The sequence below is a fragment of the Marasmitruncus massiliensis genome (genome assembly GCF_900186535.1).
Classification (GTDB): Bacteria; Bacillota; Clostridia; order Oscillospirales; family Ruminococcaceae; genus Anaerotruncus; species Anaerotruncus massiliensis_A.
Genome location: NZ_FYDE01000001.1, coordinates 1 through 82,711 on the forward strand (window position 1 = coordinate 1; position 82,711 = coordinate 82,711).

At 51.3% G+C, this 82,711-nt stretch carries 85 protein-coding genes, 1 tRNA gene, 1 rRNA gene and 1 pseudogene; 44 read left to right on the forward strand and 44 right to left on the reverse strand.

Going from position 1 to position 82,711, the window contains the following annotated elements; all coding sequences use genetic code 11:
• Nucleotides 1-269 (forward strand): hypothetical protein (locus C1A10_RS18625; RefSeq protein ID WP_207654704.1); only part of this gene is annotated, 269 nt, incomplete at its 5' end.
• Nucleotides 270-432: 163 nt separating this feature from the next.
• A tRNA-Arg gene (locus C1A10_RS00005) sits at nucleotides 433-509 on the forward strand.
• Between the two features lie 76 nt (nucleotides 510-585).
• Here C1A10_RS00005 and C1A10_RS00010 read toward each other — a convergent pair.
• Both C1A10_RS00010 and C1A10_RS00015 read right to left on the reverse strand, forming a co-directional pair.
• Nucleotides 586-1,299, reverse strand: a complete 714-nt coding sequence (locus tag C1A10_RS00010) for a DUF4367 domain-containing protein (protein ID WP_101908264.1) — start codon at nucleotides 1,297-1,299, stop codon at nucleotides 586-588.
• Nucleotides 1,274-1,831: an RNA polymerase sigma factor gene (locus C1A10_RS00015; RefSeq protein WP_180950912.1), complete on the reverse strand. Its 558-nt coding sequence runs from the start codon at nucleotides 1,829-1,831 to the stop codon at nucleotides 1,274-1,276. Before C1A10_RS00015 ends, C1A10_RS00010 begins: the two co-directional genes overlap by 26 nt.
• A 198-nt stretch (nucleotides 1,832-2,029) precedes the next feature.
• On the opposite strand from C1A10_RS00015, the gene C1A10_RS00020 reads away from it, so the two are divergent.
• From C1A10_RS00020 to C1A10_RS00035, 4 genes are all read left to right on the forward strand, one after another.
• A complete protein-coding gene (locus tag C1A10_RS00020; protein WP_101908266.1) occupies nucleotides 2,030-2,509 on the forward strand; it encodes a hypothetical protein in 480 nt (159 codons plus the stop codon).
• Between the two features lie 185 nt (nucleotides 2,510-2,694).
• Entirely contained in the window at nucleotides 2,695-3,261 is a 567-nt protein-coding gene (locus tag C1A10_RS00025) for a sigma-70 family RNA polymerase sigma factor (RefSeq protein ID WP_242968793.1), read from the forward strand.
• Nucleotides 3,262-3,277: 16 nt separating this feature from the next.
• The gene (locus tag C1A10_RS00030) at nucleotides 3,278-3,724 is read left to right on the forward strand and encodes a phage holin family protein (RefSeq protein ID WP_101908268.1); all 447 of its coding nucleotides are present in this window, start codon (nucleotides 3,278-3,280) and stop codon (nucleotides 3,722-3,724) included.
• A 149-nt stretch (nucleotides 3,725-3,873) separates the two neighbouring features.
• Nucleotides 3,874-4,323: a Rossmann-fold NAD(P)-binding domain-containing protein gene (locus C1A10_RS00035; RefSeq protein WP_101908269.1), complete on the forward strand. Its 450-nt coding sequence runs from the start codon at nucleotides 3,874-3,876 to the stop codon at nucleotides 4,321-4,323.
• 59 nt (nucleotides 4,324-4,382) lie between these two features.
• Here C1A10_RS00035 and C1A10_RS00040 read toward each other — a convergent pair whose 3' ends face one another.
• A complete protein-coding gene (locus C1A10_RS00040) occupies nucleotides 4,383-5,201 on the reverse strand; it encodes a hypothetical protein (RefSeq protein WP_101908270.1) in 819 nt (272 codons plus the stop codon).
• Between the two features lie 151 nt (nucleotides 5,202-5,352).
• On the opposite strand from C1A10_RS00040, the pseudogene C1A10_RS00045 reads away from it, so the two are divergent.
• Nucleotides 5,353-5,622 (forward strand): annotated as a pseudogene (locus tag C1A10_RS00045) (phage holin family protein); the annotation flags it as partial.
• A gap of 150 nt (nucleotides 5,623-5,772) precedes the next feature.
• Nucleotides 5,773-6,177 (forward strand): CHAP domain-containing protein, encoded by a 405-nt coding sequence (locus C1A10_RS00050; RefSeq protein WP_180950913.1) that lies wholly within the window; start codon nucleotides 5,773-5,775, stop codon nucleotides 6,175-6,177.
• Between the two features lie 36 nt (nucleotides 6,178-6,213).
• Here the strand turns inward: C1A10_RS00050 and C1A10_RS00055 are convergent, their stop codons facing one another.
• Nucleotides 6,214-6,918 (reverse strand): hypothetical protein, encoded by a 705-nt coding sequence (locus C1A10_RS00055; RefSeq protein WP_101908273.1) that lies wholly within the window; start codon nucleotides 6,916-6,918, stop codon nucleotides 6,214-6,216.
• A 127-nt stretch (nucleotides 6,919-7,045) separates the two neighbouring features.
• Nucleotides 7,046-7,684 (reverse strand): hypothetical protein, encoded by a 639-nt coding sequence (locus C1A10_RS00060; protein ID WP_101908274.1) that lies wholly within the window; start codon nucleotides 7,682-7,684, stop codon nucleotides 7,046-7,048.
• A 439-nt stretch (nucleotides 7,685-8,123) separates the two neighbouring features.
• On the opposite strand from C1A10_RS00060, the gene C1A10_RS00065 reads away from it, so the two are divergent.
• The 5 genes from C1A10_RS00065 (at nucleotide 8,124) to C1A10_RS00085 (ending at nucleotide 14,783) form a co-directional block, all read left to right on the forward strand.
• On the forward strand, nucleotides 8,124-8,945 hold the full coding sequence (locus C1A10_RS00065; RefSeq protein WP_145997671.1) for a hypothetical protein: 822 nt from the start codon (nucleotides 8,124-8,126) through the stop codon (nucleotides 8,943-8,945).
• Nucleotides 8,946-8,957: 12 nt separating this feature from the next.
• The gene (locus C1A10_RS00070) at nucleotides 8,958-9,611 is read left to right on the forward strand and encodes a hypothetical protein (protein ID WP_101908276.1); all 654 of its coding nucleotides are present in this window, start codon (nucleotides 8,958-8,960) and stop codon (nucleotides 9,609-9,611) included.
• 279 nt (nucleotides 9,612-9,890) lie between these two features.
• Nucleotides 9,891-10,844 (forward strand): hypothetical protein, encoded by a 954-nt coding sequence (locus C1A10_RS00075; RefSeq protein WP_101908277.1) that lies wholly within the window; start codon nucleotides 9,891-9,893, stop codon nucleotides 10,842-10,844.
• Nucleotides 10,845-10,888: 44 nt separating this feature from the next.
• Nucleotides 10,889-11,494, forward strand: a complete 606-nt coding sequence (locus C1A10_RS00080; RefSeq protein WP_101908278.1) for a hypothetical protein — start codon at nucleotides 10,889-10,891, stop codon at nucleotides 11,492-11,494.
• Nucleotides 11,495-11,720: 226 nt separating this feature from the next.
• The gene (locus tag C1A10_RS00085; RefSeq protein WP_101908279.1) at nucleotides 11,721-14,783 is read left to right on the forward strand and encodes an InlB B-repeat-containing protein; all 3,063 of its coding nucleotides are present in this window, start codon (nucleotides 11,721-11,723) and stop codon (nucleotides 14,781-14,783) included.
• A 291-nt stretch (nucleotides 14,784-15,074) separates the two neighbouring features.
• Here the strand turns inward: C1A10_RS00085 and C1A10_RS00090 are convergent, their stop codons facing one another.
• Nucleotides 15,075-15,728, reverse strand: coding sequence for a GntR family transcriptional regulator (locus tag C1A10_RS00090; RefSeq protein ID WP_101908280.1), 654 nt, complete (start codon nucleotides 15,726-15,728; stop codon nucleotides 15,075-15,077).
• A 296-nt stretch (nucleotides 15,729-16,024) separates the two neighbouring features.
• Between C1A10_RS00090 and C1A10_RS00095 the strand changes: the two genes are divergently transcribed.
• From C1A10_RS00095 to C1A10_RS00110, 4 genes are read left to right on the forward strand one after another with little or no spacing between them, the layout of a single operon-like run.
• Nucleotides 16,025-17,050, forward strand: a complete 1,026-nt coding sequence (locus tag C1A10_RS00095) for a zinc-binding alcohol dehydrogenase family protein (RefSeq protein ID WP_101908281.1) — start codon at nucleotides 16,025-16,027, stop codon at nucleotides 17,048-17,050.
• Between the two features lie 40 nt (nucleotides 17,051-17,090).
• On the forward strand, nucleotides 17,091-18,179 hold the full coding sequence (locus C1A10_RS00100) for a C4-dicarboxylate TRAP transporter substrate-binding protein (protein ID WP_101908282.1): 1,089 nt from the start codon (nucleotides 17,091-17,093) through the stop codon (nucleotides 18,177-18,179).
• 18 nt (nucleotides 18,180-18,197) lie between these two features.
• A complete protein-coding gene (locus C1A10_RS00105; protein ID WP_101908283.1) occupies nucleotides 18,198-18,701 on the forward strand; it encodes a TRAP transporter small permease in 504 nt (167 codons plus the stop codon).
• Nucleotides 18,698-19,984: a TRAP transporter large permease gene (locus C1A10_RS00110; protein WP_101908284.1), complete on the forward strand. Its 1,287-nt coding sequence runs from the start codon at nucleotides 18,698-18,700 to the stop codon at nucleotides 19,982-19,984. Before C1A10_RS00105 ends, C1A10_RS00110 begins: the two co-directional genes overlap by 4 nt.
• Nucleotides 19,985-20,244: 260 nt before the next feature.
• Here C1A10_RS00110 and C1A10_RS00115 read toward each other — a convergent pair whose 3' ends face one another.
• Nucleotides 20,245-20,427 carry a hypothetical protein gene (locus tag C1A10_RS00115; RefSeq protein ID WP_101908285.1) on the reverse strand — a complete coding sequence of 61 codons (183 nt, stop codon included), beginning with the start codon at nucleotides 20,425-20,427 and terminating at the stop codon, nucleotides 20,245-20,247.
• The gene (locus C1A10_RS18275; RefSeq protein WP_180950914.1) at nucleotides 20,420-20,569 is read right to left on the reverse strand and encodes a hypothetical protein; all 150 of its coding nucleotides are present in this window, start codon (nucleotides 20,567-20,569) and stop codon (nucleotides 20,420-20,422) included. Before C1A10_RS18275 ends, C1A10_RS00115 begins: the two co-directional genes overlap by 8 nt.
• A gap of 374 nt (nucleotides 20,570-20,943) precedes the next feature.
• Here C1A10_RS18275 and C1A10_RS00120 point away from each other — a divergent pair, with 374 nt between their 5' ends.
• From C1A10_RS00120 to garR, 5 genes are all read left to right on the forward strand, one after another.
• Nucleotides 20,944-21,660, forward strand: coding sequence for a FadR/GntR family transcriptional regulator (locus tag C1A10_RS00120; protein ID WP_101908286.1), 717 nt, complete (start codon nucleotides 20,944-20,946; stop codon nucleotides 21,658-21,660).
• A 294-nt stretch (nucleotides 21,661-21,954) separates the two neighbouring features.
• Nucleotides 21,955-22,980, forward strand: a complete 1,026-nt coding sequence (locus C1A10_RS00125) for a zinc-dependent alcohol dehydrogenase (RefSeq protein WP_101908287.1) — start codon at nucleotides 21,955-21,957, stop codon at nucleotides 22,978-22,980.
• Nucleotides 22,981-23,024: 44 nt separating this feature from the next.
• Nucleotides 23,025-23,870, forward strand: coding sequence for a transketolase (locus C1A10_RS00130; RefSeq protein WP_101908288.1), 846 nt, complete (start codon nucleotides 23,025-23,027; stop codon nucleotides 23,868-23,870).
• An 18-nt stretch (nucleotides 23,871-23,888) separates the two neighbouring features.
• On the forward strand, nucleotides 23,889-24,818 hold the full coding sequence (locus C1A10_RS00135) for a transketolase family protein (RefSeq protein ID WP_101908289.1): 930 nt from the start codon (nucleotides 23,889-23,891) through the stop codon (nucleotides 24,816-24,818).
• A gap of 15 nt (nucleotides 24,819-24,833) precedes the next feature.
• Nucleotides 24,834-25,721 (forward strand): 2-hydroxy-3-oxopropionate reductase, encoded by an 888-nt coding sequence (garR, locus tag C1A10_RS00140; RefSeq protein ID WP_101908290.1) that lies wholly within the window; start codon nucleotides 24,834-24,836, stop codon nucleotides 25,719-25,721.
• Nucleotides 25,722-25,771: 50 nt separating this feature from the next.
• Here the strand turns inward: garR and C1A10_RS00145 are convergent, their stop codons facing one another.
• Together C1A10_RS00145 and C1A10_RS00150 are read right to left on the reverse strand one after the other, a co-directional pair.
• Nucleotides 25,772-26,935 carry an iron-containing alcohol dehydrogenase gene (locus tag C1A10_RS00145; protein WP_101908291.1) on the reverse strand — a complete coding sequence of 388 codons (1,164 nt, stop codon included), beginning with the start codon at nucleotides 26,933-26,935 and terminating at the stop codon, nucleotides 25,772-25,774.
• A 26-nt stretch (nucleotides 26,936-26,961) separates the two neighbouring features.
• The gene (locus C1A10_RS00150; protein ID WP_101908292.1) at nucleotides 26,962-27,885 is read right to left on the reverse strand and encodes an aldo/keto reductase; all 924 of its coding nucleotides are present in this window, start codon (nucleotides 27,883-27,885) and stop codon (nucleotides 26,962-26,964) included.
• 131 nt (nucleotides 27,886-28,016) lie between these two features.
• On the opposite strand from C1A10_RS00150, the gene C1A10_RS00155 reads away from it, so the two are divergent.
• The 11 genes from C1A10_RS00155 (at nucleotide 28,017) to C1A10_RS00205 (ending at nucleotide 38,798) form a co-directional block, all read left to right on the forward strand.
• Nucleotides 28,017-28,412 (forward strand): MerR family transcriptional regulator, encoded by a 396-nt coding sequence (locus C1A10_RS00155; RefSeq protein WP_101908293.1) that lies wholly within the window; start codon nucleotides 28,017-28,019, stop codon nucleotides 28,410-28,412.
• A gap of 53 nt (nucleotides 28,413-28,465) precedes the next feature.
• Entirely contained in the window at nucleotides 28,466-28,984 is a 519-nt protein-coding gene (locus tag C1A10_RS00160) for a nitroreductase family protein (protein ID WP_101908294.1), read from the forward strand.
• 215 nt (nucleotides 28,985-29,199) lie between these two features.
• Nucleotides 29,200-29,694, forward strand: coding sequence for an RNA polymerase sigma factor (locus C1A10_RS00165; protein ID WP_101908295.1), 495 nt, complete (start codon nucleotides 29,200-29,202; stop codon nucleotides 29,692-29,694).
• Between the two features lie 204 nt (nucleotides 29,695-29,898).
• Nucleotides 29,899-30,918 carry a LacI family DNA-binding transcriptional regulator gene (locus tag C1A10_RS00170; protein WP_101908296.1) on the forward strand — a complete coding sequence of 340 codons (1,020 nt, stop codon included), beginning with the start codon at nucleotides 29,899-29,901 and terminating at the stop codon, nucleotides 30,916-30,918.
• 140 nt (nucleotides 30,919-31,058) lie between these two features.
• Complete coding sequence (locus C1A10_RS00175; protein WP_242968789.1) at nucleotides 31,059-32,126, forward strand: ABC transporter substrate-binding protein; 1,068 nt, start codon at nucleotides 31,059-31,061, stop codon at nucleotides 32,124-32,126.
• A gap of 152 nt (nucleotides 32,127-32,278) precedes the next feature.
• Entirely contained in the window at nucleotides 32,279-33,793 is a 1,515-nt protein-coding gene (locus C1A10_RS00180) for a sugar ABC transporter ATP-binding protein (protein ID WP_101908297.1), read from the forward strand.
• The gene (locus C1A10_RS00185) at nucleotides 33,790-34,752 is read left to right on the forward strand and encodes an ABC transporter permease (RefSeq protein WP_101908298.1); all 963 of its coding nucleotides are present in this window, start codon (nucleotides 33,790-33,792) and stop codon (nucleotides 34,750-34,752) included. The genes C1A10_RS00180 and C1A10_RS00185 overlap by 4 nt, the downstream gene beginning before the upstream one ends.
• A gap of 36 nt (nucleotides 34,753-34,788) precedes the next feature.
• Nucleotides 34,789-35,769 carry an aldo/keto reductase gene (locus tag C1A10_RS00190; protein WP_101908299.1) on the forward strand — a complete coding sequence of 327 codons (981 nt, stop codon included), beginning with the start codon at nucleotides 34,789-34,791 and terminating at the stop codon, nucleotides 35,767-35,769.
• Nucleotides 35,770-35,784: 15 nt separating this feature from the next.
• Entirely contained in the window at nucleotides 35,785-37,302 is a 1,518-nt protein-coding gene (xylB, locus tag C1A10_RS00195; RefSeq protein WP_101908300.1) for a xylulokinase, read from the forward strand.
• A gap of 11 nt (nucleotides 37,303-37,313) precedes the next feature.
• The gene (gene deoC, locus C1A10_RS00200; RefSeq protein ID WP_101908301.1) at nucleotides 37,314-37,997 is read left to right on the forward strand and encodes a deoxyribose-phosphate aldolase; all 684 of its coding nucleotides are present in this window, start codon (nucleotides 37,314-37,316) and stop codon (nucleotides 37,995-37,997) included.
• A gap of 150 nt (nucleotides 37,998-38,147) precedes the next feature.
• Nucleotides 38,148-38,798: an HAD family hydrolase gene (locus C1A10_RS00205; protein ID WP_101908302.1), complete on the forward strand. Its 651-nt coding sequence runs from the start codon at nucleotides 38,148-38,150 to the stop codon at nucleotides 38,796-38,798.
• A 71-nt stretch (nucleotides 38,799-38,869) separates the two neighbouring features.
• Here the strand turns inward: C1A10_RS00205 and C1A10_RS00210 are convergent, their stop codons facing one another.
• The 15 genes from C1A10_RS00210 to C1A10_RS00275 all read right to left on the reverse strand — a co-directional run bounded on the left by C1A10_RS00210 (nucleotide 38,870) and on the right by C1A10_RS00275 (nucleotide 53,357).
• Nucleotides 38,870-39,355 carry an L-2-amino-thiazoline-4-carboxylic acid hydrolase gene (locus tag C1A10_RS00210; protein ID WP_101908303.1) on the reverse strand — a complete coding sequence of 162 codons (486 nt, stop codon included), beginning with the start codon at nucleotides 39,353-39,355 and terminating at the stop codon, nucleotides 38,870-38,872.
• Between the two features lie 13 nt (nucleotides 39,356-39,368).
• Complete coding sequence (locus tag C1A10_RS00215; protein WP_101908304.1) at nucleotides 39,369-41,051, reverse strand: sigma 54-interacting transcriptional regulator; 1,683 nt, start codon at nucleotides 41,049-41,051, stop codon at nucleotides 39,369-39,371.
• Between the two features lie 33 nt (nucleotides 41,052-41,084).
• Nucleotides 41,085-41,729 carry a dihydroxyacetone kinase subunit DhaL gene (gene dhaL / locus C1A10_RS00220; RefSeq protein WP_101908305.1) on the reverse strand — a complete coding sequence of 215 codons (645 nt, stop codon included), beginning with the start codon at nucleotides 41,727-41,729 and terminating at the stop codon, nucleotides 41,085-41,087.
• A 22-nt stretch (nucleotides 41,730-41,751) separates the two neighbouring features.
• Nucleotides 41,752-42,741, reverse strand: a complete 990-nt coding sequence (gene dhaK / locus C1A10_RS00225) for a dihydroxyacetone kinase subunit DhaK (protein ID WP_101908306.1) — start codon at nucleotides 42,739-42,741, stop codon at nucleotides 41,752-41,754.
• A 70-nt stretch (nucleotides 42,742-42,811) separates the two neighbouring features.
• Nucleotides 42,812-43,519: an ABC transporter ATP-binding protein gene (locus C1A10_RS00230; protein WP_101908307.1), complete on the reverse strand. Its 708-nt coding sequence runs from the start codon at nucleotides 43,517-43,519 to the stop codon at nucleotides 42,812-42,814.
• The gene (locus C1A10_RS00235) at nucleotides 43,512-44,282 is read right to left on the reverse strand and encodes an ABC transporter ATP-binding protein (protein ID WP_101908308.1); all 771 of its coding nucleotides are present in this window, start codon (nucleotides 44,280-44,282) and stop codon (nucleotides 43,512-43,514) included. Before C1A10_RS00235 ends, C1A10_RS00230 begins: the two co-directional genes overlap by 8 nt.
• Before the next feature lie 63 nt (nucleotides 44,283-44,345).
• Nucleotides 44,346-45,380 carry a branched-chain amino acid ABC transporter permease gene (locus tag C1A10_RS00240; RefSeq protein WP_242968790.1) on the reverse strand — a complete coding sequence of 345 codons (1,035 nt, stop codon included), beginning with the start codon at nucleotides 45,378-45,380 and terminating at the stop codon, nucleotides 44,346-44,348.
• Between the two features lie 24 nt (nucleotides 45,381-45,404).
• Nucleotides 45,405-46,325 carry a branched-chain amino acid ABC transporter permease gene (locus C1A10_RS00245; RefSeq protein ID WP_341456871.1) on the reverse strand — a complete coding sequence of 307 codons (921 nt, stop codon included), beginning with the start codon at nucleotides 46,323-46,325 and terminating at the stop codon, nucleotides 45,405-45,407.
• A gap of 140 nt (nucleotides 46,326-46,465) precedes the next feature.
• Nucleotides 46,466-47,716, reverse strand: coding sequence for an ABC transporter substrate-binding protein (locus C1A10_RS00250; RefSeq protein WP_242968792.1), 1,251 nt, complete (start codon nucleotides 47,714-47,716; stop codon nucleotides 46,466-46,468).
• Between the two features lie 186 nt (nucleotides 47,717-47,902).
• On the reverse strand, nucleotides 47,903-49,183 hold the full coding sequence (locus tag C1A10_RS00255; RefSeq protein WP_101908309.1) for an L-cysteine desulfidase family protein: 1,281 nt from the start codon (nucleotides 49,181-49,183) through the stop codon (nucleotides 47,903-47,905).
• Nucleotides 49,184-49,947: 764 nt separating this feature from the next.
• Nucleotides 49,948-50,460 carry a ferritin gene (locus C1A10_RS00260; RefSeq protein ID WP_101908310.1) on the reverse strand — a complete coding sequence of 171 codons (513 nt, stop codon included), beginning with the start codon at nucleotides 50,458-50,460 and terminating at the stop codon, nucleotides 49,948-49,950.
• Nucleotides 50,461-50,515: 55 nt separating this feature from the next.
• Complete coding sequence (locus C1A10_RS00265; RefSeq protein ID WP_101908311.1) at nucleotides 50,516-51,115, reverse strand: nitroreductase family protein; 600 nt, start codon at nucleotides 51,113-51,115, stop codon at nucleotides 50,516-50,518.
• 129 nt (nucleotides 51,116-51,244) lie between these two features.
• Nucleotides 51,245-52,267 (reverse strand): NADPH dehydrogenase NamA, encoded by a 1,023-nt coding sequence (gene namA, locus C1A10_RS00270; protein WP_101908312.1) that lies wholly within the window; start codon nucleotides 52,265-52,267, stop codon nucleotides 51,245-51,247.
• Nucleotides 52,268-52,349: 82 nt separating this feature from the next.
• Nucleotides 52,350-52,487, reverse strand: a complete 138-nt coding sequence (locus C1A10_RS18280) for a hypothetical protein (protein WP_180950915.1) — start codon at nucleotides 52,485-52,487, stop codon at nucleotides 52,350-52,352.
• A 201-nt stretch (nucleotides 52,488-52,688) separates the two neighbouring features.
• Nucleotides 52,689-53,357, reverse strand: a complete 669-nt coding sequence (locus tag C1A10_RS00275; RefSeq protein ID WP_101908313.1) for a Crp/Fnr family transcriptional regulator — start codon at nucleotides 53,355-53,357, stop codon at nucleotides 52,689-52,691.
• 104 nt (nucleotides 53,358-53,461) lie between these two features.
• On the opposite strand from C1A10_RS00275, the gene C1A10_RS00280 reads away from it, so the two are divergent.
• On the forward strand, nucleotides 53,462-54,172 hold the full coding sequence (locus tag C1A10_RS00280; RefSeq protein WP_101908314.1) for an ATP-binding protein: 711 nt from the start codon (nucleotides 53,462-53,464) through the stop codon (nucleotides 54,170-54,172).
• Nucleotides 54,173-54,181: 9 nt separating this feature from the next.
• Here C1A10_RS00280 and C1A10_RS00285 read toward each other — a convergent pair whose 3' ends face one another.
• The 5 genes from C1A10_RS00285 to C1A10_RS00305 all read right to left on the reverse strand — a co-directional run bounded on the left by C1A10_RS00285 (nucleotide 54,182) and on the right by C1A10_RS00305 (nucleotide 60,215).
• Nucleotides 54,182-55,573, reverse strand: coding sequence for an MATE family efflux transporter (locus C1A10_RS00285; RefSeq protein WP_180950916.1), 1,392 nt, complete (start codon nucleotides 55,571-55,573; stop codon nucleotides 54,182-54,184).
• Nucleotides 55,574-55,769: 196 nt separating this feature from the next.
• Complete coding sequence (locus tag C1A10_RS00290) at nucleotides 55,770-56,636, reverse strand: carbohydrate ABC transporter permease (RefSeq protein WP_101908315.1); 867 nt, start codon at nucleotides 56,634-56,636, stop codon at nucleotides 55,770-55,772.
• Nucleotides 56,633-57,598 carry a carbohydrate ABC transporter permease gene (locus C1A10_RS00295; protein WP_101908316.1) on the reverse strand — a complete coding sequence of 322 codons (966 nt, stop codon included), beginning with the start codon at nucleotides 57,596-57,598 and terminating at the stop codon, nucleotides 56,633-56,635. The genes C1A10_RS00290 and C1A10_RS00295 overlap by 4 nt, the downstream gene beginning before the upstream one ends.
• 131 nt (nucleotides 57,599-57,729) lie before the next feature.
• Nucleotides 57,730-59,133 carry an ABC transporter substrate-binding protein gene (locus C1A10_RS00300; protein WP_101908317.1) on the reverse strand — a complete coding sequence of 468 codons (1,404 nt, stop codon included), beginning with the start codon at nucleotides 59,131-59,133 and terminating at the stop codon, nucleotides 57,730-57,732.
• A 74-nt stretch (nucleotides 59,134-59,207) separates the two neighbouring features.
• The gene (locus C1A10_RS00305) at nucleotides 59,208-60,215 is read right to left on the reverse strand and encodes a LacI family DNA-binding transcriptional regulator (protein WP_101908318.1); all 1,008 of its coding nucleotides are present in this window, start codon (nucleotides 60,213-60,215) and stop codon (nucleotides 59,208-59,210) included.
• Nucleotides 60,216-60,679: 464 nt separating this feature from the next.
• Between C1A10_RS00305 and C1A10_RS00310 the strand changes: the two genes are divergently transcribed.
• The 4 genes from C1A10_RS00310 (at nucleotide 60,680) to C1A10_RS00325 (ending at nucleotide 66,632) form a co-directional block, all read left to right on the forward strand.
• The gene (locus C1A10_RS00310; RefSeq protein ID WP_101908319.1) at nucleotides 60,680-63,097 is read left to right on the forward strand and encodes a glycoside hydrolase family 94 protein; all 2,418 of its coding nucleotides are present in this window, start codon (nucleotides 60,680-60,682) and stop codon (nucleotides 63,095-63,097) included.
• 14 nt (nucleotides 63,098-63,111) lie between these two features.
• Nucleotides 63,112-64,455, forward strand: coding sequence for a GH1 family beta-glucosidase (locus C1A10_RS00315; RefSeq protein ID WP_101908320.1), 1,344 nt, complete (start codon nucleotides 63,112-63,114; stop codon nucleotides 64,453-64,455).
• A gap of 121 nt (nucleotides 64,456-64,576) precedes the next feature.
• Nucleotides 64,577-65,305, forward strand: coding sequence for a DUF2238 domain-containing protein (locus tag C1A10_RS00320; RefSeq protein WP_180950917.1), 729 nt, complete (start codon nucleotides 64,577-64,579; stop codon nucleotides 65,303-65,305).
• Nucleotides 65,306-65,420: 115 nt separating this feature from the next.
• A complete protein-coding gene (locus tag C1A10_RS00325; protein WP_101908321.1) occupies nucleotides 65,421-66,632 on the forward strand; it encodes an NADP-dependent isocitrate dehydrogenase in 1,212 nt (403 codons plus the stop codon).
• Nucleotides 66,633-66,740: 108 nt separating this feature from the next.
• Here C1A10_RS00325 and C1A10_RS00330 read toward each other — a convergent pair whose 3' ends face one another.
• The gene (locus tag C1A10_RS00330) at nucleotides 66,741-66,920 is read right to left on the reverse strand and encodes a hypothetical protein (RefSeq protein ID WP_101908322.1); all 180 of its coding nucleotides are present in this window, start codon (nucleotides 66,918-66,920) and stop codon (nucleotides 66,741-66,743) included.
• 125 nt (nucleotides 66,921-67,045) lie between these two features.
• Here C1A10_RS00330 and C1A10_RS00335 point away from each other — a divergent pair, with 125 nt between their 5' ends.
• Nucleotides 67,046-67,228 carry a TraY domain-containing protein gene (locus tag C1A10_RS00335; protein ID WP_101908323.1) on the forward strand — a complete coding sequence of 61 codons (183 nt, stop codon included), beginning with the start codon at nucleotides 67,046-67,048 and terminating at the stop codon, nucleotides 67,226-67,228.
• Nucleotides 67,229-67,307: 79 nt separating this feature from the next.
• Here the strand turns inward: C1A10_RS00335 and C1A10_RS00340 are convergent, their stop codons facing one another.
• Nucleotides 67,308-68,909, reverse strand: coding sequence for an ABC-F family ATP-binding cassette domain-containing protein (locus C1A10_RS00340; protein WP_101908324.1), 1,602 nt, complete (start codon nucleotides 68,907-68,909; stop codon nucleotides 67,308-67,310).
• A gap of 187 nt (nucleotides 68,910-69,096) precedes the next feature.
• On the opposite strand from C1A10_RS00340, the gene C1A10_RS00345 reads away from it, so the two are divergent.
• Together C1A10_RS00345 and C1A10_RS00350 are read left to right on the forward strand one after the other, a co-directional pair.
• The gene (locus tag C1A10_RS00345) at nucleotides 69,097-69,726 is read left to right on the forward strand and encodes a potassium channel family protein (RefSeq protein ID WP_101908325.1); all 630 of its coding nucleotides are present in this window, start codon (nucleotides 69,097-69,099) and stop codon (nucleotides 69,724-69,726) included.
• Nucleotides 69,727-69,745: 19 nt separating this feature from the next.
• Nucleotides 69,746-70,423 (forward strand): potassium channel family protein, encoded by a 678-nt coding sequence (locus C1A10_RS00350; protein ID WP_101908326.1) that lies wholly within the window; start codon nucleotides 69,746-69,748, stop codon nucleotides 70,421-70,423.
• Nucleotides 70,424-70,556: 133 nt separating this feature from the next.
• Here C1A10_RS00350 and C1A10_RS00355 read toward each other — a convergent pair whose 3' ends face one another.
• Entirely contained in the window at nucleotides 70,557-71,042 is a 486-nt protein-coding gene (locus tag C1A10_RS00355) for a metallophosphoesterase family protein (RefSeq protein WP_101908327.1), read from the reverse strand.
• Between the two features lie 111 nt (nucleotides 71,043-71,153).
• Here C1A10_RS00355 and C1A10_RS00360 point away from each other — a divergent pair, with 111 nt between their 5' ends.
• From C1A10_RS00360 to C1A10_RS00370, 3 genes are read left to right on the forward strand one after another with little or no spacing between them, the layout of a single operon-like run.
• On the forward strand, nucleotides 71,154-71,408 hold the full coding sequence (locus C1A10_RS00360) for a hypothetical protein (protein ID WP_101908328.1): 255 nt from the start codon (nucleotides 71,154-71,156) through the stop codon (nucleotides 71,406-71,408).
• A gap of 24 nt (nucleotides 71,409-71,432) precedes the next feature.
• Entirely contained in the window at nucleotides 71,433-71,978 is a 546-nt protein-coding gene (locus C1A10_RS18285; RefSeq protein WP_180950918.1) for a hypothetical protein, read from the forward strand.
• Entirely contained in the window at nucleotides 71,975-72,361 is a 387-nt protein-coding gene (locus C1A10_RS00370) for a hypothetical protein (protein ID WP_180950919.1), read from the forward strand. Before C1A10_RS18285 ends, C1A10_RS00370 begins: the two co-directional genes overlap by 4 nt.
• Nucleotides 72,362-72,387: 26 nt before the next feature.
• On the opposite strand, the gene rsmI is transcribed toward C1A10_RS00370, so the two are convergent.
• The 11 genes from rsmI to rrf all read right to left on the reverse strand — a co-directional run bounded on the left by rsmI (nucleotide 72,388) and on the right by rrf (nucleotide 82,703).
• Nucleotides 72,388-73,206, reverse strand: a complete 819-nt coding sequence (gene rsmI, locus C1A10_RS00375) for a 16S rRNA (cytidine(1402)-2'-O)-methyltransferase (RefSeq protein ID WP_101908331.1) — start codon at nucleotides 73,204-73,206, stop codon at nucleotides 72,388-72,390.
• Nucleotides 73,207-73,216: 10 nt separating this feature from the next.
• Nucleotides 73,217-73,951, reverse strand: coding sequence for a tRNA1(Val) (adenine(37)-N6)-methyltransferase (locus tag C1A10_RS00380; protein WP_101908332.1), 735 nt, complete (start codon nucleotides 73,949-73,951; stop codon nucleotides 73,217-73,219).
• Between the two features lie 107 nt (nucleotides 73,952-74,058).
• Nucleotides 74,059-74,229: a DUF362 domain-containing protein gene (locus C1A10_RS00385; protein WP_101908346.1), complete on the reverse strand. Its 171-nt coding sequence runs from the start codon at nucleotides 74,227-74,229 to the stop codon at nucleotides 74,059-74,061.
• Between the two features lie 200 nt (nucleotides 74,230-74,429).
• Nucleotides 74,430-75,284: a PSP1 domain-containing protein gene (locus C1A10_RS00390; protein ID WP_101908333.1), complete on the reverse strand. Its 855-nt coding sequence runs from the start codon at nucleotides 75,282-75,284 to the stop codon at nucleotides 74,430-74,432.
• A 44-nt stretch (nucleotides 75,285-75,328) separates the two neighbouring features.
• Nucleotides 75,329-76,285, reverse strand: a complete 957-nt coding sequence (locus C1A10_RS00395; protein ID WP_101908334.1) for a DNA polymerase III subunit — start codon at nucleotides 76,283-76,285, stop codon at nucleotides 75,329-75,331.
• Nucleotides 76,285-76,608: a cyclic-di-AMP receptor gene (locus C1A10_RS00400; protein WP_101908335.1), complete on the reverse strand. Its 324-nt coding sequence runs from the start codon at nucleotides 76,606-76,608 to the stop codon at nucleotides 76,285-76,287. Before C1A10_RS00400 ends, C1A10_RS00395 begins: the two co-directional genes overlap by 1 nt.
• 101 nt (nucleotides 76,609-76,709) lie before the next feature.
• Nucleotides 76,710-78,056, reverse strand: coding sequence for an aminotransferase class I/II-fold pyridoxal phosphate-dependent enzyme (locus C1A10_RS00405; RefSeq protein ID WP_101908336.1), 1,347 nt, complete (start codon nucleotides 78,054-78,056; stop codon nucleotides 76,710-76,712).
• Between the two features lie 4 nt (nucleotides 78,057-78,060).
• A complete protein-coding gene (locus C1A10_RS00410; protein ID WP_101908337.1) occupies nucleotides 78,061-79,113 on the reverse strand; it encodes a lipid II:glycine glycyltransferase FemX in 1,053 nt (350 codons plus the stop codon).
• Nucleotides 79,114-79,176: 63 nt separating this feature from the next.
• Nucleotides 79,177-79,989, reverse strand: coding sequence for an epoxyqueuosine reductase (locus C1A10_RS00415; RefSeq protein ID WP_180950920.1), 813 nt, complete (start codon nucleotides 79,987-79,989; stop codon nucleotides 79,177-79,179).
• A 151-nt stretch (nucleotides 79,990-80,140) separates the two neighbouring features.
• On the reverse strand, nucleotides 80,141-82,390 hold the full coding sequence (locus tag C1A10_RS00420; protein WP_101908339.1) for a vitamin B12-dependent ribonucleotide reductase: 2,250 nt from the start codon (nucleotides 82,388-82,390) through the stop codon (nucleotides 80,141-80,143).
• 196 nt (nucleotides 82,391-82,586) lie between these two features.
• Nucleotides 82,587-82,703 (reverse strand): 5S ribosomal RNA (gene rrf, locus C1A10_RS00425).
• Nucleotides 82,704-82,711 lie beyond the last annotated feature (8 nt).

Sequence of the window (82,711 nt, forward strand, 5' to 3'; positions counted from 1 at the left end):
TGATTTCTTCCTTACTCGTTGTTCATTTTTCAAGGTGCTGTGCCTCTCGTTTTCGCCGTTTTCCGCGTCGCTCACGAGACAGCTTAGTTATAATACCATTCCCATCCCTTTTTGTCAACACCTTTTTGCATTCTTTTTTCCTTTTTCGCGCAGTTTGGGATTTCAACAATGTTTCAACCGGGCGGGCGACGCATTGCAAGCTGACTTTTCAACTCTTTCCACGAAACCCTGTTGAAAACTTTTTTGATTATTATTTTTCAAAACAGTAAAAATATGCGGTTTCTTTGATAGGAAGCCTAATCTTTTGGATAAAATTTGTTGAATTAAAGAAAACCAATTGCTTTTTTCAATATTTATGCTATACTATATAGCACTGGTTTAAAAACCAGCGCCTATACTATATATAACGCCTATACTATATATAATAGATACGCGCCCGTAGCTCAGCTGGATAGAGCGTTGGACTCCGACTCCAAAGGTCGCAGATTCGAATTCTGTCGGGCGTACCAAAAAAGCCTGCATAAACGTCTGTTTATGCAGGCTTTTTTTATATTCAAGCTGAATAATTAAAAAACCGGGCCATTTTTACTGGGTCACCCATTCTATACTGTTCGCAATTTTTACAGCTTCCTTTTTATCCAAAGTAGTCAACATGAGGAAAGAATACTCGTTCTGATTCCAAATCATCGTAAGAGAATCCTCATCCTGCGCACAATATCCGATCCCGCTGTTCAATTCTATTTTTTCGGTATATTTCCCCTCTGTGTTTATGAGAAACGTCGATCCGGTTTCTGAATATTGTTGAAAAATCAGCCTCTCGTTGTCCTGCCCTGTAAATTCAATGACCAAATATCCTCCGGCTTTCTCCGCATGAGAAGGTATAAATCCTTCCGGCAGATAGGATGGGTAATAATATTGCTTGCTGGGGATCTCCGCAGCCTGCCCATCGTCTCCCACCAGCGTAATTTCCATGTGGTCGTTTTTTGCGTGAAACAGAAAATTAAAGATTTCAACCCTCCACGCCTCAACACTCATCACCAGCCCGCTCAGGATCGCCAATGAGACAAGTATGATCACTGCTGCCTTAGGGAGCGTTTTTCTAACTGACCTTAATCTATGGTCCCATTTTGCTTTCACCCTGATTTTGTGGATACCGGCTAAAAAATTGCTGTCAAACGGAGGTTCGGGTTCCTTTTCACAGTTTTGCATATCGCTGAGGTATTCTTCCTCCAGATAATCTTTGACGGCATGCTTGATCATAACATCAAAAAGCTCATGATTCAATTCTGATTTCGCCATTCAGGAGTTCACTCCTTTCCTTTACCATCTGCAGCAGCTTTTTCTTTGCCCTGACAATGCGTACACTTACATTTACAGACGAAATCTGAAGCATATCTGCAATTTGCCTGTCGGAATAGTCGAAATAATATTTATAAATCAGCGGAAGCTGGTATTCCGGCTTTAACTCTTTTACGAACTGTTTTAGCAAATCACCGTCCAGCTTCTTCAGCAGGTCTTCCTCAATCTGAAAATCGGAAGCAATCTCCAGTTCAGAAATATCCGCATGATCCTGCCTGTTTTCCTGATCCATTTTCTGATAACAGACTCTTTTCAGCGTAGTTTTCAAATAAGCATAGGTCTGGGGGTGTTTCTCCACATCCAGCTTGTCAAGCATTTTTGAGATTTTCAAAAACGTATCCTGCACCGCTTCCTGTGCAAGACTGCTGGTTCTCATGATTTCCAGCGCGGCATAATACAGCGGTTTATGGTACTGCGTATATATTTGGGTAAACTTATCGCATTCTTCCTCTGTATCAAATAGAAATAACAATATTCTACGCCCCCTTATGTCCTGCATCTGCAAAGTTCCGGACAGCTTATAAAAAGTACGGAAGTCCAGAGGTTCTTCTTTTAAATAATAATTTATATTTGAAATTTTATATTTTGTATCATCCGCATAGGCAGATGTAGCATTTTAATCTGTTTTTTCCTTTATATAGTAAAACAATCTATTAAAGGAGGAATCCCTATGAAAAAATCAATGCGCAAGTTTCTCTCTATGATTCTGGCAAGTGCTATGAGTTTCTCTCTCGGCACACTGGTCTACGCCAGCCCAACCGGCAGTGAACCGCCGCCCGCCGCCCAGTCTTATGCTCCGACGGCTTCCGTGAGAGATGGCCCTATCTCTGTTCAGTACATTTATACGGATGCCGTAACCTATAGCTTCCTGATAAATCCGGGAGGACTGGCCCGCATTGACGCCACTATGTATCTGGAATCAAATGCCACCTCCTGCAAAATTGAAGCTGTGCTCCAGAGAAGAAAATCCGGCGGGAGCTGGGGCAATGTAAAAACAGTTACGGCAACAGGGAGCTCTTTCGTCGTTATGAGCGAAAGCTTATATGTGAGCTCCGGCTATGAATATCGGGTCATGTTCCATTTTTATGCGTATGTCAACGGCCGTCTTGCAGAACAAATCGACAAAACCAGTCCAATCCGAACATATTAATTATACCACTCTGCCTTAGATTTTGAAAGTCATGAAAAAGCAGGGAACGGTACAGAGGAATCTGTGCCGTTCCCTGCTTTTTTTCGATTATACACGCAGCTGAAACTTTTAAAAATTTGCAGCGTATCCACCTTAATTTTTTTGCTCTTCTTTTCTCTTTAGCAGGAAAAGGACAGGTGAGCGAAATGCAATCCCTATTTGATCAGATTTCACTGGCACAAAAAGGTGATGAAACCGCTTTGCTGGAATTAATCGATCAGTTTCAGCCTCTGCTTCGTAAATACTCCCGAAAATTAAAGGAGGAAGACGCCTACAGCGACCTTCAATTGCAGCTGATCGAAGTAATCAAGAAAGTGAAGCTGGAAAATCTGGCAAGCAGGCAAGACCCCTATTTGCTGAACTACATAAAAAAGTGTATGGAACACCACTTTATCAAGTTATCGAAAAAACAAAACGATATGGCTAAAGTGATTCCTTTGTCCGCTTTTGGTCAGGCAAATGGAGAAGAGCAAAGCGCCTATTTTTTGGACAAGCTGCAATCTGTTTCAGACGAATACCTTCAAATCGAGTACGACACTTTATCGCGCCTGTTGACCCCGCGTGAAGCGGAAATCATCATTTTCTTTTACCGGTTCCATTACCCGGTAAAGGAAATTGCGGAGCACTGCCATGTTTCCATGTCGGCAATCAGCCAGACAAAAACAAACGCGGTCAAAAAATTAAAAAAGCAGTTATTAGCGGGAAACTTTTGAAAGGAGGCCAAAATTTATGGACAACCATACACCGTTCTGGTTTCTATCTGCCGTCGCGGGATGGGTCACTTCATTTTTTGACAGATATGGAAGTCTTTCATTGCTGGTATGTTTGGCGGTTATTTTAGATGTCCTGACCGGGATTTTAAAAGCAAAGGCAGCCCACGCCGTAAACAGCAATACCGGATATCAAGGCTTTTGGAAAAAGATATCTCTATTTGCAGGTCTTTTCTTTGGCTATTTTCTGGACTTGTTTGAAGCTTTTCTGGTTTCCATAAGTGATCTCGTGTCTGTTTCTTTCCATATCCCATTTGGCACAATCATAGGCATTTACATTGTTTTGAACGAAAGCATTTCCATCTGCGAAAACCTGAACGCCTGTGGAGTCAGACTGCCGGCTTTCCTTGCCAAAGCATTGCTGAATGCAAATCAGGGGCTTGACGGAAACCAAAAGAAAAAATAATTTGCAGAGATCTTAATTTTTAGCTGATAATTTGCTCTTTATAGAGGCATAAGGGAAAAGAACAAAACCATTTATTCTCTCAAAAATAAGTGCTTGCTGCAGAAAGCATTTTATTTTAAAAATTATATGATTGAAAGAAGGATTTTATTATGGCAAAAGAATATGTAGGAAATACTAAGGTTACACCTAAAACTTGGAACAAGAAATACCCTCTTGCAGACTTGCCGAAAGACAAATATTGGGATGGAAGTTATGTCAACGATGAGGGGACCGGTTATTCTTGTATTGGGTTTGCAAGAATGGTCCTTGACGCTACTTATGGAAAAGGCGACCCCTTGGACACGACTACATTTACCGACGCAAATTCAGTGAAAACTGCTTTCGATGACATCGAGAAGGGCGCGCGGGTCACCTTTAAATGGCGGCCTAACGTTTCTTCAGGGCAGCATGGTATTATAGTGGCTGGCAAAACCTCAAAGGGGATTACTGCTTATGATTGCAATTATCTACTTGATGCTATGATCCGTTACAGAACATGGACCTGGCAGTTTATACTGGATGAATTCTCGCAAGTTATTGGTGGATATCATCACGCTTAAATAGTTGTTTTCTGTTTACAGGGGGCCATTTAGTTATGGCCCCCTCTTTTAAAAAGTTATTACCATTCAAATCCATCATACAATTGATATGAACTATACTCAACTGTTTTTTCATCTTCAATCTCTGCAGTTAAAATACCGGAGGGCACTAAAGCACCACGAGAAACCCAGATTATTTTTGTAGATTGAAGAGCCTTTGGGGCTGTATCTCCCATCTCCTGCAATTCCTGTTTGTTAACAGCACATAAAATCCCAACTTTTATTATAATTTGATTTCCCTGCTGTTCGGCAGACATTGCAACTGGCCATACGGCACCCCCGAACCCACCAATCAATTCATAGGTATGGTGCTGTGCGTTAAATTGAGGAGCTGTTTCCAGATACGCTTTTGTGACATCGAAGTGTTTCTGTATGGACGTCTCTACTTGATCGGCAGGCGCATTGCTGTATTCGGGCGGATAACATAGCTCGTTGTCTCTGGGAAGATTTAAAAAATTATTATAAGAGCAAATATCAATCAGATCTTTTGCCTTGATTTGTGATGCATCCTCCCATTCATAAAAATAGATGTTCGTCAGGATCGGTTGCACATAAACTCTAGTAACTGCTTCAAGGTCATTTAAATCCACGGGGGCGCTATCTATATTTAAACTGTTTAGATAATCCAGTCTTGCTTGATCTGGCTCGCTGGAACTGGATGGCACTTCCTGCTGACTTGATGATGGCTCACTGGAATCTTCTATCTCTGATGATGTTGATATACTGCTTTCGCTCATGCTGTTTTCTTCTGGTGCAGCAGATTCAGACTGTGCATTGCAGGCTGTCAGAGTGATGGTTAACAGTAAGCAGCAGAAAATATTTAACCATTTTTTGCTCATTAAAATAACCTTCTTTCTAAAAAGATATTTGATCAATACTCCACTCGCTTTTTTTAATTTTCTATATTATTTATAAAGGGCTTTTCTCTCTAAAATCCTACACCTATATTCCCAAAACATCAAATCGTACAAATAATTTACAGGATATCAAGGCTTTTGGAAAAAGATGTCTCTATTTGCAGGTCTTTTCTTTGGCTATTTTCTGGACTTGTTTGAAGCTTTTCTGGTTTCCATAAGTGATCTCGTGTCTGTTTCATTCCATATCCCATTTGGCACAATTATAGGCATTTACATTATTCTTAACGAAAGTATTTCCATCTGTGAGAACCTGAACGCCTGTGGAGTCAGACTGCCGGCTTTTCTTGCCAAAGCATTGCTGAATGCAAATCAGGAGCTTGACGGAAACCAAAAGAAAAAATAATTTGCAGAGGCCTTAATTTTTAGCTAACAGTTTGCTCTTTATAGGGGCATAAGAGAAAAGAGCAAAACCATTTATTCTCTCAAAAATAAGTGCTTGCTGCAGAAAGCATTTTATTTTAAAAATTATATGATTGAAAGAAGGGATTTTATTATGGCAGACTTTAACAACGCAGCATACAAAAGCCCTGTTAACCCTTATACAAAAGGTCAGTGCACATGGTATGCCTTTGGACGAATCTATGAATTAACTAGCAAAAAACTATCAGTTTCGGGTAATGCTGGTCAATGGTATGACTCTGCTCCCTCCAAAAAGCAATTTTCCTATCCATCAAAAAAAAGAGTTGCATGCTGGTCCGGAGGAAATGGTGACTTTGGTCATGTACTTGTTATCGAAGATGTTTTCGATGATGGCTCGATGCTATTTTCCGAGGCAAACTATGATGGTGACGGTAAGCTTTCTTCTGCAGACGGAAAAATTCTTTCTGTAAATAGCGAGGATGATCTCATGAAAAGATTTGGTCGTTCTTACACTTTCGAAGGGTATATCGGTGTATAATTTGTATGGGGAAGGCAATGATTGCCTTCCCCATTTTTAAGAAAGAATATCTTCTGCCTTACAGGACAGGTACCGCACACCATTTGACAGATCAATTTTAAGTTCAGATTTTCGAAACGGTTTATCTGCTGTAATATAAATCAGTGAAATCGTTAAAATCTGATCGTCCTTCTGAATGTCCGTTATTTCAAAGGTTGCACCCCCACCCATACCATATCCAAACCAATAAGTTCGAGAATCCATATCATAGTATTCTGCTTGTTGTAAATGTTCTGTTGAAACATCAAAATAGTTCTGAATAAATGGCTCGACAGCTTTTGCTAAAACTGTCATGGTTGTCCATGTGTCCGGGTATGTTTCATACAAGCACTGCACCTGATAAAAGGTTACCAATTTATCTGCGGGAATTTGTTCGGCGCCATCCCACGTATCAAAGGTAATTCCAGCCCAAAATAATGGATGTACTAAATTATAATATAGTTTATTAGCTTCTCTCTCATAGTACTTTTGTTGTTTGGAATCGTAACTAATTACAGGGGAGGGCAATTGTGTTTCGGCAAAGCTGTTTTCCTGTCGGCTGCTGGATAGCTGGCTCGAATCTTCCGACTCTAATAATGCAGATATGCTGCTTTCGCTCATGCTGCTTTCTTCTGGTGCAACAGATTCAGACTGTGTATTGCAGGCTGTCAGAGTGATGGTTAACAGTAGGCTACAGAAAATACTTAACCATTTTTTGCTCATTAGAATACCCTTCTTTCTAAAAAAGTTTTTATCTCATGGGCTTATAAATCGTGCAATTGTCTATCTATAGTAGTTGTAAGCAAAAGGTAAAACATTGCATAAGGATAAAAACAAAACCTTTTATTCTCTAAAAAACTTCTTCATGAAAATTATTTAACCCATAGGATACATATTTGTAATTTCCGTCTTCTTCTAGTCGCAAGACTATATTTCCATCCCATGTAGCCAGATAATCTGTACTGTCTATATGCCCAATATATCTTATCGTTAATGAATCATCGGTTTGTTCGGCGCCCACTGTGTAGAGATCCACCGTAGTTCCAATCCCCCCCGACCAATAAGCATGCTTATCCGCGTCGTAATATTGAGATTTTCTGAGGTGCTCAGCTGTTACATCAAAATGCTTCTGTACAAATTGTTCCAGCACATCCTCAGGTATTAAAGGATTATTATATTCTTGATCTTTGGGCCAATCGGATGAAAATTCAACCTCATCTGTGGTTCCCATATAAATATAATAAACAACGAAAGCATCCGGATCTACTTTTTCCGCATCATCCCAAGATTCCCGTCCAATTTGATATGCAAATGGATCTACGTATTTACGATATTGTTTTAAACTTTGTGGAGTCTGGTCATCGTCTGCCATATTGCTTTCGCTTGTGCTGTTTTCCTCCAATGCAGCGGATTCCGATTGTATATTGCAGGCTGTCACCGTGATGATTAATAGTGAGAAACAGAAAATACTTAACCATTTTTTACTCATTGAAATAACCTTCTTTCTAAAAAAGATATTTGATCCATACTCTATTCGACTTTTTTTAATTTTCTATATCATTTATAAAGGGCTTTTCTCTCTAAAATCCTACACTTATTTTTCGAAAACATCAAATCGCACAAAAAACTGTTGCTGTGCTCGAATTTTATTGGCAGGTAAAAGTGTAGCAAAATGCCCCTAGAATCGGTTATTAAAGTAGGTAACCATTCTGGAGGCATTTAATATAAAATGTGACTTATTTTGTCAACAATTCGTAAATGCGGTGTAAGTGAGACAATAAAACGCGTCAATTTTGCATTTTTTGATCTTTATCAGAAAAATTGTGATACCCTTATAACAACAAATAAAAGAGGTGAGTCCATTGGGTCAGTGAATTTAATAAACATATTTTCTCATCCAAATAAAGAACTATCATTGATTTTGAAACTTGAAAGTAGTGGTTAAAATAAAACAATTTAACCGACAGGCGATCCTCCGGCTTTGTAGCTGTATCCTCTTCTGCTGCATATCAGCGGGCTGCGGCAAAAGTGAAGTTGCTAATAGCAGCGAAAGCAGCATTAGCCAGAACAGTGAACTATCCAGTTCAATAAAGTCCGATTTGCCTCTTGAAGAAATGGATTATGATGAATATTTTTCAAAAGAGCGTAAATGGATAGACGAATCACTAGCTGTTGATAATGGATATTTTTACGATGCGAAAGAGGATGGTTCCGTTGTCAGATTTAAATTTAGTTTGACCAATGAGCAGATAGACCAAACAACCATTTCTGACCAATTAGGTTCAGTAAGCGATTATGCAGTGGTATACGGGAAGCCCATATTTATTGTAGATCATCACAAAATCATTCAAACGGATGAGAATGGGGAAAATCAGCAATTTATTTATGAAGATCCATACCCCATCGACCACATCCTTGCAAGCCGCGAACTGATTTATTTTGTGAGAGAAAACTCAGATTTTACAATTTTACGGCTTCATAGAAAATCCGGTGTTGCAGACGAGCTCATCTCATCAACAGAAGAAATCTCCTCTTATCGGCCGCTTTCCAACTATACTATACGCTGGTCCGTATTTACAGAGGAATGGAAAGAATTTTTAAAGACAGGTAAGCTATGGGAAGATGCGCCTCCTGGAATAGAACAAAGCAATAATTATTTTTATAATTCCAAGACTGGCGAGAAACGGGAAGTTGAAGATTCCGATTACGACGCAGATGGGTTTTTCAAATACACCATTGAAGAAGATTGATTTAACAATGATATGAAAAATTTATTTATTTCACTATTTTGCTTCACATTCTTATTATCCGGTTGCGGCAGTCAAAGCGGCGATATACCGCGCATAAATAATTCTGATAATCGCAATTCATCTATTGCTCAGGAGAAAAAGCCGGTAGAGGGTTATTCCATCGAGGAACTTGGTTTTGCAGTAAAGGCAGATAAAGATTTTATAGACCCTAATCTCGAACATCAATTGGAATCAGCCTATCTCACCATTACCGGCAATTCCGATTATATTATGGGAGACCTCACACAAGACGATCTCTTGGGTTCATTTACATATCTGTGCGTACTTACAGTGGAGACCAAGTTATCTGTGACCGAAATTCCGATTAGATATCTTCAGGGATTTAAGATTAACGATATAAAAGATGAGAACAGTCTAATCAAGGTGAAGTCAAATAACTACTCCTGGGAAGATTTAAAAGACTATAAAATTTATGAGGATTCTTCTATCGTCATTTTTGATTTTACTGATTTCATTATGACAGAATCATATAATGAATATCTTCTGCAATACAGCACAGATCATTTAGACTATGATTTTTCTTGGACAAAAGCTGTTTATCAGTATTTTAATGAACATATAGGACAGTGCATCATTCCATCATCAGAAGAAGACGCAGGGAAGTAGTATGAAAATGTTGCGATTAACGCAACTGATAATGGAAATCCGGTTGTAATAAGAACTAATAAATGGAACAGTCACTATGTAGTTGCTTATGGCTATTACATTACATCGGCAATGCAACTATATACATTCGTGATCCAGAGGGCGATTATAGAGCAGAAACCTTAGGACAATATTATAATAGTGGTGCAATTGTACGTTCCTATGCTATAATTAAATAATTGACATAAATAAAGCGTTGGTGTCTAATCAACGCTTTATTTTATCTTGAGGGAAGGTATTATGAGGAACTTTCAACTTTTTATGATAATCATATTGTCAATGTTGCTTTCTGGCTGTGGTGTCCATTCTGATGAAAAAGAAGAATTGCTTTCTGGCCAATCATTAGAAAATGCTCACTATCTGATAAACATACCTGATAATGTTATTTTAGCTGATGATCTGACTTTATCTGCATCTAGCAGTATTATCTCTGTAAATCCCTCTGATTTGTATACAGATTCTTCGCTCAATGGAGATTATACAATTCTCGCTTTGAACTTTTGGGACTCCAATGGCTCTGAACCCATTCCGATTATGTATTTACAAGCCTTTGAATTAGCAAATCAAAGTTCTTCATGCACAATTAAAATCTGCGGGGAAAAATATTATTTAAACCAGTTGGAAACCTTCATTATCTATAAAGACTCTGATGTTGTGATCTATGATTTTTATAACTATATTTACAAAAAGCCTTTTCAGACAGTTTTGAAGCAAATGATCGACAAAATAAATGATTCCATATCCGATCAATTATCTGATTTAAGCGATTGGCCAGATGATAGAAAAAAACCGACAATGCTTAATTATAACGATTATCGCTATTTATTAGACGCTGAAGCATATTTTGAAAAAAACATCTCAAATCTAATAACTAAAAGTGATTCATCTGAAACACCCTTAGGCAACCCTGAAAACCCTATTGCAGAGGAGCCCTGGGAACCGGCACCTGACGACCTAATAGATTCTTCATCAGAAGCACCCTTAGGCAGTCCTGAAAACCCTATTGCAGAGGAACCCTGGGAACCGGCACCTGACGACCTAATAGATTCTTCATCAGAAGCACCCTTAGGCAGTCCTGAAAACCCTATTGCAGAGGAACCCTGGGGACCAGTGCCTGACGACTTACTGAAATCATCCTCGCATAATTCATCTCATACTTCGTCACTTCCAGATGATGAGCCGGTAGACCCTTAACGATATTGTTTAGAAAATTGAAGCTTTAAAATAAAGGACATATCATGAAAATAAATATTAAAAGAACTATATCTCTCGCACTGGTCCTATTGTTTGCGATTTCTTTTGGAACAGTCATATCCGCCGCAGACGTTCCTGTTGCATCTGACAGGATTACCGTCAGCGGTGACTCCGTTCATTTTTTTGACAATGACAGTCAAAAATCAGTGTCCAAATCAATCGGCGATAAAGATATCACAGTCTTAATAGATAAAGAAAATGATCTGTGTATCTGTTTTTTTGATCAAGAGAACGCTTACCGGACTTATACGCTTGGAAAACAAACTTTACTTGAGGTCTCGGGCACCTTCAATTCCTTAACCATTTTAGACAGCGGCAGCAATAGCAGCCCTCTTTTGAATGTCCGCATGGCTTCGGATTGCACGGTAGACACGGTAACCGCTTCATCCTCGGGGAAAGCAGAGGTATGGGGAGCGGTTACTACGCTAAATGTAATGTCTGAGAAGCAGGCTGTTTCGATATTGGGACAAGTAAAAACTTTAAATGTATCCTCTGCAAAGGAAATTGCGATTGAGAAAAATGCTGAAGTTGAAGCCCGTAACGTGATGGATGCTTCTGCTAAAATCACTACCTTTGCTCTCATTGTATAATCTGATCATAAACGGTCCGGTGACAGACAGAAGCCAAAAACGAGCCTCTCGATGGAGACTCGTTTTTAGCGCCTTACAGCGGTAATGTAACCTTCGCAAAAAGTATACACTTTTTTCACAATTCCGTCACATTAATGCCTTATTTCAATCACGCTGGCTTTTTACACTGAATACAAGATGGTTAAATATCATATTTTAATATAGTACCTTTAAGGAGGGTTTTTATATGCGACGAATTATTTCCATGGTGCTTGCCGCTGTCATGGCCGCGGGATATCTGTCCGTCGGCGTACTCGCCTTTTCCCCAAGGGGGCATTCGCGCTTTAGCGGTACTTCCCGCCGGCAGGCACTGACCAGCAGTTCCCTGCCAACCGACACGGAGGGAACCGGTGCCGCAAGTTCAGAAGTTTCCTCCTCTGAGCCCTCATCCTCGGAAGCATCTTCCTCTTCAGCTGAATCCTCTTCTTCGGAAGCATCCTCCACGCAGGCAAGGTCTTTCCTGTCGCTCCTGACCGCTCAGTTGAACGAGTCTCTTGAACCCTGCACAGTTACCTATTCGGTTGGAGCGGGCGGTACCCTCTACCTGAATGATATGGCTTATACCGCCTCCGGAAGCATAGAGGTGGAAAACGGGGCATCCCTTTCTGTCTCGGCAACTGCGGACACCGGATATTCGCTTGGCTCTCTGCTGATCAATTCCGAGCCTTATTCCATCCCGACCACCTATAAAATCACATCGGGAACCAGTATTTCCGCCGCGTTCCTGCCTGTAGACATCGATAGCAGTTCTTCTGCGCCGTCCTCCTCAGAGGACGACAGCAGCCCTTCCACTCCATCTTCCCCAGAAGACAACACTAGTTCTTCCACATCGGCTTCTTGGGAAGACGAGACAGTCGTTTATCCCATAACGTATAACAATCCGGACAACGGCGTTTTGTCTGTGACCAGCGGGGACTCTTTAGTCCCGTCCGGCAACGCTCTGGAGACCGGAAGCTCGGTTGCAATCACGGCCACCCCTGCGGACGGCTATGAACTGGAATCCCTAACCGTTAATGGTGCGGCAATCAATAATGGTGACAGCTACACGATCGACTCCACCACAACAGTTTTCGCCTCCTTTGCGGAAGAAGAAACATCTTATACCATCACATTTACAGAAAGCTCTGCTTTTGGGAATCTGACCGTAACGCATAACGGTTTGCCTGTTTCATCCGGCACGAGTCTGCCTGAAAACGCGGCTGTTACGATTACAGCCACTCCCGTGGATGGCTATGAACTGGCGTCCTTAACCGTCAACGGTACGGCAATCAATAATGGCGACAGCTACACGATCAACTCCGCCACAACAGTTTCCGCATCTTTCACGAAAAAAGAAGTATCTTACACTGTCACATTTACAGAAAGTTCTGCTTATGGGAATCTGGCCGTAACTCATAACGGTTCGTCTGTTTCATCCGGCACGAGTCTGCCTGAAAACGCGGCTATTACGATTACGGCCACCCCCGCGGATGGCTATGCATTTTCTTTCATGCGGATTAACGGAACGAATTACACGAACAGCAGCGTTTCCTATACCCTCACAGGTGACACTGCCATTTCTGCGACTTTTTCAACGTCGCTTCCTCCAACAAATACAGAAACCACCGCTTCCTCCTATAATGTGACCGTACCGACGGTCTCAAACGGCACGCTGTCGGTCCGCGGATATGTAGGAGGGATTTACAAAACCTTGACAGCCGGAACCACTGTGGTTGATGCGGACAGCACGCTCACCGTCACCGCGGACGCGAATTCCGGTTACAGGCTGACCTATCTGGCAATCGGCGGCTCCACCTGGTCGCCCAATACCTCCTCCGCATACACGCAGTCGGCCACAGTTACCGCCGATACTGCCATTACGGCAACCTTCACGGCAATTTCCTACACCGGCAGCACGGGTTATGTCACCCAGCCAATTGCCGTCTATGACGAAGACGGTGAAACTTTAGAGGATAATTCCGGAGACAATTGTGAAATTGACGACATCGCCTCCAACGGAAGGCTGACTCTGGACGGCCTGCTGCCCAATCAAACCTTCTATATCAAGCTGGGCGAAACCGGAAATGATCTGGCCACTATTTTAAGCGACGGCGATACCGCAACCGCTAGCCAACTGGCAGATGACGACTTGTTCAAACTCTCCATTGATAAAGACGGCAGCGGAAAATCCCTGATCAGTTCGATTACGCAGGTCGGCGAAAAGCGGCTGGACGGCGACAGCGTACGGGGCAGTTACCTGAAAGTAGTACTGAAAGACTCCACCACCACCGATGAGCTGAAAGCCACCGCGGAAATTACGTTTAAGGCAAGAAAGACACTCTCCACATCCGACGGGGATGAAGGCACGTGGGATTCCGGCGAATACGCCGTTTTGGATCTCGTGATGTGGATCAACAATTCCGAAATCAGTGGTTCCGACGGCGAAGCGGACACCGGCGACAGCGTCTATTTCTCCCCCGAATCCGATGAGGTCAACACCTTTATCTGGGGTGACGACCGCGCGGCAATCGAGTTTACCGCCGATGATGACGCCGAAGACTTTTACGCCCGTCTGTCCACCAAGAGCGATGTGGACATCTACACCGAATACGGCGACCCTGTGGACGCAGACCTGTGGTTCTACAATTTTGTAGGGAACCCAACCGTTCCCAGTACCTCCCGCGCCGCCCTGACGTTGGGCATCCCGTGGGATGAGGACGACGACGATTATCCGGATCCTGAGGACTGTTATATTTACGAGCTGGACAGTGACGGCTATCTTTCGGATGTAACCGAGCGGTTCACCTATTCCGAGGACAGCTATGCCATTGACGGCTGGACAGTCAAAACCCGGGTACTGGGCACCTATATCGTTTCTGACACCGAGCTGGACGTCTATTCCCAGGATTATGAAGTCGAGTATGTGGAGGAAGACGATGATACTGCTGCGGACGACCTGGCAGACGACTATGAGTCTATGGTCAAGGTGAACCCCTCTACCGGAAACGGCGGATACTCCTATACACCGGTCACTGTGCCCGCGGCCACAGAAAGCACACAGGCTGAGGAAACTTCCAACATTAAAATTACTAACGACAATCCGGATCTGAAATCAGTCGGCCTTTCGGATGCGGATCCGGACAGCGGGAATGCAGAGCGTACTGCACAGGAAGATACCTTCCCGTGGGCCGGCGCGCTGATTGCAACCGTGCTGGTTCTGGCAAGCAGTATTACCGGAGGATATTTCCTCTACCGCCGCATGCATCAATAACAAGTATCAAATCAACAAGTATCAAATCAACAAGTATCAAATCAACAAGTATCAAATCAACAAGTATCAAATCAACAAGTGGGGCCGGCGAAACGCCGGCCCCACTTTTATTTATTTTCAACAAAACCATTGAACCCTCCACTGTGTGAATCGGTGGAGGGATTTTTTTAGGTCTTCATAACTACAAGTATCTACAAAGACTTCACTGATCCCACAAACGATGTATACAACATTCGACAGCGTTTTCATCTGTCCCGATCGGGAAAATGACCCTGCGATTCAAAAGCAGTTCTAAATAAGAGGTGCCTCACCGCTGAGCAGCAGGTCGAATGTTGCGTCTTTCGATTGTTTCAGATGCGCGCAAAGCTCCTGCGCGGCAAGCTCCCAGTCCTTTTTCAGGCACGCCTTTACAATGCTCAGATGCTCCTTTATGGTCTCCGACAGCCGGTTATCCTGTATTTTCCCGGTCATGACGCGGAACCGAAGGTTCTGGTTATGAATATCGGCATAGGTTTGAAGCAGAAATCGGTTCTGAATCACATTGATAATCGCATAGTGGAACTCATCGTCCATTAAGAAGAATTCATCCATCGTATATTGCTGGCTCTGGTCGGAAAACTTTGTATAATAGCTCATAATCAGCTCTTCCGGCATCAGATATCCGAACTTGCGCAGCGCATAAGGCTCCAAAAGCATGCGGACTTCGAATATCATGTTAATTTCACTGATAGAAAGGCTGGAAACCATAATGCCCTTTTTCGGAAGGATTTTAATGAGGCCTTCCTGCTCCAGACGGCTGAGCGCGTCGCGGATCGGAGTACGGCTGACGTTGATCTCTTCGCGGAGAATTTCTTCATTCAACAAGGTGTTGGGCGCATATTGGCAGGTAATAATTTTTTCCTTGATGATATTATATGCCTGCAGTTTCAGTGATTCTTTTTTCATGTTATTTTTCCTTTCCTCAGTTTTCGTAAAAGCACCGTTATCATCTGTCTAAAGTATACTATAAGAATCCTAATCTGCCAAGAGTTTGTTAAAAGATTACCGTAGTATGTCTGAAATTGGAAATTTGATTGTAGTACATCAACAAAATTATCGTGATTTACTTAGATATGATGTCCGAAAATTTGAATAGTTTGTGAAAATTTATTGACACTGATGGATTTATCATTTATTCTTACGTTGTACACAACAGAGCCTTGATGCATCAGGGAGGTAATAAAGCAAAGGTGGATTTCTGAATGAAAGCAATTTTTATTGAAGAACCGGGCAAGGTAATTCTTCGCGAAATTGAAAAGCCGGTTCCAAAAAAGGGCGAGGCACTGCTGAAACTCCTCTACGGCGGAATCTGCGGCAGCGATCTTGGCTCTTACCGCGGAACATTCGCTTATTTTTCCTACCCCCGCATCCCCGGACATGAATTCTCGGCGGAGATTATCGAGATCGGTCCAAACGAGCAGGGCTTCAAGCCGGGAATGATTGTGACCTGCAACCCCTATTTTAACTGCGGACACTGCTATTCCTGCCGCCGCGGCCTGGTCAACTGCTGCACCGACAACCAGACCATGGGCGTACAGCGCGAGGGGGCGTTCGCGGAATACATCACCATGCCGGCGGAACGCCTTTGCGACGGCAAAGGCCTGCCCGCAAAAACACTTGCACTGATTGAGCCGTTCTGCATCAGCTATCACGGAGTTTCCCGCGCTAAGGTAAAAGTGGGCGAAAAGGTTTTGGTCATCGGTGCAGGAACCATCGGCGTGCTGGCCGCTGTCGCGGCAAAGCAGCAGGGTGCTTTGGTTTATATCAGCGACGTCGCGCAGGGCAAACTAGAGTATGCAAAACAATTCGGTATAGACGGCACTTTACTGAATGACTCTGCGGAACATTTTGCGCAGCAGGTCAAAGACATTACAAACGGTGATGGATTTGACGTAACGATCGAGGCGGTCGGGCTGCCGTCCACCTTCCAGAATTGCATCGACGCCGCGGCATTTGGAGGCCGCGTGGTGCTGATTGGCGTCGGCAAAAAGAACCTCGACTTTAATTTTACCCTTTTGCAGAAAAAAGAACTGAATGTGTTTGGTTCTCGGAATGCGAAGACCAAAGATTTTATCGAGCTGATCGATATGGTCAAACAAGGAAATGTTCCGCTTGAAAAAATCGTAACAAACGTTTATCCTTTCGAGGATGCTGCAATCGCATTTTCTGAATTTGATAAAAACGCGGGATCTATGTTAAAAGTCGTGTTAGATTTTACAAAACAGTAAAATCAATCATAAAACCGTAATTATGAAGGGAGAACATCTTATGAAAATGAAGAGAATTACAGGATTTGCTTTAGCAGGTATTCTGTCCATGTCTATGCTTGCCGCCTGCGGGAACTCGGGGGCATCCAGCTCTGCCGATTCCGCAGCCCCGTCCTCCGAGGCGTCTTCAGTTTCCAGTGAAGCAGCCGCACCCGCGTCGGGAGAAGCCACGGTCATCCAGGTCGGCTTTGAAAACTCGATCAGCGAGCCGTTTGGCCAGGGTCTTGTCAAATGGCAGGAACTGGTTGACGAAAAGAGCAACGGCACTCTGAAAATTGAACTTTATCCGGACAGCCAGCTGGGCTCCAAGAGTGAGCTCATCGACTCCATGCTGCTGGGCGAGCCGGTTGTGACCCTTGCTGACGGCGCGTTCTATGCGGATTATGGTGTTCCCGATTTCGGTATCGTCTTCGGACCGTTCCTGTTTGACGACTGGGACCAGTGCTGGAAGCTGACCGAGTCCGACTGGTATAAACAGCAGAGCGATAAGCTTGAGGAAAAAGGCCTGAAACTGGTCGCGTCTAACTGGGTTTACGGTGAGCGCCATACTCTGACCACCAAACCGGTGAACACTGTGGACGATCTGAAAGGCCTGAAAATCCGCGTTCCCGGCAACCAGATCCAGTCGATCGGTTTTGACGTTCTGGGCGCTACTTCCACCGGCATGGATCTGGGCGACGTTTACCAGGCGCTCCAGTCCAAAACTATTGACGGCGCTGAAAACCCGCTGGCGACCCTCTATGGGCGCAAACTGCAGGAAGTTGCAAAATATCTGATTCTGGACGGCCACGTCAAGAACTTCACCACGCTGGTCTGCTCCGCGGATATGTTTAATTCCCTGACCCCCGAACAGCAGGATCTGCTGGTTTCCACCTGCCAGGAAGCAGGTCTCTACAACAACGTGCTGCAGGAAAAATCCGAAGCGGATTATCTCCAGAAGATGAAGGACGAAGGCGTAACCGTGGTAGAGCCCAGCCCGGAAGTCCTCCAGGGATTCAAAGACAAAGCGCAGGAATTCTATACGAAGGGCGATGTATTTGGCTGGTCTGACGGTCTTTATGAGACGGTAAAGGCCGCTATGGGGGCCTAATCCAAGAGGAGGGTTATCTTGAAACAGCCTAAAAGCAAACTTCTGTCCGTGATCGGCAATCTGGACATTGCGGTTGCGTCTCTCACCCTGCTGGTTCTGATTGCGCTTACCTGTTATGGCGTTATCATGCGTTATGTGATCGGCCAGCCGTTAACATGGCTGGAGGAAGTCCAGACGGCCTGCATGGTTTGGATCGTGTTCGGTGCCGGCGGTGCGGCATTCCGCACCGGAAGCCACGTGGCAATTGAAATGGTCGTAGAGCTATTTCCAAAAAAGGTTCAGAAAGTTTTCGACATCCTGATTTCCGCTGTTGTGATAGCTGTGATAGGGTATCTGTTTTATCAAAGCATCGGTTTCATCAATATGTTTGTAAAGAGCGGACGCTCCACCAGCATGCTGAAGATACCATTTACGGTCATCTACGGCATGGCGCCTGTTTCCTACGTCCTGATGATCATCAGCTATTTTTACGCAATAATCACAGGAACAAAATCCGAGGTTAAGGAGGCAATTGGAGAATGAATGAAATTTTGATTCTCGCATCAGTCGTGATGCTGGTTTTACTGTTCTTCAAGGTGCCGGTTTACATCTCGGTGCTTGGCGGATCAGCGGTTTATTTCCTGCTGAATCCTAAGGTAAACCCGATCGTTTTCGCCCAGCAGGCAATTACCGGTACGGAGAGCATCTCCCTGCTTGCGATTCCCTTCTTTGTGTGCGCCGGTATCTTTATGAACTACACCGGTGTAACCAAGCGGATCATGTCCTTCTGCGAAGTCATTACAGGGCGCATGTCCGGCGGCCTTGCGCAGGTGAACGTTCTCCTCTCCACCCTAATGGGCGGCCTGTCCGGTTCCAACATTGCGGATGCGGCAATGGAGGCAAAGATGCTGGTTCCCGAAATGGAGAAAAAAGGGTTTTCCAACTCTTTCTCCAGCGTTGTAACAGCGGCTTCCTCCATGATCACGCCGCTGATCCCCCCGGGGATTGCCATGATCCTGTATGGCTGCATTGCCAATGTTTCCATCGGCAAGCTGTTTGTTTCCGGAATTGGGGTGGGCACCCTTCTCTGCGTGTCCATGATGCTGCTGGTCAAATTTGTTTCTGAAAAGCGCGGTTATCTGCCGCTGCGCAGCACACGCGTAACCGGCAAGGAATTCGGCGCAGCCCTGAAACCGGCAGTTCTTCCGCTCTGCCTGCCGATCATCATCATCGGCGGCATCCGCCTCGGCGTGTTTACCGCGACTGAGGCCGGCGCGGTTGCGATCCTGTATGCCGCGATTTTGGGGCTGATCTATCGCGAGATACACATCAAGGATATGATGCAGGGCCTGAAAGAAACCGTTACAACCACTGCGTCCATCATGCTGATCGTTTCCGCGGCATCTGTTTTCTCCTGGATTCTGACCAAAGAACGGATTCCGCAACAACTGACCGAATGGATTGTAGGCTCCATCAGCAATAAATATGTATTCCTGATTATCGTCAACATTTTCCTGCTGATCGTCGGTATGTTCATTGAAGGCAACGCGTCCATGATTGTTCTGGTTCCGCTGCTTGCCCCGGTAGCTGCCGCATATGGTATTGACGAAATCCAGTTTGCGATGATTTACATCTTCAATAATGCCATCGGCGCATTATCTCCTCCGATGGGCACCCTGATGTTTGTCACCTGCAGTATTACAAAATGCAAAACAAAAGATTTCATCAAGGAAGCTGTTCCGTTTTACATTTTGCTGGCAATCAACCTGTTGCTTTTGACCTATATTCCAATCTTCTCAACAGGGTTGGTCAGACTGTTCTATTAAATAATCGTATAACATATCAAAGGCCTGCATATTATGCAGGCCTTTTTCTCTTGCCTTGCTTTCACATGATCCCTGATTTGAATTTTCCGCTCTGCTTTTGATTTAATTGATGCCATTATATCATTCATCGGATACATTGCAAACAGATCTCTTTTCTATGTACTGCTGCTTTATGGTTTTATTTTTGCAGCAGACGGAGAGGATTCCCCTCCTTTTTAGCTTCCGGCTGCCTGCCGGCGGGGCCGTATGCAGGCAGATATTCATGTCACACTGCCCATGCCCCTGATTTTGCTGACATATTCCTGCATATCTTCAAATGTGTTGATGTCTTTCTCCTTGATTTTATCCTGAATCTCTTTCGGCAGTGAATAATAATATTCATAGCTGGAAGAATCCTGGTCCAATAAATCGGAAAGGCCCACATAGATACTTCCTCTAATCATTTTGCACCTCCTGTGTCTGGTTTGCTTTTTCATATGCAACTAAATAGATTTCTTTATGCGTATCCTGGCTGATTTGATTTTCCAGCCGCTTGATTTCTGTTTCGACACGCTGAGATAAATCAGCGTATTTTACGGATTCCATTATAATATCACCTCAAAATCTATTCTTTCCATGCCGGAAGCTGAAATAAGCTGGTATTCTTGGAAAAAATAATGGAGACGATCAAATCGGCCAGATGGCATTTTGAGGGATTCTGCCCGAATCGAACGTCAAAACGTTCAAAGGCCGATCTTTTCCATTGGTGATTCATCCTAAATTTTAAATCTCTTATTGACAACTGTTATGAATTTTTTATAATAATAATTACAACAACCTATCATACAGGTATACATCATACATTTCCCTGATATTCTGCAAGCAGTATGATAAATAACAGGTTTTAAACGCATCCTGATCTTGCAATCCAAGCAAACCGATGTTATCATTAAAAGAAAGAAAATGATGCGGAGGAGACTATGGATACCATACAGCCGATAAAGCGGATGAATGTGAGCGATCAGGTATTTGATCAGCTGAAAGCCCAGTTTCTAAGCGGAAACTGGCAGCCGGGAGAAAAAATCCCCTCGGAAAACGAGCTTTCGGAAAAATTTCAGGTCAGCCGGGTTACTATCCGGCAGGCTTTGCAGCGGCTGACTGCTCTGGGATTGCTGGAAACCAGGTTTGGTGAAGGTTCGTTTGTAAAAAAGGCGGAAGTGGGCAATTTTATGAATGTTCTGGTTCCCCAAGCCTATCTTTCAAAAAACTCCACGCTGGAAGTGCTTGAGTTCCGGCAGGTAGTTGAAACCGAATCGGCGGGGCTTGCCGCCGAGCGCGCAGCTTCGGAAGATATCAGGCAACTGGAAGAAATCCTGGCAGAAATGGAACGGCTGAAAGAGGATTCCCTTGCATTTGCCAAAGCGGACCTCGATTTTCATGTCGCGGTTTCCCGCATTACGCGCAATTCATTAATCATTGCCACCAACTCTATCCTCAACGATATTCTCAGCGTTTCCATGCAGGATATTGTGGAACAGCTGGGGTTTGAAATCGGTCTTTATTATCACAAAAAAATCATTAACGCTATCGCCGCCAATGACGCGAAAGCCGCAACCAGTATTATGCGCGAGCATATCTGCAAAACGCGGGAGCGCTATCAGGAGCGTAAACATGACACGCCGGAAATAGAAGACTGACAATCGGCGTTCCTTTTTGTCCTTACCTGTATGACAGCTATCAGCAATACAGGTCGTTCGGTTTTTTGGCAGGCCTGCTGTCCCAAACGGACAGCTTACAGACATAAGAATTGCCAACCAGACAAATGACAGAAATGAGGTGGAAAAATATTCGTGAAAAAAGGTAGGCAAACAGGCAGTTCATAAACCAGACCGTATGGTTCACCGGTCTAGTGGTCCTGCTGATCTGCAACGCCGTATTCGGCGGCATAGTGCTCTGACGGTACAACTGATTCTTAAAGTGAGGTTTTTAACATGAAAGGCATTGTTTACAAGGGCCCGAACATCCTGAGCTATCAGGATGTTCCGGACGTTTCCCCCAAGGCGGGCGAAGTCAAGCTGCGCGTCAAGGCGTGCGGCATCTGCGGAAGCGATGTGCACGGCTACCTCGGGCTGACCGGCAGGCGGCTGGAGCCTATGATGATGGGGCACGAATTTGCCGGTGAAATCGTAGAGCTCGGCGAAGGCGTTTCCGATAAAAAGGTGGGCGGCAGAGTCGCAGTTTACCCGGTGGATTTCTGCGGGGAATGCGAGATGTGCGCCAAAGGCGACGTTCACCTCTGCCTGCATAAGCGGGCGTTCGGCGTTCTGGATGTGGACGGAGCGTTCGCGGAGTATATCTGTGTTCCCGCAAAATGCTGCTTCCCTGTCGACAAACAGGTGTCCTGGGCGATCGGAAGCCTGATGGAGCCTCTCGCGGTTTCCTACCGAGGCGTAGGGCATGCGGGCGACCTGACCGGGAAAAATGTTCTGCTGGTGGGAACCGGAACCATCGGGCTGCTGGCGCTTGCCTGTGTCAAGATGAAAAATCCGCGCAAAATCTTTGTTTCCGACCTCAGCGATACCCGTCTTCAGGTCGCCAAGAGCATGGGTGCTGACATCATTATCAACCCCGGCAAAGAAGATCTGAAAGAAATCATCCTCGCCAACACCGGCAACAAAGGGGTGGACGTGGCAATTGAAGCGGTCGGCGCGACCGCAACGGTGCAGCAAGCGATGGCCGCGCTGGCTTTCGGCGGCACGGCCGTCTGGATCGGCAACAACAAGCCGATGGTGGAAATCAACATGCAGGAGATCGTGACGCGTGAACTGACGGTGCATGGTTCCTTCCTGTATGGATACGACGAGTTCAGGGCCGTAGTGGAACTGCTCAACAAGGGCAAGCTGAACGTGGCGCCGCTGATCAGCAAGGAAATCTCACTTGCCGAGGCGCCCGGCTACTTCTATAAACTGGCGCACGACCCCGGCGATCTGATCAAGGTCGTCGTAGTGGATCAATAAATACGGCTCAACGGCAGCCGTTCAGAAACAGGGAGGCAGGTTGTATGGAAAACCGGGAAACAATCAAAAAAATACAGAGGCTTGCGGCCAAAATCCGCCGCGACGTCGTCCTCATGATCGGCGACGAGGGGCATGTCGGCCATCTTGGCGGTTCCTGCTCAAGCGCGGACATTGTGGCGGCGCTTTACGGCCATAAAATGAAATTTGATCCCCAGAACCCCAAATGGGAGGAACGGGATAAATTTATTTACAGCAAGGGCCATGCGGCGATTGCCCAATATGCGGCAATGGCAGAGATGGGCTACTTCCCCACCGAAGAGCTGACCACAGTAAAGAGCCTCGGCGCAAGGCTTCAGGGTCACCCCGACCGTCTCAAGACGCCGGGCATCGAAGCCGGTACCGGTTCGCTGGGTCAGGGCCTTTCCATTGCCAACGGCATGGCGCTTGCCATGCGGCTGGATGGCCGATACCGCAAGGTCTATTGCATCATGGGCGACGGGGAAATGGCTGAAGGCCAGATCTGGGAAGCCGCGATGGCAGCCGCCAATTTCAAGCTGGACAATGTCGTCGGTATCATCGACCAGAACCGCCTGCAGGCAACCGGCGCGGTGGTTGACCGGTTCAACACCAATCCCCTGCCTGAAAAATGGGAGGGCTTCGGCTGGCATGTCATTGAAGTTGACGGGCATCATATAGAAGAAATCCTCCGCGCACTCGATGAGGCGGACACTGTGAAGGGCAAGCCCACGGTGATTATCGCCCATACCGTCAAGGGAAAAGGCATTTCGTTCACGGAAAATGTTGTTGCTTTCCACAACGGAGCGCTGACGAAAGAACAATACGAGACCGCGCTGAAAGAGCTTGACGCGCAGATCTCAGCATTGAATTGAAGAGGAGGGTGCGCTATAATGAGTAAAACACAAAGCCAGCGCCTGGCATACGGCGAAGAACTGGTTGCTTTAGGCGCGGAAAACAAAGATGTTGTCGTTCTGGAAGCGGACCTTGGAAAATCCACGATGTCCTGCCTGTTCCAGCAGGAGTACCCCGAGCGGTATTTTGAAATGGGCATTGCCGAACAGAATATGCTTTCAACCGCCGCCGGTCTCGCCGCAGCAGGCAAAATTCCTTTTTGCAGCACGTTTGCGGTATTCGCTTCCGGCAGGGCGTATGACCAGATCCGCCAGACGATTTCCATTGGAAAACTGAATGTGAAAATCTGCGGTTCCTCCTCCGGTCTTTCGGATTTCGGCGACGGGTCCACCCATCAGGCGGTTGAGGACATCGCGATCATGAGCGCGATTCCGAACATGACGGTTCTCACCCCCTGCGACGCAACCGAAACACGCCAGGCGGTACGTGCCGCCGCGGCAATAGAAGGCCCGGTCTACATCCGTGTGGTGCGCAATGACCTGCCGGATTATATCGCGGAGACCGATTCCTTTGAAGTAAGCAAACTCCGCGTTCTGAAAGAAGGACGCGACGTGGCAATCTTAGCGCATGGCTCGATGGTGGAAACCTCGATGAAGGCGGCCGAACTGCTGGAAGCGCAGGGAATCAGCGCAAAAGTCGTCAACGCAGCCACGATGAAGCCGTTCGACTATCAGGGCGCGGCGGAAATTGCCAAAACCGTGCGCGCAGTCGTTACTGCGGAAGACCATAACTATATCGGCGGCCTCGCTTCCGCCGCCGCGCTTGCGCTGCGCAAATCCCCGCTGCCGATGGATTATGTGGCAATCGAGGACCAGTTCGGGCAGTCCGCGCACAGTGCTGCCGAGTTGATGAAGCATTATGGCCTGACCGCACAGAATATTGCGGAAAAAGCCAAAAAACTGTTATAAAAGGAGACAGATAGGATGAAAATCGGATTTATCGGTCTGGGCATCATGGGAAAGCCCATGGCAAAAAATTTAATCAAGGCCGGGCATGAGCTGATCGTTTATGACGTGGTCGCTGAAAATGTGGAGCAGGTTGTGGAGGCCGGCGCCAAGGCTGGTTCCTCCGCGCGGATTGTCGCGAAATCCTGCCCCGTCATCGTCACCATGCTGCCTAATTCCCCGCATGTGAAAACGGTCGTCATGGGAGAAAACGGCGTGCTGGAAGGCGCCAAGGCCGGTACCATCCTGATCGACATGAGTTCCATCGCGCCGCTGGCTTCCCAGGAGATTGAAAAAGCGTGTGCCGCCAAGGGCGTCAAGATGATTGACGCGCCCGTTTCCGGCGGAGAGCCGAAAGCGGTTGACGGCTCGCTCTCGATCATGGTGGGCGGCGACCGTTCGGTCTATAACGAAGTGAAGGACGACATCCTGCTTAAAATGGGCGCATCCGCCGTTTACTGCGGCGAGATCGGTGCGGGCAATACCACAAAGCTCGCAAATCAGGTCATTGTCGCCTGCAACATTGCGGCCTGCGCCGAGGCCTTTACGCTTGCGAAGAAAGCGGGCGTCGACCCCGCGCTGGTGTTTGACGCGATCAAGGGCGGACTTGCCGGTTCAACCGTTATGAATGCAAAGGTCCCAATGATGCTGGAAGGCAATTTCAAGCCCGGCTTTAAGATTGACCTGCACATCAAAGACCTGAATAATGCGCTTGATACCGGGCACGGTGTCGGCTCTCCCCTGCCGCTGACAGCCGCGGTGATGGAGATGATGCAGACCCTCCACGCGGACGGCCGCGGCCAGGACGACCACAGCAGTCTCGCAAACTATTACGCGAAGGTTTCCGGTGCAAAAATCGGGAAATAACACGATAAAAGGGCATGCACGAAATCGTGCATGCCCTTTTCTTCTGCCTGTTACCGATAAGACTGCTCAAGAATTCCGATGACGTCCTGATGGGCAATCTCGCAGGGGTCGACCTGAAACAGGCCGCCCATGGTCGCCCGCGCGTTTTCCGCAATCTGCGCAAGCTCGCTCTGTTTGATGCCGTAATCGGACATGTTCAGTTCCGCCACACCGCAGGCCGCCTGCAAACCGGCAAGCGTCGAAACGAAATCCATCGGTTCCTTCGCGTCCGCCTTGCCCAGCGCTTTCGCCATTGCGACCATGCGGGCGTCGCAGGAGCCCGACCGCGCAAGGAAGGTATAATAAGCGAGGCTCACCATAATCAGCCCCGCGCCGTGCTCCAGCTTCGGATGATAGGCGCTCATGGCGTGCTCCATCGAATGCTCGGAGGTACAGCCGGAGGCGGATTCCACGATGCCGGAGAAAGTATTCGCCAGCGCCACGTCCGCGCGCGCCTGTTCATCGGACCCGTCCGCGACGGCTTTTGCAAGGCTTTTGCCGATTAGTTCAATGGCTTTCAGCGCAAACAGATCGCTCATTTCGCTGGCTGTCCGGTTGACATAGCCCTCTGTGCTGTGAAACAGTGCGTCAAACCCCTGATAGGCGGTAAGCCTTGGGGGCACCGTCATCATCAGCTCGGGATCGATCACCGACAGCACCGGGAAGGTACCGTCAAAGCCGAAGCCGATCTTCTCGTTGCCGTTGGTGGTGACTGTCCAGGGGTCGGCCTCGGTGCCGGTGCCCGCCGTGGTGGTAATCGCGACAACCGGGAGCGGCGCGTTCGGGACAGGCTTCCCTTTCCCGCTGCCGCCGGAAATGTAGTCCCAATAGTCTCCTTCATTGGCCGCCATAACGGCAATTGCTTTTGCCGAGTCGATGCTGCTGCCTCCGCCAAGCCCGACGACAAAGTCACAGCCACCGGACCTTGCCAGCGCGGCGCCCTCCATCACATGCTCTTTAACGGGGTTGGGCAGGATTTTGTTAAACAGGACATGTTCCACGCCCGCCTTTTCGAGCTGTTCCTCAACACGCGCGAGATAGCCGTATTTCTTGACGGATTGCCCGGAAGAAGTGACAATCAGCGCCTTTTTGCCCGGCAGGGTATGCCGGTGCAGTTCCGCCAGCTTTCCTTTTCCGAACAAAAGCCGCGCGGGCATATAAAACTCAAAGCTCATAGTAAGAACCTCCTGAAAGTAAATAGTTACGGCAGTTCATTTCCCGCCGCCTGATAGATTCCATACCAATCCTCGCGGGTGAGGCGGATTTGGGCCGCCTTGCAGATCTCCTTTAAGCGGGCGGGGTTCATGGTTCCGGCAATCGGCTGCATTTTCGCCGGATGGCGCAGCAGCCACGCGATGGCGATGGTGGTATTGGAAACGCCGTATGCCGCCGCGATTTCATCAATCTTATCGTTCAGCTCCGGGAATTTATCATTTCCAAGGAAGACCCCTTCGAAGAAACCGTACTGGAACGGCGACCACGGCTGGATGGTAATGTCATGCAGGCGGCAGAAATCGAGGATGCTGCCGTCGCGGCAGACAGCCGGGTCATTTCCCATGTTTACGTTGATGCCGTTGCTAATCATCGTGCAGTTGGTGATGCTCAGCTGAAGCTGGTTTGCAACAAGCGGCTGTTTCACATACTTCTTCAGAAGCCGGATCTGCATCGGGTTCTGATTGGAAACACCGAAATGGCGCACCTTTCCGGCCGATTCCAGACGGTCGAACGCCTCGGCAACCTCTTCCGGCTCGACAAGCGCGTCCGGACGATGCAGCAAAAGGACGTCAAGATAGTCCGTTTTCAGCCGTTTGAGGCTGCCGTCGACTGCTTCGAGGATGTGCTCCTTTGAGAAATCGAACATACGGGGCTCTTTGCGGATTCCGCACTTTGACTGGAGGATGATTTTTTCACGCACATCCGCGTTCATATGAACCGCATCCGCAAACATCTGCTCGCAGAGGCCGTCGCCATATACATCCGCATGGTCAAAGAAATTCGCGCCCTCTTCCAGAGCTGCCTGCACAAACCGCTCCGCGCCGGCGGGATCCAGTGACTTAATGCGCATGCATCCGACGGCAATTACCGGAACTTCCAGACTGGAACTTCCAAGCTTCATCGTTTTCATCATACTTCCCCTTTTTAAAAAATTTGGACCCGCTGCTCTTGCAAAACAGACGAAAATCCTGTATATTGGGATTATATCTCTTAAAGTTCACTTTAAGTCAATAGCCGATTTTTCATTGAGGAGAAATGTTTATGAGTTATTCCATCAGTCAGGCGGCACAGTTGGTGCATCTGATGCCCCACACGCTGAGATACTATGAAAAGGAAGGGCTTCTCCCGTTTGTCGGCCGGACGGAGAGCGGCATCCGGCAATTCTCGGAAGAGGATATGGAGTGGCTGGAACTGATCTGCTGCCTGAAAAGCACCGGTATGCCGATTCGGGAAATCAAGGAATTTGTCCTGCTGAGCATGGAGGGGGACCATACGCTTGCCGCCCGCTGTGACATGCTGGAGGCGCACAAAAAGTCCGTGGAGCAGCAGATGGAAGAGATGCGCTGCCATCTGGAGAAAGTGACCTGCAAAATCAACTGCTACAACGAAAAATATCTCACGTATCTCGCCCAACCGGAGCAGATTGCTCAACCATAATGCTTTGGCACCGGGATAACAATATTCTATCATTGACAGAAAGGATGGATGTTATGAGCCAGGTATTGGAAAACATTAAAACAAGAAGGAGTGTGCGCAGTTATCAGGATGCGCAGATTCCCAGGGAACAGCTCGAACAGATTTTGACTGCCGGGCTGTATGCGCCCAGCGCAAAGAACTCGCAGCTCTGCCAGTTTACGGTTGTACAGGGCAAAGAGAAACTGGAAGCGCTGCGCGATGCCATTGCAAAAGCAATTCACAATCCCGATTATCACCACTTTTATAATGCGCCTACCCTTGTGATGGTTTCCGCGCCGAAAGACTATCCGCTTGCAGTACCTGACTGCGCGGTCGCGCTGGAAAATATGTTCCTGGCCGCCCACGATCTGAAGCTCGGCTCGGTCTGGATCAACCAGCTTGGCGGTATTTGCGATCAGCCGGAGATTCGCTCTATCCTGACCAAGTATGGCGTTCCGGAGAGCCATAATGTATACGGCTGTGCGGCGATCGGGTATCCGGCGGTCGAAATTGCCCCTGACCGTGAGAACAGGGACAAGGTGGTATTTGCGTAAGCAATTCCCGCTTGGGTTGTCAAGAAGCACTGTTTGCAGATCGATTGCAAACAGTGCTTCTTTGTTATGGCATTAATTTATACAATAATACACCTCTTGATTTGTTTAAAACGCAGAAATTTTCATGCAAGTGTCAGAAAACGCCTTTTTCAAACGTTTTATTAGATAGAGATTATATAGGCTTTTCCGGTTTGGAAAAGCGCAGGAGGCGCGTTTTGATACAGCCGACACACGGGATGCTGCAAAAGCTGCCAGAAACTTCTTTTTTATCAGCGGTAAAACAGCTTTACCTGCTGGCCCTGCTTTCCCTCGGCGATCCGGCCGCGGCCGAACAGACCGTGCGGGAAGCTTTGCTGTACACCGCCCGGAGACCCCGGGGGAACCCGGACAGCGGCAGATTTTTCGCACTTACCGTCAAAAAACTATATCGAAACATAAAAAAGGCGGCCAAAAAGACCGTCTATCAGTCCTGCCTTTCCGCCTGTACGGGTTTTTCGGACCTGAACGGCGGGACATCCTGCGTCGAAGCCGAGCCAATGATGAGATTGCTCAGCCAATTCCCCTTTCCGGACCGGTTTTTGGTGGTATGCTGTGCTCAGCGCTATCCTGTCACAGAAATCGCTGAAATTTCAGGTATGCCGGTTTGGTTTGTCAGGAAGCGGCTGGACCGCGCGGTGCACAGAATAGCGGGCAGTCTGCAAATCATTTGAACGCAAGACGAAAGGAGACCGATCCCATGATGTTTGTATGATATAGGAGAAGCTTGTCATTTTTTGCTTTTGATAATTTGTTATAATGCCCATATTTCATTTCTATATTACAGTATTTTTTACAAAATAATATAAAGTCGTTGACAATCAATTTTAATCATGATAGCATACTTGTATGGAACCGATTCCTCAGGAGAGTGTAGTATGACGATAAAAGACATCGCCGATAAGGCGGGGGTCTCCAAATCCACCGTTTCCAGAGTGCTGAGCGGCAATGGATATGTGAATGAGGAGACCCGGAAAAAAGTGGAATCCATTATTGAGCAGACCCATTACCTGCCCTCCGCGACCGCGCGAAGTCTTTCAAAGCGGGAAACCAACGCCATCGGAGTCATTGTCCCGGAAATTGACAACAGCTTTTTCGGGGAAATCCTGCGGGGAATTACCGAAATTGTTGATCAGAACAATCTCACCATGATCTGTTGTGACACAAACAACAATGCCCAGAAAGAGGAGCGCGCGCTTTCTATGCTCGGTCAGCAGCGTGTGCGTGGCGTCATCATCACACCGGCCATTGACTATTCGGAACCGAACGCCGCGAAAAAGCTGCGGCGGCTGCTGAATAATCTGAACGTCCCGGTGGTTGTAGTGGACCGCGAAATTGATAACTGCACCTGGGATGGTGTTTTTTATGAGAATTTTCAAAGCGCTTACTGCGCCACTAAGGTGCTGATTGAAGAAGGTCACCGGAAAATCGGGATTATTACGGGAGACTTGGGGCTTAAGCTGGCCCGTGAGCGCTATCAGGGCTTCCTGCAGGCGATGGAGGATTTTGACCTGCCTGTGGAGCCGCGTTATATCTACCGGGGCGATTTCACCATAGATACCGCCTACCGGCTCGCGAAGAACATGTTTGAAAGCGGGGATATTCCGGAAGCGATCTTTACCTGCAACAACCGCACCAACCTCGGCTTTATCAAAGCCGCAAGAGAGAAAAAATTTAAGCTGGGGCGCGATATCGCCGCAATCGGCATTGACCATGTGGAGGTATTGGACATTCTGGATTACAATTTCAGCTATGTCACCAGGGATACCGTTGAAATGGGGCGGATTGCAATCTCCATGCTGCTTAACCGGCTTAAAAATCCCGATATGCAGCGGAATTTCCGCATTATGCCCTATAAGCTGGTGCTGAAAGGTTCTGAAAAAAGGACGCCGGAATAAAAAACAAAAGGATGCCCTTCGGGCCTTCTTTTTGCAGAATTGTGGAACCGTTCCCACTCGTATTTATCTGTCTCTTATTTTACTCGGTGCTAATTTGCACATCGCAAATGAAAATACAATGATTCAGAAAGAGGTAACGCATGATGAAAATGAAGATCTTTTCGATGTTATTGGCGGCCGCTCTGACAGCGTCATTGGCAGGATGCTCCGGCGCCCCGGCGCAAAGCGGCAGCGCGCAGAGCACGCCCGCACCCGCGCCATCTTCCAGTACGGAGTCCCAGTCTTCCTCCGCCCCCAAGAATTCCGGCCCATACAAAATTTCCGTCATCATCAAGGCTACCGACTCGGATTACTGGCAGACTCTGCTTCTTGGCTCCAAGGCCGCCGAAGCAGACAGCAACGGCAAGGTTACCGTCACCACCGACGGCCCGCCGTCCGAAATTGATATTGACCAGCAGGTCTCTATTTTGGAGAATGTGATCGCTACCAAGCCGGATGCCATTGTCATTGCCTCCACCAGCACTGACGCGACCGTTCCCGCCATAGAGGACGCCATGTCCAAGGGAATCCCGGTCATTACCATTGACAACAAGCTCAACACCGACACCTACACCTCCTTCCTCGCCACCGACCATGCTCTTGCGGCTGGCACCGCGGCGGAAAACATGCTCGCCCTGTGGGAAAAGGACGGCATCGACCCGGCAGGCAAAAAAGTGGTGGTGGTCAGCTCTGTCGCGGGCACCAAAGTCAACGGCGACAGGACAGACGGTTTTATCAATAAAATCAAAGAGCTTGTTCCCGATATCCAGGTGCTGGAAACACAGTACGGCGACAACGATATTACGAAAGCCCTGAGCATCACGGAAAACCTGATCGCCGCGAATCCCGACCTGATCGGCATTTTCGCGGATAACAACCACATGGGCGTCGGCGTTGCCAAAGCGCTTGAAGAGTCCGGCAAGCAGAACGATATTTACGCCTATGCGTTTGACGCGGACGCGGACGAGATCAGCGCGCTGGAATCCGGCATCCTGCGCGGGCTTGTGGTTCAGGACCCGTTCGGCATGGGATACCAGGGCGTACAGTACGCGGTCAGCGCCATTGAAGGCAATACCGTGGAAAAAGATGTCATCGTGGACGCAACCGTTGTGACAAAAGACAATATGCAGGAGGAAAAAGTCCAGAAGCTGCTGTATCCGGGCAAATAAACCAAAAACAGGATTCAGAAAGTTTTTTATGGCATGCGGCGCCCGTTTTGCGGCGCCGCATGGCATGCGGCGCCCGTTTTGCGGCGCCGCATGCCGCAGGCAGGGCTTCCGGGCTAATCCGGGCTAAATGCGTTCATGTAAGGAGGATCACCGTGCCGCTGCAGTATGAAACCATTGTGGAAATGAAAGGGATTACAAAAGTATTCCCGGGCGTGAAAGCGCTGACAGACGTGGACCTGGAAATAAAAGCCGGTGAGGTGCACGCGCTTGTCGGAGAAAATGGCGCAGGCAAATCCACAATCATTAAAATTCTTATGGGGGTCTATCCCAGAACCTCCGGAGAGATCTATCTGGAGGGCAAAAAGGTTGACATCAAGTCGCCGCTTCAGGCGCAGGCGCTGGGACTTGGCGCGGTCTATCAGGATGTAAACCTGGCGCAGCACCTTTCGGTGGCGGAAAACTTTTTTATGGGGCAGCTCCCTAAAACCCGGCTGGGATTGATCGATTACGCAAAAATTTACAGAGAAACAAAAGAAATCATGGACTCCATTGAGGTCCATGTCGACCCGAAGGCAATCCTGAGTACCCTTTCGGTGGCGCAGCAGGAAATGGTGGCAATCGGAAAGATTCTGCACCAGAAAGCGAAACTGGTTATATTCGACGAGCCGACCGCGCTGCTCACCAACGATGAAACAGAGCAGCTGTTCAAAATCATCTCCATGCTGAAACAGAAAAATGTCGCAATCATTTATATTTCTCACCGCATGGAAGAAATTTTCCGCATCTGCGACAGGGCAACCGTCCTCAAAGACGGCGCAAAGGCAGGCACCGTCTATACAAAAGATACCAGCGAAGACGAGCTGATTTCTATGATGGTCGGCCGCGACGTGGAGGACATGTACGGCATTGCGCATGCCGCTCCCGGCAAAACGGTGGTTTCCGTAAAAGGGCTGACGCGCTCCCCCGCCTTCCGGGATATCAGCTTTGACGTCCGGCAGGGTGAAATTTTCGGCATGTTCGGGCTTGTCGGTTCCGGGCGCACGGAAATTGTCCGCAGCATCTTCGGCGCGGACGCGAAAGAAAGCGGCACAGTCGGAATAGGCGGCAGGCCGGTGGATTTCCGTTCGCCCAGGCAGGCGATTGACGCCGGGGTTGCGCTGCTGCCCGAAGAGCGCAAAACACAGGGGCTGGCACTTGGGCTTTCCATTATGGAGAACACCAATATGGCGGCAATCAAAAAGATTTCCCGCTATGGGGTGATCAACAACCGCAAAGGGGTTGAGGTTGCGGAAAAATTCCGGGACATCCTGCACACAAAAACGCCGACCGTCCATCAGCTGGTCAAAAACCTCTCGGGCGGCAACCAGCAAAAAGTTGTAATCGCAAAATGGTTGGCCATGGGAAGCGACCTGTTCATTTTTGACGAGCCGACCGTCGGCGTGGATGTCGGAGCGAAAATGGAAATCTACCGGGTTTTTGAACAGCTGATCAGGGACGGGAAAACCATCATCATTATCTCTTCCTATCTGCCCGAGGTGATGGGGCTTGCAGACCGGCTGCTGATCATGTATGAAGGGCGGCAGATGGCGATCCTTGACCGGGCCGACTATCAGGAGGAGACGATCCTCAAACTTGCTTCCGGAATCAAACAGGAGGAACCAGCATGAATGAACTTGCACAGAAGAGTCGTAAAAAAATGCGTTTTATCAGCGGGGGGATGAAGACCGAGCTGTTTTTGACGGGGGTCTTATTCCTGCTGTTTCTTGTGTTCTCCTTATCATCAGAAGTATTTCTAACGGTCAACAACCTGAACGCCCTGATGCGGCAGACTTCCATCTACGGAATCGTGGCGATCGGAATGGTTTTTGTCATTACCTCCAGCGGAATCGACCTCTCGGTCGGTTCGGTGATCGGGCTGTCCGGCGTGCTGATGGCGATGTGTGTCGTCCGCGGTATGCCCTTACTGATCTCCGCGCTGGTTTCCATTGCGGCCGGCTCGCTCGTCGGCCTGCTCAACGGCATCCTGGTGCATAATGGAAAGGTGCCTCCCTTTATCGCCACCATGGGGACGATGACGGTTATCCGCGCGCTGATCATGCTGATTACCGGCGCTAAAATGATTTCCGGGCTTCCAAAAACATTTACGGGGATCGCGCAGATGGACATTCTGGGGTTTCCATTTCTCTTTATCGCCTGGGCGGTGGTCGTCGCAACCGCATGGTTCATCACCAGAAAAACGATTTTCGGGAGGAACATCTTTGCTCTGGGCAGCAACAGAGAGGCGGCCAGGCTGAGCGGCATCAATATCCGCAGGACGACCTATGGCGTCTACATATTTTCCGCGGCCGTCTGCAGCATCGCAGGCGTACTGCTGACTGCGCGGCTTGGAAACGGTGTGCCCACCGCGGGCGACGGATATGAGCTGGACGCGATCGCCGCGTCGGTCGTAGGCGGCGCAAGCCTGGACGGCGGCGAGGGCAGCGTAATCGGGACCGTTCTCGGCGCGATGATTATGGCGACCCTGCGGCAGGGCGGCACCCTATTGGGCGTTAATTCCTTTATTCTGGAAATCATCATCGGTTCTCTGATTGTCATTGCGGTGTTACTGGATAAACTGAGAAAATAACTTTTCCTTGATTTTGAATATATAGGGGGAACAGGCATGATTTATAAAAAAGTCGCAAAAATCCAGGAGGAAATTTCAGCTATCGGAATCGGATGCTGGAATTTCGGGGGGGATTGGGACCATCCGGACGAACAGACCTCTATCCAAATCATACACGCCGCGATCGACGCGGGGATCAACCTGTTCGATGTTGCGCCCGTTTACGGCTGGGGCAGGTCGGAAACCATTCTGGGGAAGGCGCTCAAAGACGGGCAGCGGCAAAAAGTGCTAATTGCCTCAAAGTGCGGCCTCCTGTGGAACGACCGGCACGAGACAGCAAATAATCTGACAAAGGCCAGCCTCCTGCAGGAGATTGACAGAAGCCTTTCACGGCTTCAGACCGATTACATAGACATCTATCAGCTGCACTGGCCCGATCACGCGACTCCGATTGAGGAAACGGTGGAAGCGTTGGAAACCATCAAAAAGGCCGGGAAAATCCGGTATATCGGGCTGAGCAATTTTTCTCCCCGCGACACCGAAATTTTTATGTCGATGACGGAGATCCATTGCCAGCAGTCGCTTTACAATATGCTTGAAAGAAATACGGACAGTTACCACGGCATTCCGCTGGAATATCAGACAGAAAAAGAAATACTGCCGATGGTAAAGAAATACGGTCAGGCCTTCCTTCCCTACAGTCCGCTTTTCCAGGGTCTGCTCACAGGAAGGTTCACCCATGGGCGCAACTTCTCGGAAAAGGACATCCGCAATGAAAACCCCAAACTGTCCGGATTGGCTTTTGATACCTATTATGGTGCCACGCTCCGGCTCTCCGATATCTGTAAAGAAATCGACAGGCCTATGAGCGAGCTTGCGCTCAACTGGCTGCGGCAGAAACCGGAAGTCACCTCCATTATTGGCGGCGCTTCCTCCCTGTCACAGCTTGAAAAAAATCTGCATTCCCTCAGCTGGGATATTCCCGTACCTGTGATGGCGGAAATTGACGATATCCTGAAACCGTTTGAAAATCTGTGATAAAGCAGGTGTACTATGTGCAAGTATCTGATTGCTCACGACCTGGGCACATCCGGCAATAAAGCGACCCTCTTTGCAGAGGACGGGAGACTGGTCAAAAGCGTCACGCATTCCTACGGCACGCATTTTTATAACGGAAACTGGGCGGAGCAGGACCCGCTTGACTGGTGGAAGGCGGTATGCGCCTGCAATCACCGGCTGCTCGACGGGATTGACAAAACCATGGTGGCGGGCGTGGCTTTCAGCGGACAGATGATGGGATGCGTTCCCGTCGAAAAAAACGGGGAACTGCTGCGCAGCGCCATCATCTGGGCAGACCAGCGCAGTGTCGTACAGGAGCGGAAACTCCGGAATCAAATCGACGAATTAGCGTTCTACCACATTGTGGGGCATAAAATCAGCGCCTCCTACAGCCTCGAAAAGCTGATGTGGATTCGTGACAACCAGCCGGAGCTTTTTAAGCAGATTCATAAGATGCTGCTGCCCAAGGATTACATCATCTACCGCCTGACGGGGGAATACGTCACCGATTATTCCGACGCTTCGGGAACCAATGCATTTGACCTGCTCAAACTGCGGTGGTCGGATGAAATCCTGCAGGCCGCCGGAATCGACCCCGGTATGCTGCCGAATACTTACCCCTCCACCCATATTGCCGGGGCTGTTTCCCGGCAGGTAGCCGAGGAGTGCGGGCTTGCAGCGGGTACCAGAATTGTGATCGGCGGCGGGGACGGTGTCTGCGCGTCTGTCGGCGCGGCTTCCGTCACCGAAAATGTCGCTTACAATTACCTCGGCTCCTCCTCCTGGATCGCCTATACGGCAAAACAGCCGGTTTTTGACCCGCAGATGCGCACCTTCAACTGGGCGCATCTTGTCCCCGGCCTCTATTCGCCCACCGGGACCATGCAGGCGGCGGGAAATTCGCTGCACTTTATGAAGGAGCTTTTTAAGGACGGACTGTCCGGGGCGGCAAAAGAGCGGGGAAGCGGCGTCTATCAGCTGATAGACGAACTGATTGCGGCCTCCCCTCCCGGCGCGAACGGGCTGCTCTATCTCCCCTACCTGCTTGGCGAGCGCAGCCCGCGCTGGGACCCGGACGCGCGCGGCGCGTTCATCGGGCTGAAAATGGAGCATACCAAAGCGGATCTGCTGCGCGCCACGGTGGAAGGGGTGCTTATGAATCTCGACATCATCCTGAACATCTTCCGCCGGGAGGCCGACATCACTTCCGTCAACATCATCGGCGGGCTTGCGAAGGGCGCTCCGGTAAGAAAAATGCTGGCGGACATTTATGGGATTCCCGCCTGCAGGCTGAATTATCTGGAAGAGGCAACCTCAATCGGCGCCGCGGTGACCGCAGGCGTGGGGACCGGCGTGCTGAAAGACTTTCAGGAAATCCATCGGTTTATCCGCGAAGAAGAATGGGTTGAACCGGATGATAACATGCACGCAAAATACGAACAGACCAAACAACTATTTGATGACAGCTATTTCGCCCTGCGGGACATTTTTGCCCGGCTGGCGGAAGTTTAGGAGGATATTTTATGCAACTGACCCTTGAACAACTGGCAGGCATGATTGACCAGACACTTCTCAAGCCCTATGTATCCAATCAGGATTTAAGACTCCACTGCGAGGAAGCGGCTGCCCACCATTTTAAAACGGTGGCCATCAACAACGCCGTCGTCCCCTATTGCAGCAGGATTCTGGAGGGAAGCGGCGTGCTCTGTGACGCGGCGGTCAGCTTTCCGCTCGGGCAGTGCACCGTGGAAACTAAGGTCTTTGAAACCATCGACGTTATTGCAAAAGGAGCCGGCGAGGTGGATTATGTGGTCAACCTGGTGGAGGTAAAGAATCAAAACTGGGCTTATGTGGAGGATGAGATGCGCCGGATTGTGGAGGCTTGCAGCCAGCGCGGCGTTACCTCCAAAGTAATATTCGAAAACTGTTATTTGACGGATGATGAAAAGAAGAAGCTTTGTGAAATCGCGCTCAGGGTAAAGCCTGCCTTCATCAAAACTTCTACCGGATTCGGTACCGGCGGCGCGACGCTGGAGGATGTCAGACTGATGAAGTCCTGTGTCGGCGATGCGATCCGGATTAAAGCGGCGGGCGGTGTCCGCACCGCCGGGCAGGCGCTGGCCATGATCGAAGCCGGCGCCGGCAGAATCGGAACCAGCCAGGGCGTCCAGATTCTGGAGCAATATCGGAGCTTGCTTGCCAAGTAATCGCAATCATACATAAACAGCGGGGTCGCCTAATCAGGCGGCTTTTCTGTTTTTTCCCCTGTCAGGAAGATGCAGGGGATTAAAAAAAGATTGCATCTTTTTCCCAAAGCCTATAAAATAGGAATCACTTAATCTGTAAGGAGATGCGAAATGGTCGAGGGTGTTATTCTTGATATGGACGGCCTGATGTTCGACACGGAGCGTCTTTGGGACGAAGTCTGGGAAGACACCGGTCGTACATATGGCATTGATGCCGGCAAAGAATTTAATAAACGCACCCGCGGAACCAATGAGGCGGGCGCGCGGGAAGTTTTTCTCGAGTTATTCGGCGCAGGCGGGATTGACTATGAGGAACTGCAGGAGCGTTGTTTTGCGCGTCTGGAGGAGGAACTGGAACGGCATATCCCGGTGAAACCGGGGCTGTATGAGCTGTTGGACGCCCTGAAAGGGCGGGATATCCCTATGGCTGTCGCCAGTTCCACCCATCGGAAGATGGTTCTGCGTAACCTGGAACTTGCGGGAATCACGTCTTACTTTGCCGCTATCATCACCGGCGACATGGTAAAGTCCGGCAAGCCCGCGCCCGACATCTTTTTGGCGGCCGCCAAAGCCATCGGCAGAGAGCCGGAGCGCTGCCTTGTTCTGGAGGACAGCTCTAACGGAATCCGCGCGGCGGCAGCCGCAGGCTGCCTTTCCGTCATGGTGCCGGATCTGGACCCGCCCACCCCCGAGCTTGCCCGGCTTTATACCGTGCGGGCAGACAGCCTCAAGCAGGTGATTGATCTGCTGGATGCGCTCTGAAAATGCATGAAAACAGCCGGGTCACATATGTGACCCGGCTGTTTTTGTGTGCCGGACAGGCCGGCATATTTTTATTTCCGCACTTTTTTGAAGCATACTTCGCAGATATCGTCGCCTTTGGCAATTGTTTTTCCAAGGCTGAACTCGAAATCCGGGAACTGGCTGGCAATGCCGCGGTCACCGTCCATGGCAATATCGCAAAGCTTTGCGATTTTTTCCTCATCGTTGGTCAGCTTTCTCCATGCGGAAACCAGCGGGCAGTAGTGGAACTCGATCTTCATCGCTTCCGGTTTGGCATCCACATCCATCTCAAAGATGTCCTGCACGTTCTGGTTTGCGAACTCCTTGGAAAAGGCGACGAGATCGTCAGTCGGGGTATATTTGCTTTTGCCGTGAAAACAGCCGCAGCCCTGAATGGCGGCGCGGGCGAAATCGTAATTCAGTCCGCGTTTGAGCCCCTCTTCCACCAGGTAATAGAACCAGGTGGCTCTATGTTCAATTGCGTCACGCAGGTCTTTGATATGCTGGCCTTTGTCGGTTGGGTTGTTCTTAATCATAGTAAGTACTCCTTTACAAATCATACTCTTTTATTTTTCGGTAGAGGGTTGCGCGGCCGATTTTCAAAATCCGCGCTATCTCATCCTTATTTTGGTTGGTCTGGAGCAGGTGGCGGATATGTTCCCGCTCCAGTTCACTCAGCGGCTGACGATAAGATTCGTCGTTCTGCCGTTTTAGTTTCAGCTCCGCCACATCACTCTGCCGGATTTCCCCATCACAGACGGCGGCCAGACGGTCGATGACCAGTTCCGCTTCCCGCAGATTGTTCGGCCATTGATAATGCAGCAGGCTTTCCATTGCCTGCTCGTGGATTTGCAGGCCAGGTTTCCCGTACCGTTCACCGTAAAGGCGGGCACGTTCTTCCAGCAGCTGACGGAGCCGCACACTGTCCGCGCGCAGCGGCGGAACCGTCAGCGCCGCGCAGGAGATACCGTAGTACAGCTTGTCCCACAGCTGGCCTTTGCTTACCATCTTCTCCGGATCCTCGGCGGTAGAGAACAGCATCCGTATATCCAAAAAAACTTCAAACCCGCTTTTATGCCGCAGCGTGCGTGTCTGGAGGAAGGCGGCAAGCTGTTTTTGCAGATAGAGCGGCAGCCGCTCGACATGGTGGAAAAACAGCGTGCTCTTATGCGCCGCCTGCAGCCTGCCCAGCTCGCCGAAGAGGAATTCCTCCTGCCCGGCGTGGTAGGGCCAACCGCAGTCTACCGATACCATCGGCATCTGGCTGCGGTTGGAGAACTCGTGGATACACTGGGCAAGAAGACGCTTTCCTGTGCCTTCTTCCCCCTGAATCAAAATGCTTTCCTCCGTCATGGCCAGCCGTTTGGCTCTGCGCACCAGTTCGCCGGAGAAAACATGGCCCGCTGTCTGGGCGAACGAAGCGGCAGGGTGCTGGGCGGAAAGCTCCTCCCAGTCCTGATTTGCGCTGCTCACCGGCCGGAACAGGAACAGCATCCCGTTGCGGTTTCCGTTGATGCTGATGTTGCTGCAGGAGACAAATCCGCAGAACAGCTGGCCCGTTTCTCCCATATAGACCATCTTGTCCCGCACGTCAACTGAGTTTGTCAGAAAGTCAAGGATGACTTTGTGCGGAATCACCTGCGAAATCATTTCTCCGCAGCAGTCCTCCCGGATGTCAAAATACTTGGGGAACTGCCGGTTATAGTAAGCAATGCGCCCGAGGTCATCGGTGGAAACAATCGCGTCCGCGATGGAATCCATCAGTACCTCACGCTCCCGCCGGGCAATGTTCAGGGTGTTGTAGTCATCGCGGTTGCGGATTTTGCTGGTGAGCAGCGCGGACATATTTTCCACAAACGCAATTGAGTTCCGGACATCCTTAAAAATGACAGGCACCTTCTGCTTGGGCAGCACCAGCGCGATTGCACCGACGACGACCTCGTTATAGAAGATGGGCACACCGATGATGCCCGCCATCTCACATTCGTAGAACTCCGGACAGTTTTTGCAGGCGGCGAAGGTGGTGCGGTCATCAATCGCCACTGTTTCCCCGCTGAGGATGACTCTGCCCACGATAGATGTGCGGCTGATCAGCGTGAATTTATCAAAATACCGGCAGGTATTGCTGACTGTTTTTAAGTTGTTGTCGACAATCAGGACATCCACGTCCAGCGTTTTGGAAATCACTTCCGAAAATTTGTCGGCGTCACTTTTGATCTCCGCAAGCAGCATGTTCCGCACCTTCTTTCACCCCGGCCGGGATTCTTACAGTTTTTCCGCGAGATAATCCATCAGCGTTTCAATCTGATAGGACATGGTAATTGCTCCGGGATCGAGGTGGCCGACACCCTTGTTCGCCTGATAGAACGCGCGGCCCCGGATTGCTTCCATGGCGGCTGTGCTCTGCGCGCCGTCGATTGCCGCCTGCCTGACTTTTCCAATTGTTTCCCGCTCGGAAAGGCCGTTCGCGATGGAGTCGCGGTAGCATTCCACCGCGGGGTGCAGGCAGTCGATCATGGTTTTGAAGCCGGGCTGCGCGTTCCCGCGGGACATAATCGCCTCGAGCATCGCGCCGAGAACAGCGCACAGATCCTCGTTTTCAATCACCGTTTTGTCTTTGAGCACTTTGGCCGCTCCAAGGTAGGCGCTGCCGTAAAGCACACCGGAGCTGCCGCCGATGACAGACATCATAATCGTGCCGATTTTCTTAAATTCCTCGAAGAGGGAGAGTGTTTTCAGCTCTTCGGCTGCTTCCACCAACTTTTCGAAGCCCAGATTGATGTTACTCCAGTGGTCGCCATCGCCGGTTGCCGAATCAAGCTCGGTCACATAGTCGCCGTTTTCATGAATCTTTTGGTAAGCTCTGTTTAAATATTCCACATAGTCTGCCGGTGTCAGTTGAAAACCCATCGGATATCCTCCTTCTCTGTCCTCACAGAACTGTGAGCGCCGGTGTGTCGCACGGGGCGTCAAGCAGCTGTTTGAGTTCATCGTCCAGCTTCATCAGAGTGACGGAGCAGCCGGACATCTCAAGCGCGGTCATATAATTGCCCACAAAGGTCTTATGGATGGAAATCCCCTTCGCGGTCAGAATCTTCTCAATTTCATTGTTGAGGATGTAAAGCTCCATGAGCGGCGTCGCTCCCAGCCCATTTACCAGCAGGGCAACTTCGGAGCCGCTGAAATCATAGTCCTGCAAAATCCTGTCCAGCAGAATCTGCGCGGTCTCCGCCGCGGTTTTGATTCCGGTGCGTTCAACGCCCGGCTCGCCGTGGATGCCCATGCCGATTTCCACTTCGTTCTCGCCAAGCTGGAAGCCGGGCTTTCCGACTGCCGGAAGTGTGCAGGGACTCATCGCCATGCCCATGCTGCGGATATTCGCGATTGCTTTCTCCGCCGCCGCTTTGACTTCCTGTAAGGTGCCGCCCGCCTGTGCCTTCGCGCCGGCAATCTTATGGACAAACACAGTGCCCGCGATGCCGCGGCGCCCGGTGGAATAGGTGCTGTCCGGAACAGCCACATCGTCTTTTACCACAACACTCTCGACCGGGATATCGTCCATCTCGGCAAGGTCTTTCGCCATGCCGAAGTTCATGATGTCCCCCGAATAGTTTTTGATGATGAGCAGAACGCCCGCTCCCCCGTTTGCTTCCTCAATGCCTTTGATAATCCGGTCGGGGCTCGGGGAGGAAAATACGTTGCCCGCTACCGCGGCATCGAGCATCCCGCGCCCCACATAGCCCGCGTGCGCCGGTTCATGCCCGGAGCCGCCGCCCGCTACAACGCCGACCTTCCCAAGGGTTTTCTGCCGGCGGGAGATGACCTCCAGCCCCTCGGCATACTGCAGCGACGGATGCGCTTTCACCATGCCGGCCAGCAGTTCGGATACGACGCTGTTCGGGTGATTGATAATCTTTTTCATGTAAAACCTCCATCCTCATTCTTTGATCTACACAGATACACAGGGCCTGCCATATACGCGCTGATGCGCCTCACGCCAGTCCCAGATAGGCTTGTCTTACCCTTGGGTCGTTTGCGAGGTCGGACGCTTTGCCCTGCATGGAAATCTTTCCGATTTCCAGCACGTACGCCCGGTGCGCCACGGAAAGTGCCATATTGGCGTTCTGCTCTACCAGCAGAATCGTGACGCCCTGCTTGTTGATATCCTGAATCAGGTCGAAAATCATCAGCACAATGTTCGGCGCAAGGCCCAGCGACGGTTCATCAAGGAGCAGCAGTTTGGGTTCGTTCATCAGCGCGCGGCCGATGGCGAGCATCTGCTGTTCGCCGCCCGAAAGGGTTCCGGCCTGCTGCCTGATGCGCTCTTTTAAGCGCGGGAACAGCGTGTAAACACGGTCGAACGCGGCGCTGATCTGCCCCTTATCATTTTTAATGTAAGCGCCCAGCCGCAGGTTTTCTTCCACCGTCAGCGCCGGAAACACTTCGCGGCCCTCCGGGGCAAGGCTGATGCCCATTTTCACCATGCTGTGCGCAGGCATGCCCACGATGCTTTTCCCTTCAAATGTGATGGAGCCTTTTGCGCTGCGGACAATTCCGGCGATCGAATTCAGGGTGGTGGTTTTTCCCGCCCCGTTGCTGCCGATCAATGTGACGATTTCACCCTGCTGAATTTCCATGTCGATTCCCTTGAGCGCGCGGATGTTGCCGTAATAGGTATGCAGTCCTTCTACTTTAAGCATCTTTTTTCACACCCCCAAGGTAGGCTTCAATCACCTTCTCGTTATTCGCAATCTCCGCAGGCAGGCCATGCGCGATACGTTTGCCGTGGTCGATCACGTAGATCCGGTCGGAAATATTCATGACAACGCTCATATCGTGCTCAATGAGGATAATGGTATAGCCTTTGTCCCGCAATTTGCGGATAAACTGGAGCAGTTCCTCCGATTCCTGCGGGTTCATGCCCGCGGCCGGTTCATCGAGCAGGATGATCTTCGCGTCGGTCGCGATTGCGCGCGCGATTTCCAGCTTGCGCTGCTCGCCGTAGGGCAGGCTCTGCGCATAGTCGTCCATGCGCTCGCGCAGCCCGATCGATTCGAGGATGCGCACCGATTTGACAACTTTCTCGCTTTCTTCTCTGCGGAAGCGGCCGGTACGGAAAAACGAATCAAAAAACGTGTATTCCGTGCGGATCTGGGTGCCGACCAGCACATTTTCAATCACGCGCATATTGCCGAACAGCCGGATATTCTGGAAGGTGCGGGAGATTCCCGCCTTGACGATTTCGCGCGGGGTCTTATTGTGAATGGGCTGTCCCTCAAAAATAATTTCACCTTTATCAATCTGGTAAACGCCGGTCAGCATATTGAAGACGGTCGTTTTTCCCGCGCCGTTGGGTCCGATGATGCTGATAATCTCCCCTTTTTCCACCTCAAAGCTGACGTCGTCGACGGCGACGAGGCCGCCAAACTGCTTGGTAATGCCTTTTACCTCTAAATATGCCATATTGCGGTTGCCGTCCGGTGTCGCGCCGGAGCGGCGCTCCTTTCTTTTCAGAATACAGCGGGGTCAGGACTGTTTTGCCAGCTCTTCGCGCGCCAGACGGGGCAGTTTATAGGGCATCTGGGATTTCCAGCCCAGCACGCCCTGCGGACGGAAACGCATCATCACTACGAGGATGATGCCGTATACGACGAACCGGTAATCCATCAGAAACCGTGAAACCTCCGGGAAAATAATCAGGACGACCGCGCCGAGGAACATGCCCCGGATAGTCCCCATGCCGCCCAGAATTACGATACTGATAATCAGCGAGGAGACGTCAAACGTAAACGAGTTCGGGTCGATAAAGCCGACCAGCGGCGCATAGAACGAACCTGCAAGACCGGTAATGAACGCCGAAATGACAAACGCAAGCACCTTGCTGCGCGTAATCTGGATGCCCATCATTGTCGCGGCGATTTCATCCTCTTTGATGGCGATGAAGGAACGCCCGGTCTTGGAGCGGATGATCGCAAGACAGGAGACCGTAACCAGAGCTACCAGTACGAGCATCAGATAATACAGGCCGTGGTTGGCAAGTGTCAGGTCAAATCCGAAAAAGGACGGCCGCGGGATATTTTTGAGCCCTAAGGTTCCGTTTGTGACCGGCGCCCAGTTCATGAAAACCATGCGGGCGATCTCCCCGAAGCCGAGTGTGACAATGGCGAGGTAGGTTCCCTTGAGCCGCAGGGTCGGCAGGCCCAGCAGCAGCCCGCACAGCGCCGCAAGACAGGCTCCGACAATAGCGGCAAAAACGAAATTGACTCCAAGCCGCAGCATCAGCAGCGCGCCGGTATAGGCGCCGATTCCGAAGAATCCCGCGTGTCCCAGCGAAAGCTGGCCCACATAGCCGGTCAGAATGTTCAGCCCCATGCCAAGCATCGTATAGACGCCGATCATAATCAGGATGCGCATGATATACTGGCTGAAGCCCATAAACGGTACGGCCAGCAGAACCAGCGCGCAGACAGCCGATACCGGGAGTTTATATCTTTCCAGAAACAGCTCCATATGGTAGATAAAGCCGCTTCCGGCAGTTTCCTTGTTTTTGTTGTCAGACACACCTTTCAGCCCCTTTCCTGAGCATTATACCTTCGTGATGGTTTTTTTGCCGAAGAATCCGGTGGGTTTAAAAATCAGCACAATAATCAGGATGATAAACGCCATCGAATCGCGGTAGGTGGAGCCGAGGAAGGTTGCGGCAAGGCTTTCCGACACGCCCACGACGAGGCCGCCGAGCACCGAGCCGGGAAGCGAACCAATTCCGCCGAGAACGGCGGCCGCGAAGGCTTTCAGCCCTGCCATAAAGCCCATGCCGGGATAGACGATCTGATAGTAACCGCTGATCAGGCTTCCCGCGATGGCCGCCGAAGCGCCGCCGAGGAAGAAGGTGAACCCGATGACAAAGTTAACGTTGATGCCCATCAGGCTTGCGGCTTTGGCATTCTGCTCCGTCGCCCGCATGGCAAGGCCGATTTTGGTTTTGTTCACCAGCAGCATCAGCGCTGCCAGCAGAATCAGCGATACGACGCACATGACAATTTGGGTGGAGTTGACCTTTGCGATGCCAAGGTTCACCATACCGAAATCAAAAAATGCGGGGAACGCTTTTTTCTCGCTGCCGAAGAAAATCATCAGCAGGTTTTGAATAATGTTGGAGATTCCGATGGTGGTGATCAGCGCGGCAATCGGAATCGAATTTTTTTTGCGCAGCGGGGCGAGCGCGGTCTTGTCAATTGCCACACCCAGCAGGCCGGTAAACACAATACTCAGCAGGACAGCGGGGATTACTCCAAACTGGAACCCCACAAACAGCAGGGCGATATGCGCGCCAAAAGCGTATACCGAGCCGTGGGAGAAGTTGATGAGTCTTAAAATTCCAAAGACCAGCGAATAGCCTACCGCAATCAGCGCATATGCCATTCCAAGTGCCAGTCCGTTAAAAATTTGTTGTATAATCACACTCGTAACGGTTGCGGAGGAATCCGCAACACAGCTCCTTTCCATCTGTTTTCATAAGGATGGTCTTCCGCAGTGTTTCGGGCAGTCTCCGCGGAGCAGCTCTGCCGTGGAGACTGCCGTATGTTCCAATTCACTGCGATGCACGGCCGATATTCAGCAAGACACCGCAAAACCAGATTTCGTGGTTATTTTGCTTCTGCTTCCACAAATTTTCCGTCTTTCACGACAACCTTGACAAATTCCTTGTGCACGTCGCCGTTGTCATCAAACTGGGTGTTTCCGGTTACGCCCGGATACTCGATCTGATTGAGCTGGTCACGGACTTTTTCAGCGTCGGTGGTTCCCGCTGTTTCGATCGCTTCGAGCAGCATGCCTACGGAGTCATAAGCCTGAGAGGTCAGCGCGCTCGGCGCGGCGCCGAACTGGTCGGTATATCTGGTCACATAATCCTTGATGTCCGCTTTTTCCGAACCGGAGAAGAAGATAACCGGGAAACGGACGCCCTCAACAGCGCTGCCGCCGAGTTCCAGAAGCTGCTGGCTGTAAGCATTGGAGAAGCCGACGATCGCGATGTCCGGATTGACCTGCTTATACTGACGCGCAACCGGAGCAAGCAGGTTGTACATGCCAACGCAGATGACCACATCGGCTCCCGCGGCGTTCAGCTTGGTGATCGCGGGGCTGTAGTCGTCGGAGCCTTCCATCACTTCTTCATGTGCGACAACCTTTACGCCTTCGCCCGCTTTTTCCTCAATGAGCTGTTTTACGATCGTGGAAGTACTGGTTCCCCAGTCGGTCAGGATCGAGATAATACCGATATTCTTCTTGCCCAGATCGTTAATAGCGATATCCAATCCGGCAGCCGCTTCCACGTTGATGACGGTATTGTTGCGGAAGATGTAGTTGCCGATGCCGGAATAGTCCGGGTGGGATGCGGACGGCGAGATCTCAATGATCTTGTTCTCCTGATAAACAGGTGCGGCAGTCATACAGACGCCCGAGGCAAAATGGCCGATGACGCCCACAATGTCGCCCTCGCTAACGATTTTCTGCGCGATAGAGGCCGCTTCTTCCGAGGAGTTCTTGTCGTCATAAGCAACAATTTCCACCTGTTTGCCGATAACGCCTCCGGCCGCGTTCCATTCGTCCGCTTTCAGCTGCGCCGCATTGAGGAAGCCTTTGCCGTATTCGGCATTGTCGCCGGTCATCGGGCCGGCAACCGCAATTTTAATGCTGCCCTCGGTGGAAGCGGGCGCGGCCTGAGACGCTGCGCCGGAAGACGCCGCCTGGGAAGATGCGGGCGCCGCGGAAGATGCCTGGGAAGAGCCTGAAGAACCGCATCCCGCCGCGGAAAGTACCATGGATGCCGCCAAGAGGACCCCCAAAGTTTTTATTGTCCTTTTCATACTGTTTCTGACTGCCTGGCTGTTTGCCATAAAATAGCAGTCATCCTCCTTTCATTCTTTTAATTTTTTATAATTCATATAGGAATTATATGATTATATCGTGCCACCTCATTCCTGTCAACTTTATTTTTACGTAATATAGTATCCGGCATCTTCGCAAAACGAATTCCCATTTCCCGAATGCTCCGGGCTTGCGCTGATCAATTCAGGAACTGCTCAGGAACCAATCATGATTTTCAGGATTTCCTCGTCGGTTTCGCGCATGCCATCTTTCGCAAGACGGGATACGCTGTCAATTGTCTGTTCGATTTCTTCCTTCACAATCCCCTCTCCCGGGCAGAAACCGCGATTCTGCATCGCCATGGAAAATGCCATAATTGCGGCATCGACGCTTGATGCGATTTTCGCCGCGCAGGATGGTTTTGCGCCGTCGCATACAATTCCGGAAACATTTGCAAGTGTATTTGTGATAGTTTGTGAGATTTCCTCAATGCCTCCGCCGTGCAGATAGGCGATTGCCGCACCCGCGCCGGTCGCCGCACTGACCGCGCCGCAGTAGGCGGACAGGCGCCCGATCATCGATTTCTGATGGATAGCGGTCAGGTTGCTGATGCAGAGCGCCCGGTAGAGCTTTTCTTTAGAAGCGCCCAGTTCGTTGGCGTATTCGATTACCGGCAGGGAAACCGTCATTCCCTGGTTGCCGCTGCCCGAATTGATCACAACCGGCAGTTCACAGCCGCTCATACGTGCATCCGACCCCGCAGCCGCCACCGCCCTTGCGCGGACTTTGACGTCATCCCCGTAAGCGGACATCAACGTCATCCCGACTCCCGCACCGTAATAGTTATGAAGCCCTTCTTCTGAAATGGCTGTGTTGTAGGCAATCTGCCGGTCGAGCATCTCCCGGACATCTTCCACATCAACGGTCTGCGCAAATTCATAAATTCCTTCCACCGAAAGGCAGCCCCTGTCGGTCAGCCCTTCTTCCTGTACATTGGGGTCAAACGGAACTCTGAAAACCGTTTCTCCGTCTTTTTCCATCCGCACAATCCCGGTGTGGGTGTGGACAATTTCTACCAGTGAGCTGTGTTCGCCGCTGTACATCCGCACAATGATGTGGAGCTTTGCCGTGGTGACGAGCAGTTTTTCTTCACAGATTCCCGCCGCCAACAGTTCTCTTGCCGCCTGCAGATGTTCTTCCGTAACACCGGTGAGAATCTCAAGTTTTTTGGAGGCGTCGCCCCCTACTGCGCCGATTACCGCTGCCGCCGATATGCCGCGCAGCGTTCTGGTTGTGGGGACCACAACGCCTTTAACATTTTTGATAATATTACCGCTGCATTCCGCGATGATTCGTTCAGGGAACCTGCCGAGTAATTCCCGCGCTTTCGCGGAAGCGTACGCGATGGCAATTGGCTCGGTGCAGCCCAGAGCCGGAATTAGTTCTTCCCGCAAAATTGCGATATAATTTTGGTAAGTTTGTTTCGTAAGCGCCATGCAGTATCCTCCCGTCTCGTATCGAGACACCCGTTGTTTCCTTATCTGGCTCGATTCTAGCAGGTAATCCTGTCGAATTGCAAGCTATTTTTGTGCAACTCCTGCATTTTCTCAGCATATGTGCAATTAATTTAGGGCTATCTGTAAAATAGTCACATTCAGATATCCCGTTTCGTGTGCCAAGCCCAAGGAGTGTATCATTTTAAGACAAATACCATCTTCTTTTCCGGTTTCTGAATAAAACTATTCAGAACTTTCACTTTTATCAGCCAGACACGAATGATACAGCTTGGTTTGCAATGCTTTCTGCAAGATTTAAGCAAGCTTTCAAAAAATTTTGTTAAGAAAAAGGCGCCGTGAGATTCTGTCTCACGGCGCCTTTGCCTTACAAGCCTGATTATAGGAATATTTGATCGATTGTCAACCCTTGGCTGCAGCAAACATTTTGTACAATTCTGCTAATTTGACTCTGGAAATATTTTTTCTTATCTTTAAATATTGGTGTTTGTCCACAATATTATCAGCATTCTATTGTGAGTTATCAACAATATATTTTTACATTTTTCTTCTCGCACGCCAGAATTTCCATCTCGTATCATATTGAGATTTTGTGCGTTCCTGTTTTTGTGCGCTCTTACAAAAATTGCGTTTCTTTTTGTTTTTGCATAATTTTATACTTTATCCTGCATTTTGAACATAGAACAACCCGCCTTTCCACCAAAAAACGCCCGCGGCTGCAGGCGTTTTTTCTATATGGACTGCTGTCAGAGCACCAGTGACGGGGGCGCGTAAACCCTGGCGGCAAGCTCGGAATCCAGCAGATAAAGTCCTTTGGCGTCGGTGCCGAACAGATCATACTTTTTCAGCAGGCTTTCCGTGCTCTTTTCCTCTTCCCCCTGCTCCTTGACAAACCAGTCAAGGAACTGCATGGTACGGAAATCCTTCTGCGCATAGGCTTCCGCGTAAATTTTGTTGATTGACGCAGTCACCGCCTGTTCATGCTCCAGCGCGTTTTCCACGGGACGGCGGAAGTCCTGATAATCAAAGCGCGGCGCCTTGATATCCTCCAGAACCACCCGCTCGTTATTATTCATCAGATACTGCATAAACAGCATCGCGTGGTCCCGTTCTTCCTGTGCCTGCACACGGAACCAGTTGGCGAAGCCGTTTAAATCCAGGTCCTCATAATAGGTATAAATATCCAGATATATATAAGCGGAATACCACTCAAAATTTACCTGCTTATTTAACATCGCTACCAGTTCTTTATTTAACATCCTATGTCATCTCCTTTACCTCTGTCTGATCTGTTTTATACTGTTCTCGGGGGTTCTACGCAAAAGTGAGAACCCTCTGTTCAATCGGAAGATTCGCTTTTGGCTTAGCCCCTGCCGTTACCGAACCAAACGGCATCTCGGCAAGCAGCTTCCAGCTTTTCGGCAGATTCCAACTTTCATGAACCGCGTCGTCAATCAGCGGATTATAATGCTGGAGGCTTGCGCCAAGCCCCTCCGCTTCCAGCGCGGTCCAGATGATATACTGAAGCATCCCGGAGGATTCAAGCGACCAGACCGGGAAATTCTCCTGATAAAGCGGATAGTTTTCCTGCAGAGTGCGCACCGTGCTCTGCTCCTCAAAATAAAGCACTGTGCCGTATCCGGCGGAGAAAGAATCGAGCTTTGCTTTTGTATCCGAAAAGTTTTCTTCCGGGACAACTTCTCTCAGCGCTTTTTCCGTTATGCCCCAGAGCTTTTTGTGTTCTTCCCCGAACAGGACAACCACCCGGGCACTCTGCGAATGAAACGCACTCGGCGCATGCAGCACAGCCTTGCGCACCAAATCCCCGATTTTTTCTTCGGAGAGCAAAACCTCTTTTCCGATCGCGTAAATCGACCTGCGCGACTCAACGGCATTCATAAATTCTTTCCCCATCGTCAACAGCCTCCTTTATTTCTATTTCGTTTGCACGGATTATCCTCTTTTATTATATCCAACTCCTGTAAATCTTACAACCTGTCTTTGTCAATATGCTTTAAAATTTGGGGTGCATGCTCCGGTTTTTTATGGTTTCGCGTAAGCCCGGCGATAGGACTCCGGGATAAAGTCATCCAGTCCGTATTTCGCGGCGACATTGATCGGCCAATAGGGGTTGCGCAAAAGCTCCCGGCCCAGCGCGATCAAATCCGCCCTGCCGTTTTCAAGGATTTCCTCCGCCATCTTTTCGTCGGTGATCAGTCCCACCGCGATGGTCGGGATGCCGCATTCCCTGCGGAGTTCTTCGGCGAACTGTACCTGATAGCCGGGATAATCGCTGACCTTAACAGGCAGCAGCCCGCCCGAACTGGCATGGACGCAATCGACAAGCGGCTTAATCTGCCGGATCATTTCCGACATCATCCCGCCGTCAATACCGCACTCCTGATAGTCACAGGCGGAAACCCGAAGCCACAGCGGCTTATCCGCCGGCCAGGCCCCTCTCGCGGCCGTGAGCACCTCGCGCAGGAAGCGCACTCGGTTTTCCAGCGTCCCGCCGTAGCCGTCGGTGCGGCGGTTGGTCAGCGGCGACAGGAACTCATGGAGCAGATAGCCGTGCGCCGCATGGATTTCCAGCGCGTCAAATCCCGCCTGATCCGCCCGCTGCGCCGCCTGCCGGAAAGCCTCTGTCAGCGCAAGAATCCGTCTCTCCGTCAGCTCTCCAGGCACCCGGCTGTTCTCGTCAAACGGGATTGCGCTCGGCGCAAACGGCCCGCCCGAAGCCGATCTGCTCTTTCTTCCGGCGTGGTTAAGCTGGAGCGCCGCCTTTGCGCCGTTTGCGTGGATGACATCGGCAACCCGTTTCATGCCCGCGATCTGATCGTCGTTCCACAAACCAAGGTCGTTATCGCTGATTCTGCCTTCGGGGGTCACGGCGGTCGATTCCACAATAATCAGCCCCGCACCGCCCATCGCCCTTGTGGCGTAATGGCATAGGTGAAACAGCGTTGGAAAACCGTCCGATGTTGCCTGATACATGCACATCGGGGGCATCACAATTCGGTTTCTCAAGGTCATATTTTTCATTTGATAGGTTTCAAACAGCTTCATGATCATTCTCCTCCAGTCGGATTGATATCGGAAGGAAGGCGCAAACCCGTTGGCTTATCGCACAGGGCCTGCGCCTTCCGGTTTACTCGGCAGAGATGCATCCCTGCGGGAATTCGGGCGAGCAGCAAACCTCATCGGTCATTTTGTAGAGCTCCTGCTCATTTCCTGCCGCGAACTGTCCGTTCCATATCGGTGTTCTTTCTAAATTGGTTCTGTTCATAAAATTGCCTCCTATGTAACACCGGGCTGCCCCGGCCGATCTATTTTTTCCTTTTCTGAAAGGTTTATCCAATGACTTAGACTTTTGTCCTGTTTATATTATACTATACTTGTATATTTAAATCAATACTAAATCGGTATATTTTTGGAGAAAAATAAGATCTGAATTTGTCTTTTCTCATACAGTTCCTTCTTTTTCCTCTCAGCCGGAATCCCGCAGTAAAAACCGGCTGCGCTCAAACTCCAGCAGCCCTTCATCACGTAGCCTGCTAAGCTCCGCTGACATGGCGCTCCTGTCCACACAGAGATAGTCAGCCAGTTCCTGCCGGTTAAACGGGATCACAAATTCACGGCTTTTACAAATGACCGCCTGTTCGGAAAGGTAAGAGAGCAGTTTCTCCCGTGTCGTACGTTTGGAAAGATGCTCCATTTTCCTGCTGAGCAAGACATTTTTGTTGGCCAGAACCCGCAGCATGTTCTGAATCAGCTGATTATGAAACGTGCAGCCGCCCGGGCAGGCAGTCATCAGCTTTTGGCAGTCGAGAAACATCACCACGCTCTCTGAAACGGAAAAGACCGATACAGACAGCGTTTTTAAACTGGAACAGGCAAACGCCTCGGCGAACAGGCCGCCTTCGCCAAGCTGCGCCAGAATTGTGCGGCTTCCCGTTACATCCTCCTGCACCACCTGTACGCGCCCCGACAGCACCACTCCCACATCGCGGGCCTCTTCGCCCGCCAGCAGAATTACTTCATTACGGCTATAGCCCCTTTTGCGCGCATCGAGACAACCGAGCAGTTTTTCCAGGTCGGCGTCGCCCACCCCGTCAAACAGCGGCGTTTTTTTCAATATGGCAGAATCGTAATTCATACACACCTCCATTTTGTTGTAAAAACAACAGACTTCTGCTTCCCAATGGTATAAAGTATGAGTGTACCAAATGAAAATCAAGCGTAAAGAAAGGAAATAAAAAAATGAAACGTAAAATTATTGAAATAAATGAAGAAAAATGCAATGGCTGCGGCCTGTGCGCAAATGCCTGCCATGAAGGCGCGATTGCAATCATCGACGGAAAAGCCAAACTGATTCGTGACGACTACTGCGACGGTCTGGGCAACTGCCTGCCTGTCTGTCCCACCGGAGCCATCTCCTTTGTGGAGCGCGAGGCCGCGGCTTACGACGAAGAGGCAGTCAAAGCGCGGATGGCCGCCGCTCATGCCCATGCGCCGCACGCGGGAGGCTGCCCCGGCAGCATGGCGAAAGCCCTTCGGCGCCACCCGGAATCCGCGGTACCCGCTGTGCCCACTGCTCCTGCGGAAAGCGAACTGATGCAGTGGCCGGTCCAGATCAAACTGGTGCCGGTAAACGCTCCTTATTTTGATGGAGCAAACCTGCTGGTTGCCGCGGACTGCACCGCTTTTGCCTATGCGGATTTCCACCGCAGATTTATCAAAAACCATATTACGCTGATCGGCTGCCCCAAGCTGGACGAGGGGGATTACGGCGAAAAGCTGACCGCCATTCTCAAAAACAACGATATTAAAAGCGTCAAGGTTGTCCGCATGGAGGTTCCCTGTTGCGGCGGAATCCAGAACGCAGTGGTCGAGGCGCTGAAAAATTCCGGCAAAATGATTCCGTGGCAGGTCGTGGTCATCTCTACCGACGGCAGAATTCTCAGCGAATAACTAAAGGATTCAAGCACCCGTGGCTTCTTTATCATGCAGCTCACGGAAGAAGAAATACAGATACGGCAGACAGGCCGCGAAGCTCGCGGCGTCTGCCAGCGCCTGTGACATTTCAATTCCGGCCAGCCCCAGAAATTTAGGAAGCAGCAGAATCAACGGCAGGAAAAACACGCCCTGCCGGTTGCAGGCCAAAAAGGTGGCGCTGTTTGCTTTCCCGACCGATTGGAGCACCATATTCGTACCCATCATCACCGGCTGGAGCGGCAGCGCGATACACTGCCAGCGCAGCGCGGCTACTCCGATGGCAATCACCTCGGCATCTCCCCTGCGGAACAACGAGATGATGTCCGGCGCGAAAAAGAACCCTGCGGCGGCAAGCGTTGTCATAACGATCATGCCGATCCGGACCGTAAACCAGTATGCCTGCCGGACGCGGGCATACTGTCCCGCGCCGTAATTATAGCCTGCTACCGGCTGGAATCCCTGCCCGATGCCCAGCATCACCGAGAGAATAAATAAAAAAATCCTTGATACAATCGACATTGCGGCAACCGCGGGGTCGCCGTAGGCGGCCGCGCTTATATTGAGCGCCACCGTGGCGGCGCTGGCAAGCCCCTGCCGGCAGAGCGACGGCAATCCGTTGTGAATGATATCGGCATAATCCTCGAAACTGCGGGACACTTTTTTGATGTGAAGTACGGTGACGCTTTTCCCCCTAAGAAAAAAAGAGAGCAGGATAGAAAAGCTGATGCACTGGCTGATGAGGGTCGCAATCGCCGCGCCGGAGATTCCAAGCCCGAAAGTAAAGATGAACAGCGGGTCCAGCGCTATATTGAGGACTCCTCCCAAAGAGAGGCCCACCATGGAAAGCGCGGCTTTCCCCTGCGCGCGCAGATGATTGTTCATGACAAACGAACCACACATAATGGGGGCGCCCAGCAGGATATAGCGTGCATAATCGCGCGCATACGGCAGGATGGTATCTGTCGTACCCAGCAGATGCATCAGCCCGTCAAGAAAGCCCAGCCCGAAAATGGTAAGCAGCAGCCCGAATCCGATTGCTGCAAAAAATGCCGAAGAGGCGATCTGGCTCGCAGCTTCACGTTCCTGCCTGCCCAGCAGGCGGGAAATAATGCTCCCGCTTCCCATGCCGAGCGTAAAGCCGACTGCCTGAATCATCGCCATCAGTGAAAAAACAATGCCAACCGCACCGCTGGCGCTTGTTCCAAGCTGCGACACAAAAAAGGTGTCCGCCATATTATACAAAGCTGTCACTGTCATGCTGATGATGGTAGGTACCGCCAGCGAAAGGATTAGCCCGGGAATCGGCGCTGTCACCATCCGTTCATACTGTGCCCGGTCTTTTCCGTATATACTTTCTTCGGCCTGTTGTTCCTCCATGAAGTCCATTCCCCCAACTGTTTCACTTTATGATCTTTGTCTGCTCTTTTTCTGGAAAAGTCATACAAATATAGTTTAACAACTTTCGTACAAATGTGCAAGTCTTGAAGATGTTGGTTGCATTTTTCTCCTTTTTACAAACAGGCGGCGGGCCATATGACCCGCCGCCTGTTTGTAAATTGATAGGGAGAAATGATCAGCCTTTTACACTTCCCAGCGCAACCCCGCGCACGATATATTTGGACAAAAGCAAATAGACCATAATAACCGGTACAATCGCGATAAAGATCATGATATAGACTTTCCCCATGTCAAACTTCAGGAAATCGGCGCTGCGCATCTGTGCAATCAGGATTGGCAGCGTTTTTTTCTGCTGAGAATTGAGCAGCAGCGCCGGCAAAAAGTAGTTGTTCCAAGCGGAAACAAAGGTAAAAATCGCCTGCACCGCGATGGCCGGCTTCATAATCGGCACCACAATGAAATTGAACGTATGGAATTCGTTGGAGCCGTCTATGCGGGCTGCTTCCACAATTTCGAGCGGCAGCGCGCTCTCCATATACTGCTTCATAAAGAAGAACACGATCGGTGAAGCAATCGTCGGCACAATCAGCGGAATGAACGAATCCCGCAGCCCGACAGCAGTCATGAACTTGACAAAGCCAAGCGCGGACACCTGGGTCGGCACGAGCATCACCATCATGATAAACGCGAATGCGGCTTTCCGGAACCGGAAGTCATAAGCATGGATACCAAATGCGGTCATCGCCGAAAAATAAGTGCTCAGCGCCGCGACACCGGTGGAAACCAGCACGCTGTTTTTGATGCCGGAGAGCACCGGAAGGTTCTGATCGTGAAAAATATTCTGAAGATTGATCCAAAAAGAGCCGCCCGGCACTGCGGAAAATCCCTTTTGGATATCGGGGTGCGACCTCGTTGCGTTGATAAACAGAATATAAAAAGAGAACAGGCAGAGCACGGTAATCAGGATTAAGATGAGATAACAAAAGAAACGGTGGGCAGCAAGCCTGTTTTTTTCATTTCGTTGCGTGTTCTCAGCGTTCATCTTTTGCCGCCCCCTTTCCCTAATGTACCCTCACGCATGGAGAGAAAAACAATCCCGCTGAGCACACCCGTGATCAAGAACAGCAGAACGGATACGGCGCCGGCCATACCAAAGTTTTCGCTGAACAGATGCTTATTCAGATACATCACCAGCGTCATACTGCTTCTGTTGGGATTGCCCTGTCCGTTGGTAAGAATCTGCGGGACATCAAACAGCTGAATCCCGCCGATCATCGAAGTGATGAACACATAAATGAAGATCGGCTTAATCAGAGGCACCGTAATCCTCCAGAATGACTGGGTGGAGGTCGCCCCGTCGATCTCGGCGGCTTCATAAAGAGAAGTGTCCACGCCCATAATCGCCGCCATCAGAAGGATGGCCGTGTTTCCAAACCACATCAGAAAGTTCATCAGTGCGATCAGCCCCCGCGTGGTCCACAAATTGGACAGAAACCGCACCGGTTCCGCCGCGCCCAGATTCAGCAGGATGCTGTTGACAGGGCCCGCATCGGAGAACAGAGCGAAAAACAGCATGGAAAACGCTGTCGCCATAATGAGATTCGGCAGATAAATGACGGTTTTGAAAAAACCCAGCGCCTTCAGCCGCAGCCGCAGATCGGTAAACCATGCCGCCAGCAGCAGCGACAGCGCAAACTGCGGGATAAAGCCCATCAGCCAGATGATTACGGTGTTTTTAAAATATTTCGATAAATCACCCTGTGTCAAAACAGTTTTAAAATTTTCCAGACCGATAAAATTCGGCCCCACCTGACTTAACCCGTTCATATAGTTTTCAAACAGGCTGTTATAGAAGGTGGAAAGCAGCGGGTAGAGCGAAAATAAAGCATAGGCAAGGAAAAACGGCGCTATAAACAGATAGCCCCATTTGGCATAGCTGATTGATTTTTTCTGATTCTTTTTGTGTATGGAAGCCGGTTTCTTGACGCTGGTAGCGGCAGGCATTTGATCACCCCGATATGAATTTCCTGTGGCAGATTTGATGACGTACTGCGGTTACAGATAGGAGGAACGCGGGGCGGGAGGCTCCCGCCCCGCGTTCTGTCTGCTGGTTTGCCTCTGGTGGGAAAGGCAAATCAGGCGGGTCTTTTCAGATTCGGATATTTTTCAATTGAAGCGGTATAGAAGTTGTCAAGTGCTTCTTCCTCAGTGACGCTTCCGTCATAGAAATCATCGAAGGATTTGTAGAACGCCTCGTTGAGACCCTGGTCATACGGAGAAATTTTGCTCATGTCAATATTGGGAGCGGCTTTCGCAAACAGGGCGATATGGTTCTGCCCGCCCAGGAATGCGGACTGATAATCGCTGTTTGCAATCTCGTTCATCGCGGTCTGATTATTGGTGTAATCTTCGGTATCCTCGGTAATTTTCTTCATGGTAACAGGGTCGCAGGTCAGGGTCTTCATCAGGTCGCGCACAATGTCAACGTTATCGGTGCCGGCCGCGGCGCAGATCCAGGTTCCGCCCCAGTAATAGTTCTGCGGGCCTTCGCAGACCGCATAATCGCCAAAAATACCGTTGCCGACTTCCTTTGCACCGCCCTCTGCAAGCGGTTTATCGAGCGAGTTGCCCAGCAGGGTGAAATTGATACCCCAAGTGGAATAGAAGAAGCTGAATACCTTTCCGGCGGGGCCCTGGTCGGCATTCCATTCAGGCGCCCAGAGCTTGGTTTTGTTGTTGTAGCCTTTTTCGGTATATTCCTTGGTCTGCTCCACCCATTTCATGATGTTCGGGTCGATGCGGATGGTGTCGGTTTCGTCAACCCACGGCGCGGAGACGTTGTTGGAAAAGGTTCGGTAGGAGTCCTCGTAACCGGAGAGCATCTTGTAGCCTTTGTCGTGCATTTTCACTGCGACGGCATTGAATTTATCCCAGTCGCTGACCTGTTTCTGGACTTCAACGGGATCATCGGTGCCGAGGACATCCTTGGCAATCGAACGGCGGTAGGCCAGCAAACCGGGGGTTGCCTGCCAGGTGACCGCTTTCAGTTTGCCGTTACCATCGGTCGCAATCTCCTGTGTATATTTGTACTGGTCCTTCAGGTCATCGTCGGTAAGCCCGATATCCCCCCTGACATCCAGCGTGTAATCGGAATTGACGTATTTGAGGGCATAGTCTGCCTCAATCAGGAAAATATCAATTTTGTCCGCAGTGGAAGCCTGGTTTTTCAGGTCGGTGTCCAGCTTGTTCTGGTAGGCGTTATCGTCGCTGGGGGTAATTACCCAGTCAACGCTGACATCCGCAGGCAGCTTATCCTTGAAATAAGCGTTGAACCTGTCCTGGAACTCGGTGTTCCAGCAATAGATGCGCAGGACTTTCTCGGAGCTTCCCGCTCCAGCGGGCGCCTCGGAAGATGCCGCGGAGGCATCGGGAGCCGCCTGTGATTCCGGCTGAGCGGGTTTGGAGCCGCCGCAGGCGGAAACAGACGCCGTTATCAGCAAGGCAAGGCCGCAGGAAATTACTTTTTGTAAGGTACGCATGAATTTTCCTCCTTTTTCATTCTGCAAATCAGCTTGTTGTATCGGGAATCGGGCTGCCGATATTGGGCACAGAATCATAGTTTTTTCACAGAGCCGCCCTCGAGAAGTTCCCCCTCTACCAGTACCTGCCGCGGAAGTGCCGTCTTCGGATGCTCGATCATCTCGACCAGCCGCTCGACCGCTTCCCTGCCAAGCCCGTCGGTATCCTGACGGAGGGTAGTCAGCCGCGGGCGCAGCACCTGGGAAAGGTAAATGCCGTCATAGCCGGTTACGCTGATGTCGTCCGGAATATGCAGACCTGCTTTTTCGATCTCGTTCATACCGCCGATAAAGGAAAAGTCGTCGGGGTACATGATGCAGGTGGGGCGGTCGGCCAGCGCCAGCAGCTCCCGCGTCGCGCGCCCGCTTGACCGGGGATCATGGTAAAACGCCTGCCGGACGTAGGCTTCGGGAACGTCGATTTCCAATTCCTCGCAGGTCCTGTAAAAGCTGGCCATGCGCTTTTGCGTAACAGAGGTATTTTCTCCGTGGATCAGCGCAATTTTGCGGTGGCCGCACTGGTGAATGTAAAGCACGAGGTCGCGGACGCCCTTGATGTTATCGGAAAGGATCGCCGTACGGTTATTGAAAACGTGATCAATGGTAACCACCGGGATATCGCTTTCCACCAGTTCCAAAAAGCCGGGGTCCTTGAAGTCAATGCTTGCGGTCACCACGCCGTCACAGCCGCGGTAGCGGCAATGCTCGTAATAGCTCATTGGACGCTGGCCGATATTCTGGCTGATAAAAGTGATATCATATCCCAGCCGCTCCGCCTCCACTTTGACACTGTCCAGCACGGTGGAAAAATATTCGTGCCTCAGGCCGCTGTGGGTTTTGTCAACAAACAGCACACCGATGTTGTAGGTCCGGTTGGTCTTGAGCGCGCGCGCCGCAGAATTGGGAAGATAGCCCATCTGGTGGGCCGTCTGGCAGACGCGCATCCGGGTTTCCTGACTGATGTCCCGGTGACCGTTAAGCGATTTGCTGACCGTAGCCGCGGACACGTTGCAGCGAGCCGCAATATCTTTGATGGATACCATATTTTTTCCCTCCGCATAAAGTAATCGTTTTCTGGACTCATCATAACATTTTTACATTGTGGAGGCAAAAATGTAACTTAATCGTTTTCGTAATTAAAGTGTAATTTATTTGCACAACAAAGTCAAGTGCTATTATGAATTTTTAGTTTAATAGCACTAATTATGTGAAGCTTTTACAAGTCATGTTTGTCCTTTCTATCTATTTAAGCATGTTTTCGATGTATCTTTCGCCAAATTTTCGAATTTTTCGCATTTTTTTATTTCCATTGAATTTTAATTTTGCAAGACAATATCTTTTCATAAACTCCTTCTATAAAGGAATTTATTTACCCTATTGCATTTTTTATGGAAATATTGTAAAGTAAAAGCGTTAACTTAATCGTTTTCTGAATCCCAAATTTTACTGGTTTTTATCTGAAACCCGCCGCCGGTCCAGGCCCGCGGCAGAATGGAGGCCACCTATTATGAAATACGGGGCTTTTGACGACAAAACGCGGGAATATCGCATTGATACCCCCGCCACACCGCTTCCATGGATCAACTATCTGGGCAACGACGGATTTTTCAGCCTGATTTCGAACACCGGCGGCGGATACAGCTTTTTCCGCGACGCAAAACTGCGGCGCATCACCCGCTACCGTTATAATAACGCAGGGCCCGACGACGGCGGGCGCCGGTATTACATACGTGAAGGCGGCGAAATCTGGAGCCCTGGCTTTCTCCCCTGCCGCACCCCCCTGGACCGCTATCAGTGCCGCCACGGGCTTGGCTATACCGTACTGGAAGGCGAAAAAAACGGGCTCGCCGCTTCGCTCACCTGCTTTGTCCCGCTGGGCGAGGCCTGTGAAATCAACAGGCTGACGCTGCATAACCGCACCGGCTCGCCGAAAAACATTCAGCTGTTCAGCGCCGTTGAGTGGTGTCTCTGGAACGCCCCGGACGACGCGCAGAACTTCCAGCGCAACTATAATACCGGGGAAGTGGAAATCGACGGCTCCGTCCTTTATCATAAAACCGAATACCGCGAACGGCGCAATCACTATGCGTTTTTCAGCGTCAATGCCCCGGTCTCGGGGTTCGACACCGACCGCGAGGCGTTCCTGGGCCGGTTCGGCGGATGGGACGCCCCCGCCGCCGTTATCGAAGGGAAAAGCAGGAACAGCGTTGCCAGCGGATGGTCGCCGATTGCCAGCCACTCTCTTGAACTGACCCTCGCGCCCGGCGAATCCAGAACCTTCCTGTTCGTGCTGGGCTACTGTGAAAACCCGGAAGAGGATAAATGGGAACAACGGGGCGTCATCAATAAAGCGCCTGCCCGCGCTATGATTTCCCGCTTTTCCACAGAAGAACAGGTGCGGGCCGCTCTGGACGCACTCAAAGACTACTGGGACAGCCTCCTAGGGCGGTTTCAGATAGAAAGCGGGGACGAGCGGCTCGACCGGATGGTGAACATCTGGAACCAGTACCAGTGCATGGTAACCTTCAACCTCAGCCGCAGTGCCAGCTATTTCGAGAGCGGGACGGGGCGCGGGATGGGATTCCGCGACAGCTGCCAGGACCTGCTGGGCTTTGTCCACCTGGTTCCCGACCGCGCACGCCAGCGGATTCTGGATATCGCCTCCATCCAATTCGAGGACGGCAGCACCTGGCACCAGTACCAGCCGCTGACCCGCCGGGGAAACGCCGACGCGGGGACCGGCTTCAACGACGACCCGCTCTGGCTGATTGCCTGCGCCGCCGCCTATCTGCGCGAAACCGGCGACAGCTCAATTTTGCGCGAGCAGGTGCCGTTTGACAGCAACCCCAATCATACGCAGTCGCTGTTTGAGCACCTGCGGCGCAGTTTCCGTTATATCCTGACTCATCTGGGCCCCCACGGGCTCCCGCTCATCGGGCGGGCCGACTGGAACGACTGCCTCAACCTGAACTGTTTTTCCGATGAACCGGGCGAAAGTTTCCAGACCTGCGCCAATTTTGAGAGCGGAAAAGCGGAAAGTGTATTTATTGCGGCCATGTTTGTTAAATACGGGCGCGAATACGCCGAAATCTGCCGTCGCTGGGGCAACGCGGAAGAAACCGAAAAGGCCCTGAGCGCCGCAAATGAGATGGAACAGGTCGTTCTGCGAAGCGGCTGGGACGGGGAATGGTTCCTGCGCGCGTATGACGCGTTCGGCGGCAAAGTGGGCAGCCGGGAATGCGAGGAAGGGCAAATATACATTGAGCCGCAGGGATTCTGTGTTCTCGCGGGCATCGGGCTAAAAGAAGGCTATGCCAAAACCGCGCTGGAAAGCGTCAAAAAACAGCTTACCACGAAATTCGGCACCTGTCTGCTTACGCCCTGCTATACCTCCTATCACAAGGAGCTGGGCGAAATCAGCAGCTATCCGCCCGGATTCAAGGAAAACGGCGGAATCTTCTGCCATAACAACCCCTGGGTCAGCATTGCCGAAACCGTTGCGGGAGATCCGGAGGAAGCGTTTGAGATTTACCGGCGCACCTGCCCCGCTTATCTGGAGGAGCTCAGCGATATCCACCGCACCGAGCCGTATGTTTACAGCCAGATGATTGCCGGAATGGAATCGACGCGTTTCGGGGAAGCAAAAAACAGCTGGCTCACCGGCACCGCCGCGTGGACGTTTGTGAACGTGAGCCAGTACATCCTCGGCATACGCCCCGGTTTTGACGGGCTCGAACTCTGGCCCTGCCTGCCCGCTTTCCTGCCGGGCTACCGCGCGGTAAGGCTGTTCCGCGGCACGGAATACCGCGTCAGTGTAAAGCGCACCGGCGGGTTCTCGATCCGGGCGGACGGACAGCCGGTGGAAGGGCACCTGATTCCCCCTGCGCCCGGCAAATCCGTCCGTGAAATAGAGGTCACTGTTTAAGGGGGACAGATTGCATGGGGTTTCGCGAGGGATTTCTCTGGGGCGCGGCAAGCTCCGCTTATCAGACGGAGGGCAGCTGGGATGCCGACGGGAAAGGCCCCAGCATCTGGGACACCTTCTGCCACATACCCGGGCATATCGCCCGCGGGGAAACCGGCGACACTGCCTGCGACGGATACCGCCGGATGGAGGAGGACGTCGCTCTCCTGCGGGAACTGGGGCTTACCGCGTACCGTTTTTCCATCAGCTGGCCGCGCATTTTTCCGGAAGGGCGCGGATATGTGAATCAAAAGGGGCTTGCTTATTATGATAAGCTGGTTGATCTGCTGCTGGAAAACAAAATCACCCCGTTTGTCACGCTTTATCACTGGGACCTCCCCGAAAGTCTTGAACGGGAGGGCGGCTGGCAGAACAGCCGGACGGCGGAAGCGTTTGCAGGATATGCCGCGCTGATCGCAAGGCATTTTGACGGCAGGGTGTGCCATTATATCACGCTCAACGAACCGCAGTGCTTCCTCAGCCTCGGCTACGGCGAGGGGATCCACGCGCCGGGGCTCAGATTGAATACACGTGCCTTATTGTCCTGCGCGCGCAACGCTTTAGTCGCCGGCGGGCTTGCGGCACGCGCCCTGCGGGAAAACAGCGCGGCGCCGCTGCAAATCGGCGTTGCCTCTACCGGGAGGCTCTGCTATCCTGTGCAGGACACGGCTGCGGCGCGTACCGCAGCATACCGCGCTTCGTTTGCCATGGCGGAAAACGACTGGCTGTTCACCCACAGCTGGTTCCTTGACGCGGCGGTTCTGGGGTACTATCCGCCGGACGCGCCCGCTATGCTGCGAAACTTTGCCGAGCGGCTGCCATCCGCGGCATGGACTGTTATCCGGCAGCCGCTTGACTTTTTGGGCGTCAATGTCTACAACGGAACTCCGGTAGACGAAGCGGGAAACGCCGTCCCAAAAAATCCGGGCTTTCCGCGCACCGCGCTGAAATGGCCGGTAACCCCGGAAATCATGCACTACGGAAGCCGGTTTCTCTATGACCGGTACGGGCTGCCGCTTTATATCACCGAAAACGGGCAGTCCTGCAACGACCGGATTTTTCTGGACGGTCGCGTCCACGACCCCGACCGTGTCGACTTTCTGCACCGGTATCTGCTGTCGCTGCGAAAGGCGGCGGAGGATGAAGTTCCGGTGTTCGGCTACTTCCACTGGAGCTTCACCGACAATTTTGAGTGGCACAGCGGCTATGACGAACGGATGGGGCTGGTTTACATCGATTATCCGACCGGACAGCGGATTCCCAAAGATTCCGCACACTGGTACGCGCAAACCGCGCGGGAAAACGGCGCTCTGCTGTGAGCGCCGCCCCGCGCGGTTTTTCAACGCTTTCACGGCATGCTTCCTTTTTTCGGCAATTCGCGGCTTTTCTTCCGTTTCAGGCTGTGTTATACTAATAAAAACAGGTTTGGGGGCGAGGCATATGAAACTGGTGACCAAGGTCAGATGGCAGAGGGGCATCAGTTATTTTGTGCTGTTTTCCCTGATTGTTTCGGTAATCTATATTATTGCCGTCATGGCAAAAGCGCCGTCCCAGCCCATTCCCAATCAGCCTTACCGCCGCACCAAGAGCGAATATGTGCTGATGCTGCTGCAATGCTCCCTCGGTCTGTTCGCAATGGCGCTGCCTCCCCTGCTCAAACGGCGCGCACGTCTGGAAATCCCCTCCAATATGATGATTTTTTATGCGCTGTTCCTTTACTGCGCCATCTATCTGGGCGAAGTGCGTTCGTTTTACTACCATGTCCCCCACTGGGACACCGTCCTCCACACCTTCAGCGGCGCCATGCTCGGCGCCCTTGGTTTCTCTTTCATTAACTTTCTCAACAACACCGACCGGGTCCCCGTAAACCTCAGCCCCCTGTTTGTCGTCACCTTTGCGTTCTGCTTCGCGGTAACGCTGGGTGTCTTCTGGGAAATCTATGAGTTTTTAGCGGACGCGGTGCTGCGTACCAATATGCAAAAATACGCGCTGGAAAACGGGATCCTCCTGACCGGGCGCGCGGCACTCGGCGACACGATGAAGGATTTGATCGTAGACACGCTCGGCGCGCTCACCATGTCGGTAATCGGTTATATTTCCCTGAGATATCAGAAGGGCTGGGTGGAAAACTTGTTGCTGCATCTTCCCCGCAGCGGGCAGGACGCCTGAAAAACAGTTTACAAGCGGGCTGTGTCTTGTTATAATAAAGTTTGGCATACGCTTTACCGCATCACATCGATAAGAAGCGCGGCTTCATCAGATAAACAGGAAGGAAGAAAACCGCATGGAAAAAATTAAAATGACCACGCCCCTGGTGGAAATGGACGGCGACGAAATGACACGCATCATCTGGCAGATGATCAAGGACGACCTGCTCTCCCCGTTTGTGGAGCTCTACTGCGAATATTACGACCTCGGACTGCCCGAGCGGGACAAAACAGCCGATCAGGTCACCTATGACGCTGCGATTGCCATCAAAAAATACGGCGTCGGCGTAAAATGCGCCACCATCACCCCGAACCAGCAGCGTATGGGCGAATACAACCTGCACGAAATGTGGAAAAGCCCCAACGGCACTATCCGCGCTGTTCTGGACGGTACGGTGTTCCGCGCTCCCATTCTCGTGGACAACATCAAGCCGGTGGTGCGCAACTGGACCAAACCGATTACCATTGCCCGCCATGCCTACGGAGACATTTACAAGGGAACCGAATACCGTGTACCGGAAAAAGGCCGGGCGGAGCTGGTATTTACCGCTGAGGACGGCCGGGAAACCTTCCGCGAAACCATTTACGACTTTGAATGCCCCGGCGTTTTGCAGGGACAGTACAATAAAGACAGTTCCATCCGCTCCTTTGCGAACGCCTGTTTCCAGTACGCGCTGGACACCAAACAGGATCTGTGGTTTGCCACCAAGGACACGATCTCCAAAAAATATGATCACACCTTCAAGGATCTGTTCGCGGAAATCTTTGAGGAAAGCTACCGCGCCAAATTCGAGGCCGCGGGCATTGAATATTTCTATACGCTGATCGACGACGCGGTCGCGCGTGTTGTCCGCAGCGAGGGCGGCTTTATCTGGGCCTGCAAGAACTATGACGGCGACGTGATGAGCGACATGGTTTCCACCGCGTTCGGTTCGCTCGCGATGATGACCAGTGTGCTGGTCAGCCCCGACGGCTGCTATGAATATGAAGCGGCCCACGGTACCGTTACCCGCCATTATTATAAGCATCTGAAAGGGGAAGAAACCTCCACCAACGCGATGGCAACCATCTTCGCGTGGTCGGGCGCGCTGCGCCGCCGCGGCGAACTGGACGGCAACACAGCGCTTGCCGCTTTCGCGGACAAGCTGGAGCAGGCCTCCCTGCAGACGATCAACGAGGGAACCATGACCAAGGATTTGGCCGGCCTTTGGGAGGGCAGCACCCCTAAGGTGGTCAATACCGGAGATTTCATCAAGGAAATCCGCACCAGACTGGAAAAACTGTTGTAAGTGCTACTTGCAGCAAATGGGTCCGCTATTAAATGGAATAACACAAAAAAGTTTGAGCAAGAGGCATAAAGCCTATTGCTCAAACTTTTTTGTGTCTAAACGAAGTATTCAAAATTTATTCTTATCAGTACTTTCGTTGTTTTCTGCCAAGAATGAAACGACCTTCATTTCCGGGGATGGATTTGCACTATAAAGCTCCTCGCATTCCCGCTGTGCATGAATGATAATGTTAAGCGCCTTCTCCGAAGCTCGGAACATCTTAAAATACATCTCTTTATAGTCAGGCATAGATTTACCTCCAAATAATATATTCGCCACTACTTCACTATTTTACCACCATTTTGGTCATGACGCAATAAATTCATTATAATTAAACCATAATGACATCAATATAGTGAATTACAGGAGGATTTATGGAAGATAAACTATTGAGATATACTCTGCGTGTGGATCGGGTATTTTTTCAGAAATTTCGTTATATCGCGGAATCTGAAGGTCGTTCTGCAAACAAGGAGATCGAGCAATACATCAAAAAACGTGTTTCTGAATTTGAAACCATTCACGGTAAAATTGAAGTGAATGGCAAGGAAGAATAGCTCCCCCCCTGCTAAGGGGAAACTGCTGTAAGCTCCGTTTGCAGCAACAAGGCCCGCCGAATGGCGGGCCTTGTTTGATTTACAGGTTCAGCGATTTTTTCCACTCGAGGAAATCGTCGTATTCGACGGCTTTGTCCAGAATCGTGCCGTCCATCCTGATCTCGATGATGCGGTTTGCAATCGTCTGGATGAACTGGTGGTCCTGCGAGGAGAACAGCACGTTCCCCGGGAAATCGATCAGGCCGTTATTCACCGCCGTGATGGACTCCAAATCCAGATGGTTGGTCGGCTGGTCGAGCAGCAGCACATTCGCGCCCGACAGCATCATGCGGGACAGCATGCAGCGCACCTTCTCGCCGCCGCTGAGGACCTTCACCGACTTATAGACGTCATCGCCGGAGAACAGCATCCGCCCGAGAAAACCGCGCATAAAGGTTTCGGTGTCGTCCGGGGAATATTGGGCAAACCATTGAATCATCGTCAGGTCGTTATTATTAAAATAGGCGCTGTTGTCCTTGGGAAAATAGCTCTGCGAGGTGGTCATGCCCCACTTGAGGCTGCCCTCGTCCGGCTCCAGTTCCCCCGCCAAAATCCGGAACAGCGCGGTCTGCGCCTGCTCATTCTCTCCGACAAAGGCAATCTTATCATTCTTGTTCACGCGGAACGACACATGATCGAGCACCTTGACGCCGTCGATGGTTTTTGTTAAGTCGGTAACCTCCAGAATATCCTTGCCCACCTCGCGGTCAGGCTTAAAGCCTACCCACGGGTAACGGCGGGAAGATGCGGGCATCTCATCGACCGTCAGCTTGTCCAGTAGCTTTCTGCGGCTGGTTGCCTGCTTCGATTTGGACTTATTCGCCGAAAAGCGCGCAATAAACGCCTGCAGATCCTTGATCTGGTCCTCGCGCTTGCGCGTCTGGTCTTTCATGATCTGCTGCATCACCTTGCTCGATTCATACCAGAAATCATAGTTGCCCACATACATGCGCACCTGGTTGAAATCGATATCGACAATATGGGTGCAGATGGTATTCAGGAAGTGGCGGTCATGGGAGACCACGATGACTGTGCCGGGGAAATCAAGCAGGAAGTCTTCCAGCCAGTCGATGGATTTCATGTCAAGGTTATTCGTCGGCTCATCGAGCAGCAGGATATCCGGCTGGCCGAACAGTGCCTGCGCCAGCAGGACCTTCACCTTTTCGCCGCCTTTCAGGTCGCTCATCAGCAGTTCGTTCTGCTCCGGCGCAAGTCCGAGGCCCTGCAGCAGGCGGGCGGCATCGGTTTCCGCGTCCCAGCCGTTCATTTCGGCGAACTCGCCTTCCAACTCCGCCGCGCGCGCGCCATCCTCGTCGGAAAAGTCCGGCTTTTCGTAAAGCGCGTCCTTTTCCTTCATCACCTCAAAAAGCCGGGGATTTCCCAGCATGACCGTGTCGAGCACACGGTATTCGTCATACTGGAACTGGTCCTGCTTGAGCACCGACATGCGGCACTCTTTGGGGATGGCGACTTCCCCCGTGGTCGGGTCCAGTTCACCCGAAAGAATCCGCAGAAAGGTGGACTTCCCCGCCCCGTTGGCGCCGATAACGCCATAACAGTTCCCGGGGGTGAATTTGAGGTCGGCGCCTGCAAACAGCTTGACGCCTCCAAACATCAGGCTGACATTGGATACTGTAATCATAGCTCCTCCATTTATCTGAACTTACAAAAAATATTTGTTTGATTTGTCACGTTTTCCAGTATAGCATAGATTCCGGTTTCGTCAATAAAATCCGCCGGAAATCTGCGAAAAATGCCTGTTTTTCTTTACTCGCAGGCCAAAAACCGTGTATACTATAGTTGTATCTTTCAAGAAATGGGGCCGTCTTATGAATATTCTGGTAGTTGGTTGCGGCAAAGTTGGTTCCCGGCTCAGCAGCGTGCTTTCCAAAATGGGGCATGATGTTTCTGTGGTCGATTCCGACGCGGCACAGTTTTCCAATCTGGCGGATGACTTTACCGGCTATACCGTCTCCGGTGTCCCGATTGACCAGGACGTGCTCAAGCGCGCGGGCATCGCGGGCTGCGACGCTTTGGCCGCCGTGACGACCGACGACAACATGAACGTTATGGTCTGCCAGATCGCAAGCGAGGTCTACAAAATCCCTCGCGTGCTTGCCCGTATTTATGACCCGCAGCGCAGCAACGTCTTTTCGCAGTTTGGCCTGCATACCGTCTGCCCCACCAACCTGTCTGTGGATGCGATCTACTCCATGCTCACGGGGCGCGACCAGGTGAAAAGTCTGTATCTTGACTCGGCCACCGTTTCGTTCGAAACGGTAAAGCCTTCCCCGAAACAGATCGGCACGCCTGTATCAAAGCTGATTTCGGACAACTCCTCAAAATCGGTTCTGTTTGGGGTGCTCCATCGGGACGGCAACCTGAAACTGGCCCATCCGGGGCTGAAAGAGCCGGTCGGGCCGGAAGACCGCCTGCTGATGGCGAAGGTAATCGACTAGCAAAGGAGGAGACCGATTCATGAAAGTGATTGTAGTGGGCGGCGGAAAAGTCGGCTATTACCTGACAAAGACCCTTTTGGAGCACGGTCACAAGCCCCATCTGATTGAAAAAGAACGAAACACCTGCGCCCGTGCCGCGAACGACCTTGATGTACCGGTCATCTGCGGAGACGGCAGCACCATCGATGTGCTGGAAAGTGCCGAGACGCATGACGCGGACGCACTGATTGCAGTCACCGGGCGCGACCAGGATAACCTCGTGGCCTGTCAGCTTGCAAAGCAGCTGTTCCATGTACGGCGCACGGTGGCGCGCATCAACAACCCGAAGAATGCCGCTGTGATGAAGCAGCTTGGCGTCGACATTCCCGTTTCTTCCACCGACAATATCGCGCGGCTGTTGGAACGTGAAGTCGACAGTACCTCCATCAAGCAGCTGATGTCGCTCAACCGAGGGGAAACCTCCCTGTGTGAACTGCTGATTCCCCAGCAATATAAGCTCGACGGCGTGCGCCTTTCCGAACTGCAGCTGCCGGAGGAATCCATTATCGTTTCAATAACCCGCGACGGCAAATTGATTATCCCGCGAGGCAATGCCCAAATTCTCAGCGGCGACAAAGTTCTGGTCATCTGCGATAACAAGGTTGCGCATGAACTGTCCCGGAAAATAGGGCTTGAGGCCAACAGGGCGGACAATTAGCTGTCCGGCATGCGCGGCAATTGGGTTTGACAAATATGATTCGGGAGGTATCCGTTTGCGCGGATGCCTCCCGTTTTGTGTCAGATTCCTTTTTTACGGCAGATGGAATTTTCTTCACTTGCCTGCTTTAAAATTATGTCAAATCCAATTCATTGATAAAGCATACAATATCACGATCTGTAATATCAATTACACCGTAGCTGGGTTTGGTTCCCCGCGGCATCCCGAGGCTGCCGGGGTTCAAGATATGGACACCGTTCCGGTAGTCCATAAGCGGGATATGGGTGTGCCCGAACAGAATTACGTTCGCCTGAACCTCTGCGCCGGCACGGTAAAGGTCATCCAGTTCGTATTTTACATTGTACATATGACCATGTGTATAAAATATCTTCGCAATCCCGCAGGAAAAGCAGCCGGCCAAAGACGCGTTGGTACCAAAATCGCAGTTGCCGCGCGCGCTGAGGAATTTGCATTCCGGATAGATGTTTTCCACCTGTTCCAGCTCGACGGCACCGTCGCCCAGATGGATAAAAAGGGCCGCCGTGTTGCGGTATTTTTCCACCAGCGTATGCAGCGCGTAAAAATCCCTGTGGGTATCCGATGTTACAATAATCCGCATAGAGTTCGAAACCTTTCGGCTTAGATTCGACAGCTCCGCTGTCACACAATAGAGAATATCTGCTAATAATATATCATACAATGGAGTGAATGAAAACAGGCGGTGACAAACTTGAACAACAATTTTAATTTCTCTCAGAATCAGCTGGACGCCCTGATCAGGCTGGCAGGCAGGAAGATGGGGACCGACCCGCAAAAGCTCAAGCAGCAGATGGAGAGCGGCCAGATGGACAGCGTTCTGAAAAATCTTAACGCCAATCAGCAGGCACAGTTTAAAAATCTGGTGAACAACCCGGCTGCTGTCCAGCAGCTGATAGAAAACCCAAATATGCAGACTCTGCTGAAAAACCTGATGGGCGGCAAATAAACGTGGGGGAATGGAGGGATTACGATGGATGATTTAAACTCGACGCTGAGTGCAATTTTGAACGATCCGGACAAAATGGCCCAGCTTCGCTCCGTTGCGGAATCACTGGGCCTGAACCCGGGAGGGGGTGCCCCGTCTCCCCCTTCGCAGCAGAATACCGCTCCCGCAGGTGGCAGCGGAAGCCCAGGTAATTCGAACGGCAATGGCGGTATTGATGCCGCCGCCATTGCCTCCATTCTCCAGAATTTTCAAAGCGGAGGAAATGCAGGCACGGGAGGCGACGCGTCTTCCTCCGGAAATTCACAGGTGAATCTGGGGGCAATTTCAAAGGTCGCACAAGTTCTTTCCACATTCAACCAAAGCGACAAAAACGTAGAGCTGCTGCGTACATTGAAGCCGCATTTTTCTGCCGCCCGCGCAAGCCGCATTGACGACGCGGTGCGCATCATGCAGCTTTTGAAGGCCTGGCCCGCACTGCGTGACAGCGGCCTGCTCAGCAGCCTCGGCAATCTCGGCGGCCTTGGCAACCTTGGCAACCTTGGCAATCTGTTTGGAGGTGGCAGACGATGATGCGGTGGAACAGCACCAAGACCTATACGGAAGAAGACATTATGCGTATGCAGCAGGAAGCGGTCAGCCGTGTCCATGAAATGCAGGCACGCGCTCAAAATATGGCGTATTATGAATACGAGTCCAGGCCGGCAATCGGCGAACATTACGATCAGCCGGTAATCGAAGCGGAATCGAGAATCGTCCCGGTCGATCAGACATCGTCTCCCCCTCCGGAGGTATCCGCTGCTTCCGCACCCACGAACGATAACCAGTCCCATGGGCTGCTGAGCAATCTTAATCTTGACAGCGAATCTCTGCTGATTTTAGGGCTGATCTATCTGCTTTATAATGAAAAAGCCGACAATTCGCTTTTGATGGCACTGGGCTATCTCCTGCTTTAAGTTGCCGTTTCAGGCAATACATAGTTTCACAGGGCAGCCTTATAGAGCTGCCCTTTTTTATATCCGGTCTGGCGCGCTACATCCTTTGCGGCATCAGACAGGGACATGCCCCCCTGTGCCAGCGATTTTACCATTTCCACCGCTTCCTCAAGCGTCGGCGGTGTTTCCTCCGCGGGGGCGGCGCCTTCTATCACCAGCACAAATTCCCCCTTGGGAGTGTTCTCCGTATACCACCCCACCGCCTCGGAAAGCGTGGTGCGGCGCACCTCTTCATGAATCTTGGTCAGTTCCCGCGCGAGGGAAATCCGCCGGTCTCCGAATACGGTCAGCAGATCCTGCAGCGTGGAAAGCAGCTTATGGGGCGCCTCATAAAAGATCAGGGTACGGGTGTCGTTCTTTACCTGTTCCAGATGCTCCAACCGGCTGTTCCGCTTGACGCTCAGGAACCCCTCAAACGCGAACCGGCTTGTGGAAAGCCCGGAAACCGCCAGCGCGGAGATCGCCGCGCTCGGCCCCGGCACGACTTCCACCGCTACGCCGCGCTCGGCGCAGAGCCGCACGAGATCTTCCCCCGGATCGGAAATGCAGGGCATTCCCGCGTCGGTGATCACCGCGCAGGTTTCTCCCGCCTCCATACGCGCCACAATCTGTTCCCCGCGCTCGCGCAGGTTATGCTCATAATAGCTGACCAGCGGTTTTTTGATGCCGAAATGGTTGAGCAGCTTGAGCGATACCCGCGTATCCTCCGCGGCAATAAAATCGCAGTCCTCCAGCGCGCGCACCGCGCGGGGCGACAGGTCGCCGAGATTCCCGATCGGCGTGCCGACGACAAATAACTTTCCCATGGCGTTCTCCTTACAGATTGTGTTCTTTCTGGTAAATCCGCAGCAGTTCCGGCGAAAATCCGCCTTCTCCCTCGATGATGAGCGGCGCGTCCACCTGCAAAAACGGCTTTCCTCCCCGCCTGCCCTCCAGCAGAAACAGCCAGGGCGGCGTGTCCGGTTTCTGCTGGACAAACCGGAGCCGTTTTGGTTCCAGTTTTTCATGCCTCATTGCGGCAATCACATCCGCCAGCCGTTCGGGGCGTTGGCAGATACAAAGCTTTCCCCCGAATTTCAGAAGATAACGGGCGGCGGCGCAGACATCTTCAATGGAACACATGGTTTCATGGCGCGCGATCCGGTCCGCGTCGGTCTCGCTCATGATGCCGGTACCCGCTGTTTTATAGGGCGGATTGCAGGTTACCACATCTGCGGACCCAGCGGGCAGCCGTCCGCGCAGCTCCCGCAGATCGGCATGCACAGACACCAGCCGTCCTTCGGGAATCCCGCCTTCCCGAAGCGTAATGGCAAGCTGGTCGGCCGCCTTCTGCTGGAGTTCTACCGCATAGGCGATCTTCGGCGCGGTCTCCTCACTGCGGAACCACAGCACCGGGATAATCCCGCAGCCTGTCCCAAGGTCGCAGGCAATATCACGCCTGCGGGGCGCGGCAAAATCGGAAAGCAGAAACGCGTCGGTTCCGAATTTATGATCGGGCGTCACGCAGATTTTCAGCCGCTCTCCCAGCGGCTCAAAGGTATAATCAAACATGCGGGCGCTCCTTCCGATAAAAATGATACAGCATTCCACGCCGGATACAAAGAGAAAGCCCCCGCTGCACAGCGAAGGCTTCAGGTTTTTTCCATTCGGTCAGAAACTTATTCCGGCTTAATGGTCTCAACGGGGCAATCGGCAGCGCAGGCGCCGCATTCGATGCAAACCGCAGGATCGATCTCATATTTGCCGTCGCCTTCAGAAATGGCGCCGACTGGACAGGTATCCTTGCAGTTTCCGCAAGAGATGCAGTCGTCATGAATGACATATGCCATAGGGAACACCTCCGTATTATATGTATTTACCCAGCCGTTATCAGGCGGCCAGGCTATATCATATGCAGTCAGCTGCATATCATATGCAAAGTAAAAAAAGCAGTATAAAACAGGAAATGGTATCATAGCCGCTTGCGGTTATGATACCATATGTGACAAAAAAATACAAGATAAATTTGCTTTGCCGACGTTCGCCCGCGCTATTCGTTCTCCGCGTCCATCCCGGCCGGTTCTTCATAATTTTGGGTTTCGCGAAGGACCTTGACTTCCGACTTGTTATAATACTTCGCGGCCGCCTGATCTTTTTCGGGAGCCACTTTCAGCATTCCCGTGAGAAGATTGACTTCGACCACCGTTCCCCGGCCGTCTTTGGTGCGCACAAACGAGCCCTGTCTCGGTGTGGTGCGGAGCAGGTCCTCATAGGCTTCCTGCTCATATTTGAGGCAGCACATCAGCCTGCCGCAGGTGCCGGAAATTTTGGTGGGATTGAGGGACAGTCCCTGCTCTTTCGCCATTTTGATGGAGACCGGCTGAAACTCGCCCAAAAACGTGGAGCAGCAGAACGGACGTCCGCAGATACCAAGCCCGCCCAGCATTTTTGCCTCGTCACGTACGCCGATCTGGCGCAGCTCGATGCGGGTGCGGAAAACCGAAGCCAGATCCTTGACCAGCTCGCGGAAATCGACCCGCCCGTCGGCGGTGAAATAGAACAGGATTTTATTATTGTCAAAGGTGAATTCCACATCCACCAGTTTCATACTCAGCTTGTGTTTCGCGATCTTTTCATTGCAGATGGCAATTGCCTGCTTTTCGCGCGCCGCGTTTTCCTCCACCTTTTTCAGGTCTTCGGCCGTGGCGATGCGCATCACTTTTTTCAGAGGCTTAACAATGCTTTCATCCTCCACCTGCCGGTTTGCCATGGCGACCTCGCCGCATTCCACCCCGCGGGTGGTTTCCACGATGACCTTTGCCCCCTTTTCCACCTGCAGGGAATCAGGATCAAAGTAATACACTTTGCCCACGCTTTTGAATCGGACTCCTATGATTTCAGCCATCTTGTTCCTCCCTTGGTTTGTGTTTCCCGCGACGGGATTTTTTATTAGGTAAGTATCCCCTTGACTTCCTCAACCATGCATCCGCAGAGCAGCGGGATGCTGACATTGCGCTCTGCGCGCAGCGCGGCCTGCGCGACGATGTCCGAAACCTGCAGCGCCTGCGTGGCGGTGATACGGTTGAGCAGGCGCGGGTCCGCCCCGCTATGGCTGTAATGCGCCGCGGAAAGCTTTGCAAACGCTTCACGAAGCAGGGTAAAAAGCTGCCGCAGCCCCTCCCTGTCCTTATCGTAGGCCGCCAGCACTTTCAGCGCCTGATAACGGTCACCAAACAGCAGCGTTTCCTGCAGCCTCCGGGTATCCGCCGCCGCCCGGGAGGGTTTTGCCGTGCCGAGCAGGTCAAGTGCCTGTCCGATATTTCCGCCCGCTCCGGCGGCCGCCGCTTCCCGTTCAGTTTCGGAATGCTCCGGCGCGAGCCGCGCGAGCGCTTCTGCGCACTGCTCCGCAGACGGCAGTTCCAGTTCCATGGAAACCACCCTCGAAAGGATGGTGGGGAGCATGCGCGACCGGTTTTCACACAGCAGGACGAACCGCACGTTTTCAGGCGGCTCCTCAATCAGTTTCAGCAGCGCGTTCTGCGCCGCGGCGTTCATTGTGTGGGCACGGTCGAGGATATAAACCTTGCAGCAGCCTTCGTTCGGCAGCACATAGGCGTCCTGTCTGAGCTGGCGCACCAGTTCAATCGGAAACTCCTTTTTCCCGTCCGGCACCGTATAAAAACGCACGTCCGGATGAATCCGCTTTTCCACCTTGACGCAGTGGGGGCAGACACCGCAGGGCTTCGGCTCCCCTTCGCACAGCGAAATCTGCGCAATCAGGCCGGCGGCGGTCTTTTTACCGATACCGGCAGGCCCCTCCAGCAGGATCGCATGCGGCAAACGCCCGCCAGCGCTGAGGTTGGCGAGCGTACCGGTGACTCTTCGGTTATAGTCGAACTGAATCATTAAAGCTTTTCAAACCGTTCCACATTCATTACAAAGACGGTTGCGCCCCCCACCTGCACCTCCACGGGGAAGGAGGTATACATCCCGACCCCGTAAGACGCCGACGACGGAACCATCTGGGTACGTTTTTTTGAATATTTTCCGATGATGTCAATGACTTCTTCCACCTTGTCATCATCGGTTCCGATGATAAATGTCGTATTGCCCGCCATCAGGAAGCCGCCGGTAGTCGCCAGTTTTGTGACGGAAAATTTGGATTTGGTCAGTTCTTTGGAAACCTTGGAACTGTCGTCATTTGACACGATTGCAAAGATGAGTTTCATAAGCAGCCCTCCCTATGCTTTTCGTTAAGCCCATTTTACCACATCGGGCGGAAAAATTCCATAGTTTTTTGTTGGATTCTCTGTCGATGCGGAATTTCTGTTTACGCCATGACGCTGACTTCCCCGATTCCGTACGTTTTGAGCGCGGCGGCGGTCTCCTCGTCGATGCGCTCGCCGGGCATAACCACCGGAATTCCCGGTGGACAGGGCGAAACTTCCCCCGCCGCAATTTTCCCGACGGAGTTTTCCACATCGACGGTGAATTGTGTGGAAAACGCGGCTTCGCGCACCTCTGCCGCCTTTACGGGCCGAGGCAGAAGGACCGTCTGCGGAGCAGACCGCTCCTTTGGTTCAAACGCCGTAATGGCCTCCGCCAGCCGCTGATAATCCTCTTCGCGGTTCCGGCCGTTCGCCATCAGCACACAGGCCGTCCCGCTGATATATTCCGGCTCGATGCCGTGTCCGCGCAGGTACGTCCCAAACGAACCGCCGTCCCAGCCCGCCGCCGCGAACCCCAGCGTCAGCTTGGCGGGGTCGTGCATGCCTTCCGGCAGGGCAAACCCTTTTGTCCTTGCCGCCGCCGACAGTTCTTCCAATCGGCGGGCGGTATGGGAAAATCCGGCCTTTGCGCCGCTCAGCGCATATTGCAGGGCCGTCTCGCAGGAAAGCAGAATGGGATAACTCGGGCTGGTCGAACCGAACATCGACATCAGGCGTTTCGCGTCCTCCGCATAGCGGCTGTCACCGATATGCAGCAGCGCCGCCCCGGTCATGGCGGGCATGGTCTTGTGCAGGCTGTCCGCGCACATGGCCGCGCCGCAGTCGATCGGATGCGGCGAATCGTACCGCTCCGGCAGAAATTTCAAATGCGCGCCGTGGGCGTTGTCCACCAGCAGGGGAACGTCGAACGCACGGCAGATTTCAGCTATGGCCGGAAGATCGCTCATCACGCCGAAATAATCGGGCGAAGTGAGATAGACCGCAGAGGCATCGGAATGTTCCAGCAGCGCGGCACGCACCGCACTGGCCGTATAGCGCCCCTGATACCACTCGCCTGCGCTTCCGTCCGGATAAATCCATACCGGGTCAAGCCCGAGCAGCGCCATTGCGTTGATCGCGCTGCGGTGGAGATTGCGTCCCGCAATTAATTTTCTTCCGGTGCCGCAGGTAAGCGCCAGCATCGTCTGGATGCAGAGGGTCGCGCCGCCGGCGGAAAGCAGGGTACGCTTTGCGCCATAGGCATCGGCAAATGCCTCCTCCAGCCGAAGCAGGGGCCCCCGCGCATGGAACAGGCTGTCCGCGCCCTCCACCTCCGTGATGTCATAGGGCAGCAGTCCGGCAAATTCCTGCTCCCCGATTCCTTTATGGCCCGGCATGTGAAACCTTGCGGCGTCTCTTTCTATATACGTGCGCACCGCATCGCGCAGGGGGGTCTTGCTGTCTGTCATTCATTCAGCTCCGTCTCAGTTTCTTTTTAATGCCGCTTAATCTCCCGTTCAGGGATATCGCCCGTTTCACCATCTTGGCTTTCATCGGCTGGTATACATAGTCGAATTCGCCCGCAAGCTCGTCAATCTGACCGTTAAAGCCGCGCTTGAACTGGTACAGCCCGTACATGTGGCTGCCCTCTTCCAGATTTCCGGAGATGCCCTGAAAATCGTAGACATCCGCCTTTGTCTCCACTGCCCAGCGGATCATTTCCCACTGCATGAGATAGTTCGGCATGACATCGCGGTGAACGTTGTCCGAAGCGCCGTAGACATAGCAGACCTTGCCTGCATAGTTGGTGGTAATCGCGCCGCAGACCGGCTGGCTCCCATAAAATCCCATGTAAAGCCGGACATGCTCGCCAAGCGCTTCCAGCATCCGCTCAAAATATTCCTTCGGACGAGTATTAAAGCCATCGCGTTCACCGGTGGTTTTCATAATCCGCTCGAATTCACCTAAATATTCGGGGCCAACCGGGCGCACCTCCACGCCGCTGCGCATCGCGATGCGCACCTTGCGCCGCGTTCCCTGCGTCAGGTTGGCAAGCAGCTCCTCTTCGCCCCTGCCGTTTAAATACAGCCGGTAGTTGAACCGCGCCTGAATCCCCTCGAAGCCGTCGGGGCCATAGCTCTGCGTAAATCCCATGCTGTCCGCAATTTTGATGAAATCGGTATCGGACATCAGCACATCAGGGTCCATTTTAAACGTGTGGGCGTTATATTTTTTCGCCAGTTCATCCACACCCAGCTTGAGGTCGGCAAGCACTGCCATGTCATGCAGATCGCAGACCGGGCCGCGCGGCGCGTATAAAAAAGCGGTGCCGACCAGCGGAACCGGCTGGATCAGGACGGAAATGCCGCCCACAATTTTCCCGTTCTGGTCGCGCGATACAACAGCCTCAAAGCCCCAGTTGTTTTTCACCTTCTGCCAGTTGACGCTCTGGGTAAAACAGCCCTGCGGATGGCTGAGCACAAATAGTTCATATTCGCCATATTTATCGGGTGTCAGAATTTCCAAATCAATCGCTCCTTGCCCTGTCTGTCAGAAAAATCGGCGGCGTAACCGCCCGCCTTTTCGATATTATAGCACTTTTTTGCGGGAAATGATATCCAGATTCCGCAGCAGCACATTTTTCCCGCGCCATCCATACGCTTTCGAGTCGCAGAGTTTTCCAACATTATCCTGCCCGACCATCGGCTGGATATCCCGGTAGAATTCCTTCACGGCCGAGCGATGGGCATGGCGGTTGACCGGGCAGGCATCTGTACAGCGATCACAGCCCCAGACAAACCCGCCTTTTTGAATCTGTTCTTCCTCCCATGGGGTCAGCGTGCCTTTCTTCTGCGTAATGTGGGAACGGCAAAGTTCCTTTTGGAACCCGTCCGTCCGCAGCGCCCCGGTCGGGCAGACGGCGACACATTTTCCACAATGAGTGCATAGTCCCGTGGAAAACTTTTCGGCTTTCGGCAGGGAAAGCGTTGTCACAAGTTCCCCGATAAAGCAGTAGCTGCCGTAAACCGGATTCAGCAGCTGTCCGTTCATTCCGATTTCGCCAAGCCCTGCAAGGCAGGCCGCCCGCACTTCGGCGACAGGGGAACTATCAATAAATTGTATAAATTGTTCGTCTTTATACAGATTTCTGAGCTTTTCCGCCAGATTATCCAGCTTATTCCGAATTACAACATGATAATCGTCCACAATCGCATAGCGAGATATATTCCGTTCGGTATATTCTCCAACATAATATCCGAACAGCAGTACAATTACGCTGGCGGCGCTGTCCGGGATCCGGCTTTTCGCACGCACCGGGAGCAGCGGCAGGACATCCGCAAACGCGCAGATCCCCCACTGGTCAATCCCTTCTTCCATGAACAGCCGTTCCAGTTTTCCCACTATGCTCCCCTCCCCTGCCGCACGGCACATCGGGCAGTATGCCCAGCAATACACTTTCGTAGACATTCAGCCTATCATGTTTTGCCGTTTCGCGCAAGCCGGTACAGCAAAAAGCCCCGCCATGCGCGGGGCTTTTTCATTTTAACCGGTTTTAGTTGCATTTAGAGTAGCCGCAGGAACGGCAGCTGACACAGCCGCCCTCGTGTTCCATCGGGCTCCCGCATTCCGGGCAGAATTTATCGGGCAGCTTCTCGGTTTCTTCTTCCTGATGATGGGCCGCTTTTGTTTCGGCGGGCCGCACCGGCGCTTTCTGCGCTTCAATCATATCCGAAGTCTTTTTAATCACCCTCGCAATGGCGTCCGGGCAGGAGGTGCATTTCATTCCCGTGTGCCGGATGGTGGAGGGGCAGCGGATGCCGCGAAGCTGTTCAAGGAGCTCGTCCTTGCTGACTCCGGAACGAAGCGCGATGGATACCAGACGCGCGGTTGCTTCCGACTGGGAGGGGCATCCCCCCGCCTTTCCGGTGGAGGTAAATACTTCACAGATGCCGTTTTCGTCATAATTCACGGTAACGTAAAGGTTGCCGCACCCGATTTTCATGCGCTCGGTAATCCCGCAGGTGACATCCGGACGTGGACGGGGTTTGATGCTTCCGTAGTCAGGGGCGCTTTCCGCGGAGGCGCCTTCCTTTTTCACCGAGCCTATATTGAGCACCTGCTCCGCGCGGCTGCCGTCGCGGTAGATGGTAACGCCCTTGCAGTCAAGCTGGTAGGCCAGCATATAGACCTCCTGCACATCCTCTACCGTCGCGTCATGGGAGAAGTTGACAGTCTTGGAAACCGCATTGTCGGTATATTTCTGGAACGCCGCCTGCATCTTGACATGGTAAAGTGGGCTGACATCGTGCGCACAGACAAATATCCGGCGGATGTCTTCGGGCAGCTCCATGATATGCGTGAGTGTGCCTTCCTGCGCAATGCGCTTCATCAAGTCGTCACTGTAAAGCCCGCGGTCGATCAGCACCTTTTTCAGCGTCGGGCTGACCTCGATCATTTCGGTGCCGTCCATGACATTGCGGATGAACACATAGGCGAATACTGGTTCTACGCCGGAGGAACAGCCCGCGATGATCGATAGCGTGCCTGTTGGTGCAATGGTTGTAATGGTCGCGTTGCGAAGCGGCGGGCCGCCCGCAAACACACTTTCTTCAAACAGCGGGAACGCGCCGCGTTCCTTCGCCAGTTCGACAGATTTCGCACGTCCGGCCTCCGTAATGTACTTCATTACCCGGCCCGCGAGCTCGACCGCTTCGTCGGAATCATAGGGAATTCCCATCAGCCCCAGCATATCTGCCCAACCCATGACTCCCAGCCCGATTTTGCGGGTCTGCTTGGTGGTAAAATCAATTTCCGGCAGCGGATATTTGTTGACGTCGATGACATTATCAAGAAAATGGGCTGCCTTCTGCACGGTATCTTTCAATTTCGCATAATCAAGCTCCATGCTTCCGTCCTTTTCCGTAAGCATGTTCACAAGATTGATCGAGCCAAGATTGCAGGATTCGTAAGGAAGCAGGGGCTGTTCCCCGCAGGGGTTGGTGCTTTCAATCTCACCCTGTTTTGGGACGACATTATCGCGGTTCAGCCGGTCAAGAAAGATGATTCCAGGTTCCCCGTTCCGCCACGCGCTCTCGACGATTTTAGTAAATACCTCACGGGCGTCAAGTTCGCCGACAGCGGTTTTACTTTTCGGGTCAATCAGCTTATAACGGTTATTATGCTGCACCGCATGCATAAATTCTTCGGTGATGCCGACCGAAATGTTAAAATTAGTGATATCCGCGTTGTCTTTTTTGCAGTCGATGAATTGCAGGATATCCGGATGGTCGATACGCAGGATCCCCATATTCGCGCCGCGGCGGGTTCCGCCCTGTTTCACTGCCTCCGTTGCCATATTGAACACCCGCATGAAGCTGACCGGTCCGCTGGCGACACCGCCCGTTGTACGGACGGTAGAACCGCTTGCACGCAGCCGGGAAAAAGAAAATCCTGTACCGCCGCCGGATTTATGGATCAGCGCGGCCTGCTTGATCGCTTCGAAAATTTCTTCCATAGAGTCGCCGACCGGCAGGACAAAGCAGGCAGAAAGCTGCCCGAGCTCTTTTCCCGCATTCATCAGCGTAGGGGAATTCGGCAAAAATTCAAGATTGGTCATCATGTCGTAAAACTGCTTTGCGACAGCGGCAGTATCCGCATTCGGGTCGTGTATCAGGTCTGCCTGCGCAATTGCGTTGGCTACCCGCATAAACATCTGATCCACCGTTTCAATGTTTTTTCCGGTTTGATCTTTCATCAAATACCGCTTTTCCAAAACAGTCAGCGCATTCTTTCCAATCTTCATACTTCAACGTCCTTTTACACAATATTGTGTCATTTTACAACATCACACCATATATTGTGGTGCTAAAAATCATTTTATCACGAAATTCCGAATTATGCAACGTCGACGTCCCAATATTTGCCTGTCATTTGTAACAAATTTTCATATAAAAAACTAATAAAAAAAGATCCATTCATATTATGAATGGATCTTTTAGAGCTGGCAAAGACCTATTTTCCCAGGCAGCTTCCCGCCAAGTATCATCGGCACTGCTGAGCTTAACTACTGTGTTCGGAATGGGAACAGGTGGGACCTCAGCGTAATAAACACCAGCCATATGAA

What these genes read in the sequence shown, in the direction of transcription:
- C1A10_RS00010 (WP_101908264.1), bottom strand. Translation starts at nt 1,299, where the DNA reads ATGGCGAAATCAGAATTGAATCATGAGCTTTTTGATGTTATGATCAAG.
- C1A10_RS00020 (WP_101908266.1), top strand. Translation starts at nt 2,030, where the DNA reads ATGAAAAAATCAATGCGCAAGTTTCTCTCTATGATTCTGGCAAGTGCT.
- C1A10_RS00025 (WP_242968793.1), top strand. Translation starts at nt 2,695, where the DNA reads ATGCAATCCCTATTTGATCAGATTTCACTGGCACAAAAAGGTGATGAA.
- C1A10_RS00030 (WP_101908268.1), top strand. Translation starts at nt 3,278, where the DNA reads ATGGACAACCATACACCGTTCTGGTTTCTATCTGCCGTCGCGGGATGG.
- C1A10_RS00035 (WP_101908269.1), top strand. Translation starts at nt 3,874, where the DNA reads ATGGCAAAAGAATATGTAGGAAATACTAAGGTTACACCTAAAACTTGG.
- C1A10_RS00040 (WP_101908270.1), bottom strand. Translation starts at nt 5,201, where the DNA reads ATGAGCAAAAAATGGTTAAATATTTTCTGCTGCTTACTGTTAACCATC.
- C1A10_RS00050 (WP_180950913.1), top strand. Translation starts at nt 5,773, where the DNA reads ATGGCAGACTTTAACAACGCAGCATACAAAAGCCCTGTTAACCCTTAT.
- C1A10_RS00055 (WP_101908273.1), bottom strand. Translation starts at nt 6,918, where the DNA reads ATGAGCAAAAAATGGTTAAGTATTTTCTGTAGCCTACTGTTAACCATC.
- C1A10_RS00060 (WP_101908274.1), bottom strand. Translation starts at nt 7,684, where the DNA reads ATGAGTAAAAAATGGTTAAGTATTTTCTGTTTCTCACTATTAATCATC.
- C1A10_RS00070 (WP_101908276.1), top strand. Translation starts at nt 8,958, where the DNA reads ATGAAAAATTTATTTATTTCACTATTTTGCTTCACATTCTTATTATCC.
- C1A10_RS00075 (WP_101908277.1), top strand. Translation starts at nt 9,891, where the DNA reads ATGAGGAACTTTCAACTTTTTATGATAATCATATTGTCAATGTTGCTT.
- C1A10_RS00080 (WP_101908278.1), top strand. Translation starts at nt 10,889, where the DNA reads ATGAAAATAAATATTAAAAGAACTATATCTCTCGCACTGGTCCTATTG.
- C1A10_RS00085 (WP_101908279.1), top strand. Translation starts at nt 11,721, where the DNA reads ATGCGACGAATTATTTCCATGGTGCTTGCCGCTGTCATGGCCGCGGGA.
- C1A10_RS00090 (WP_101908280.1), bottom strand. Translation starts at nt 15,728, where the DNA reads ATGAAAAAAGAATCACTGAAACTGCAGGCATATAATATCATCAAGGAA.
- C1A10_RS00095 (WP_101908281.1), top strand. Translation starts at nt 16,025, where the DNA reads ATGAAAGCAATTTTTATTGAAGAACCGGGCAAGGTAATTCTTCGCGAA.
- C1A10_RS00100 (WP_101908282.1), top strand. Translation starts at nt 17,091, where the DNA reads ATGAAAATGAAGAGAATTACAGGATTTGCTTTAGCAGGTATTCTGTCC.
- C1A10_RS00110 (WP_101908284.1), top strand. Translation starts at nt 18,698, where the DNA reads ATGAATGAAATTTTGATTCTCGCATCAGTCGTGATGCTGGTTTTACTG.
- C1A10_RS00115 (WP_101908285.1), bottom strand. Translation starts at nt 20,427, where the DNA reads ATGATTAGAGGAAGTATCTATGTGGGCCTTTCCGATTTATTGGACCAG.
- C1A10_RS18275 (WP_180950914.1), bottom strand. Translation starts at nt 20,569, where the DNA reads ATGGAATCCGTAAAATACGCTGATTTATCTCAGCGTGTCGAAACAGAA.
- C1A10_RS00120 (WP_101908286.1), top strand. Translation starts at nt 20,944, where the DNA reads ATGGATACCATACAGCCGATAAAGCGGATGAATGTGAGCGATCAGGTA.
- C1A10_RS00125 (WP_101908287.1), top strand. Translation starts at nt 21,955, where the DNA reads ATGAAAGGCATTGTTTACAAGGGCCCGAACATCCTGAGCTATCAGGAT.
- C1A10_RS00130 (WP_101908288.1), top strand. Translation starts at nt 23,025, where the DNA reads ATGGAAAACCGGGAAACAATCAAAAAAATACAGAGGCTTGCGGCCAAA.
- C1A10_RS00135 (WP_101908289.1), top strand. Translation starts at nt 23,889, where the DNA reads ATGAGTAAAACACAAAGCCAGCGCCTGGCATACGGCGAAGAACTGGTT.
- garR (WP_101908290.1), top strand. Translation starts at nt 24,834, where the DNA reads ATGAAAATCGGATTTATCGGTCTGGGCATCATGGGAAAGCCCATGGCA.
- C1A10_RS00145 (WP_101908291.1), bottom strand. Translation starts at nt 26,935, where the DNA reads ATGAGCTTTGAGTTTTATATGCCCGCGCGGCTTTTGTTCGGAAAAGGA.
- C1A10_RS00150 (WP_101908292.1), bottom strand. Translation starts at nt 27,885, where the DNA reads ATGAAAACGATGAAGCTTGGAAGTTCCAGTCTGGAAGTTCCGGTAATT.
- C1A10_RS00155 (WP_101908293.1), top strand. Translation starts at nt 28,017, where the DNA reads ATGAGTTATTCCATCAGTCAGGCGGCACAGTTGGTGCATCTGATGCCC.
- C1A10_RS00160 (WP_101908294.1), top strand. Translation starts at nt 28,466, where the DNA reads ATGAGCCAGGTATTGGAAAACATTAAAACAAGAAGGAGTGTGCGCAGT.
- C1A10_RS00170 (WP_101908296.1), top strand. Translation starts at nt 29,899, where the DNA reads ATGACGATAAAAGACATCGCCGATAAGGCGGGGGTCTCCAAATCCACC.
- C1A10_RS00175 (WP_242968789.1), top strand. Translation starts at nt 31,059, where the DNA reads ATGATGAAAATGAAGATCTTTTCGATGTTATTGGCGGCCGCTCTGACA.
- C1A10_RS00185 (WP_101908298.1), top strand. Translation starts at nt 33,790, where the DNA reads ATGAATGAACTTGCACAGAAGAGTCGTAAAAAAATGCGTTTTATCAGC.
- C1A10_RS00190 (WP_101908299.1), top strand. Translation starts at nt 34,789, where the DNA reads ATGATTTATAAAAAAGTCGCAAAAATCCAGGAGGAAATTTCAGCTATC.
- xylB (WP_101908300.1), top strand. Translation starts at nt 35,785, where the DNA reads ATGTGCAAGTATCTGATTGCTCACGACCTGGGCACATCCGGCAATAAA.
- deoC (WP_101908301.1), top strand. Translation starts at nt 37,314, where the DNA reads ATGCAACTGACCCTTGAACAACTGGCAGGCATGATTGACCAGACACTT.
- C1A10_RS00205 (WP_101908302.1), top strand. Translation starts at nt 38,148, where the DNA reads ATGGTCGAGGGTGTTATTCTTGATATGGACGGCCTGATGTTCGACACG.
- C1A10_RS00210 (WP_101908303.1), bottom strand. Translation starts at nt 39,355, where the DNA reads ATGATTAAGAACAACCCAACCGACAAAGGCCAGCATATCAAAGACCTG.
- C1A10_RS00215 (WP_101908304.1), bottom strand. Translation starts at nt 41,051, where the DNA reads ATGCTGCTTGCGGAGATCAAAAGTGACGCCGACAAATTTTCGGAAGTG.
- dhaL (WP_101908305.1), bottom strand. Translation starts at nt 41,729, where the DNA reads ATGGGTTTTCAACTGACACCGGCAGACTATGTGGAATATTTAAACAGA.
- dhaK (WP_101908306.1), bottom strand. Translation starts at nt 42,741, where the DNA reads ATGAAAAAGATTATCAATCACCCGAACAGCGTCGTATCCGAACTGCTG.
- C1A10_RS00230 (WP_101908307.1), bottom strand. Translation starts at nt 43,519, where the DNA reads ATGCTTAAAGTAGAAGGACTGCATACCTATTACGGCAACATCCGCGCG.
- C1A10_RS00235 (WP_101908308.1), bottom strand. Translation starts at nt 44,282, where the DNA reads ATGGCATATTTAGAGGTAAAAGGCATTACCAAGCAGTTTGGCGGCCTC.
- C1A10_RS00245 (WP_341456871.1), bottom strand. Translation starts at nt 46,325, where the DNA reads ATGGAAAGGAGCTGTGTTGCGGATTCCTCCGCAACCGTTACGAGTGTG.
- C1A10_RS00250 (WP_242968792.1), bottom strand. Translation starts at nt 47,716, where the DNA reads ATGGCAAACAGCCAGGCAGTCAGAAACAGTATGAAAAGGACAATAAAA.
- C1A10_RS00255 (WP_101908309.1), bottom strand. Translation starts at nt 49,183, where the DNA reads ATGGCGCTTACGAAACAAACTTACCAAAATTATATCGCAATTTTGCGG.
- C1A10_RS00260 (WP_101908310.1), bottom strand. Translation starts at nt 50,460, where the DNA reads ATGTTAAATAAAGAACTGGTAGCGATGTTAAATAAGCAGGTAAATTTT.
- C1A10_RS00265 (WP_101908311.1), bottom strand. Translation starts at nt 51,115, where the DNA reads ATGGGGAAAGAATTTATGAATGCCGTTGAGTCGCGCAGGTCGATTTAC.
- namA (WP_101908312.1), bottom strand. Translation starts at nt 52,267, where the DNA reads ATGAAGCTGTTTGAAACCTATCAAATGAAAAATATGACCTTGAGAAAC.
- C1A10_RS18280 (WP_180950915.1), bottom strand. Translation starts at nt 52,487, where the DNA reads ATGAACAGAACCAATTTAGAAAGAACACCGATATGGAACGGACAGTTC.
- C1A10_RS00275 (WP_101908313.1), bottom strand. Translation starts at nt 53,357, where the DNA reads ATGAATTACGATTCTGCCATATTGAAAAAAACGCCGCTGTTTGACGGG.
- C1A10_RS00280 (WP_101908314.1), top strand. Translation starts at nt 53,462, where the DNA reads ATGAAACGTAAAATTATTGAAATAAATGAAGAAAAATGCAATGGCTGC.
- C1A10_RS00285 (WP_180950916.1), bottom strand. Translation starts at nt 55,573, where the DNA reads ATGGAGGAACAACAGGCCGAAGAAAGTATATACGGAAAAGACCGGGCA.
- C1A10_RS00290 (WP_101908315.1), bottom strand. Translation starts at nt 56,636, where the DNA reads ATGAACGCTGAGAACACGCAACGAAATGAAAAAAACAGGCTTGCTGCC.
- C1A10_RS00295 (WP_101908316.1), bottom strand. Translation starts at nt 57,598, where the DNA reads ATGCCTGCCGCTACCAGCGTCAAGAAACCGGCTTCCATACACAAAAAG.
- C1A10_RS00300 (WP_101908317.1), bottom strand. Translation starts at nt 59,133, where the DNA reads ATGCGTACCTTACAAAAAGTAATTTCCTGCGGCCTTGCCTTGCTGATA.
- C1A10_RS00305 (WP_101908318.1), bottom strand. Translation starts at nt 60,215, where the DNA reads ATGGTATCCATCAAAGATATTGCGGCTCGCTGCAACGTGTCCGCGGCT.
- C1A10_RS00310 (WP_101908319.1), top strand. Translation starts at nt 60,680, where the DNA reads ATGAAATACGGGGCTTTTGACGACAAAACGCGGGAATATCGCATTGAT.
- C1A10_RS00315 (WP_101908320.1), top strand. Translation starts at nt 63,112, where the DNA reads ATGGGGTTTCGCGAGGGATTTCTCTGGGGCGCGGCAAGCTCCGCTTAT.
- C1A10_RS00320 (WP_180950917.1), top strand. Translation starts at nt 64,577, where the DNA reads ATGAAACTGGTGACCAAGGTCAGATGGCAGAGGGGCATCAGTTATTTT.
- C1A10_RS00325 (WP_101908321.1), top strand. Translation starts at nt 65,421, where the DNA reads ATGGAAAAAATTAAAATGACCACGCCCCTGGTGGAAATGGACGGCGAC.
- C1A10_RS00330 (WP_101908322.1), bottom strand. Translation starts at nt 66,920, where the DNA reads ATGCCTGACTATAAAGAGATGTATTTTAAGATGTTCCGAGCTTCGGAG.
- C1A10_RS00335 (WP_101908323.1), top strand. Translation starts at nt 67,046, where the DNA reads ATGGAAGATAAACTATTGAGATATACTCTGCGTGTGGATCGGGTATTT.
- C1A10_RS00340 (WP_101908324.1), bottom strand. Translation starts at nt 68,909, where the DNA reads ATGATTACAGTATCCAATGTCAGCCTGATGTTTGGAGGCGTCAAGCTG.
- C1A10_RS00345 (WP_101908325.1), top strand. Translation starts at nt 69,097, where the DNA reads ATGAATATTCTGGTAGTTGGTTGCGGCAAAGTTGGTTCCCGGCTCAGC.
- C1A10_RS00350 (WP_101908326.1), top strand. Translation starts at nt 69,746, where the DNA reads ATGAAAGTGATTGTAGTGGGCGGCGGAAAAGTCGGCTATTACCTGACA.
- C1A10_RS00355 (WP_101908327.1), bottom strand. Translation starts at nt 71,042, where the DNA reads ATGCGGATTATTGTAACATCGGATACCCACAGGGATTTTTACGCGCTG.
- C1A10_RS18285 (WP_180950918.1), top strand. Translation starts at nt 71,433, where the DNA reads ATGGATGATTTAAACTCGACGCTGAGTGCAATTTTGAACGATCCGGAC.
- C1A10_RS00370 (WP_180950919.1), top strand. Translation starts at nt 71,975, where the DNA reads ATGATGCGGTGGAACAGCACCAAGACCTATACGGAAGAAGACATTATG.
- rsmI (WP_101908331.1), bottom strand. Translation starts at nt 73,206, where the DNA reads ATGGGAAAGTTATTTGTCGTCGGCACGCCGATCGGGAATCTCGGCGAC.
- C1A10_RS00380 (WP_101908332.1), bottom strand. Translation starts at nt 73,951, where the DNA reads ATGTTTGATTATACCTTTGAGCCGCTGGGAGAGCGGCTGAAAATCTGC.
- C1A10_RS00385 (WP_101908346.1), bottom strand. Translation starts at nt 74,229, where the DNA reads ATGGCATATGTCATTCATGACGACTGCATCTCTTGCGGAAACTGCAAG.
- C1A10_RS00390 (WP_101908333.1), bottom strand. Translation starts at nt 75,284, where the DNA reads ATGGCTGAAATCATAGGAGTCCGATTCAAAAGCGTGGGCAAAGTGTAT.
- C1A10_RS00395 (WP_101908334.1), bottom strand. Translation starts at nt 76,285, where the DNA reads ATGATTCAGTTCGACTATAACCGAAGAGTCACCGGTACGCTCGCCAAC.
- C1A10_RS00400 (WP_101908335.1), bottom strand. Translation starts at nt 76,608, where the DNA reads ATGAAACTCATCTTTGCAATCGTGTCAAATGACGACAGTTCCAAGGTT.
- C1A10_RS00405 (WP_101908336.1), bottom strand. Translation starts at nt 78,056, where the DNA reads ATGACAGACAGCAAGACCCCCCTGCGCGATGCGGTGCGCACGTATATA.
- C1A10_RS00420 (WP_101908339.1), bottom strand. Translation starts at nt 82,390, where the DNA reads ATGAAGATTGGAAAGAATGCGCTGACTGTTTTGGAAAAGCGGTATTTG.